The 115,343-nt window shown below is 56.4% G+C and carries 104 protein-coding genes and 2 pseudogenes (2 of these 106 only partly in view); 49 read left to right on the top strand and 57 right to left on the bottom strand.

Annotated features, from left to right (window positions below; all coding sequences use genetic code 11):
* The 3 genes from AB3226_RS03675 to AB3226_RS03665 form a co-directional block, all read right to left on the bottom strand.
* Window positions 1–1,009, bottom strand: the 5' portion of a protein-coding gene (locus AB3226_RS03675) for an NAD(P)/FAD-dependent oxidoreductase (protein WP_367372074.1). 107 nt of this gene lie to the left of the window's left edge; the window shows 1,009 of its 1,116 coding nt (coding positions 1–1,009); its start codon is at window positions 1,007–1,009; its stop codon lies beyond the left edge, outside the window.
* Window positions 1,006–1,938 carry a 4-hydroxyproline epimerase gene (locus AB3226_RS03670; protein ID WP_367372073.1) on the bottom strand — a complete coding sequence of 311 codons (933 nt, stop codon included), beginning with the start codon at window positions 1,936–1,938 and terminating at the stop codon, window positions 1,006–1,008. The genes AB3226_RS03675 and AB3226_RS03670 overlap by 4 nt, the downstream gene beginning before the upstream one ends.
* Before the next feature lie 114 nt (window positions 1,939–2,052).
* Window positions 2,053–2,724, bottom strand: a complete 672-nt coding sequence (locus AB3226_RS03665) for a GntR family transcriptional regulator (RefSeq protein ID WP_038980174.1) — start codon at window positions 2,722–2,724, stop codon at window positions 2,053–2,055.
* Window positions 2,725–3,087: 363 nt separating this feature from the next.
* Between AB3226_RS03665 and AB3226_RS03660 the strand changes: the two genes are divergently transcribed.
* Window positions 3,088–4,764, top strand: a complete 1,677-nt coding sequence (locus AB3226_RS03660) for an MFS transporter (RefSeq protein WP_367372072.1) — start codon at window positions 3,088–3,090, stop codon at window positions 4,762–4,764.
* 66 nt (window positions 4,765–4,830) lie between these two features.
* On the opposite strand, the gene AB3226_RS03655 is transcribed toward AB3226_RS03660, so the two are convergent.
* From AB3226_RS03655 to AB3226_RS03645, 3 genes and pseudogenes are all read right to left on the bottom strand, one after another.
* Complete coding sequence (locus AB3226_RS03655) at window positions 4,831–5,358, bottom strand: cytochrome b/b6 domain-containing protein (protein ID WP_367372071.1); 528 nt, start codon at window positions 5,356–5,358, stop codon at window positions 4,831–4,833.
* Between the two features lie 7 nt (window positions 5,359–5,365).
* Window positions 5,366–5,629, bottom strand: coding sequence for a PepSY domain-containing protein (locus AB3226_RS03650; RefSeq protein WP_367372070.1), 264 nt, complete (start codon window positions 5,627–5,629; stop codon window positions 5,366–5,368).
* Between the two features lie 266 nt (window positions 5,630–5,895).
* A pseudogene (locus AB3226_RS03645) lies at window positions 5,896–6,094 on the bottom strand (hypothetical protein); the annotation flags it as partial.
* A 108-nt stretch (window positions 6,095–6,202) separates the two neighbouring features.
* Here AB3226_RS03645 and AB3226_RS03640 point away from each other — a divergent pair.
* The 5 genes from AB3226_RS03640 (at window position 6,203) to AB3226_RS03620 (ending at window position 10,868) form a co-directional block, all read left to right on the top strand.
* On the top strand, window positions 6,203–6,568 hold the full coding sequence (locus AB3226_RS03640; protein ID WP_367372069.1) for a metalloregulator ArsR/SmtB family transcription factor: 366 nt from the start codon (window positions 6,203–6,205) through the stop codon (window positions 6,566–6,568).
* Window positions 6,569–6,592: 24 nt separating this feature from the next.
* Window positions 6,593–7,597 (top strand): ArsJ-associated glyceraldehyde-3-phosphate dehydrogenase, encoded by a 1,005-nt coding sequence (locus AB3226_RS03635; RefSeq protein WP_367372068.1) that lies wholly within the window; start codon window positions 6,593–6,595, stop codon window positions 7,595–7,597.
* Window positions 7,598–7,606: 9 nt separating this feature from the next.
* A complete protein-coding gene (arsJ, locus tag AB3226_RS03630; RefSeq protein ID WP_367372067.1) occupies window positions 7,607–8,827 on the top strand; it encodes an organoarsenical effux MFS transporter ArsJ in 1,221 nt (406 codons plus the stop codon).
* A gap of 337 nt (window positions 8,828–9,164) precedes the next feature.
* The gene (locus AB3226_RS03625; RefSeq protein WP_367375747.1) at window positions 9,165–9,764 is read left to right on the top strand and encodes a serine protease; all 600 of its coding nucleotides are present in this window, start codon (window positions 9,165–9,167) and stop codon (window positions 9,762–9,764) included.
* 201 nt (window positions 9,765–9,965) lie between these two features.
* Window positions 9,966–10,868 carry a universal stress protein gene (locus AB3226_RS03620; protein ID WP_367372066.1) on the top strand — a complete coding sequence of 301 codons (903 nt, stop codon included), beginning with the start codon at window positions 9,966–9,968 and terminating at the stop codon, window positions 10,866–10,868.
* Here AB3226_RS03620 and AB3226_RS03615 read toward each other — a convergent pair.
* On the bottom strand, window positions 10,862–11,278 hold the full coding sequence (locus AB3226_RS03615) for a hypothetical protein (protein ID WP_367372065.1): 417 nt from the start codon (window positions 11,276–11,278) through the stop codon (window positions 10,862–10,864). The genes AB3226_RS03620 and AB3226_RS03615 overlap by 7 nt on opposite strands.
* A gap of 324 nt (window positions 11,279–11,602) precedes the next feature.
* Here AB3226_RS03615 and AB3226_RS03610 point away from each other — a divergent pair, with 324 nt between their 5' ends.
* A complete protein-coding gene (locus tag AB3226_RS03610; RefSeq protein WP_367372064.1) occupies window positions 11,603–12,439 on the top strand; it encodes an undecaprenyl-diphosphate phosphatase in 837 nt (278 codons plus the stop codon).
* Window positions 12,440–12,505: 66 nt separating this feature from the next.
* Here AB3226_RS03610 and rfaH read toward each other — a convergent pair whose 3' ends face one another.
* The 3 genes from rfaH to galU form a co-directional block, all read right to left on the bottom strand.
* Complete coding sequence (gene rfaH, locus AB3226_RS03605) at window positions 12,506–13,012, bottom strand: transcription/translation regulatory transformer protein RfaH (RefSeq protein WP_052965259.1); 507 nt, start codon at window positions 13,010–13,012, stop codon at window positions 12,506–12,508.
* Window positions 13,009–13,440, bottom strand: a complete 432-nt coding sequence (locus AB3226_RS03600; protein ID WP_367372063.1) for a phosphomannomutase — start codon at window positions 13,438–13,440, stop codon at window positions 13,009–13,011. Before AB3226_RS03600 ends, rfaH begins: the two co-directional genes overlap by 4 nt.
* Before the next feature lie 76 nt (window positions 13,441–13,516).
* On the bottom strand, window positions 13,517–14,350 hold the full coding sequence (gene galU, locus AB3226_RS03595) for a UTP--glucose-1-phosphate uridylyltransferase GalU (RefSeq protein WP_367372062.1): 834 nt from the start codon (window positions 14,348–14,350) through the stop codon (window positions 13,517–13,519).
* Window positions 14,351–14,955: 605 nt separating this feature from the next.
* Here galU and AB3226_RS03590 point away from each other — a divergent pair.
* The 16 genes from AB3226_RS03590 (at window position 14,956) to AB3226_RS03515 (ending at window position 32,475) form a co-directional block, all read left to right on the top strand.
* Window positions 14,956–15,450, top strand: a complete 495-nt coding sequence (locus AB3226_RS03590; protein ID WP_367372061.1) for a low molecular weight protein-tyrosine-phosphatase — start codon at window positions 14,956–14,958, stop codon at window positions 15,448–15,450.
* A gap of 45 nt (window positions 15,451–15,495) precedes the next feature.
* Window positions 15,496–17,721, top strand: a complete 2,226-nt coding sequence (locus AB3226_RS03585) for a polysaccharide biosynthesis tyrosine autokinase (protein WP_367372060.1) — start codon at window positions 15,496–15,498, stop codon at window positions 17,719–17,721.
* 308 nt (window positions 17,722–18,029) lie between these two features.
* Complete coding sequence (locus AB3226_RS03580) at window positions 18,030–19,355, top strand: UDP-glucose/GDP-mannose dehydrogenase family protein (RefSeq protein WP_367372059.1); 1,326 nt, start codon at window positions 18,030–18,032, stop codon at window positions 19,353–19,355.
* A gap of 233 nt (window positions 19,356–19,588) precedes the next feature.
* Window positions 19,589–20,827 (top strand): lipopolysaccharide biosynthesis protein, encoded by a 1,239-nt coding sequence (locus tag AB3226_RS03575; RefSeq protein ID WP_367372058.1) that lies wholly within the window; start codon window positions 19,589–19,591, stop codon window positions 20,825–20,827.
* A 19-nt stretch (window positions 20,828–20,846) separates the two neighbouring features.
* Window positions 20,847–21,725, top strand: a complete 879-nt coding sequence (locus AB3226_RS03570) for a glycosyltransferase (protein ID WP_367372057.1) — start codon at window positions 20,847–20,849, stop codon at window positions 21,723–21,725.
* Window positions 21,715–22,818 (top strand): glycosyltransferase family 4 protein, encoded by a 1,104-nt coding sequence (locus AB3226_RS03565; RefSeq protein ID WP_367372056.1) that lies wholly within the window; start codon window positions 21,715–21,717, stop codon window positions 22,816–22,818. Before AB3226_RS03570 ends, AB3226_RS03565 begins: the two co-directional genes overlap by 11 nt.
* A 216-nt stretch (window positions 22,819–23,034) precedes the next feature.
* Entirely contained in the window at window positions 23,035–24,156 is a 1,122-nt protein-coding gene (locus AB3226_RS03560; protein ID WP_367372055.1) for a DUF1972 domain-containing protein, read from the top strand.
* On the top strand, window positions 24,153–25,220 hold the full coding sequence (gene rfbB / locus AB3226_RS03555; RefSeq protein WP_367372054.1) for a dTDP-glucose 4,6-dehydratase: 1,068 nt from the start codon (window positions 24,153–24,155) through the stop codon (window positions 25,218–25,220). Before AB3226_RS03560 ends, rfbB begins: the two co-directional genes overlap by 4 nt.
* Window positions 25,221–25,265: 45 nt before the next feature.
* Window positions 25,266–26,144, top strand: coding sequence for a glucose-1-phosphate thymidylyltransferase RfbA (gene rfbA / locus AB3226_RS03550; RefSeq protein ID WP_367372053.1), 879 nt, complete (start codon window positions 25,266–25,268; stop codon window positions 26,142–26,144).
* On the top strand, window positions 26,141–26,680 hold the full coding sequence (rfbC, locus tag AB3226_RS03545; RefSeq protein WP_367372052.1) for a dTDP-4-dehydrorhamnose 3,5-epimerase: 540 nt from the start codon (window positions 26,141–26,143) through the stop codon (window positions 26,678–26,680). Before rfbA ends, rfbC begins: the two co-directional genes overlap by 4 nt.
* A gap of 429 nt (window positions 26,681–27,109) precedes the next feature.
* Window positions 27,110–27,382, top strand: coding sequence for a hypothetical protein (locus tag AB3226_RS03540; RefSeq protein ID WP_367372051.1), 273 nt, complete (start codon window positions 27,110–27,112; stop codon window positions 27,380–27,382).
* Window positions 27,383–27,469: 87 nt separating this feature from the next.
* Window positions 27,470–28,582 carry a polysaccharide biosynthesis/export family protein gene (locus AB3226_RS03535; protein WP_367372050.1) on the top strand — a complete coding sequence of 371 codons (1,113 nt, stop codon included), beginning with the start codon at window positions 27,470–27,472 and terminating at the stop codon, window positions 28,580–28,582.
* Window positions 28,583–28,596: 14 nt separating this feature from the next.
* Window positions 28,597–29,256 (top strand): YjbF family lipoprotein, encoded by a 660-nt coding sequence (locus AB3226_RS03530; RefSeq protein WP_367372049.1) that lies wholly within the window; start codon window positions 28,597–28,599, stop codon window positions 29,254–29,256.
* Window positions 29,253–30,020, top strand: coding sequence for a capsule biosynthesis GfcC family protein (locus tag AB3226_RS03525; protein ID WP_367372048.1), 768 nt, complete (start codon window positions 29,253–29,255; stop codon window positions 30,018–30,020). Before AB3226_RS03530 ends, AB3226_RS03525 begins: the two co-directional genes overlap by 4 nt.
* 5 nt (window positions 30,021–30,025) lie before the next feature.
* On the top strand, window positions 30,026–32,119 hold the full coding sequence (locus AB3226_RS03520) for a YjbH domain-containing protein (protein WP_367375746.1): 2,094 nt from the start codon (window positions 30,026–30,028) through the stop codon (window positions 32,117–32,119).
* Window positions 32,116–32,475, top strand: coding sequence for a VanZ family protein (locus tag AB3226_RS03515; protein WP_367372047.1), 360 nt, complete (start codon window positions 32,116–32,118; stop codon window positions 32,473–32,475). Before AB3226_RS03520 ends, AB3226_RS03515 begins: the two co-directional genes overlap by 4 nt.
* Window positions 32,476–32,748: 273 nt before the next feature.
* Here AB3226_RS03515 and AB3226_RS03510 read toward each other — a convergent pair whose 3' ends face one another.
* Genes AB3226_RS03510 through AB3226_RS03500 form a run of 3 tightly spaced genes read right to left on the bottom strand, consistent with a single transcriptional unit; the run spans window position 32,749 to window position 36,391 of the window.
* A complete protein-coding gene (locus AB3226_RS03510) occupies window positions 32,749–33,795 on the bottom strand; it encodes a glycoside hydrolase family 99-like domain-containing protein (RefSeq protein WP_367372046.1) in 1,047 nt (348 codons plus the stop codon).
* A gap of 16 nt (window positions 33,796–33,811) precedes the next feature.
* Complete coding sequence (locus AB3226_RS03505) at window positions 33,812–34,984, bottom strand: acyltransferase family protein (protein WP_367372045.1); 1,173 nt, start codon at window positions 34,982–34,984, stop codon at window positions 33,812–33,814.
* A 12-nt stretch (window positions 34,985–34,996) separates the two neighbouring features.
* Entirely contained in the window at window positions 34,997–36,391 is a 1,395-nt protein-coding gene (locus AB3226_RS03500) for a hypothetical protein (RefSeq protein WP_367372044.1), read from the bottom strand.
* Between the two features lie 301 nt (window positions 36,392–36,692).
* Here AB3226_RS03500 and AB3226_RS03495 point away from each other — a divergent pair, with 301 nt between their 5' ends.
* The 3 genes and pseudogenes from AB3226_RS03495 to AB3226_RS03485 all read left to right on the top strand — a co-directional run.
* The gene (locus tag AB3226_RS03495) at window positions 36,693–37,790 is read left to right on the top strand and encodes an acyltransferase family protein (protein WP_367372043.1); all 1,098 of its coding nucleotides are present in this window, start codon (window positions 36,693–36,695) and stop codon (window positions 37,788–37,790) included.
* Between the two features lie 8 nt (window positions 37,791–37,798).
* Window positions 37,799–38,551: an SGNH/GDSL hydrolase family protein gene (locus AB3226_RS03490; RefSeq protein ID WP_367372042.1), complete on the top strand. Its 753-nt coding sequence runs from the start codon at window positions 37,799–37,801 to the stop codon at window positions 38,549–38,551.
* Between the two features lie 120 nt (window positions 38,552–38,671).
* Window positions 38,672–39,696 (top strand): annotated as a pseudogene (locus AB3226_RS03485) (transposase); the annotation flags it as partial.
* Between the two features lie 193 nt (window positions 39,697–39,889).
* Here the strand turns inward: AB3226_RS03485 and AB3226_RS03480 are convergent.
* From AB3226_RS03480 to AB3226_RS03460, 5 genes are all read right to left on the bottom strand, one after another.
* The gene (locus AB3226_RS03480; RefSeq protein ID WP_367372041.1) at window positions 39,890–41,284 is read right to left on the bottom strand and encodes an undecaprenyl-phosphate glucose phosphotransferase; all 1,395 of its coding nucleotides are present in this window, start codon (window positions 41,282–41,284) and stop codon (window positions 39,890–39,892) included.
* A gap of 492 nt (window positions 41,285–41,776) precedes the next feature.
* Complete coding sequence (locus tag AB3226_RS03475; RefSeq protein WP_367372040.1) at window positions 41,777–42,445, bottom strand: winged helix-turn-helix domain-containing protein; 669 nt, start codon at window positions 42,443–42,445, stop codon at window positions 41,777–41,779.
* Window positions 42,446–42,483: 38 nt separating this feature from the next.
* Window positions 42,484–43,233, bottom strand: coding sequence for an EAL domain-containing protein (locus AB3226_RS03470; protein ID WP_367372039.1), 750 nt, complete (start codon window positions 43,231–43,233; stop codon window positions 42,484–42,486).
* Window positions 43,234–43,244: 11 nt separating this feature from the next.
* Window positions 43,245–43,976, bottom strand: a complete 732-nt coding sequence (locus AB3226_RS03465; protein WP_367372038.1) for a winged helix-turn-helix domain-containing protein — start codon at window positions 43,974–43,976, stop codon at window positions 43,245–43,247.
* Window positions 43,977–44,576: 600 nt separating this feature from the next.
* Window positions 44,577–44,990 (bottom strand): VOC family protein, encoded by a 414-nt coding sequence (locus AB3226_RS03460; protein ID WP_367372037.1) that lies wholly within the window; start codon window positions 44,988–44,990, stop codon window positions 44,577–44,579.
* Between the two features lie 238 nt (window positions 44,991–45,228).
* Between AB3226_RS03460 and AB3226_RS03455 the strand changes: the two genes are divergently transcribed.
* Entirely contained in the window at window positions 45,229–47,040 is a 1,812-nt protein-coding gene (locus AB3226_RS03455; RefSeq protein ID WP_367372036.1) for an ABC transporter ATP-binding protein, read from the top strand.
* An 84-nt stretch (window positions 47,041–47,124) separates the two neighbouring features.
* Here AB3226_RS03455 and AB3226_RS03450 read toward each other — a convergent pair whose 3' ends face one another.
* Window positions 47,125–47,847 carry a pirin family protein gene (locus tag AB3226_RS03450; protein WP_367372035.1) on the bottom strand — a complete coding sequence of 241 codons (723 nt, stop codon included), beginning with the start codon at window positions 47,845–47,847 and terminating at the stop codon, window positions 47,125–47,127.
* Window positions 47,848–48,090: 243 nt separating this feature from the next.
* Here AB3226_RS03450 and AB3226_RS03445 point away from each other — a divergent pair, with 243 nt between their 5' ends.
* Together AB3226_RS03445 and AB3226_RS03440 are read left to right on the top strand one after the other, a co-directional pair.
* Window positions 48,091–49,041: a GlxA family transcriptional regulator gene (locus AB3226_RS03445; RefSeq protein ID WP_367372034.1), complete on the top strand. Its 951-nt coding sequence runs from the start codon at window positions 48,091–48,093 to the stop codon at window positions 49,039–49,041.
* Between the two features lie 183 nt (window positions 49,042–49,224).
* The gene (locus AB3226_RS03440; RefSeq protein ID WP_367372033.1) at window positions 49,225–50,700 is read left to right on the top strand and encodes a winged helix-turn-helix domain-containing protein; all 1,476 of its coding nucleotides are present in this window, start codon (window positions 49,225–49,227) and stop codon (window positions 50,698–50,700) included.
* Here the strand turns inward: AB3226_RS03440 and AB3226_RS03435 are convergent.
* Window positions 50,665–53,469, bottom strand: a complete 2,805-nt coding sequence (locus tag AB3226_RS03435) for a winged helix-turn-helix domain-containing protein (RefSeq protein ID WP_367372032.1) — start codon at window positions 53,467–53,469, stop codon at window positions 50,665–50,667. The two genes, AB3226_RS03440 and AB3226_RS03435, sit on opposite strands and share 36 nt — an antisense overlap.
* Window positions 53,470–53,803: 334 nt before the next feature.
* On the opposite strand from AB3226_RS03435, the gene AB3226_RS03430 reads away from it, so the two are divergent.
* Together AB3226_RS03430 and AB3226_RS03425 are read left to right on the top strand one after the other, a co-directional pair.
* On the top strand, window positions 53,804–54,379 hold the full coding sequence (locus AB3226_RS03430) for a flavodoxin family protein (protein ID WP_367372031.1): 576 nt from the start codon (window positions 53,804–53,806) through the stop codon (window positions 54,377–54,379).
* A 34-nt stretch (window positions 54,380–54,413) separates the two neighbouring features.
* A complete protein-coding gene (locus AB3226_RS03425; protein WP_367372030.1) occupies window positions 54,414–55,238 on the top strand; it encodes an alpha/beta fold hydrolase in 825 nt (274 codons plus the stop codon).
* A 33-nt stretch (window positions 55,239–55,271) separates the two neighbouring features.
* Here AB3226_RS03425 and AB3226_RS03420 read toward each other — a convergent pair whose 3' ends face one another.
* On the bottom strand, window positions 55,272–55,736 hold the full coding sequence (locus AB3226_RS03420) for a helix-turn-helix domain-containing protein (RefSeq protein WP_367372029.1): 465 nt from the start codon (window positions 55,734–55,736) through the stop codon (window positions 55,272–55,274).
* Between the two features lie 224 nt (window positions 55,737–55,960).
* On the opposite strand from AB3226_RS03420, the gene AB3226_RS03415 reads away from it, so the two are divergent.
* The 8 genes from AB3226_RS03415 to AB3226_RS03380 all read left to right on the top strand — a co-directional run bounded on the left by AB3226_RS03415 (window position 55,961) and on the right by AB3226_RS03380 (window position 65,309).
* Window positions 55,961–56,884: a LysR substrate-binding domain-containing protein gene (locus AB3226_RS03415; protein ID WP_367372028.1), complete on the top strand. Its 924-nt coding sequence runs from the start codon at window positions 55,961–55,963 to the stop codon at window positions 56,882–56,884.
* Window positions 56,885–57,041: 157 nt separating this feature from the next.
* Window positions 57,042–59,543, top strand: coding sequence for a hypothetical protein (locus tag AB3226_RS03410; protein WP_367372027.1), 2,502 nt, complete (start codon window positions 57,042–57,044; stop codon window positions 59,541–59,543).
* Window positions 59,544–59,723: 180 nt separating this feature from the next.
* Window positions 59,724–60,140 (top strand): DoxX family protein, encoded by a 417-nt coding sequence (locus AB3226_RS03405; RefSeq protein WP_367372026.1) that lies wholly within the window; start codon window positions 59,724–59,726, stop codon window positions 60,138–60,140.
* A complete protein-coding gene (locus AB3226_RS03400) occupies window positions 60,133–60,723 on the top strand; it encodes an antibiotic biosynthesis monooxygenase (protein ID WP_367372025.1) in 591 nt (196 codons plus the stop codon). Before AB3226_RS03405 ends, AB3226_RS03400 begins: the two co-directional genes overlap by 8 nt.
* A gap of 9 nt (window positions 60,724–60,732) precedes the next feature.
* Window positions 60,733–62,571, top strand: coding sequence for an amidohydrolase (locus tag AB3226_RS03395; protein WP_367372024.1), 1,839 nt, complete (start codon window positions 60,733–60,735; stop codon window positions 62,569–62,571).
* 68 nt (window positions 62,572–62,639) lie between these two features.
* Window positions 62,640–63,266 (top strand): isochorismate family cysteine hydrolase YcaC, encoded by a 627-nt coding sequence (ycaC, locus tag AB3226_RS03390; protein WP_367372023.1) that lies wholly within the window; start codon window positions 62,640–62,642, stop codon window positions 63,264–63,266.
* Between the two features lie 237 nt (window positions 63,267–63,503).
* Window positions 63,504–64,409: a LysR family transcriptional regulator gene (locus tag AB3226_RS03385; protein WP_367372022.1), complete on the top strand. Its 906-nt coding sequence runs from the start codon at window positions 63,504–63,506 to the stop codon at window positions 64,407–64,409.
* Window positions 64,410–64,502: 93 nt separating this feature from the next.
* Complete coding sequence (locus AB3226_RS03380) at window positions 64,503–65,309, top strand: class I SAM-dependent methyltransferase (protein ID WP_367372021.1); 807 nt, start codon at window positions 64,503–64,505, stop codon at window positions 65,307–65,309.
* Between the two features lie 180 nt (window positions 65,310–65,489).
* Here AB3226_RS03380 and AB3226_RS03375 read toward each other — a convergent pair whose 3' ends face one another.
* The 17 genes from AB3226_RS03375 to AB3226_RS03295 all read right to left on the bottom strand — a co-directional run bounded on the left by AB3226_RS03375 (window position 65,490) and on the right by AB3226_RS03295 (window position 83,614).
* Window positions 65,490–66,179: an N-acetyltransferase gene (locus AB3226_RS03375; protein WP_367372020.1), complete on the bottom strand. Its 690-nt coding sequence runs from the start codon at window positions 66,177–66,179 to the stop codon at window positions 65,490–65,492.
* Window positions 66,180–66,247: 68 nt separating this feature from the next.
* On the bottom strand, window positions 66,248–67,051 hold the full coding sequence (locus tag AB3226_RS03370) for a ChbG/HpnK family deacetylase (protein ID WP_367372019.1): 804 nt from the start codon (window positions 67,049–67,051) through the stop codon (window positions 66,248–66,250).
* Window positions 67,023–68,255 carry a GNAT family N-acetyltransferase gene (locus AB3226_RS03365; RefSeq protein WP_367372018.1) on the bottom strand — a complete coding sequence of 411 codons (1,233 nt, stop codon included), beginning with the start codon at window positions 68,253–68,255 and terminating at the stop codon, window positions 67,023–67,025. The genes AB3226_RS03370 and AB3226_RS03365 overlap by 29 nt, the downstream gene beginning before the upstream one ends.
* A 4-nt stretch (window positions 68,256–68,259) precedes the next feature.
* The gene (locus AB3226_RS03360) at window positions 68,260–68,385 is read right to left on the bottom strand and encodes a hypothetical protein (protein ID WP_367372017.1); all 126 of its coding nucleotides are present in this window, start codon (window positions 68,383–68,385) and stop codon (window positions 68,260–68,262) included.
* Complete coding sequence (locus AB3226_RS03355; RefSeq protein ID WP_367372016.1) at window positions 68,382–70,301, bottom strand: hypothetical protein; 1,920 nt, start codon at window positions 70,299–70,301, stop codon at window positions 68,382–68,384. Before AB3226_RS03355 ends, AB3226_RS03360 begins: the two co-directional genes overlap by 4 nt.
* Window positions 70,298–71,602: a lipopolysaccharide biosynthesis protein gene (locus AB3226_RS03350; RefSeq protein ID WP_367372015.1), complete on the bottom strand. Its 1,305-nt coding sequence runs from the start codon at window positions 71,600–71,602 to the stop codon at window positions 70,298–70,300. The genes AB3226_RS03355 and AB3226_RS03350 overlap by 4 nt, the downstream gene beginning before the upstream one ends.
* Complete coding sequence (locus tag AB3226_RS03345; RefSeq protein WP_367372014.1) at window positions 71,599–72,600, bottom strand: polysaccharide deacetylase family protein; 1,002 nt, start codon at window positions 72,598–72,600, stop codon at window positions 71,599–71,601. Before AB3226_RS03345 ends, AB3226_RS03350 begins: the two co-directional genes overlap by 4 nt.
* Window positions 72,601–72,612: 12 nt before the next feature.
* Window positions 72,613–73,749 carry a glycosyltransferase family 2 protein gene (locus AB3226_RS03340; protein ID WP_367372013.1) on the bottom strand — a complete coding sequence of 379 codons (1,137 nt, stop codon included), beginning with the start codon at window positions 73,747–73,749 and terminating at the stop codon, window positions 72,613–72,615.
* Entirely contained in the window at window positions 73,742–74,710 is a 969-nt protein-coding gene (locus AB3226_RS03335) for a glycosyltransferase family 2 protein (protein ID WP_367372012.1), read from the bottom strand. The genes AB3226_RS03340 and AB3226_RS03335 overlap by 8 nt, the downstream gene beginning before the upstream one ends.
* The gene (locus tag AB3226_RS03330) at window positions 74,707–76,074 is read right to left on the bottom strand and encodes an O-antigen ligase family protein (RefSeq protein ID WP_367372011.1); all 1,368 of its coding nucleotides are present in this window, start codon (window positions 76,072–76,074) and stop codon (window positions 74,707–74,709) included. Before AB3226_RS03330 ends, AB3226_RS03335 begins: the two co-directional genes overlap by 4 nt.
* A complete protein-coding gene (locus AB3226_RS03325; protein WP_367372010.1) occupies window positions 76,071–77,162 on the bottom strand; it encodes a glycosyltransferase family 4 protein in 1,092 nt (363 codons plus the stop codon). The genes AB3226_RS03330 and AB3226_RS03325 overlap by 4 nt, the downstream gene beginning before the upstream one ends.
* Complete coding sequence (locus tag AB3226_RS03320; protein WP_367372009.1) at window positions 77,159–78,754, bottom strand: GumC family protein; 1,596 nt, start codon at window positions 78,752–78,754, stop codon at window positions 77,159–77,161. The genes AB3226_RS03325 and AB3226_RS03320 overlap by 4 nt, the downstream gene beginning before the upstream one ends.
* A gap of 17 nt (window positions 78,755–78,771) precedes the next feature.
* On the bottom strand, window positions 78,772–79,794 hold the full coding sequence (locus AB3226_RS03315; RefSeq protein ID WP_367372008.1) for a polysaccharide biosynthesis/export family protein: 1,023 nt from the start codon (window positions 79,792–79,794) through the stop codon (window positions 78,772–78,774).
* Between the two features lie 24 nt (window positions 79,795–79,818).
* A complete protein-coding gene (locus AB3226_RS03310; protein WP_367372007.1) occupies window positions 79,819–80,463 on the bottom strand; it encodes a CpsD/CapB family tyrosine-protein kinase in 645 nt (214 codons plus the stop codon).
* Complete coding sequence (locus AB3226_RS03305) at window positions 80,464–81,210, bottom strand: sugar transferase (RefSeq protein ID WP_367372006.1); 747 nt, start codon at window positions 81,208–81,210, stop codon at window positions 80,464–80,466.
* A complete protein-coding gene (locus AB3226_RS03300) occupies window positions 81,207–82,265 on the bottom strand; it encodes an NAD-dependent epimerase (RefSeq protein ID WP_367372005.1) in 1,059 nt (352 codons plus the stop codon). The genes AB3226_RS03305 and AB3226_RS03300 overlap by 4 nt, the downstream gene beginning before the upstream one ends.
* Window positions 82,262–83,614, bottom strand: a complete 1,353-nt coding sequence (locus AB3226_RS03295) for a UDP-glucose/GDP-mannose dehydrogenase family protein (protein ID WP_367372004.1) — start codon at window positions 83,612–83,614, stop codon at window positions 82,262–82,264. Before AB3226_RS03295 ends, AB3226_RS03300 begins: the two co-directional genes overlap by 4 nt.
* A 380-nt stretch (window positions 83,615–83,994) precedes the next feature.
* Between AB3226_RS03295 and AB3226_RS03290 the strand changes: the two genes are divergently transcribed.
* The 7 genes from AB3226_RS03290 (at window position 83,995) to AB3226_RS03260 (ending at window position 91,807) form a co-directional block, all read left to right on the top strand.
* On the top strand, window positions 83,995–85,692 hold the full coding sequence (locus tag AB3226_RS03290; RefSeq protein WP_367372003.1) for a sulfatase-like hydrolase/transferase: 1,698 nt from the start codon (window positions 83,995–83,997) through the stop codon (window positions 85,690–85,692).
* A gap of 194 nt (window positions 85,693–85,886) precedes the next feature.
* Window positions 85,887–86,555, top strand: coding sequence for an ABC transporter ATP-binding protein (locus AB3226_RS03285; protein ID WP_367372002.1), 669 nt, complete (start codon window positions 85,887–85,889; stop codon window positions 86,553–86,555).
* A 1-nt stretch (window position 86,556) separates the two neighbouring features.
* A complete protein-coding gene (locus AB3226_RS03280) occupies window positions 86,557–89,028 on the top strand; it encodes an ABC transporter permease (RefSeq protein ID WP_367372001.1) in 2,472 nt (823 codons plus the stop codon).
* Complete coding sequence (locus AB3226_RS03275; protein ID WP_367372000.1) at window positions 89,018–90,091, top strand: lipocalin-like domain-containing protein; 1,074 nt, start codon at window positions 89,018–89,020, stop codon at window positions 90,089–90,091. The genes AB3226_RS03280 and AB3226_RS03275 overlap by 11 nt, the downstream gene beginning before the upstream one ends.
* Window positions 90,092–90,152: 61 nt before the next feature.
* Window positions 90,153–90,395 carry a hypothetical protein gene (locus AB3226_RS03270; RefSeq protein WP_367371999.1) on the top strand — a complete coding sequence of 81 codons (243 nt, stop codon included), beginning with the start codon at window positions 90,153–90,155 and terminating at the stop codon, window positions 90,393–90,395.
* A 10-nt stretch (window positions 90,396–90,405) separates the two neighbouring features.
* Window positions 90,406–90,570, top strand: coding sequence for a hypothetical protein (locus tag AB3226_RS03265; protein ID WP_367371998.1), 165 nt, complete (start codon window positions 90,406–90,408; stop codon window positions 90,568–90,570).
* A gap of 418 nt (window positions 90,571–90,988) precedes the next feature.
* Window positions 90,989–91,807 carry a cyclase family protein gene (locus AB3226_RS03260; protein ID WP_367371997.1) on the top strand — a complete coding sequence of 273 codons (819 nt, stop codon included), beginning with the start codon at window positions 90,989–90,991 and terminating at the stop codon, window positions 91,805–91,807.
* 7 nt (window positions 91,808–91,814) lie between these two features.
* Here AB3226_RS03260 and AB3226_RS03255 read toward each other — a convergent pair whose 3' ends face one another.
* The 14 genes from AB3226_RS03255 to AB3226_RS03190 all read right to left on the bottom strand — a co-directional run bounded on the left by AB3226_RS03255 (window position 91,815) and on the right by AB3226_RS03190 (window position 106,650).
* Entirely contained in the window at window positions 91,815–93,701 is a 1,887-nt protein-coding gene (locus tag AB3226_RS03255) for an ATP-binding protein (protein ID WP_367371996.1), read from the bottom strand.
* Between the two features lie 296 nt (window positions 93,702–93,997).
* Window positions 93,998–94,264, bottom strand: coding sequence for a hypothetical protein (locus AB3226_RS03250; protein ID WP_367371995.1), 267 nt, complete (start codon window positions 94,262–94,264; stop codon window positions 93,998–94,000).
* Window positions 94,261–94,608, bottom strand: a complete 348-nt coding sequence (locus AB3226_RS03245; protein WP_367371994.1) for a DUF6124 family protein — start codon at window positions 94,606–94,608, stop codon at window positions 94,261–94,263. The genes AB3226_RS03250 and AB3226_RS03245 overlap by 4 nt, the downstream gene beginning before the upstream one ends.
* A gap of 216 nt (window positions 94,609–94,824) precedes the next feature.
* The gene (locus AB3226_RS03240) at window positions 94,825–95,229 is read right to left on the bottom strand and encodes an Imm50 family immunity protein (RefSeq protein WP_367371993.1); all 405 of its coding nucleotides are present in this window, start codon (window positions 95,227–95,229) and stop codon (window positions 94,825–94,827) included.
* A gap of 129 nt (window positions 95,230–95,358) precedes the next feature.
* Window positions 95,359–95,685, bottom strand: a complete 327-nt coding sequence (locus tag AB3226_RS03235; RefSeq protein WP_367375745.1) for a hypothetical protein — start codon at window positions 95,683–95,685, stop codon at window positions 95,359–95,361.
* Window positions 95,686–95,940: 255 nt separating this feature from the next.
* A complete protein-coding gene (locus tag AB3226_RS03230) occupies window positions 95,941–96,411 on the bottom strand; it encodes a DUF2247 family protein (protein ID WP_367375744.1) in 471 nt (156 codons plus the stop codon).
* Window positions 96,412–96,449: 38 nt separating this feature from the next.
* Window positions 96,450–96,578: a hypothetical protein gene (locus tag AB3226_RS03225; protein WP_367371992.1), complete on the bottom strand. Its 129-nt coding sequence runs from the start codon at window positions 96,576–96,578 to the stop codon at window positions 96,450–96,452.
* Window positions 96,579–96,791: 213 nt separating this feature from the next.
* On the bottom strand, window positions 96,792–97,181 hold the full coding sequence (locus tag AB3226_RS03220) for a hypothetical protein (protein WP_367371991.1): 390 nt from the start codon (window positions 97,179–97,181) through the stop codon (window positions 96,792–96,794).
* Window positions 97,178–102,013 carry an RHS repeat-associated core domain-containing protein gene (locus AB3226_RS03215; RefSeq protein ID WP_367371990.1) on the bottom strand — a complete coding sequence of 1,612 codons (4,836 nt, stop codon included), beginning with the start codon at window positions 102,011–102,013 and terminating at the stop codon, window positions 97,178–97,180. The genes AB3226_RS03220 and AB3226_RS03215 overlap by 4 nt, the downstream gene beginning before the upstream one ends.
* A complete protein-coding gene (locus tag AB3226_RS03210; RefSeq protein ID WP_367371989.1) occupies window positions 102,010–102,753 on the bottom strand; it encodes a DUF4123 domain-containing protein in 744 nt (247 codons plus the stop codon). The genes AB3226_RS03215 and AB3226_RS03210 overlap by 4 nt, the downstream gene beginning before the upstream one ends.
* A 24-nt stretch (window positions 102,754–102,777) precedes the next feature.
* Window positions 102,778–103,116 carry a hypothetical protein gene (locus AB3226_RS03205; protein WP_367371988.1) on the bottom strand — a complete coding sequence of 113 codons (339 nt, stop codon included), beginning with the start codon at window positions 103,114–103,116 and terminating at the stop codon, window positions 102,778–102,780.
* Entirely contained in the window at window positions 103,106–103,516 is a 411-nt protein-coding gene (locus tag AB3226_RS03200) for a hypothetical protein (protein WP_367371987.1), read from the bottom strand. The genes AB3226_RS03205 and AB3226_RS03200 overlap by 11 nt, the downstream gene beginning before the upstream one ends.
* Before the next feature lie 181 nt (window positions 103,517–103,697).
* A complete protein-coding gene (gene tssI / locus AB3226_RS03195) occupies window positions 103,698–106,004 on the bottom strand; it encodes a type VI secretion system tip protein TssI/VgrG (RefSeq protein ID WP_367371986.1) in 2,307 nt (768 codons plus the stop codon).
* A gap of 127 nt (window positions 106,005–106,131) precedes the next feature.
* A complete protein-coding gene (locus tag AB3226_RS03190; protein ID WP_367371985.1) occupies window positions 106,132–106,650 on the bottom strand; it encodes an Hcp family type VI secretion system effector in 519 nt (172 codons plus the stop codon).
* 116 nt (window positions 106,651–106,766) lie between these two features.
* On the opposite strand from AB3226_RS03190, the gene AB3226_RS03185 reads away from it, so the two are divergent.
* Both AB3226_RS03185 and AB3226_RS03180 read left to right on the top strand, forming a co-directional pair.
* The gene (locus tag AB3226_RS03185; RefSeq protein ID WP_367371984.1) at window positions 106,767–107,033 is read left to right on the top strand and encodes a hypothetical protein; all 267 of its coding nucleotides are present in this window, start codon (window positions 106,767–106,769) and stop codon (window positions 107,031–107,033) included.
* Between the two features lie 18 nt (window positions 107,034–107,051).
* The gene (locus tag AB3226_RS03180) at window positions 107,052–107,729 is read left to right on the top strand and encodes a type 1 glutamine amidotransferase domain-containing protein (protein WP_367371983.1); all 678 of its coding nucleotides are present in this window, start codon (window positions 107,052–107,054) and stop codon (window positions 107,727–107,729) included.
* 160 nt (window positions 107,730–107,889) lie between these two features.
* Here AB3226_RS03180 and AB3226_RS03175 read toward each other — a convergent pair whose 3' ends face one another.
* The 5 genes from AB3226_RS03175 to AB3226_RS03155 all read right to left on the bottom strand — a co-directional run bounded on the left by AB3226_RS03175 (window position 107,890) and on the right by AB3226_RS03155 (window position 114,302).
* Window positions 107,890–109,281 carry a VOC family protein gene (locus AB3226_RS03175; RefSeq protein WP_367371982.1) on the bottom strand — a complete coding sequence of 464 codons (1,392 nt, stop codon included), beginning with the start codon at window positions 109,279–109,281 and terminating at the stop codon, window positions 107,890–107,892.
* Window positions 109,282–109,410: 129 nt separating this feature from the next.
* A complete protein-coding gene (glcF, locus tag AB3226_RS03170; protein WP_367371981.1) occupies window positions 109,411–110,628 on the bottom strand; it encodes a glycolate oxidase subunit GlcF in 1,218 nt (405 codons plus the stop codon).
* Between the two features lies 1 nt (window position 110,629).
* Window positions 110,630–111,679 carry a glycolate oxidase subunit GlcE gene (gene glcE / locus AB3226_RS03165; protein ID WP_367371980.1) on the bottom strand — a complete coding sequence of 350 codons (1,050 nt, stop codon included), beginning with the start codon at window positions 111,677–111,679 and terminating at the stop codon, window positions 110,630–110,632.
* Window positions 111,679–113,178 carry a glycolate oxidase subunit GlcD gene (glcD, locus tag AB3226_RS03160; RefSeq protein WP_367371979.1) on the bottom strand — a complete coding sequence of 500 codons (1,500 nt, stop codon included), beginning with the start codon at window positions 113,176–113,178 and terminating at the stop codon, window positions 111,679–111,681. The genes glcE and glcD overlap by 1 nt, the downstream gene beginning before the upstream one ends.
* A 197-nt stretch (window positions 113,179–113,375) precedes the next feature.
* Window positions 113,376–114,302, bottom strand: coding sequence for an alpha/beta fold hydrolase (locus tag AB3226_RS03155; protein WP_367371978.1), 927 nt, complete (start codon window positions 114,300–114,302; stop codon window positions 113,376–113,378).
* A 207-nt stretch (window positions 114,303–114,509) separates the two neighbouring features.
* Here AB3226_RS03155 and AB3226_RS03150 point away from each other — a divergent pair, with 207 nt between their 5' ends.
* Window positions 114,510–115,343: the 5' portion of a diguanylate cyclase gene (locus tag AB3226_RS03150; protein WP_367371977.1), read on the top strand. 240 nt of this gene lie beyond the right edge of the window; only the first 834 of its 1,074 coding nucleotides appear in the window; the start codon lies at window positions 114,510–114,512; the stop codon falls past the right edge of the window.

Below are 115,343 nucleotides of genomic sequence, written 5' to 3'. Positions count from 1 at the left end.
GGGCCGTGGTGACGCCCAACCCTTCGTGACCGACGGCCAGCCACAAACCCTGGCGCTGCGGGTGTTGGCCAACCAGCGGCAGGCCGTCGGGGCTGGCGGCGCGAAAGCCGGTCCAGGCGCGGATGCCGTTGAGCCGGGCCAGCCCCGGCATGTACTCGGCGGCGCGCTTGAGCATTTTCGCCAGCATCCAGCCTTCGACCTGCGGGTCGGTGGTGCCGAATTGGCGCGAGGCACCGATGAACAATTGCCCGGTGGGGCGCGGCTGAATATTGCAGGCGGTCGACGGTCCCGTGGCGTTGTGGGCGCTGGTCACGTAACCCAGCTCGACCAGGGTGTGGGTGACGGTGCGGGGGTAGCGGTCGGTAATCAGCAGGTGACCTTTTTTCGGCTCGATGGGCAACTCCGGGCACAGTTCGTTGGCCTGAATACCGTTGGCCAACACCACCGCTTCGGCACTCAACCAGTGACCGTCATCGAGGCATACACGATTGCCATCGACCGCGCTGACCCGCGCCCGGCGTTGACGAATGTTCGGCGTATCGAGCATCCAGCTGGCCGTCGCCGGCGCATAAAGAATGCCGTCGCCAGTGATCAACAAACCGCCTTCCAGGCCTTCGCGCAGTTCCGGTTCACGCTGGCGCAAAGCACTGGCACTAATCAATTCGCACGCCACGCCCTGGGCTTGCAGGTTCAAGTATTTGCCATGGGCGACTGCCATCTCCTCGGCATTGGCCGCCAGCCACAGCGTGCCGTTGTTGCGGTAAGCGCAGCCGTCGGGCAGGTCCGGCGCCAGCTCGCGCCAGCGTTGCAGGGAGTATTGACTCAGGGCCAGTTCGGCCGGGTTGTCGTCGAGCACCAGCAAGTGGCCCATGCCCGCTGCCGTCGCACCGTGCAGGCCGGCGTCCAGCACCAATACCTGCAAACCGCGACGGGCCAGCGCCTGGGCGCAAGCGGCGCCGATGATGCCGGCGCCGATCACGATCACATCGGCCACAAGGCCCTCGTTCATGGGCGAATGCCCCAGGCGAACGGGTCATCTTGTTCGATGATCAAACTGGCTTCGGCGCTGATAAAGGCCCGGCCGCGAATGGTCGGCACAACGCGCTCGCCCTGCCATTCGTAAGAGCCTTCGAACTCGCTGCCGATGACACTGGCCTGGCGCCAGATCTGTCCCGGTTGCAACTTGTCGTCCGCGGCCAGGCACGCCAGTTTGGCGCTGGTGCCAGTGCCGCACGGTGAGCGGTCATAAGCCTTGCCGGGGCAGAGGACAAAGTTGCGGCTGTCGGCGTGATCATCCTCGGCGAACAGCTCGACATGGTCGATCAACCCGCCGTCTTCGCCACGAATACCCTGGGCCTCCAGTGCCTGCTGCACGGCGTAGGTATAAGCGGTCAGCGCGTCGAGGTTGTCGCCGGCTACCCGCAGGCCATGCTCGGCGATCAGGAAAAACCAGTTGCCGCCCCAAGCGATATCGCCGACCACCTGACCGACATCTGGCACCTGCAACATCAACGCCTTGCGATAACGGTAGGCCGGCACATTGCGCACGCTTACCGAATGATCTTCGTGCAGGGTCGCCTGCACCGTACCCACCGGGGTCTCGATGCTGTGCACGCCGGGGCTGATCTTGCCCAGATGCGCCAACGACGCCACGAGGCCGATGGTGCCGTGGCCGCACATGCCCAGGTAACCGGTGTTGTTGAAGAAAATCACCCCGGCACAAGCGCTCGGGTCCACCGGTGTGCAGAGCAGGGCACCCACCAGCACGTCGCTGCCGCGGGGTTCCAGCACACAAGCGGCGCGCCATTGATCGTGATGTTCGGCGAGCAGCTTGCGGCGTTCAGCCATGCTGCCGGTGCCCAAGTCAGGAAAGCCGGCAGTCACCAGGCGGGTCGGTTCGCCGCCGGTATGGGAGTCGATCACGGTGATGCGTTTCATGGGAGGGCCACGTCCGTTCGGTTGAGTGAACGAAAGAGTGGCCTGTGCGGCGGGGTGTCGGCTTGATGGATTTATCCTGTGCCGATGACGAAATCGGCACAGCGTCCTGAAGGGTCAGTGAGCGTGAGGCAGGTGCTCGAACAGGGTCTTGCAGACCCCGGCAATGTGCTCGTCCAGCAGCTTCACCGCCAGATCCACATCCCCGGCACGACAGGCCGCGAGGATTTCACGGTGCTCGTGATCAGCCCGCTCCTTGCCGGCCGAAAGGCTCATCTGCATGCGCAGGTAGCGCTCCAGTTTGTCATTGACCGAACGAATCAGGCTGACCAGAAACGGCCGTTGCGCCGGCTCGTAAAGGCAAGCGTGCAGCTCCCAATTGAGCTCGGCCCAGCGGCCCACATCGTCCTCGCCAATGAATTCCTGACAGATACGCTCGGCACGGGCGAAGGTTTCTTCGGTCATGTTGGGAATGGCCAGGCGCAGTATTTTGTCCTCGAGCAACATCCGCACTTCGAACATCTGCGCCAGCTCGGCATCGGACACCCGCGTGACCATCGCCCCGCGATTGCGCTGGAACATCACCAGCCCTTCGGCCTCCAACCGCTTGAGGGCCTCGCGCACCGGAATCTTGCTGACGTTGAACTGGCGGGCAATGTCGTCCTGGCGAATCGGCTCATCTTCGGCGAAATGCCCGGCGACGATCGCATCCCGCAGATGACGGGTGATGATTTCCGAGGTCGAAGGTGTGTTGCCAAGGTCGGGAGCGTTGAGTTTGGGTAGGTTCACGGCAGCGGTCGTTTGGAGTGAGATGGCGATAGGGTATACGAAATTCTTTCGCTGCGAAGTTCCAGGCGATGGCCGCCCCGAAGAATAGGCATCGGCGGGGCGCTACCCAGACGCTTCACGTGAGATCTCACAGGCCTGAGTAGTCATTCGACAGCCCGTCAGCCCGGGATTGAGCGGGATGGCCGAGTGGATATCTGCGTGAAGCCGATTATGCTTCAAGAAACCTTGCAGCGATGCGAGGCCGTCAGCCTGTTTGCATGCTTTGCGCAATCCGTAATCCGATGACATAGCCCTAGGGCCTGGGTGCGGTAAAAAGAGAGTGGGGTACTCCGGCCTACAACAAGAGCAAGACGGAGAAGACTCATGGCCGCAATCGACAACACCTCCACTGGCAGCGCGCCCCACCACGGGATCACCAAGGAGGAGCGCAAGGTCATTTTCGCCTCGTCCCTGGGCACCGTGTTCGAGTGGTACGACTTCTACCTTTACGGCTCCCTCGCCGCGATCATCGCCAAGCACTTCTTCGCCGGCGTCAATGAGACAACGTCCTTCATCTTCGCACTGCTCGCGTTCGCCGCCGGCTTCGCTGTACGTCCCTTCGGCGCCATTGTGTTCGGCCGACTGGGCGACATGATCGGGCGCAAGCACACGTTCCTCATCACCATTGTCATCATGGGTATCTCCACCGCCGTCGTGGGCTTTTTGCCCGGCTATGCGACCATCGGCGTGGCGGCGCCGATCATTCTGATCAGCTTGCGCCTGTTGCAAGGCTTGGCTCTGGGCGGTGAGTACGGCGGTGCGGCGACCTACGTGGCCGAACATGCGCCCAAAGGCAAGCGTGGTTACTTCACCTCGTGGATCCAGACCACCGCGACCCTCGGCCTGTTCCTTTCGCTGCTGGTGATCCTCGCCTGCCGAACCATCCTCGGCACCGAAGCCTTCGAGGCCTGGGGCTGGCGGATTCCGTTCCTGCTGTCGATCCTGCTGCTGATCGTCTCGGTGTACATCCGCTTGCAACTCAGCGAGTCACCGGTGTTCTTGAAGATGAAGGAAGAAGGCAAGTCGTCCAAGGCGCCGCTGACCGAATCCTTCGCCCGCTGGGAAAACCTCAAGATAGTGATCATGGCATTGCTTGGCGGCACTGCCGGCCAGGCGGTGGTCTGGTACACCGGGCAGTTCTATGCGCTGTTCTTCCTGCTGCAGACGTTGAAGATCGACCCGCAGACTGCCAACCTGTTGATTGCCGGCTCGCTGCTGATAGGCACACCGTTCTTCGTCATATTCGGCAGCCTGTCCGACCGCATCGGCCGCAAAGGGATCATCATGGCCGGTTGCATTATCGCGGCGCTGACCTACTTCCCGATTTTCCATGCGTTGACCCAATACGGTAATCCCGACGTATTCGCTGCGCAGGAGAAGAACCCGGTCACGGTGATCGCCGATCAGAGTAAGTGCTCGTTCCAGTTCGACCCGGTGGGCAAGGCCAAATTCACCAGCTCCTGCGACCTTGCCAAGACCCTGCTGGCGAAGAAGGCTATTCCCTACAAAAACGAAAAGGCCGAACCGGGCGCTGTAGCGCAAGTGCGCATCGGCGATAAGGTGATCCCGAGCTTCGAGGGTACCGGTATGCCGGCCGCCGACTTCAAGGCCCGTAACGACGCCTTCGTTGCTACCCTCGGCACCGCCCTCAAGGAGGCCGGTTACCCCGAGAAGGCCGACCCGGCCAAGACCAATTACCCGATGGTGTTGTTGCTCCTGACCATCCTGGTGATCTACGTCACCATGGTCTACGGCCCGATCGCCGCCTGGCTGGTGGAACTCTTCCCGGCGCGCATTCGCTACACCTCGATGTCGCTGCCGTATCACATCGGCAATGGCTGGTTCGGCGGCTTTCTGCCCACGGTGGCATTCGCCATGGTCGCGGCCACGGGGGATATCTACTACGGGCTGTGGTACCCCATCGTCATCGCGGTGATGACGGCCATACTTGGCACGTTCTTCCTGCCGGAAACCAAGGATCGGGAAATTCATCACACATAAGGTTGGACATGCCCTTTCCCGTGGGGGAGAGGGCAAGAACCTTCGTGGCGGGGACATGCTTGAGCGTTAGCGCTTGCGACGATGGCCCGTGATCATCGACAGAGGCAGGTTTTCACGCAAGCGCAGGCTTTCCACCAGCGCCGCGACGATATGCACGCAAACCAGCGCGAGCAGCACGTTGGCCATAACCTCATGCACATCACGTAGCCAGTCTTCGCCCCAGAAATAGTCCACTTCTTCCATCAAAAAACCGCTGATACCGAGGCCGGTCATCAACAGCAGCATGAGGACCATCACCAGTGCTCCGATGGGCGAGTGCCCCATGCGGTGATAGCCCTTGCCGGAAAACAGCGCCCGGCCATGCTGAACGACCCGGGTCGGGGTCGGCCAGAAGTCTGACCAACGCGCCGATGGCGGGCCGATGAACCCCCACACCACACGCACCAGCACGACAGCCACGGCGTAATAGCCGAGCCAGCGATGCCAGCCGTCTCCTTCCTCGTTGAGGAAGTAGTCGCTGATGAAGACAACCGCCAGGGACCAATGACAAACGCGTACGAGAGGGTCCCAGAGGCGCAGGGTTTCAGCTTTCACAGGGGGCTTATTCGATTTCTTCTTTCACGACCTTGCCGGTGACCGGATCAAAGTAGATCTCGACTTTGCGCTTGTCTTTGTCCCAGCCGTAGATCTCGTAGCAATTGCCGCTCGTGACTTTGAACTTCTTGATGTTGTAGCCCTTGGCCTTCAGGTCTTCTTGAAACTTGGCCTGGTCTTGCCATTGAGCTTTGTCGGTTGTGGTGCATTGAGTCCCGGCGAAAGCCAGGGGGGAGGCGGCAAGAAGGGAGAGCAACAGAAGTTTACGCATGGGTTTTCCTCGAAATATTGTTGTTGTCCGACAACGCGAGAGATTCTCAATCAGTCTCGCGCGCTGAAGGGTAGTTGAGCTTTTGATCGCTGTCACGATGTTGCTATTCACTGAAGAGAGTCTTGAGTCACAGACACCTGTGGCGAGGGAGCTTGCTCCCGCTTGAGTGCGTAGCACTCACAAAAATCGACGATTGTTGTCAGATTTTTGGGGCCGCTACGCAGCCCAGCGCGAGCAAGCTCGCTCGCCACAAAGGTAGGCATGACTCAGAACCGATAGTTGGTGCTCAACTCCAGAGTTCGTGGTGCTCCGGGGGGATCAGGTCCACCGAGCCATGGGCCGAGGCGTAATAGTCCTTGTCGAAGATGTTACGCAAACGTAGCGCCATGTCCCATTTCGGCAAGTTGTAGAGCAACGCCGCGTCCACGGTGGTGTGGTGTAAGCGGGCATAACCACTTGGTTATCCGGGGCACATTCGCCGTTGACCCGTATATGCGAGAAAACGTATATTCGGAAAAGCGCATATACCTGTATTCACCTTAGATCCGTGAACACCCAACGCTGAGAAACCCAATGGCTGACCAACTGACGCCGACCACCGTTTTCAAATGCCTGGCTGACGACAACCGGGTCCGCATGATGCTGCTCATCGCCCGGGAGGGAGAGCTGTGCGTCTGCGAACTGACCTGTGCATTGAATGAGAGCCAGCCCAAAGTCTCCAGGCACCTGGCACAGTTGCGCACATGCGGATTGCTCTCGGACCGTCGGCAGGGCCAATGGGTTTACTACCGACTGCACCCCAATCTTCCGGGCTGGGTGCATCAGGTGCTGACCGTGGTGCTCGAATCCAACGGGCATTGGTTGGACCCGGATGCCAAGCGCCTTGAAGAAATGGGTGACCGTCCTGAACGGGCAGCGGCCTGCTGCCCGGTTCGATGAACAACAAAGACAGAGCACAACAAAATGACTATCAAAGTGGGCATCAATGGTTTTGGCCGCATCGGTCGTCTGGCTCTGCGCGCAGCCTGGAGCTGGCCAGAATTCGAGTTCGTGCAGATCAACGATCCAGCAGGCGACGCAGCCACGCATGCGCATCTGCTGAACTTCGACTCGGTGCATGGCCGTTGGAGTTACCAGGCCGACTCCGAGGGCGACAGCATCGTCATCGACGGCAAACGAATCAAAGTCACTGCCAACAAGGCGATTGCCGACACTGATTGGTCGGGCTGCGATCTGGTGATTGAAGCCAGCGGCAAGATGAAGACCGTCGCGGTGCTTCAGGCTTACCTCGATCAGGGCGTTAAACGTGTGGTGGTCAGTGCGCCGGTGAAGGAGCAGGGCGCGCTGAACATCGTCATGGGCGTCAACCATCAGCTGTTCAACCCGGCGGAACATCGCATCGTCACCGCTGCGTCGTGCACCACCAATTGCCTCGCTCCAGTGGTCAAAGTGATTCATGAAAAGCTGGGCATTCGCCACGGCTCGATTACCACCATCCACGACCTGACCAACACTCAAAGCATCCTCGACCAACCCCACAAGGATCTGCGTCGAGCGCGAGCTTCGGGCATGAGTTTGATCCCGACCAGCACCGGCTCGGCCACCGCCATTGCCGAAATCTTCCCGGAACTGCGCGGGCGTCTGAATGGCCATGCCGTGCGCGTACCGTTGGCCAACGCTTCGCTGACCGATTGTGTCTTTGAAGTCGAGCGCGTCACCACGGTTGAAGAAGTGAATCAGTTCCTCAAGGACGCCTCCGAGAATGAACTGAAAGACATCCTCGGTTTCGAGGAGCGTCCGTTGGTGTCCATCGACTACCGCACCGACCCGCGTTCATCGATCATCGATGCGCTGTCCACGATGGTCATCAACGGCACCCAGGTCAAACTCTATGCTTGGTACGACAATGAATGGGGTTACGCGAACCGCACCGTCGAACTGGCCAGAATGGTCGGCCTGGCGGTTTAAGGAGCGGTAATGAAAGCGTTGTCAGCCCTCGCTCCGTCAGTGCGGCAGTACCTGCTCGTGACGGGCAATTACTGGGCCTTCACCCTCACCGACGGTGCTTTGCGCATGTTGGTGGTGCTGCACTTTCACGCGCAGGGCTACAGCCCGCTGCAAATCGCGGCGTTGTTTCTGTTCTACGAACTGTTTGGTGTTATCACCAACCTGGTGGGCGGTTATCTTGGTGCTCGACTGGGCTTGAACCGGACCATGAACATCGGGCTGGGGATGCAGGTTGTGGCGCTGTTGATGCTGACGGTGCCAGTGGCCTGGCTGACGATTCCTTGGGTGATGGGCGCGCAGGCGTTGTCGGGGATTGCCAAAGACCTGAACAAAATGAGCGCCAAAAGCTCGATCAAGCTGTTAGTGCCCGATGGGCAGCAGGGCAAGCTTTACCAATGGATAGCCATCCTCACCGGCTCGAAGAACGCACTCAAGGGTGTCGGTTTCTTTCTCGGTGGGGCATTACTTGCCCTGATCGGGTTCAAGGGAGCACTGCTGGCCATGGCGGGTGTTCTGGCGCTGATCTGGGTCAGCAGCTTGATTCTGTTAAAAAAGGATCTGGGCAAGGCCAAAGCCAAGCCCAGGTTTCGCGACATCCTGTCCAAGAGCCGGGCCATCAACATTCTGTCAGCGGCGCGGATGTTTCTGTTCGGTGCTCGCGATGTCTGGTTTGTCGTGGCGTTGCCGGTGTACCTGAGCAGCGTCTTTGGCTGGGACTTCTGGAAGGTCGGCGGGTTTCTGGCGGCCTGGGTGATCGGCTACGGCATCGTGCAGTCGTTCGCGCCGCGCATTACTGGCAAGCAACGAGGGCATGTTCCTGATGGCCGGGCTGCGTTTCTATGGGCGCTTGCTCTGGCAGGCCTGCCCGCGGCAATCGCGCTGGGGCTGAACACCGGGTTATCGCAACAGGTGGTGTTATTGGGCGGCTTAATGGTCTTTGGCGCGCTGTTCGCGGTGAACTCCTCGCTGCACAGCTATCTGATCGTGTCCTATGCCAAGGAAGACGGCGTGTCGCTGGACGTGGGTTTCTACTACATGTCCAACGCCATGGGCCGGCTGATCGGCACCGTGCTCTCCGGCTGGGTTTATCAGGCTTTCGGGCTGGAGGCGTGTCTATGGATATCCAGCCTGTTTGTTATTTTCGCGGCATTGATCTCCGTGGCGTTACCAAGGCATGCCGAAGTGCGTTAAATGCCCTGAAAGCGGCTGTTTCACGCGCTTTACTTAAACTATGAAAGTTTGATTTCTAGTAGGTTATTCATGCGCGTGCCATTTTTCAGGCGTCAAATGGTTGAAGTTTGTTGTATGTATCGAAAAGCAATTGGTCTTAGCACAATTTATTTGTACGCATTTGTTACAGCTTCAGCCATAAATAAACGCACCCGGCCGCTGCAAGGAAAACTACAAGAACCTGACAACTAAAAGTTTCGCCACAATAAAAATCGAATCCTCTTATAAGTCGGTGATTATCATGATTAAAATCATGACCTACTTTTTAACAGGAGCTGTTCTTGCAGGATGCAACGGTATGGTAAAACCCGACTTGTCGGGGCCTGCCAATGATTCATACTTTTCCGTCTTCTCGGGCTTTCCCTTGCCCTATCTGTACATGGCCTCGGCCGTGCAATGGAACGAAGACTATGCCGTCACCACCCGCCACACCCCCCTCATCCGCCACGTGGAATACAGCTGCAGCACAGGCTGCGACCTTGTTTTCATCCAGCACAAGGCCGACGGCCGCTACCCGTCTTGGCGCGCACCGCGTGTGGGTGAACACATCACTGCCGTGGGGGCGAGCCCCTACATGACGACTGTCACCGGGCAAGGCAAAGTGTACCCGGCGCCTTTCATCAATAGCGAGGAAGGCAGCGGCGAACGCTATGCCATCCATGATGCCCCGATGATCAAGGGGATGTCGGGTGGTCCCGTCATCGGCAATGACGGCAGCATTGTCGGTATCAATGTCGGTTTTTTCTCCACCACACTCCACGATGTTAGTTTTCACCCCGGATTGAAGGGGGCTGAGAGAGTCAGCATCTTTATCCCTTACTCGATCATTCAGCGTGAATGGGCGTTGATGCAGGTGAAACTTAACGATCCGCATGGCGCGAAGTACGCGAAGAAGTAACTTCGCATCGTCAATCAATTAGCCGCCGGGGTGTGGATCATCGTATTGGGCACGATGAGCTACATCTTGGCTGGTTAGTTGAATCCAGGCGTATATTGATTGTGTCGATCCAGATCATTGAGGCGATAGCAGATCGCTGACGGTGTGACAGACGAGAGGCTGGGGGGCTAGCAGATATCCCAGAACGTTTGGAGGTGTGACATGAGCCAATATCAACGACTCTTTCTAATCGCCGGTCCCACCATGCGTCACACGCCGGCGCTGCAGCGGGCCGTCGCCATTGCCGAAGCGACTGGCGCGGCGCTGCATATCACGGTGCTTATCGAAGACTTCAACATCTTGGGTTTGATCCACGCCAGTGCACGGTTTCGTGAAGCATGTCAGCAAGAGAACGAAAAATGGCTCAAGGATGAGGCCGATATAATTCGCGGGCGCGGAATCAACTTGAGTACCGAGGTGCTTTTCACGCGCGACGCTCTGCAAGAGATCCTTCAGCACGTGGCAACAACGCAGGCGGATCTGGTTATCAAGGACGTGCAGCATGAGTCGGCGCTCAAACGCGTTTTCATCACGCCTCTGGATTGGCATCTACTGCGCGAGTGTCCGGTGCCTGTCCATCTGGTCAGCGAAGTCAGTTGCCCACTTCCGCGGGTGATCGTGGCGGCAGTCGATCCGTCGCACCCAGAGACTCAGATCATTGGAATCAACGATTTGATCATCCAGGCTGCAAACGACCTGGCAACGCAATGCCATGCAGAAATGCACCTGCTGTATGCCTACGATCTATCGCAGACGCATATCTCCGATGCGGGCGCGGGTGCAGTCACGATGCCTGGCTTCAACAGCGACGTGCGCAAATCTTTGCACAAGGCATTCATCGCATTGGCCGATCGCTACGGCGTGCCCACCGAACGGCAACACTTCGTTGCAGGGCCGCCAGGTAAAGCACTGGCCGACTTTGCAGCGCATCACAGGGCCGACGTGATAGTCATGGGCAATGCGCATCGCAAGGGGCTGGAGAAGTGGGTGGGCAGTACCACGGAGCATGTTTTGTATCGGGTACCCTGCAACATTCTCGCCGTCGCCGGGCAAGCGGATCAATGAATGGATCCGTTATTAAGTGAACTGGAAAGAGGGCTTCGGCGGCCGGCTCGGGATTTTTTCAGGGCGCGTGCCGAGATATCCCGGTAGGTGTCACTATCGGTCGCCGCGAGCAGCTTTCCACCGTCCTTCAGTGTGGCCATAAAGGTCACCTCGGTGTTTTTTCCGGCGAGTAGATAACCGGCAATGGCCCCAACGGGACCGAGCAACATGGCACCCGCGAGCCCCAAGCCTATGGCGGACTTTATATTCTTATTGGAATCGGTGTTCTGAATGGTTAGATCTTTAAATTCAGAGACCGGGAAGCTGGTTCCAACCCGGGGTTTGAGGGACGTTTTGAGGGTGATGGTTCCAAGGTGATATTCCCCGTCGCCCTGCGGGAAGTCACCGGCGAGTACTGTGATCTTTGCCATATGGAGTTTTCTCTTGGGCGATCATTTTTGGGTAGGACATTGCGCGCGCCCAACGTCAAAACGTCAACGATCCGACGATGAGTGGCATCGCTAGATTTGCCGCTCACAAGTATCAGTCCTGTAAAACAATTTCATTATCAGGCGTAGGCCATTTTCAGGAGACCTGACCCGGCACTCCGACATGGACGTTTTATAACGTTTGGCTAAAGCAGGCAGAGAGTGCGCTTTAATTCTCCGCTGGTCCGACAGGTTTAATCGTGATCAGGATCAAATGCTCGGCATCATCAACAGACCTTTCAGCCGAGAGGGTTTAACGGGGGATTAATGGACTTCTGGACCACCACGCAGGTATCGATTCTAGGGTTGGTTGAAGGGCTCACAGAGTTCTTGCCCATCTCCAGTACGGGACACCAGATTATTGCCGCGGACTTGCTCGACTTCGGCGGTGAGCGAGCCATGGCGTTCAATATCATCATTCAGTTGGGCGCTATTCTGGCGGTCGTCTGGGAGTTTCGTCACAAGATTCTGGAGATCACCAGCGGCTTGCCGACCCAGCGTAATGCGCAACGTTTCACACTGAATTTATTGATCGGATTCTTGCCGGCGGTTGTCCTGGGTGTGATGTTCGCCGACAAAATCCATGAGTATCTGTTCAACCCGATCACCGTGGCCGTGGCGCTGGTGATAGGTGGAATCATCATGTTGTGGGCGGAGCAACGTGAGCATGTGGTGGTTATCGATCACGTGGACGAAATGCGCTGGACCGATGCCTTGAAAGTCGGTTGCGCACAGTGCCTGGCGATGATCCCCGGCACTTCGCGCTCGGGTTCGACGATTATCGGTGGGTTGCTGTTCGGCCTGTCACGCAAGACGGCTACCGAGTTTTCATTCTTCCTGGCGATGCCGACGATGGTGGGGGCCGCGGTGTACTCGGGCTATAAATACCGCGACCTGTTCCAGTCCGCAGACTTGCCGGTGTTTGCCTTGGGGTTTGTTGCCGCATTTCTCTTTGCGATGATTGCTGTGCGCGGTTTACTCAAGTTCATCGCCAACCATAGTTATGCGGTGTTCGCCTGGTACCGGATCGCGTTCGGTTTGCTGATCCTGGCGACGTGGTTTTTGGGTTGGGTCGATTGGAATCATCTCTCGGAAGGGGCGTAGGTTTTCCTCTATTCATAAAAAAACGCCGCGTTTTGAGCGGCGTTTTTATATGGGTTTGAAGGCGTACTAAATCTTGTTAACCCCAGCCAGTGGCAGGCTGATGTGCTGTTCACGCTGCAGGAAATTCATCATCAGCAGCACCCGTTCCTCGCCGTCCATGGCCAGGAACACCGCCTCGAGATCGGAGAACGGGCCTTCAGTGATGCGCACCGTATCTCCATGTCTCAACAACGTTGTCACGATCGCCTGGCTGTCTCGTTCCTGGAGCTCGTCGATCAGCGCATCGCGGATCGGCAGTGGCTGGCCGCCGAACCCGACGACGCGCGAAACGCCGCGGGTCGAGCGTAGCGGGCCCCAACTGTCCTGAAGGCTCAGTTGAATAAACAGATAACCCGGAAACAGAGACTCACTGATCACTCGACGCTGCCCGCGCAAAACGCGCTCACGCCGGTAGGTCGAGCGAAAACAGGCATAGCCCTGGCGCTGTAAATGTTCTTCGGCGCGCTCATCCTGTTTGGGTTTGCACTGAAGCAGGTACCAGGCTTTGTCGGCGTGTTCTGCAATCGCGTTCATTCAAATTCCCTCCCTGCATCGATTTGCCCCAGTAGTTCGGCGGTTTTGTGCTGCATGAGCGAGCTGTCGCCACGACTTTCCACGGTCAGGCAAATCACGCAACCATCGTCCAGAAGACGCAAGCTGAGACGCCAGTCGGCAAAGACCAGGCTCAGCCCATCGCTCTCGTCGATGTCGAGGGCGTCGGCGGCGTAACGCTGCCTGATGCTCGCCAGCAACGTCGGGCCATCCTTGACGTGACGCTGGATTTCCCCGGAGGAGGGGAACGCACCGATGCGCTCCACTAACAGCACCGGTGGTTTCTGCACACGGGAAAAGATCAGTTCCGACGCATAGGCGCGCACGATGCGGTACGCGAGATTGTTCTTAAGGTCAGCGCCATACGGGCGGCGACTGTCACCTGCCTTGAAACCGCTCAATGTCTTCATAGAGGCTTCGTCCATAGGGAAATAAAGACCGAAAAATCGATTCGATAACGCACGCGCTTGTCTGGGGTCAACGCTGTCACAAGGTGTTCTGATGCAGGTGCTCGAAACAGAAGTTGGTGGCTTCGATGTAACCTTCGGCGCCACCGCAATCGAAACGTCGGCCCTTGAACTGATAAGCCAGTACGCAGCCGTTCTGGGCCTGCTTCATCAATGCGTCGGTGATCTGGATTTCACCGCCCTTGCCAGGCTCGGTGTCAGCGATCAGGTCAAAGATATCGGGGGTCAGAATGTAGCGACCGATAATGGCCAGGTTGGACGGGGCGTCTTCCGGGCGGGGCTTTTCGACCATGCTGTTGACCCGGTAAATACCCTCGCGAATCAGCTCGCCGGCAATCACGCCGTACTTCTGAGTTTGCTCACGGGGTACTTCCTGAATCGCCACAATCGAACAACGGAACTGCTCATAGAGCTTGAGCATTTGCGCCAGTACGCCATCGCCTTCCAGATTCAGACACAGGTCATCGGCCAGCACCACGGCGAATGGCTCATCACCGATCAACGAACGACCGCTGAGAATGGCGTGCCCCAGGCCCTTCATCTCCACCTGACGGGTGTAGGAGAAAGTGCAGTTATCGATCAGCTCACGAGTGCCTTCCAGGAATCGCTCCTTATCGGTGCCACGAATCTGGTGTTCCAGCTCGAAGCTGACATCGAAATGATCCTCCAGCGCTCGCTTGCCCCGGCCGGTGACGATGGCCATATGTTGCAGGCCGGCGTCGCGCGCTTCCTCGACGGCGTACTGGATCAGCGGCTTATTGACGATCGGCAGCATCTCCTTCGGCATGGCCTTGGTGGCGGGCAAAAAGCGGGTCCCATAGCCGGCAGCGGGGAATAGGCATTTACGAATCATGGAAACGTCCTTGAAAGTAGACAGATGGAATGGCTAATGGCAGTAGGAAAGGTTCGACTAGGCTGTCGGAACCGGCACGCTGGAGAGTGCGGGCTCTAAATGGCTCGATCACTCGTGAAAAATGTTGGCAACGCTGCGGGGGCAGCGAAAGGCCTGTACGCCATGTTTCGCGCAAGGCGAGGGCAGAGAGAAATATCGTGCGGTCGGTTGGCCGGCGAGCATCCCTGGTTATTCCACGGCATGCTCTTGACGTAACCCGCTGTAAACAAAGTTATTGCCCAAGGCATCTCTATACCCAACTTCTAACCGAATGTCTGACGCCCTGGCAATGCACTAACGGAACAGCTATATATTAGCTGCTCTCTATTTTGGTGTAATTTAGATTGAACGGTAGCGGGAAAACGGTAATTGTTATAAATCGTCTGGATAAATTTTTGAACTGTTATTTTCAGCGTTCAAAGAGTGAAATGTTATTTTTTGTCTGAAGAAAAAGTTGGGGGCTGTTCAAGTGTCATGGTAATAAATACGCACTGATTGTTTTTAAAATTGCAGCTGCATTTACCGGGTTGATCAATGCCCGGCCTCATTCGTAGTTTAAAGCTCTTATGTTCGGCAAGTGCTATGTCACCGCCAATGTTGACAAGACGGGGAATGTTATCTTGCTTAAAAGGGTTTTGATTGTCTGCGTCGGCAATATTTGCCGCAGCCCCACCGCGGAGCATCTGCTGCGCGGGGCACTCGTTCATTCCGATATCGAGGTCAGCTCGGCGGGCCTTGCCGCCCTCGCGGGCAAACCCATCGAGTCGACGGCACACGCCGTACTCACGGAGCACGGTCATCTGCCCCATGAGCACGAAGCCGTTCAACTCACATCTCAAGCCGTCAGCGAGGCGGACTTGATACTGGTGATGGAGCGACGGCATGTCAGCGGAGTACTCAACATTGCCCCCGAAGCGCGAGGCAAAGTGTTGCTACTGGGCAAATGGCAAGACGATCGCGAAATCAGCGACCCCTACCGTCAAGGCAAACCTGCTTTTGTGCACGCTTATGCGTTGATCGAAGAAGCCGTACTCGCATGGGCACAGCGCCTGGCGCGCTGATGGCCACTCCTTTTTGAATCGTAATACAGGCAAAGAATCCGACTTATGCAGCAAGCACCGGTAGTTAATGTGCGGGACGACGACAATGACGAGATTGATCTTCTCGGCTTGTTTGGAACACTTATCGACCATAAATGGCTGATTGCCGCGGTTACCGGCGCATTTATGGTGGCTGGTGTAGCGTTCGCGGTGCTGGCGACGCCGGTATACCAGGCGACTGCGTTGTTGCAGGTTGAGGCGAAGAAGAACGATTTGTTGGGCTTCTCCGATGTCAGCAGCATGTTGGGAAAAGAGTCGCCTTCTGCGACTGAGATCGAGCTGATCAAGTCTCGTGCGGTGATCGGCAAGACGGTCGATAACCTGAAGCTTGATATCGTCATACAACCGATGTACCTCCCGGTGGTCGGTGAGTTCCTGGCGCGTCGATTCCAAAATAAAAATCCCGGTGAAATAGCCGACCCTTTGTTGGGGTTGAACAGTTTCGCCTGGGGAGGGGAGTCGCTGAAGATATTCAAACTGGATCTTCCCGACTCGCAATTGGGCAAGAAGTTGACCCTGACCACGGGTGAAAATGGTCATTACACCCTGGTGGACGAAGACGACAACGTATTGGCAGCCAGCCAGGCTGGACAACTTTTCGAACAAAATGGCGTTGCGTTTCAGATAGAAGAAATGCACGCCAATCCTGGAACTCGTTTCAGAATCATCCGCAATTCTCGCCTGACCAGCATCCTCGACTACCAAGAGGATTTGGATATAGCCGAGCGCGGAAAAGAGTCTGGCATGATCGGGCTGGCGCTGGAAAGTACAGATCCGGACCAGGCCATAAAAACACTCAATGAGATTGCCGCTATTTATGTGCGGCAAAACGTAGAGCGCACTTCAGCTGAGGCAGCGCAGAGCCTGGCGTTTCTCAAAGAACAACTTCCGGTGGTCAAGAAGGACCTGGAAAAAGCCGGGAATGCCTTGAATGAATACCAGACGCGCAGCAAGTCCGTGGACATCACGCTCGAAACCAAAGCCATTCTCGATCAGATTGTCGGGCTTGATACCAGCATCTCAGAGTTGAAATTGCAGCAAGCCGAGATGGACCGAAAATTCACCCGCCAACATCCCGCCTATCGTGCATTGTTGACCCAGATTGGTGAGTTGAGCAGCAAGCAGAAAAGTTTGGCGTCCAAGGTGGAGAGCCTTCCCTCCACCCAACAAGAATTGCTGAACCTTACCCGGGATGTAGAAGTCGGTACGGCTATTTATACCCAGTTGCTGAACAAGTCTCAGGAACTGGATGTGATGCGCGCGGGCACCGTCGGTAACGTGCGTCTGATCGACACTGCGGACGTCAATTTTCTCAAGCCGGTCAAACCGAAAAAAGCCATGATCGTGCTGATCGCCACAATTCTTGGCGGCTTCCTGGCGGTGGCCCTGGTGCTGGTACGCAAGGCGTTGAACCGGGGGCTGGAAAGCCCGGAAGCCATCGAGCAACTTGGGTTGCCGGTCTACGCTTCGATTCCTTATAGCACTCTGCAGAAAACCGAAGAAGACAAAGTCTCCCGCGGACGAGGGCGTTCCGCAGGTTCTACTTTGCTGGCCATCAGTCATCCCACCGATCTGGCAATTGAGGCATTGCGCAGTTTGCGGACCAGTCTGCACTTCGCCATGCATGAGGCCGACAACAATCGCCTGATGATTTCCGGGCCGAGCCCTCAGGTAGGTAAAACGTTCGTGTCGGTCAACCTCGCGGTGGTGATAGCACAAACCGGGTTGCGGGTATTGTTGATCGACGTCGACATGCGCAAAGGCTATCTGCACAAAGTGTTAGGTACTTCTTCAGACAATGGGCTTTCCGATATCCTGGCCCGGCGCTGCGATGTGGCCACCGCTATCCATAAGACCGGAATCGACAACTTCGATTTTGTCAGTCGAGGCCAAATCCCGCCCAATCCTTCCGAATTGCTGATGCACGCCAATTTCAGCGCGTTATTGGAGCAGGTGAGTAAGCAATACGATCTGGTGATTCTCGATACGCCGCCACTATTGGCGGTGACAGACGCGGCGATCGTCGGACGCCAGTCTGGAACCAATCTGATTGTGACGCGCTATGGCCTGAACCCGGCGAAAGAAATCGAGTTGACGGTCCGCCGGTTTTCCCAGAATGGCGTTGCCATTAAAGGTGCGATTTTTAACGGTGTGGAGAAAAAGGCCTCCAATAAATATGGCTACAGTGATTATGGTTATTACCACTATGACTACGCCTCCGACAAAAATTGATGAGCATTGAACAAGGTCGCGTCATAAGTTTAGGTTTTTGACGGCGTTATTGTTGTTCTTGAGTTCTTATCGTTTATTGCTGCGCCGGATCATTAGCCAATAGGCATGATCCCGATATTTCATGGAAACACCACGTCCTGAGGAAGATGACGAAAAATCCTGGGGCGGTAGCGTGTCTTGTGCAGCCTCTTTCCTCATCGATCATTCTTGCCGTCGAACTTTAAGGTTATTAAGGAACCTAGGATTTCTTAGGTTTCCAAGTGGACGGAGTGAGCCAAAAACTAACGTTTGTATCACAGGTAATCATCATGAAAGTCACTGTATTCGGAATTGGCTACGTAGGTCTTGTTCAAGGGGCGGTTCTAGCCGAGATTGGCCACGATGTAATTTGTGTGGACATAGATGAGCAAAAAGTTAGAAACCTGGAGCAGGGGATTATTCCAATCTATGAGCCTGGGCTGGAAGTCTTAGTCAAAGAGAACTACAGCGCTGGAAGATTGAAATTCACTACAGATGCTATAGCTGCAGTGAAACATGGAGAGGTTCAATTCATTGCGGTAGGGACACCTCCTGATGAGGACGGATCTGCGGACCTGAAATATGTGCTGGCGGTTGCCGAAACGATAGCAAGTAACATTGAAAGCGATTGTATTATCATTAACAAATCTACCGTTCCTGTTGGGACGGCCGATAAAGTGAGGGACCGAGTTGCGAGCGTACTTTCTCAACGTGGCCGCACGGATCTCTCATTTGACGTCGCATCGAATCCGGAATTCTTAAAAGAAGGTTCTGCAGTATCTGACTGCATGCGTCCGGATCGGATAATTGTCGGAACAGAGCAGGCTAGCACAGAAGCAGTCATACGCGACCTCTATGCTCCGTTCAACCGAAATCACGAAAAAATAATTGTCATGGATATTCGCAGCGCTGAGCTGACGAAGTATGCAGCTAACTGCATGCTTGCAACAAAAATCAGCTTTATGAATGAGATTTCTAGTTTGTCAGAAATGCTCGGAGCTGATATCGAGATGGTACGAAAAGGCATAGGTTCAGATCCAAGAATTGGCTATCACTTCATCTATGCGGGATCCGGCTATGGTGGATCGTGTTTTCCCAAGGATGTAAAAGCCCTCATTAAAACTTCCGAGCAGCTAGACTTTGACGCAACACTGCTGAAGTCGGTAGAAGCAAGAAATAACGACCAGAAAAGTGTGATTTTTAGAAAAATAATTAACCACTACGGTGGAAATATTGCAGGAAAAACATTCGCTCTTTGGGGCTTAAGTTTTAAACCGAATACTGATGATATGCGTGAAGCACCCAGTCGCGTACTGATTGAGGCTCTATGGAAAAACGGCGCCAAGGTTAGAGCGTATGATCCGGAGGCAATGGAAGAAACTCAACGAATTTACAGTAATCGTGATGACTTGAGTCTGTGCGGAACCAAAGAAGAGACCTTAAAAGAAAGCGATGCCTTAATCATTATTACCGAATGGCAGGCTTTCAAGGCGCCCGATCTGGATCAAATTAAAAGCCAACTTCGTGAGCCTGTAATATTTGACGGAAGAAACCTTTTCAACCCTCAAAAGCTTAAAGACAAAGGTATTAAGTACTACTCCATAGGCCGCCAGTAGTTTTGCAAAGTGAAGCGGGGGCTTTAGCCCCCAACTTCAAACAGGTTCTCCTGATGATATTCCAGGCATAGACCAGCAGCCAATGATTCAAGTCGTCATGTTCATATTAAGCGCAATGGTTGCCGCTCTTGTAGTCGTCAACCACTTAAAAATTTGGCTACCAAGACACAATGAACATACTAAAATCGAAATCACTTCACTTGCTATGCATTCGAATTGTCGGTGCCATAGCAGTGCTGCTTGCAAATATTGTTATTCTAAAAATAGAAAGCAGTGATTTGGCAGGGCTATTTCTTGTTGCGTACACTATATTTCAGATCTCCGCAGTTATGGCGCGCTTCGGATCGGACATCCATTTGGTAAGAAATTATTATAAACAGTCAAGCGAGGAAGTGCAGGATTGCTTCAATCAATCTGTAGTAGTTAGCCTTCTGATGGGTTCAATACTGATCCCGATTACATACTTTATTGGAGGTTTCTACGTCCAACACTGGAGTAGCATCTCAAGCGCGAGCAGTGACCACTCGACTATACTTCTTATATTTTTATTGATCCCTCTGTTTTCTGCCGCCAATACGATTTTTTTTATATATCAAGCCAGGCATAAGACCATCATTCAAATCCTCGGCATCAATGTCATTCAGCCCTGGGTTTTTTTGGCTTTTTATCTATCGATTAAACTCGCCACTCACTTTGATTTTCTATCGTTAGCTTCCGACACAACCATTGTAGTCTCGTTCTATGCCTCCATTTTAATTTACATGATTGTCTCTGTTGTGCTTGCAAAAAAAGCAGGCATGACTTGGGCTCCGATATCTGCGCTATCTAAGAAGCCACTGAATAAAATTCTAGCCTCACAACTGAAGTTTGCATCCGCAACGATAGGAACCCAGTTAGTGGGCTGGTTACCTTTTCTATTAGCCTCCTTGTTTTTAGGTGCTTCATTTGCTTCGGTCTTTAACATACTTCAAAGACTGGCCATGCTTTCAACCTTTATTTCAGTATCAATAAATTCTATATCAGCGCCTCAGTTTTCAGAGTTTTCTAGTCGATCCAATTATCAAGCCATAAAAAAAATATTCTGGTCCAACACAAAGAAATTAACTTCCTTCTCCTGTATTTATCTGGTTTTTTTGCTGGCCTTAGTAAGGTTTAGTGGGCAAATACCGGAAAATTTCCACGTTGCATGCTACATCGTATTGTTGGGCTATTTTGTAAATTGCTCTACGTCGGTATGCGGATATTATTACCAGAATGCCTCAAATATCTACCATCTTAACGTAGCACTGTATCTGACTGTCGCACTGTCTCCCTTCGTGACTTATTGGCTTTTAGGGGGCTGGGGTGTATTGGGTGCTGCAGTTGCCATCGGGAGTACCATTGCGTGCATTAATGCAATTCTATTTCCTCTAGCCACAATAGACCTTAATCGGCGCACATCGACAATGGCCATTAGTTCAATTCAATCGTAGCTAAACTATCAGGTTCGTCATGACGCACACACAGAGCCAAGTACAGGTTAACTTCCTTGTTGTGGTTTATTCTACCAGTCCTGGTTTAACCACTACGCTCAAGTCCCTAGCCACCCTGGATTTTCAAACGGCAAGAATTCTTCCAAAGTTTTCAATTTGGGATAACTCTGAACAGGGGTTTGGGGAGGCATCAATCCCCACGCTGCCTGGTGAAGTAACGTATCACCACAGTGGAAATAACGAGCCCCTTTCAAAGATATACAACGCACTAATCTCCCGAAATGCAGATTCGGACTACTTTATAGTTTTGGACGACGACTCCAGCATAACTAATGATTATATATCCAGTTTGGATGTGTTTTTCAGAAGTAATGTGCCAGTAGCAGTGCCTCAAATTTTGTTCAATAACAGCCTTATATCACCTGGAACCATAAAGGGTGTTCGCGGAAGAGCGTTGAACTTGCAAAGCCTGGCGACAGGTCCCGTCCCGTCCAAAAAAATAGTGGCAATGATGAGTGGGACTGTCATATCTAAAGAAGCGTTGTCGCGGGGGCTGAAGTTTGACGAGCGCTTGAATTTCTATGGTGTTGATACACGATTTTTCATCGATTACGCAAATATATACAGAGAAATATTCATTCTCAAAACATCAATTCCTCATAGCTCGGCACTCCGAGAGAGCGGACAAGCTTATACCAAAAAGGTTCAGCGCTTCCGGAATCTACTACTGTCGCGGCCGCTGGTTTTCGATTATGTCAAGCATCACAAACTTAAAATATCATTATATGTGCTGTTGTTTAGCCTAAACACATGCCTTAAGGAAAAAAACATCAGGTACTTATCCCTGATGTTACTTTCATTGCACATACTGATCCCAAGGAAATCCTATGCGAGATGAAATACTTTGTCTTCATCAAAGCTCCGAACTGTACGGTTCAGATCGAAGTTTCCTTACGGCGATTGAATCGATTTCCGCTAAAAAGAAGATCTATTGCATCCTGCCTTTTCTTGGGGAACTCTCTGCTCTAGTTAAAAATATAGGTGCCGAAATAGAGTATTACCCCTACGGAATACTGAGAAAACAGAAGCTGAAAACCCCAGTCAGCTATGGCATAGAACTAATTAAGGCAACCTTGTATTACGCAAAAAAATATAAGGAGTTTAGTGCGGTATACATAAACACGACCGTTATGGTATCCGCACTGCTTGCTGCTGGATTTTATAGATTTTCGAAGAAAAGTTTCTTTTGCCACATTCGAGAAATTCCAGACAAAAAACTCATTGTGATCTTCCGTTTGCTTTTACGGTTCTCAGGTGCAAAATTAATATTCAATTCCGAGGCTACTAAAGCCGCTTTTAATCTTCCGGGAACAGTGATTTATAATGGTGTAGCCCCTCTTTACAGCGTCCCGTCGGTGCGTGTTGAAAGAGACTCCAAGAATCTACTTTTGATCGGTAGGATAAACACATGGAAAGGGCAAGACTTTTTCATTGATGTAATTGGAAAGATAGCCAATAACGCCGGAGATGACCTTCACATAAGGATAGTGGGTAGCCCTTTCGAGGGATACGAATACCTGGAAAAGGATTTAATCGAAAAAGTAAACTCATATGGGATCTCTGACAACGTCGAGTTTTTCCCTTTTTGCTCGGATCCAACCGAGCACTTTCAATGGGCAAGTTATGTTGTTGTCCCCTCCACGAAGCCGGAGCCGTTCGGTCGAGTGGCGATCGAAGCGTACTCCGTCGGAAAACCAGTGATAGCTGCAGGCCATGGTGGTCTGGTGGAGATCGTTAACCACGAACGAGATGGTTTTCTCTTCATCCCTGCCAACCACCGCAGCCTTGAGGATGTCCTGCTAAAACTTCCTCCGCCTAGCAGCCCACTGTACGAAAAGCTGAGCAAGTGTGCACTGGATACTTATTACAAGAAATTTTCATTAAAAAGCTATAAAGAACACATAAATTCAACGCTAGAAAATTCATATTAAAAACCAGGTCAAGTCACGCCATGGGAATACCATGAGACCTATCATGTTTCATGTGTTTCATGTGTTTCATGTGTTTCATGTGTTTCATGTGTTTCATGTGTTTCACATGTTTCATGTGTTTCTTTTTTTTCAATATTTAGAATAGATCAAAAGCACGTTAAAAATTTCAGGTAACTCTGAGAACCCATTACATTGAAAGAACCAAAAAGCGCCTCTATGAAAAACCTCTATATCCTCGGCATCCGCGGCGTCCCCGCCAAACATGGCGGTTTTGAAACCTTCGCCGAAAAGCTCTCTCTCTACTTGGTCAAGCAGGGCTGGAAAGTCACTGTCTACTGCCAGGAAGAGGGTTCCGGCGGTATATCGACCAGTGAATGGAAGGGTGTTCATCGAATTCATATCCCGATCGCCAATACCGGCGTGGCGGGCACGGTGTTTTTCGACTGGAAGGCCACCGTCCATGCGCTGGGCCAGAAGGGATTGTTTCTGACCCTCGGCTACAACACGGCGGCGTTCAATATTCTGCAGCGGATCAAGGGCCAGACCAATGTCATCAATATGGATGGCATCGAATGGCGGCGGGAGAAGTGGGGACTGGTGGCGAAAACCTGGTTCTGGCTGAACGAGCGGGCGGGTTGCTGGATCGGCAACCACTTGGTGGCCGACCACCCGAAAATCAGGGATCACCTGGCTACCCGGGTCAAGGATTCGAAGGTCACCATGATCCCCTATGGCGGGGACCGGGTACACGAGGCAGACCCGGTCGCCCTGGCCGGTTATGGCCTGGAGCCCCACGGCTTCTCGGTGGTTATTGCCCGGCCGGAGCCGGAGAACTCCTTTCTGCAGGTCGTCAAGGCCTTCAGCAGCAAGCGCCGTAACCATAAGTTGGTGGTGCTGGGCAACTTCACGCCAGAGAAGAACGAGTACCACAAGCGGGTGATGGACGCGGCCGGCGAGGAAGTGATCTTCCCCGGCGCTATCTATGAGGAGGCGGTGGTCCGGGCGCTGCGGTTTTTCAGCCGCTTTTACATCCATGGCCATCAAGTAGGGGGCACCAACCCTTCGCTGGTGGAGGCATTGGGCGCTGGCTGCTCGGTGATTGCCCATAACAACCATTTCAACCGTTGGGTTGCCGGTGATGCAGCGGTGTACTTCGACGACGAGCACGACTGTGCGAAGTTGTTCGAGAAGTACCTGCGCGATGACCACAACCATTTGATCGCGGCGATGAAGGCTGAAAGCACCCGCCGCTTCAACGAAAAGTTCACCTGGGAAAACATCCTTTCCCAATATGAAAAATTACTGATCCAGTGGTACCCGAAGGAGTACAGCAAGTGACCCAACGTATTATTGTCACCGGCGGTGCCGGTTTTATCGGCTCTGCCGTCATTCGCCATCTGATCGACAACACCGATGTGAGTGTGCTCAATATTGACAAACTCACCTACGCCGGCAATACCGAATCCCTGGCGTCGGTGGCGGGCAGTCCCCGGTATGAATTCCAGCAGGTGGATATCTGCGACACCGAAGCGCTGCACGAACTGTTCGCGCGTTTCCAGCCCGATGCGGTGATGCACCTTGCGGCCGAGTCCCATGTGGACCGTTCCATCGATAGCCCGTCGGATTTCATCCAGACCAACATCGTTGGTACCTACAGCATGTTGGAGGCCAGCCGCCGCTATTGGTCGGGACTGGCAGCGGAACGGAAACAGGGCTTTCGCTTCCACCATATCTCCACCGATGAAGTATATGGCGACCTGGAAGGCACCGACGATCTGTTCACCGAGACCACGCCTTACGAGCCAAGCTCACCGTACTCGGCGTCCAAGGCCGGCTCCGACCACTTGGTGCGCGCCTGGCACCGCACATATGGTCTGCCGGTGTTAGTTACCAACTGCTCGAACAACTATGGGCCCTTCCACTTCCCCGAGAAGCTGATCCCCCACGTGATTCTCAATGCCATCCACGGCAAGCCGCTGCCGGTGTATGGCGATGGCTCGCAGATCCGCGACTGGCTGTTTGTCGAGGACCATGCCCGAGCGCTGTTCGAAGTGGTGTCGCGCGGCACCGTGGGCGAAACCTACAACATCGGCGGGCACAACGAGAAGCGCAATCTGCAAGTAGTGGAAACCATCTGCGAGCTACTCGATGAGCTGCGCCCCCGCGATGAAGAGCTGGGCTCTTACAAGGAACTGATCACCTTTGTCACCGACCGCCCCGGGCACGATCTTCGTTACGCCATCGATGCGAGCAAGATCGAGCGTGAACTCGGTTGGCGTCCACAGGAAACCTTTGAAAGCGGCCTACGCAAAACGGTTCAGTGGTATCTGGATCATCAAGGGTGGTGGCAACGGATACTCAACGGACAGTACCGGTCTGAGCGTCTTGGCCATATCGGTTGAACCATTCAAACCCTGTCTCTATTCAACTCTGAAGGGAATCCTCATATGAAAGGCATCATTCTGGCGGGAGGCTCCGGCACTCGCTTGCATCCTATTACCCGTGGTGTATCCAAACAGCTGCTGCCGGTCTACGACAAGCCGATGATTTATTATCCGCTGTCGGTATTAATGCTGGCGGGCATTCGCGAGATATTGATTATTTCCACGCCGCAGGACTTGCCCAACTTCCAGAACTTGTTGGGTGATGGCTCTTCTTTCGGCATTGAACTCAGTTATGCCGAACAACCTTCTCCCGATGGTCTGGCCCAAGCCTTCCTGATCGGCGAGGATTTTATCGGCGACAGTAATGTGGCGCTGATTCTGGGCGACAACATCTTCTACGGTTACGGCTTCAGCGCCTTGCTGCGTGAAGCGTCGCAACGACAGACTGGTGCCACCGTTTTCGGTTATCGAGTCAGTGATCCGGAGCGTTTTGGCGTTGTCGAGTTCGACGATAACGGCAAGGCGATCTCGATTGAAGAGAAGCCAAAACATCCGAAGTCCGACCATGCTGTCACCGGCTTGTATTTCTACGATAAAGACGTGGTGCGCATTGCAAAGCAAGTCAAACCTTCGATCCGTGGCGAGCTCGAAATCACGGACGTGAACAACGCCTACCTGGAGCGCGGAGATCTGCACGTCAGCGTGCTGGGGCGTGGTTTTGCCTGGCTGGACACCGGGACCCATGATTCGTTGATGGAGGCCGGGCATTTCGTCCAGACCATCGAAGCGCGTCAGGGCTTGAAAGTGGCATGTCTGGAGGAGGTGGCGTACCACCAGGGTTGGTTGTCGGCCGCGGAACTCGATAAACAAGCCACCGCGTTACACAAAACCGGTTACGGCCAATATCTGGCGCGGGTGCTGAATACGGAGCCCGCGAAATGAATGTCATCAATACCCGGTTGCCCGGTGTACTGATCATCGAGCCTAAAATCTTCGGCGATGCCCGCGGGTTTTTTCTCGAGAGTTATCACCAGGAGCGTTATCGCGACGCCGGCATCGAATTGCCTTTCGTCCAGGACAATCACTCGCGCTCGCAGTATGGCGTGCTGCGTGGTTTGCACTTCCAAAAGACCCGGCCCCAGGGCAAGTTGGTGCGGGTCACTCAAGGTGCGGTGTACGACGTGGTGGTGGACATCAATCCAGAATCCCCCACTTGTGGTGAACATGTGGGCGTCAAGTTGACGGCTGACAACCATCTTCAGCTATGGGTGCCGCCGGGTTATGCCCACGGTTTCTGTGTGCTCAGTGATATCGCCGATTTTCAATACAAATGCACCGATCTGTATTATCCCGAAGACGAGGGAGGTCTGCTCTGGAATGACCCGGAGCTGGGCATTGCCTGGCCGTTGGAGTCGCCTCAACTCTCGGAAAAAGACCTGCGTAATCCACGCTTGCGAGCTGTGTTGAGTGGGGAATGATCGATTAATAATGGTCTATAGTTAATATTAACTATTTGTGACCCGATGTTATTTTTCCTTGAACCTTCAATCACAGTAGAACCTTGCGGGATAAGGATTCGGGAAAATCCTGACTAATAATAACAATCGGCACGAGGGGTGAGTTATTCACAGGCAGTAGTTCGTGCCGAAAATGTCTTGTTTCGCCGTGAACTTCTTGGAAAATCTCCTTTTTTGACGGTGCGTCCTGCCCCGCGCAAACGTTTTTTCGGATGAGGTGACAAGGCTCTGCATATGGCATGCACTGCCTATAAATGACATTCTCCAAAGGAGGCAATGTGCATGGACTGTCTCGTTCAATTTACGGGTGTCAGTTCTATCACCTGCTGTCCCATTCCCGGTCCCTAGTATCAAATCTAATGCAAAGTTGATGTCGAGAAGGAGTCTGATATGAAGAAACTACTTACGGCTGGCTTGCTGGCTGTCATGAGTACCGCGGCGTTGGCAGCGGATGAACCAGTGAGCAAGACGGTGAGCGAAAGCGAGCCACTGTCGTTGAACACCCCGCTGGTCGGGGGCGTGACGGTCGCCGAAACCATGGTGGTCGGCGCGGCCATTCTCGGTGCTGCGGCGGCTGCTTCAAACTCCGGTGGCAGTTCCAATGGCGGTACCTCCGGAACGGGCGGTACTACCGGCACTACCGGAACTACTGGTACCAACTAATACCCCGCGAAGTATGTTGTTCAAGATCACTCAGAACTTTCTGGGTGATCTTGTTTTAGATTTGCCCTCGACTAGCGTAGTGCCATTATGATCCGTAGATTATCTGTTGTTATGCTGGCAAGTATCAGCTTGCACGGCTGTATGTTTTCGCCTGGTCAACACATGGACACCAGTCAAATGGTCAGTGACGGCTCTGGGGAAAGTAGCCGGGTGGAGCTTATTCCCATCACGCCTAAATTGATTGCCATGGATGCCGCCACGCAAGTTCGCGAATCGGTTCCCTCGGCGTTGTTGTCCTATGTTCCGGGCGGTTATCGCGTGGGTGCCAATGACCTGTTGTTTATTACGGTCTGGGATCATCCCGAGTTGACGGCGCCTTCTGGCCCGCAGCAGCAAATCGATGCCAACGGTCGCCTGGTTCGTCCGGACGGCACGCTGTTTTATCCCTACATCGGCAATATTCAGGCCGCCGGGAAAACCATCGAAGAGTTGCGAGCATTTATCGCCGAGCGCTTGTCGCAATTTGTCGAAAGCCCTCAGGTCGACGTCAGCGTATTGCGCTTCGCCAGCCAGACCGTGGTGATTTCTGGTGCGGTGCTCAAAGCTGGCCAGCAGCCGATCACGACCACCCCGCTGAGCGTAGTGGAGGCCGTTGGTGCGGCCGGTGTGGATCCTTTGAACGCAGACCTGTCCGGCCTGACGCTGACCCGCGACGGGCGCGAATACAAGCTGGATCTGGACACGCTCAATCGCCAGGACTCACAGCTGCAGGGCGTCTACCTCAAGGGTGGCGACCGGTTGTACTTGCCTTATAACGACCAGAAGCGAATCTATGTCATGGGTGAGGTGAACCAGCCTCGCGCGCTGAGCTTCAAGAGCAAATCGATCAACCTGACCGATGCTCTGGGCACTGTAGGAGGCTTGAACCAGACCACCTCCAATGGCAACGCGGTGTACGTGATTCGCGGCGCGGACAACCTGGAAACCGAACCGGCCAAGGTGTTCCAGCTCGATGCCGAATCGCCTTCCGCTTTGGTGCTGGCCACCCGTTTCGACTTGCAGCCGCAAGACATCGTCTATGTCGGCCCGGCCGGCGTAACGCGCTGGAACCGTTTGATTACCCAGCTTCTGCCTACCGCCAGTGTCCTCGGGACCGGTGCCAGCTCAGTTAACGATCTCAGCGAAGCCAACAGCAGATAAGGCTCTATCCCTCCGTGAAAATTTTGCGTACCTGCGCCGGTCTGACGATGGCGCTCTTGTTGTGCGGGTGTAACCCGTTGATGAGGGCTTCCTGGGACACGCTTGAAGCGTCCGTCGCGGGGCCTGCCTCCATCAATTTGACCCGCGCTCAGGTCGATGCCGTGCCGTATCCGCAGATCCTGGTCACCACACCCTCCAGCGAGGGGGTGATGGCGATGGCTCGCCGACGGGGCGATCTGCAGTTCTGGGTCGCTTCCGGCAAGCAAGTGTTGATGATGCGCGATGGCCTGGTGGTGCGCACCGTCGGGCTGGGCGTTTCACTGGATGGCACTCACTTCAATGATGAGTCGCCCTTCAAGCGCGGCCTTCAGCAGTTGCCCGACGGTTACACCAGCACGCGCTGGATCGACATCTACGACGGCAACCGAATCGGTATCGCGGTCAACAGCCGTTTCAGCCCCCACGGCATCGAGACCATCAGCATTTTGGACAAGGATTACGCCTTGCTGCGTATCGACGAGCAGGTGGATGCACCCACCTTGAATTTCCGTGCCACCAACCGTTACTGGGTCGACCCTCAGGACGGTTTCATCCTGCGCAGCGAGCAGCATCTGACGCCGCAGCTGTTCTTGAAAATCGTGCAGGTGCGCCCTGACCGGGGGGCTGCCCGGTGAAGTGTTCGAACCTTATGTTGCTTGGCTTGCTCTTGATCGGCCCGGGCGTGAGCCAGGCGGCCGTCACGGTCAGCGGTGACGTGCGCAGCCCCGGCCACTTCGATGTCAAACCCGGTGCACGCTTGATGGACGTCATTCGCGACGCCCAACCCAACGCCGAAAGTTACTGGCTGGGTGCGGCGTGGCTACATCGCTCATTGGAGAATCAACAAGCGCGATTGAAGGCGGGCGTCCTGTTTGATCTGAAACTGCTGCAGCGGGGTGCCTTGCTGGATGGCAAGGGCACGCGAGCGGATTTGAGCTCGCGCCTGTATGAGCAAATCGAGGGGCTGCCGGTCACCGGACGCCAAGTCGCGGTGCTCGACCCGATTGCTGTGGAAGTGGGGTTCGCCAGCAACGCTCTGTTGGAGGATGGCGACCGTCTGATATATCCCGCGCGGCCGTCCACCGTGGAAATCCTCGGGGCGGTTGCTCAGCCTTGTCATGTGCCTTATAGCGCCATGCAGGAAGTCCGCGCCTATGCCCGGCAATGCGCCATCCTCGACGACGCCGAGCGCGATTATCTGTGGCTGATCCAGCCCGACGGCCAGGTGCGGCGCGTGGGCGTGGCGGCATGGAATCGTCAGGACGGCGTCGTGGTGGCTCCCGGCAGCAGGATCCTGGTGCCGATCAGGAACGACGATCTTGAGGTGCCGACCCCCGAGCTCAATCAACAACTGGCCGAGTTTCTCGCCACTCAACCGCTGGCTGAGGTGGCCCCTTGAAGTGCCTGTTAAAGTTTCGTTTTGCTGCTGTTTTGCTCTTGCCCTGCGGATGGGCTCACGGCGAACCACGTTACACCCAAAGTGATTTCGGTGGCGTCGGTCTGTTGCAGACCCCCACCGCACGCATGGCGCCCGCGGGCGAGTTGAGCGCCACGGCCAGTCGTACTGACCCTTATTCGCGCTACAGTTTTTCCTTGCAGCCGCTCGATTGGCTGGAGGGCTCGTTTCGGTACACGGCGATCACCAACCGCAATTACGGTCCCGAGGATTTTAGCGGCGACCAGAGCTTCAAAGACAAGGCCATTGACATCAAGGCGCGGCTTTGGGAAGAAACTCGCTGGGCGCCGCAAGTCGCCATCGGCGCTCGGGACATCGGCGGTACCGGGTTGTTTTCCAGCGAATATTTCGTCGCCAACAAGCGTTATGGCGAGCTGGATTTCAGCCTCGGCATTGCCTGGGGCTATCTGGGTAACCGGGGGGATTTCAGTAACCCGCTGGCGGTCTTCGGCAGCAAGTTCAACGACCGGCCAGAGAGCTCGGCGGCTGTCGCGAGGGCAGGGGACGTGAACACCAATGCTTACTTCAGGGGTCACCCTTCGTTGTTTGGCGGGGTTGCCTATCAAACGCCGTGGGCACCGCTGAGCCTGAAGCTCGAGTACGAGGGCAACGATTACAAGAATGAGCCGCTGGACAACTCGATCAAGCAAGACCTGCCGATCAACATCGGCGTGGTCTACAAGCTGGCCGACAGCGTCGATTTGAGTGCTGGCTGGGAGCGTGGCAATACGGCGATGTTCGGCATCACGTTGCACACCAACTTTGTCAGCCGCAAGACACCGGTCAAGACGTATGATCCGCCCGCCGAACCATTGCCGGCGCAGGAACCCTCGACCCCGGCTGACCAGGTCAACTGGGCTGATGTCTCCAACCGACTGCAACAAAATGCTGGCTACAAGGTGAAACGCATCACCCAGCGTGGTTCTGAGCTGATGGTGTATGGCGAGCAGTCTCGTTATTTCTATTCGGCCAAAGCCGTCGGGCGAGCCAGCCGGATTCTCGATAACAGCGTCAATCAGGACATCGACTGGTTCACCTTGGTGAACCAGCGTTACGACATGTCCATCGAAGAAACCAGCGTGCCGCGAGAAACGTTCCGTGCGGTCGTGAACAACGACCAGCCGCTGAAGGATCTGCACCGTACGACCGAGGTCAATCCGGCAACGGCGCACCGGGAAACCACGCTCTACACCCAGGCACTGGAACCGTTCAGTTACGGCCTCGGTCTGGGCTACAAACAGAACATCGGCGGTCCCGACGGACTGCTCTATCAGTTCACCGCCGATGTCGACGCGGAGTACCGCTTCACCCGCAATACCTGGTGGAGCGGCTTGCTCAGTGCAAACTTGCTCAACAACTATGACAAGTTCACCTACGACGCGCCGAGCGGGCTACCGCGCGTGCGCACCGATCTGCGCCAATACGTGACCACCTCCGATGTGACGATGCCAACGTTCCAGTTCAACCATGCGGCGCAGCTGGATCGGGATTTATACGGCATGGTCTACGGCGGCTACCTGGAATCCATGTTCGCCGGCGTCGGCAGCGAAGTGCTGTATCGACCCACGGGGAAACGCTGGTCGGTGGGCGCAGACCTGAACTTCGTGCGTCAGCGGGACTTTGATCAGGGCTTCGGCCTGCGTGATTACCAGACCGTGACGGGCCATGTCACCAGCTATACTGAGCTGCCCAATGACATGCTTGCAGCGGTCAGTGTCGGGCGTTATCTGGCGCGGGACTGGGGCACCACCATCGACTTGTCGCGGGAGTTCAAGAACGGCGTGAAGTTTGGCGGCTGGGTCACTCTGACCAGCGCGTCGAAGGAAGAGTATGGCGAGGGCAGTTTCGACAAAGGGATCTATATTTCCATCCCGTTCGACGAACTGATGAGTACCTCCACCATGCGTCGGGCCAATATCGTCTGGGCACCGCTGACTCGCGATGGTGGCGCACGCCTGAGTCGTGCCTACTCGCTGCAAACCATGACCGATGGACGTGACAGCGATCTGTTCTACAACAACTTCGAGAAAATTACCGAATGATTACGAGGCTCAAGGGCTTGATCGAATTACCGTTCTGGCTCCGGGGCCTGCTCTTTGTCACGGTGACCGTAATTCTGCTGTTCGCAGGTTTGCGCGCTCAGCCGATCCCGGAGCTGTTCGTCGAAGAGGACAAGCTCCATCACTGGATTGGTTTCCTGGTATTTGCGTGCAGCTGCCGCCTGGCGTTTCCCAATGTGAAGTTTTTCTGGATAGCCTTGGGGTGTCTTCTCACCGGCGTGCTCATCGAGGTCGCGCAAGGTTTGATGCCGATGCGCACAGCTTCACCTTATGACATGCTGGCCAATACGATCGGCGTGCTGATGGGGTTATTAATTTCTAGGTACTGGTTGCGCTGAACAGGCAGGACATACCAATCAGCTTGCCGGAATGTTGCAACCGTAGATCCCTCTCTATCCCCCTCCAGCAATACCTCTCTTGCCGATGGCACAAACACCCTCGACCCGCTTGATGTATTCGGCGTCGAGGACCATCCGGCCGTTCAATTTCATACCAGGAGTTTATCTTGCCGTTAGCGGACCCAGAGCTGGCGGCAGCGTATGACCGAGCCAGAATGGTTGGCCTGTGAAAGACTGTATAAATAACTGTGAAAAAACAGTTTGCTTTAAAGGCTATTGGGTTTTTAGGACTTTATGTATTTGCTCAAGATAGTCAAATCCAAATTTCTTAGTGGGTTCAATATAAGAGCCTTCCCCGAACTCATTCCAGCAACAAACAATTATTGTGTTTAGCGTTTTTTTGGGGTTGCCAAGAAGTTCTGATTTTGCCCTGGATAAATGCTCTGAAAACTCCTCGGGGGTGCTGTAGGAGTTGTCGTGCGCTGGATCGCTGCTACCACCCCAAGGACTTCTATCCCACCCCGAAGTCACGGGGATGACGTAAGGTAAGGGGCTTGTTTTCAACGTAAAGTTCCAAGATTGGGAGTAGCCATCCATCAGCTCCGAATAGCTTTTGGATAGAGTGCGAATCGCTGGAGTTTTTGACGGTCCGTACTGATAGTTATAGGCGCTAACTGCATCATACATTTGATTTGGTAGCTCAAGTGTTAGTGAGTCTTTTTTTGAACCTGACGCCCCAATGAAAAAGATTCCGTTAAGTCCAGATTTTTTTGCTAGCTTACGCGCTCTCGTTAGTAGTTTTTTTGAGGATGAACCAAATTTCTCTGAATCTTTGCTTAGCATGTCTGAAGAGAATATATAAACTACAGGCTTGTCGTCGATTTTTTTGTATTTCGGGTTTTTGAAGTAGTTGGATATCCAGTAATTAACTATTTCATCAAACTGTGACAGGCTTTCCGGAGTGTTCGTATGGTTTGCCCATAATAGAGCAAATTCTACGTTGTAGTCCTTAGCATTTCTTATGTATGAGTCTATAGCGTAAGTGCGGTTTTTTACGCCTGTTCCTTGATCCCAATACCAATCGTAGGCAATGAAGTTTATCCCGTATTTTTCCATCCATTGTAGGTGACTTCTCGTCACCTCATCCGACCCTTCCGTATACCATCCTAGAAGCGGTTCTCGTTCGGGGTGCGCTCTGATTTTCGCCCAGCCATCTACATCAGGCCTTTTCCAGCCGGGGTAATAGTAGACTCCGACGTCAATAGCATAGCTGGTGGAAGATATCAGGGATAGAAATGAAGCAACTAGTAGCTTTTTCAAAATGGCACCGTAAGTCCTAGGTGTTAGTGGGTTCAGCAGTGCTCAGTGACTGGGAGATGGGTTTTTTCTTGTTTTTATTTGGTGCTATAAATGGCTTTTCGATGAATAAGTAAGTGACGACAGATGTGCCTGACACTACGACTAGTGCGATAGGGAGAAGTGCGACAAATGTCAGAATCCCGGTTTTTGAAAAATCAAAAATGTTGAATGTCGAAAATGCCCAATAAAGTATTAATCCGTGAGTAAGATAAATGCTATAGCTTACTTCTCCGAGAGATTTAAGTCCGTGATGTTTCAGTAAGCCAAATAGGTCGTTTCCAAGGCTGATGATAGCGAATGGAACTGCGAGCAATAGCATTTGGAATGTTGAATATTCTTCATGTTGAAAGAGTGCGGCTGCAATTAATATTGTGGCAATAAATGCTGCACATTTTCCTTGCAACAAAGGGACTGCGTGAGGCAGATGATTTTTGATTAGAATCGGAATGAATCCGAAAAAAAATAGCTGGAAAAGACCAGGTTTAATGAGGTTGTTATGAAGCCCGAGCGCCACTAATGCTAGGGTGGATAATGACAGTATTAAGTAGGTTATTGGGCTTTTTTTTCGGAATAAGATAGCTATTAGTGGAAGTGTTAGATAGAAAATCCACTCGTAACCTAAGGTCCAGTGAGCTCCAGCAGTCATTCGGATGCTATCCTGGAATCCATTAAATGATGCCCCAAAGAAAATTAGCCATTTCAGTGTCTCTTTTGCTAATACGCTGAAGTGAACCATTTGGAATTCTGTTTTGATAAGGCTGGTAAGGATAAGTGCCGCGAGCACAAATAAATAAAGCGGCATGATACGGCGCACGCGGGAACTGAATAATTTGGTCCAGTTTGGCGATGACTCATAAGTTTTCCCTAGAAAAAGAAATCCGGTGATCATGAAGAATAATGAAACGGGGACAGCGCCTAGGTTGTTTAATAGATCGCTATCAGGGCGTGTCCAAATTCCAGTTGTTTTCCAATAGTAGGTGGTGATGAAGTGGTGGCACACTACTGATGTTGCAAGGATTCCTCGAAGCGCATCTAATGGTGAGGAGCGCTCTAGCGTTTGTTGAGTAAGTAATGTGGAGTAGCTGAATAGCTTGTTTAATAATGCTATTGATAGTGTGTATAGCAGTAGTAGCGCTGCGATAACTGTCATTTTGGAAGCCTATTAGGAAGCCATTACGTGGTTTTTTGGCGAAATTATTCCAAGATGGTCACCCTGGAGCAGGGTAGGTCTCGGTTTGATAGAGTGATTTTTATTGGGTTCAAACTTAAATATATAATAGAGTGCGCAAATCATGAATAGCGCATTCTGTAATGTGTCAATGAGGCCGGTGGATATTGTAAATGTAATATAGCCAATCACCATTCCTAGATACATGCGCCGAGCAGACTCTCGTTGGATGTTTCGAGCGACCTTGATATAAAGTAAAAAGAAGAATGCAGCATAACTAATGAGGCCAAGAGTGCCCTGGTCAATCATCAAGCGGAATACGATGCTTTCAGTATTGAAAAGATCTGGATCGAGGCCTGAGGATACAATGTTGCGAGTTGCATCAAGGCCGCCTCCGACAAGTGGAGAATTAAAAAAATGACGGGCGGAAGCTGCAAACTGTGCGCCGCGCATGGTTAAGTCGGAGCCATTCATGTCTTCGCCGAGATTGGAATCAAAGATGTTTGCAACGGATAGTACTTTATCTCTAAATAGCTCGGAGGTGGAAAAAAGAGTAACGAAAATCAAGGAAAAGGTTAGTGTGTATTTTAAGGATTTTGCTGCACTTTGGCTGAGTGCAAGTATTATAAGCGGAACCGCGAATAAAATAAGTGGGGTTCTAGAGTTTGTGAATAGCGCTCCTCCAATAATTATAGTCGTGGCCAAGCCGATTTTTAGATAATCTTTGAGGCTGAGCTTCGCTTTTTTGAGCTTCACTGTGTAGTAAGTGAGCAGCATCATTACAATAAGTGCGCCATAGGTGATGGGGTGCGAAATTGTGCCTTGTGCCCGGATACCGCGTAAGGTTTCTGCATAGGTTTGAGCAATGATGCGGCCTGTATGAGTGGTAGAGTTAATGAATTCAATATAAGGGTTGTAGTTTATTAAGTAGCAGAGGGTTCCGTATACTGCTAGGGCGCAGTAGCAAATTATATATTTGCTCATAAGTGAATTGAGCTTTTGAGGGGTTTGCCTGCCAAGGTATTCGCAGTAGATAGTCACTGGCATGATTACTTCAATGACCATGCTTGTTAGCGTCAGCAAGCCAGAATTGCTAGAGCTTATGTTTAATATGGCTGAAGCTGCCGAGGAGATGAGGATTAGATAGAACGCACGACTGAAAGGCTTTTGAGGGGTATGTTGTCTTTTTTTGAATAAATTCTTTGTCAGGTACATACCTATCATTACAAGGCAAAGGTATTTGTAAAGACTGAAGGCTGGCAGTGAAGGTGTATCAAGCAGAAGCAAGGCTTTGGGCGTCAGTACCGTCCAGACTGGGATGAGCAGTACGCTCCTGCGAAATGACAAAGTCATTGCCAGTGTGCCGAGGGCGGCCAGAATAAAAATCATATGTTGGGGCCTTAGGTCGAGTGCTTACGGTGCATTGATCTCCCGAGTGGGAGTAGTGCTTAGGCTCTAGTGGGGGGGGGGTGTAAAAAATATTTGATTTTTTAACATGTTTTTGCCCTTTTCTATATTGTTTTATTTGGACGAAAAATAACGAAACCATTTGTGCGCTCCTTGTGTTAGAAATTGTCGGATATCAGGTGGCGACAAGAAGAGAACCTGAGTTCATGCTGCTTTTTTGGTCAACGCTTTTCTTGGGGCTGCAGCATTTTGGCCATTAATAAATACTTGGAGGTTATAGACTATGTTGGCAGCAAAAAAGCACGCCGGAGGTGCGACGGCGGGTAAGTTCGAATTGATCCAGGTATTGCGATTCATTGCTGCGTTGGCTGTAGTTGTCTGCCACTCTGCGTTTTACTCAAAGGAAAGGCTGGATTCAGAGACTATTAGTTATAACCTTGGTGCTAATGGGGTGCCTCTCTTTTTTGTTATTAGCGGCTTTGTGATGATGATAGCTGCTGAGAAAATGCACAATGCGGATGGTGCCTGGAAGCTTTTTGCTATACGCAGAATTGTTAGGATTGTTCCGCTTTACTGGTTCGCTACTTCGGTGAAGCTATTCACCCTTCTGGCGGCTACCGGTCTGGTATTGCATGCACAGGTTGATTGGTTGTACACAGTGAAGTCCTATTTTTTTGTGCCAGCTATCAATGTGGATAACGAAACCAAACCACTGCTGGCGGTCGGTTGGACGTTGCTATTTGAAATGTTCTTCTATGCTGTTTTTACACTGGCATTGTTGGTTCGGGTGAGTGCGGTGAAATTTACAGCGCCGCTATTGGTTGCTCTCGCAATTGCGTCAGTTTTTAAAACGGATGCATGGAATGTGGCTTTGGCTTTTTATGCTGATCCAATAGTTCTTAATTTTTTGTGGGGGATGTTAACGGCTAGGCTAATGCAGCGAAGTGTGCTCGTTGAGCGAAATACTGCTGTTGTCATTCTTCTGCTTTCCCTTGGCTACTTGTTTTTTCCGCGCTTCCCTGAGTATGGAAATACCATAACTTATGGTCTGGCTTCTTTTTTGGTGGTTTATTGCTGTGCTAGCCTTGAAAAGACGGTAAATTTTACAATGCCACGGGGTTTGGTGTTTTTGGGGGCGGCGTCTTACTCTATTTATTTGTTTCATCCTCTAACTGCCCCAGTGGTACCTGAGGTGTTCAAGAGACTTGGCATTATCTATTCTGTTCCGTCGGTGATTGGCAGTATCCTTGTCGCCCTTTGCGTTGGGGCTTTCATGTATCGTTTTGTAGAGTGTCCACTGACGGATAAACTCAATCGCTATGTTAAACAATATTTTAGTAGTTTGACTGATTTTAGAGCGAGGGCGAAAAGTTTTGAATGAAAGGTCTAATGAAGGTGTTGGTAGGGAGTGTCCTAGCTCTTGGTTACTCCTTTTTGGCTGCTGCACCGTTGTCACAGCTAGATGCCGTGATGCCGTGTAATACTGAAAATATCAAGGCTTACCGGATATTGTTTGTCGGTGACAGCATTACTTTGCATGGCTTCGACGAGACTACAAGGAAGAATCTAGGATGGAGTCATATAAGTGGTATGGCTGCATCCTCCAGGCAGTCTGATTATGTAAGTATTTTAAGTCGAGAAATTAGTGATGCCCGCGAGCAGTCGACGGTGGTTTGTTATCACACAGCGGGAGGAAGTGGCACAGTTGACCAGCGGCTTCGAGCATTGGGCTCTGTAATTAATATGCGCCCAAATCTTGTGGTTATTCAGCTAGGTGAGCACGAGGATATTAGAAGCGGAATCGGTATTTTAGAAAAAAATTACAGAAGGCTAATTTCTGCTCTCCGTCGACTCGACAGTCGTCCGAGTATCATTGCTGTAGGCCCATGGTCCTTGTCTAGTCAAGATGGCTTGGGGCATTACAATGGTTGGTCCGGGGATATCGATAAAGTTATGGCGTCGGTCTCCTCTGAAGAGCATGTGCCTTACTCTTCAGTAGCCGATATCGCGGCTCTTCCACTAGCCCATGGTGCTGGTTCATCTGATGGGGTGCGCTGGCATCCGAATGATTACGGGCATAGCTTATATGCTAAACGTTTATTTTTTTTGTATCAGCAGGCAGCTTCCTCAGTGCGTGATTAATTTGGCGTTTGGGTATGTTGGTAGTCGCTTCATTGTCAATCTGGTTTGTGTGACGAGGTGGGGTGATGTCTCAAAGACCTTCCTGATGATCCTGTTTTGCTCAGGCAATTGCTTGAGCAAATGCTCAGTGAGCACGCGTCTGACAAAGGTAAGATTGTTCATCTGAAAAAGAGAACGCGCTGTTGCGCCAGAGATTATTCGGGCATAAGTCCGGACAAACGACTGATCCGGCAACGCCACCGCAGCGGGCTCTCTTCAATGAAGCAGAAAGCGTTGCAGATCCTGTCGATGAAGCCTGCGAAGAAGAGGTCATCGTGCCGACCAGCGTCGCGGCAAACGTAAGCCGCTCCCCGCGGGCCTGCCCCGAATCGAAGTCATCCGCGAACTCCCGAGCATGAGCTGACGTGTGCCTGCGGCTTGCCATAAACACGCCATCGGCGAGGAGGTCAGCGAACAGCTTGAAATCGTCCCGATGCAGATCCGCGTCATCAAGCATTTTCGCAAGATCTATGGCTGCCGCGATTGTGAGTCAGCACTGGTGAGGGCGGATAAACCTGCCCAACTGATTGAAAAAAGCATAGCCGGTCCGAGCGTGCTGGCCATGTTGCTGACGACCAAATACGTCGATGGTCTACCGCTTCACCGTTTCGAAAAGGTGCTGGGCCCGGCATCGATATCCCACGCCAGAGTTCGGCCCGCCTGACAGACCGGGATTCTTTTTGACTACACCACCAGACGGGTGCAGGAGGTGGCGACGCGTTTGCTCGATGGCTATCGCGGCTACGTGATGAAAGACGATTACGTCGGCTGCACCGCGCTGGGCACACAGGCAAGCGTTGAGCATCTGCGCTGTTTAGCGCATGCGCGGCGAAAGTTCGTCGATGCGCAAAAAGTGCAACCCAAGGGCAAGACGGGGCGTACGGATATCGCGCTGAACCTGATCAACAAGCTTTTCGGAATCGAGCATGACCTGAAGGACGGCTGCGATGAAGATCGCAAGGCCGATCACCGTGAGTTCAGAATGCCGGTGCTGGCTCAGATAAAAAGCTGGGTGGAAAAGACGCAGTCGCACAGCTCGGAAGGCCTTGGGCAAAGCCGTCGGTTACCTGGCGAGCAACTGGAACAAACTAGAGCGGTATGTCGAGTAAGGCTACTTGCCGATCGACAGCAATGCCGCCGAACACCACTCTCCCAGGCAACCTCACAAAAAATTTGAATTTGGTTATGTTTTCCCGCGGGGGAATGAGATGAGGCGGTGGGGCGGGGGGCTCCGGGGCAGTCAGAGACCTGACTGCCCCGGTAGCTAAGCTGAAGAATAGAAGGTGAACGTCTCAGCAGTTAATAAATGTCCTTCGAAAAGAGTGTAAACGGTGTCTTGATCAGGATCTTGATATCGAGCCACAACGACCAGTTGTTGATGTAGTTGAGGTCGATCTCCACACGCTTTTGCATCTTGTCGAGGGTCTCGGTTTCGCCGCGGCAGCCGCTGATCTGGGCCAGGCCGGTGATGCCCGGTTTGATTCGATGGCGGGCCATGTAAGCCTGGATCTTGCCGGTGTAGTAGTCGTTATGGGCAATCGCATGGGGCCGCGGTCCGACCAGCGCCATATGGCCTTGCAGCACGTTGAAGAACTGCGGCAGTTCATCGATGGAGGTGCGGCGTATGAAGCGGCCGACTGCAGTAATGCGCGGGTCTTCACGGCCGGCCTGGCGCACCTGATGGTCGTCGTGCAGGCGCATGGAGCGGAACTTCCAGACCTTGATGATCTTGCCATTCCAGCCGTGCCGTTCCTGTTTGAAGATGATTGGGCCCGGGGAAGAAATCTTCACGGCGGCGGCGATCACCAGAAGCAGCGGGCTGAAGCCGATCAGCGCGAGGGCGGCGAGGCTTCTGTCCAGCAAGGTCTTGCTCAGCGCCGCTGTCGGGTAACTGGTCAGCGGGCTTTCATTGAGGTGGATGGCAGGCAGGCCGTCCAGTTCGCTGATGGAGTGATTGAGCAGCGTCATGCTGCCCAGGTCGGGAACCCAGACCACATCGACATTGGCGTCGAGCAGGTCGATGTACAGCGCCTCGACCTGTTTGGCTTCGCTCAAGGGCAGCGCGATGTACAACCGCCGGACGTCGTGCACCTGGATTAGCTCACGCAGTTCCTGCAATGGGCCCAGAACCCGGTGGGCATTGACTTGGGTAGACAGCTCGTTGGGATTTGAGCTGATCAGGCCCACCAGCGGCGGGTACTCGGTTTTGGTCAGTTTGTCTGCCAGATTCACCGCCAGTTGATCGGTGCCGATAATCAGGGTGTTGTACTGGCTGTGCAATTGCCGCTGGTAGTGCTTGGAAAAACTGTGCAATGGCAGGTACAGCAAGGCCTGAATGCAATAACCGGCCGCGGCCCAGACCACGATGATTTCCCGGGAAAACAATTCGCTGGTCTTGCTGAAAAAACCAATACTGGTCAGTCCGGCCAGCGTCAGCAGCCATCCCAGTAGCAGGCGCGCCAAGCCGCTGAGGTAACTATGCTGCTTGTGATAGACCAGCAGCAGGGAGTAGGAAGGGACCGAGCCGAGGAAAGTAAGTACCGCCAACACGCGATAATGGGCTTCGATTTCTCCTGTCTGGTACAGCGCCAGACCAAATAACAATGTATTGACCGAAGTGATGGCAATTATCCATTGCCCCCAGAAGGTCAGTCCTTTGGTTATGTTATTTCGATTAATACGATTATGTACCATCGCGGTGTCCCTCGGGCCTGCGCCACGTTGTGTATCAGTCGACGGTTAATAAATGGCAGCCACGCACAAAGGCTGAGCGAACGCGGTTCAGTCAGAAGTTGTTTTTATTATTAGAAGGGAATAACGCGAACTAATGGCCGGCCATCCTGGCTTTGTTTTGAAGTCAGCTGATACGGTTGTCTCAGTGTCAGGGTTTTATACTAGTACCTAAATCTATGTGTGTGTCTGACGAATTATAACGGTCGTACTTTCAGAGGCCTTGTTATAAAAGGTCGTGCTCTTTTGTTAGGAGGGTATCGCTCAATCGTCTATATAATTGCAGTATTCGATAAACGTTTGCCGGGTAGGCGAGGGATGAAACGGGGCCGGAGCCATAGGAGGGTGTTTGGCGTAAGTCAGGAAATGCAGTGCAAGGCAGCAGAACATGGGTGTGGGGTGTAAGGTGGGGCGGGGGAGTCGCATTTATTGTTATTGTTTTATGCGATCACTCGCTCAGTAAGCGACTCTTATCCTTTGTGCCAGGCAGTAACCACGGTTTCTAACCGAACGGATCAGCCGTTCTCCATTGGCCGCCGTCTTGAACTTTTTCTGTAATCGGCTCAGGCACATTTCAAGGCCGCTGTATTGTTCCGGGTCTTTATCGATGCGCAGGATAAGATCGTTTTTGCTGAGCACACGTCGATCGCTGAGTACCAGTTGGGTGAGCATTAACGATTCGGTACCGGTCAATGGAATAGTAATGTCTTCTTTGACCAGTGTTCGATCGTCAGCGTTAAACCACCAGATGTCAGGATTGCCCTGGGACTCTTTAACCCGACTGACTGCCGAGATGAACTCTTCGTCGGCCACCGGTTTCTTGAGAAAGCCATCAATACCGAAGTGCGAAAAGTGATGAAGTTCCGAAGGTTCAGAGTTCGGCGTTATGAGGATGATTTCCGCATCTTTTTGATTTTTGCGGATGAAACTGACATCGCTCAGCGATATATCCGCCTGGTCGAGCAGGATGTGCGTGAATCGATTCTTTCGGATGCGTTCGCTGCTGAGTTTACCTGACTCTATTTCAAACGATAGATACAGGCGTTGCGCGAGAAGCGATTCGATTGCTTGTCGTGCCAGTTGATCCCGGGTGAAAATCAGAAAGCTGTTATTCGGCGTGTTCACAATAAGGTTCCTTCCTAGTCTGGTGAAGTTTTCAAAACTTAAATAAGCTCAGTGGGTGAGTAGTACCTCCCCTGAAAAAAGTCGAAGGGCATGCTGCGAGCCAGTGTGTGTAGTGCTTTGTGCTCTACTCGGTCCGCCACGAATTTGATCTTGCTGTCATGGATCATGCCGCTCAGGCAGTCATAAGACCTGTCGAAAAAATCCTGGCTGTTTTCGACCATGATGTCGAAGTTGGATTTGGTCAGATCCACTTTTATATAATCGAACAGCGTCAGGCTGATCAGTTTTTCAGTGCTATCGTCGCTTAAATCATAGCCATCGAAAGCGATCTCGATCCCATTGTCTTTCAATAGGTGGATGTGATTGATAATGGTTCTTTTTTCTTTCAGGTTGAACGACAGGAGCGAACTGTTGTTAATACTGGGGATCAGTTGTTGCTCATGCTTCTTGAGTAAAGCTTGAGCATCGTTCATCTCCTTAATGAGCGCTTTATCCAATAGAGCAGACTGATTCATGTTCACGAACAGTTTATTGGGCGTCTGTGCGGACGGGATGGCCTCACTCTTTGAGAGGGCATTCAATTGGATCCGTGTCAGGACTTCATGATAAATCGCCAACGGATGATCGGAATGCAGCTGTTGATACCCCTTGTTCAGAGGGGTCTCCTGTTTGGTTGCCTTGGCATAAATTTCGCTGCCGAACAGTTCATCGTTTCTTTTCAGAATCGATTGCCTGAAGAAAACCAATGCGAAGTTTTCGTGCACTATAGGTTGCCTGCCGGGCTCCATCATCTAGTCCTTTAAGAGTGAAAGTTTGCTTGATTGACTGATACGACTCCTCGAAGCAGTCGATAGCCATAACCACGAACACTGTGGATGATGTTAATACCAAAGTGTTTTTTGATTTTATTTCGAAGCCGGCTTATGGATTTCTCCAAGACCCGTGAGTCGTAGAGTTTTATATTCAAGCCCATGGATTCGGCCATGCAATCATGGTGCAGAATATTGCCTTCTGCGTTAATAAGTGCCTCCAGGGCTTTCATTTCCTGATAGGCCAGATCCAGTTTGCAATCATTGCTGTATAAGTGCAGGCATGTTTGGTCCAGTATCAACTTTATGCTGGGTTGCCATTCCGGAGTTTCGAACAACTCTGAAATCAGCCTGGCCTTTTCATCCTGATCATTAGGTACATTGATGCAGTGATCAGCGCCGGCGAGGTAGCATTCAATTTTAGTTTGCGGAGAGCGATAATTAATGGTTACGATAATGGCCAGTTCGGTCGGGGACGAACGTAACTTCTTGATCAGTGCCAGGCAGTCATCAAGAATGGAAGGGCTTTCAATATCGATTAAAACGGTATCGAGCGTTTGAGTTTCGATATCAAGGCTTACTGGGTTCGGGTAGTCTAATGTATAAACATGCGTGAGATTCGGTACAAATAGCTGGCGAAGTTTCTCTGTCGAGCGCCAAGTGCGCCCAATAGCAAGAATACCTCTCTGGCTATTTTCGATTTTGCTCTCAGAACTCATCATGCAAATTACTCTTATGTGCTGGCGTTGCAGTCTTAATACACAAAATACTGAAATTATCTGACTTTTTATAACATTTCCAGCCGTCAACACGTGTCATTCCATCCTCAAAGGTTTTAGCTGATTCAACGGCAAAGGCAACTGCGAAGGCTTAAACCAGTTGTTTTGATGATGATCGATTTAGTTGCTGCAGCCTTATCAGTCAGCTCAGGCTCTTTAGGTTGACTTTTCTATGAACAACACAGATGCACCACTGATCCCCTAATCTGGGCGACAGAACGAGGCACAACTGAAACGTTTCGGCATATGAACTGGGCGGATGTCTGCATTTTTGAAAACTGGAGTTGATTTATAAGGATATTCCACTGTGTTCTAGGGCGATGGGAGTGCGCATTCAGGAGGCGAAGCGTGTAACGACCGCCTCTTTTTAGGGCGAACGAAGCGGGGGCTATAATAATTGAGTCTTTCTGCATTATATCTGTAAGATTTTATGTCGGAAACTGAATTTGTGATCGTGTAGTTATTCTGTTTGGTTATTGAATAAAAAACACTAAAGTTGATATTGAAGCGCCATTAGTTCGATGTACTAACCGGGGGGATTGGTTACTGATCCTTCTCGCAATTCACCATCCACGCCACGCCAAATCGATCGAGCAGCATCCCGAAACGTGCCGCCCAGAACGTCGCCTCCAGCGGCATTTGGATACTGCCGCCTTCCGCTAACGCAGCAAATACCCGCTCAGCCTCCGCCACACTGTCGACATTCAACGAAACCGAACAACCGCTCATTTTGGTGGTGGGGCGATCAGGTGTGGTGTCCGACCCCATGATTGCCTGGTCTGCGACCAGCAGGCGCGTATGAATGATCAGGTTGTGGCAGTCCGCTGGAACATGATCGCGAGCCGGGGTTTCGCCGAAGGTCATCATGACTTCAATCTGCCCTGGCAGGCTTTTGGCGTAGAACGTGAAAGCAGCCTTGCAGTCGCCATTGAAGATCAGGTAGGGATTGATTTTCATGTTTTTGCTCCCGGTTATGGAGAGGGCACATCGGCTGGACGTTCAGGTTCGTCCTCGAATCCCGATGGGCATTGACTCTCCATAGCAAAGCGCTAAAACGTGGCGAGTGAGGTGTTTTTTTAGATGTTTTCACGATGGGTGAGGCCAGCCTTATCGCGTCATAACCCCGTGGAGTCGATGACTTATCCCACGTACTGTAGAACCTGCCGCGACATCCGCCAACCGAGACCATCGTCCTATGCCCGTCCTTACCCGTTTCGCCTCTTTGCTCGATCAGGCGAGACGTGCCTTGTTGCTGGTCTGGGGAACGTCCCGCGGGCTGTTTCTGGGGCTGGTACTGGCGACGCTGATTGCCGGTGTATTGCCGGCACTGGCTGCCTGGTTGGGGCAGAGGATTGTCGATGCAGTAGTCACCGCCATGCAGTTGCACGCCCAGCAGGGCAGTGCGCCTTTATGGCCGGTTGTGCGGTATGTGCTGTTTGAAGCGGGCGTGCTCGCGTTGTTGTCCGGGACGCAGCGTGCACTGTCGGTTCAGCAATCGCTGTTGCGGGTGCAGTTGGGGCAGAAGGTCAACACGATGATTCTGGAGAAGGCTCAGACGTTATCGTTGGTGCAGTTCGAGAATTCCGAGTTCTACGACAAGCTGGTACGGGTGCGGCGCGAGGCATCGACCCGTCCGCTGGCGTTGGTGATGAAGTCGCTGGGGCTGATCCAGAACCTGATCGTGTTGATCAGCTTCGGTGTCTTGCTGGTGCATTTTTCGCCGTGGGCACTGGTGCTGCTGGTGGTCGGGGCGTTGCCAGTGTTCTTTGCCGAAGCGCACTTTTCCGGGGATGCCTTTCGCCTGTTTACGCGCCGGGCGCCGGAGAGTCGGCAGCAGAATTACATCGAGACGTTGCTCTCCCACGAAGGCTACATCAAAGAGGTTAAGTTGTTCGGCTTCGCGCCGCTGTTGTTGCAACGTTATAGGGACACATTTGCGCGTCTTTACGCCGAAGACCGGCGCCTGACGCTGCGTCGCGATGGCTGGGGTTTTGTACTGGGGCTGCTGGGCACCGCTGCGTTTTATCTGGCCTATGCCTGGGTCGTGGTCGATACCGTTCACGGCAACATCAGCCTTGGGCAAATGACCATGTATCTGGTGCTGTTCAAGCAGGGGCAGGCTGCGGTGAGCAGTAGCTTGAGCGCGATCAGTGGTCTCTACGAGGATGGCCTTTACCTGTCGAGTCTCTATGAGTATTTGGCCGAGCCGGTTATTGCCGATAGCGGAAGTTTGACCGTGGGCGCCGTGCCCGGCGATGGCTTGCGTTTCGAGAGCGTCGGCTTCCGTTATCCGGGGGCGAGCCGCGACGCTTTGCAGGGTATCGATCTGCACCTGCTGCCCGGGCACAGCATTGCGCTGGTGGGGGAAAACGGTTCAGGCAAAACTACGCTGATCAAGTTGCTGACTCGGCTGTATCGCCCCGATCAGGGCCGTATTTTGCTGGATGGCAGCGATTTGCAGTCCTGGGACGAAGAGGCGCTGAGACGGCGCATCGGCGTGATTTTTCAGGACTACATTCGCTACCAGTTCTCCGTGGGCGAGAACATCGGTGTGGGCGATACCCTTGCGTTCGACGATGAAACGCGTTGGCAGCAAGCGGCCGCGGAGGGCATGGCCGCGCCCTTTATCGAACGTCTGGATCGCGGTTACGCCACCCAATTGGGCCGGTGGTTTGCCGGTGGGCAGGAGCTGTCCGGTGGGCAATGGCAAAAGATCGCCTTGTCTCGCGCTTACATGCGCCGCGATGCCGATATCCTGATTCTGGATGAGCCGACCTCGGCCCTGGACCCTGCGGCGGAAGCGGCGGTGTTCGAGCATTTCAGTCAACATACCGAAGGCCGCATGACGTTGCTGATTTCTCACCGCTTCTCCAGCGTGCGTAATGCCGACCACATCATCGTGCTCGACCAGGGGTCGATCCTTGAGCGAGGCGATCACGACAGCCTGGTCGCGGCGGGCGGGCGCTATGCGCAGTTGTTCAACGTGCAGGCTCGTGGTTATCGGTAGTTTGAAAGTCTCATGAGTCACGAGATTGTCGTAAATCCCAAAGGCACCTCAATCCCCCTGCGGGAGTTTTAGGCTACCCGGGCTTCACGGCATTTCCGGCAATTCCTGCGGCCGCAAATCAAACACCAGTACCTCGGCATCCACGCCGTTGCTCAAGGTCAGCACTTGCTCCTCACGCACCCGCACACCATCACCTTCCTGCAACTGCACGCCGTTCAGCTCGACACTGCCCCGCGCCACATGCACATAGGCGTAGCGATTGGCAGCCAGTTCCAGCGTGGCGCTTTCCTTGCCGTCGATCAGGCCTGCATACACTCGCGCATCCTGCCGGACTTTCAGCGAACCGTTGGCCCCGTCAGGGGAGATGATCAGTTGCAAGCGCCCGCGTTTTTTCTGCGTGCTGAAGTGCTCTTGCTGGTAACGCGGTTTGGCGCCGCTAACCTCTGGCACGATCCAGATTTGCAGGAAGTGCACCGGTTTGTTCGCCGAGTGGTTGAACTCGCTGTGAGCCACGCCGCTGCCGGCGCTCATCAACTGCACGTCACCGGGACGGATCACCGAACCGGTGCCCAAGGTGTCCTTGTGTTCCAGGGCACCTTCGAGCACATAGGAAAAAATCTCCATGTCGCGGTGAGGGTGCTGGCCAAAACCTTTGCCGGCCGCCACGCGGTCGTCGTTGATCACCAACAGGTCGGAAAAACCCTGCTCCCGCGGGTTGCGGTAGTTGGCGAAGGAGAAGGTATGGAATGACTTCAGCCAACCGTGATTGGCCGCGCCGCGATCCGAAGCTTTACGAAGGGTCAGCATGATGAAATCTCCTGTCAGGACGTGAATTCGTCCGAGTGAGGAGAAGGTTAATGTTTACCATTGAGCGCAATAAGTAGATGAAATTTGAAATACTGTCTCACTCAGGTTGACAGTCATGCACACGAATTCACGTATCCTTGTTGTTACACTTGGCCATAATGCCGGGCGCTCCCACACGGAGGGTGGTATTTGGTGCAATGGTATTAAACAGTTCCTTTTAGTGACCTCAGTGATTTTGAATCCATGAAAACCGTGGCAATGGTGCTGTTCCCCGACTTTCTTCTGCTCGACATGGCCGGTCCCATGGAGGTGTTTTCCATCGCCAATCGTTATCTGGCACCAGGCGATCGTTACGAGCTGTCAACCATCGGCACCGAGCATGGCGCATTGCGAGCCTCAAACGGTGTCAACGTTCAGGCCGATTTGCACATCGATCAAGCGAACGAACGCTATGACTTGTTGCTGGTGCCGGGCGGGCCGGGGGCCTATAACGAAAAACATCCACCGTTGCTAGCGTGGCTTCAGGGCGCTGTCTGCCGTGCGAGCCGATACGGTTCGATCTGCACCGGCGCGTTCGTGCTCGGGCATGCCGGGCTGCTGGACGGCTATCGCGTGACCACTCACTGGCATTACACCGAGCGCCTGATCAAGGGCTTCCCCAAGGCCACCGTCGAGACTGATCAGATTTTCGTACAGGACCGCAATCTCATAACCTCTGGCGGTGTCACCGCAGGCATCGACATGGCGCTAGCAGTCGTTGCCCAGGACCATGGCAAGAAAGTCGCCCAGGACGTTGCCAAAGTATTGCTGGTGGTGATGAAGCGCCAGGGCGGGCAGGCGCAGTTCAGTCCGTTGATGGCGGCGGTGGCCCCCCATGAAACGCCGATCACCCGGGTACAGAACCATGTACTCGAACGCCTGGATGAAGCGTTCAGCATCGAACGCATGGCCAGTCTGGTGAACATGAGTGCGCGGCACTTCGCCCGGGTTTTCGCCCGGGAAGTGAACATGACGCCGATGGAGTTTGTGCAAAGCGCGCGCATCGACTGCGCCAGGAATCTGCTGGAAACCAGCGACCTGCCGCTCAAGACCGTGGCCTATAAAAGTGGCTTTGGCAGCGTGCGGCATATGCGTTTTCTGTTCAGTGAAAAGCTCGGCCTGACCCCTACTCAATACCGCGAACAGTTCAGTTAGGGTGCGTTGTCCGTCACGCGCACCTTGATGGCCGTGACGCTCCTCCCGCGGCCGTTGTACCGACACCCATGCCTGCCAAGATACCCGTGAACTCTTTGCCATGGAGGTGCGGGAGCCTGGATGGACTCGTGCGATGGATTTTGCGGTACCTTGCCGGGCCAGGTTTTCAGCGCATGAACGTGCATGAACAGCCTCAGAAATATAAACAGCGATGCGGTGCTGCGGTTCGGGCCCTATGCGTTTCACCTGCATCAGCGATTGATCCTGGAGGGTGATCGGCCGTTGCGCGTGGGCGGGCGAGCCCTGGATATCTTGCAGGTGCTGGTCGAACGCGCCGGTTCAGTGGTGAGCAAGGATGCCCTGATTGCCCGTGTCTGGCCGACCTCGGTGGTTGAGGAAATCAACCTGCGCGTGCACATCGCCGCCCTGCGTCGGGCACTCGGCGATGGCCAGAACGGGCAGCGTTACATCGTCAATATTCCCCAGCGCGGCTACAGTTTCATCGCCCCGGTACACCGCGACGGGACAGGCACGCCGGTGCCGGTCGAGACAGTGCACAAGCCTCAGCACAACCTGCCTGCGCGGCTCACTCCGGTGACCGGTCGCGACTCGATCGTCGGCAGCGTGGTCCGGCAATTGCCGGTTCGACGTCTCATGACCCTGGTGGGTCCCGCTGGTATCGGCAAAACCACCGTGGCGCTGCGAGTGGCCGAGTTGCTGTTGCAGCACTATCAGGACGGTGTCTGGAGGGTTGATCTGGCAGCCATCGATGACCCGGCGCAACTCGTCGAGCATCTGTCGCGCACGCTGGAAATGGACGTCGGGACAGCGCTGGCGCAACGGCATGCCTTGGTGGTGCTCGACAATTGCGATCACCTGCTCGAATGCTGTCGAGCACTGGTGGACAATCTGCTGGCCTCGGCGCCACGGCTGTCGATCCTGGCCACCAGTCGCGAACCACTGCAAGCGGCGGGGGAAACGCTGCTGCGTTTACCGGCCCTGGCGGTGCCGCCGGCCTCAGCGATATACAGCGTGGCCGAGGTCATGGATTATTCGGCGGTGCAGCTGTTGGTCAGCCGCGCTCGAGCCCGTCAGCAAGGGTTTGCCCTGCGCCAGCAGGATCTTAAGGCTGTGCGCGAAATCTGTCGGCGCCTGGATGGCCTGCCCCTGGCCATTGAACTGGCGGCGACGCAAATCGATGCATTGGCGCTGGTGGGGGTGCAAGCGCAACTCGGCAACTGTTTGCAGTTGTTGACTCAAGGCCGGCGCACCGCTCTGCCACGGCATCAGAGTCTGAAAGCTGCCTTGGACTGGAGCTATGAACAGCTGAGCCCGATGGAGCAAACCGTATTGCAGCAGCTGGCAGTGTTCAAAATGGCATTTACGCTGGAATCGGCGATTGGCGTGATCAGTTGCGCGGTGCTGCGGCCCACCTGCCTGGTCGAAATCATAGAGCGACTGGCGAGCAAATCACTGCTGTCGGTGGAACAGGGCTGCGGCGAGACCCGTTACCGTTTCCTCAACACCACGCGCACCTACGCCTTGGAGAAACTCGATCACAGTGGCTACTTGCGAGCCTATGAACTGCGTTATGAGCGCTACATCAGCCGGGCACGCTGGGCATCAGCCGGGCAGGTGTCTCTGCAGCTCGTCGAGTAGCCGACGGACTTTCATCAAGTCCGGTGTGGCAAAGCCTTCGGTGAAACGCTGGTAAATCGGCGCCAGCAACTCATGGGCTTGCCGCAAGTGACCCTGACGCTGCCACAGCTGGACCAGTGACGTGGCGCTGCGCAGTTCCCAGGCCAGCGCTCCCTGGGTCTTTGCTATGGCTAACGCCTTGAGCAGCATTGCCTCGGCCGCATTGACCCGGCTCGGGCAATCCTCGGTCAGCAACGCGTCGGCCCGGGCTCGCAGAATTTCCGCGGTGCTCCAGCCAGCCGCGCCGTTTTCAGCCCGTTCCAGCAACGCGTCATCGATGAAACGGCTATCCAGTGTGACCATGATTTCCTTGATCAACCCGGTATCCGCTCGCGGTGACGAGGGCGCATCGCCCCCCTCGATCACCTGCGCGTAATGTCTGGCCCACGTGTGAAACAGCAGCACCGAGTGTTTCTTCGCCTGTTCAAGCAGCAGGTTCAGAAGCTCGCGGGCGACCGGGGTGTCGCCGTTGTAGTGAGCGATCAGGCAACCGGCCAGCGCCAGGGTGTAGCAGATGGACGTGCCATGATTGATCTGCATCGCGATGTCGAGCGCTTGCCGCGCGGTGCGCCAGGCTTTTTCCGGGTGCCCTTGTAACCAGAGAATGCGCGCCAGAATCGTCAGGGCTGCGACGCTCTGATCGTAATGCACGCCAAAGCAATAGCTGAAGCGGTTGAGGTGACCGTTCTGGGCCAGGCATTGAATGACCTGTTCGACATTTTCCCGCGCCAAGGCCTGATCCCCGGCAAAGTGCAGGGCCAGCACCCGCAAGCGTTGGGTGCTCAGGGACAACACCGCATCGCCCTGCAGCCCCAACCGCTCGAATTGTCGACTCTGCTCCAGGGCCAGTTGGTAGTGGCCGCCACTAAGATCAACCGCCAAGTGCCCGGAAATCGCTTTGAGCTGACCGGCCACATCGTTGCAATGTTCGGCCAGGTATTTGGCACTGACGAATGCTTCGACGGCTTCCGCGCTACTGCCCAACGTGTGGTAGCACGAACTGCCAAGGGCAAGCTTGAGGGTCATGGTCAAACGCGGGCAGGGCTGTTGCGTTGCTTCGAGCAACGCCAGGGCTTTGCGCACGTACACGCCGTGTTCCTTAAGCAACGACAGCTCCTGCCAGAGCGGTGCCGAAGTCGCGGCGAGGCGGATAGCCAAGGCCTGCGGGCCTTGAGCGTTCAAGCCCCAATCGAGCGCCGCGCGAATATCTTCCAGGTTGCGAGCGTAACGCTCGGTCCAGCGATCGCTCGAGATCTGCTCCCAGTCGTTCTGGGCTTGCTGCATCAAGGCCAGGCAGCGCTCAGCGTGGCGCTCGCGGGTGTCCGGCAGTTCCTTGGCCTGGGCGAGTTTTTCCAATGCATAGTCACGCGTGGTGTCGAGCAAACGGTAGAACACCTCTTCGTCGCCGACTTCCACATTCAGCAATGACTTGGCGACCAATTGGGTGATCGAGGCGAACACCACGCCGGGGTCGATATGGTCACCGACGATCACGGCGGCCGCCGACTCCAGGGTGAAGGCGCCCCGGAACATACCCAGTCGACGCAGGCAGATTTGCTCACAGGCATTGAGTAGTTCGAAGCTCCAGTCCAGCGTCGCGCGCAGTGTCTGATGGCGGCCCAAGGTTGTTTGGCAGCCTTGGGTGAGCAGGCGAAAGCTGCCTTGCAGTTGCGACAGCAACCCACTCAATCCCAGGCTGCCCACTTGCGCCGCCGCCAGTTCGATGGCCAACGGGATGCCGTCCAGACGCCGGCAGATTTCAATCGCCAACGGCAATTCGTCTTCGCTCAGTTCGAAGCTGTCGTGGCTGGCCATTGCCCGTTCGACAAATAACTGCAGCGCCGAAAACGTCAGGGCCTGAGCGCGATCGAGGACGGCAATGGGCGGCGGACAGTTCAACGACTCCAGGCGCTGCACGAACTCGCCTTCGGCCCGCAGGCTTTCGCGGCTGGTGGCCAGAATGTGCACCTGGGGCGCCACGCGCAGGATGCTTTCACTGAGCAACGCAATGGCATCGATCAAGTGTTCGCAGTTGTCGATGACCAGCAGCATCTGCCGTTCGCGCAGGAACGTGGCGAGACCGTTCATGGGTTCGGCATCGTGCAAGGACAAATCCAGCAGCGTTGCCAAGTGTGTAGTGATCATCATAGGGTCGTTGATCGGTGCCAGGTCCAGCAGACGAATCCCGTCTCGGTAGCGGCCGATCAATTGTTCGGCAACGCGCAGTGCCACCGTGGTCTTGCCGATTCCTCCGGGGCCCACGAGGGTGATGAAACGCTGCCGCGCCAGTTGCGTCACCAGGCTGTCGACCAGCGCCTGACGACCGATCATGCGGGTACGACGGATTGGCAGGTTATGCCGGCTCGGTCCATTTTCTTCGCTTTTCGGGCTTTGCTCGACGTGCTCCACAGAGAACGGCGCGACAAAACTGTACCCGCGCTGGGCAACGGTGACGATGTAGCGCTGGCCGGCCTGCCCGTCACCGAGGGCTTTGCGCAGCGCCGCCATGTGCACCCGCAGGTTGATGTCTTCCACCACGCTTTTGGGCCAGACCCGAGCGATCAGTTGCTGCTTGCTCACCACATGCCCGGCGTGTTCCAGCAGGATCAACAGAATGTCCATGGCGCGCCGACCCAGGCGTAAGGGCTGGTCGGCCTCCATCACCAGGCGTTGTCCGGGGTAAATCCGGTAAGGGCCGAAACGGATGGCCTGTTCGGGGGAAAGGGTCAACGGGTCACTCCTGCTTGCATCCGTCTATCACGCGGTATCCGGGCATATTCCTCAGGTTTTTTCGGCAGCGCAACGCAGCGTCGAGCACTTGGTCGCAGTGCGTATCGGTCACTGTACTCAAGCCAGTGCTGGCCGGTCCCGTATTTATTGGGCGCGATGCCGCTGAAGGCGCTGCGGGATCCATTGGCGCACCCTTAAAAATTAACAACGTTTAACTCGTCCTGTGTCCGGTCTACGCTCAAAAATCCATCCCTTCAAGTTCAACCGAAGGCACTGACCTTCTAGCAACAAAAAGCGTGCCGAAAAAAGGATGAACACTTCTGGAGGAACCGGAATGAGCAACGTGGTGGTGGTCTATCACAGTGGCTACGGGCACACCCGGGTCATGGCCGAAGCCGTGGGACAGGGTGTGGAACGGCACCTGGGCAGCACCTGTCGGCTGATTCCGGTCGAGGAAGTGGATGAGCACTGGGAACGTTTGCACCATGCCGATGCAATTATCTTTGGCGCCCCGACTTACATGGGCAGTGCCTCGGCGGCCTTCAAGGGGTTCATGGAAGCTACCGCGTCGTTTTACCTGGCCCAACCCTGGCGCGACAAACTCGCAGCCGGGTTCACCAATTCTGGCTGCCTGTGCGGCGACAAGCTCAACACCTTATTGCAAATGACAGTGTTCGCCGCCCAGCACTCGATGATCTGGGTCGGCCTCGACCTGCTGCCGGCGCGCAGCAGCATTGGCCTGTTCGATGGGCAGTTGAATCGGCTCGGCAGTTCGCTGGGAGCCATGGCCCAATCGAACGTCGAACAATCCCCCGACCTTGCACCGCCGCCCGAAGACCGCCGCACTGCCGCGCATCTGGGCGAGCGGGTGGCTCGCCTGGCCGAACGAATGGCCCGAACTTCTTATTAACCGACGCAAAATCCATGCATGAGGAGACATCACCATGAGTACCTTTACCACCCGAGACGGCACCGAGATTTACTACAAGGATTGGGGCACCGGTCAGCCGATCGTCTTCAGCCACGGTTGGCCGTTGAATGCCGACAGCTGGGAATCGCAGATGATTTTCCTGGCCTCCAAAGGCTACCGGGTCATCGCCCATGATCGCCGTGGTCACGGTCGTTCGAGCCAGCCATGGTTCGGCAATGAGATGGACACTTACGCCGATGACCTGGCGCAGCTGATCGAGCATCTGGATCTGCAAAACGCCGTGCTGTTCGGCTTCTCCACCGGCGGTGGCGAAGTGGCGCGCTACATCGGTCGCCACGGCACCGGTCGCGTGGCCAAGGCCGGGCTGATTTCCTCGGTGCCACCGTTGATGCTCAAGACCGAGGCCAACCCCGGTGGTTTGCCCCTGGAAGTGTTCGACGGTATTCGTCAGGCGTCCCTGGTCGACCGTTCGCAGTTGTACAAGGATCTGGCCAGCGGTCCGTTCTTTGGCTTCAATCGCCCGGGGGCCAAGCCGTCCCAAGGCATGATCGACTGGTTCTGGTTGCAGGGCATGATGTCCGGCCACAAGAACGCGTATGACTGCATCAAGGCGTTCTCCGAAACCGACTTCACCGAAGACCTGAAGAAGTTCGATGTACCGACCCTGGTGGTGCATGGCGACGACGACCAGGTCGTGCCGATCGAAGCCGCCGGCATCGCCGCGGCGAACCTGGTCAAGGGCTCCACATTGAAAATCTACCCGGGAGCACCCCACGGCCTGACCGACACCCACAAGGATCAACTCAACGAAGATCTGCTGGCGTTCATCAAGGGCTGATCAGGATCAAAAGATCGCAGCCTCCGGCAGCGCCTACACGGTTAAGTGAGCCTCTGTAGGAGCTGCCGAAGGCTGCGATCTTTTGATTGTGAGAGAGGGAAGAGAACGCACAGCTCGACAGCGCCAGGCAAACGGTGAAACGCCTTCGCTGCGGGTGAAGATATGGGAAAAATGCGCCTGATCGCAGAAGCCGCATTCCAGGCTGATTTGCGTCAGGGTCAGGTCGGTGTTCTGGATCAACTGCTTGGCCCGGGCGATGCGTTGCCGGCGAATCCAGTCTTGCGGCGAGAGGCCGGTGCTGCACTTGAATGCACGGGAAAAATGACTGCGTGACAGGGCGCAGGCCCGTGCCAGTTCGGTCACTTCCAGAGTTTCACCGAGGTGATCGAGGATCAACTGCCTGGCCAGATTTTCACGCCAGGGGCTGAGCCCGCCAGTGGGTTTCTTTCGCGTTTCAGTGGGGGACGCGCTGATCGCGTTTTGCTGAAAGTGAGCCATGGCCAGTGTCCGTGTCGGAGGGCGCGCGCGGGTGCGCTGCACGGTAAGTCAGCACGTTCCCTCTGAAAAAAAGGTCTGCGCAGAGGGCTTCATTCTTGGTCGCGGGAGCTTTGGCTTGCGAGTTAAACGTTGTTAATTCCTCGAAAGGGGCGGGCTGTCTCGAGTACAGTCAGTCACACTCGTCAACCCTCGTGCCTGGCCGAAAACACAATGGGATTGTGCTTATGAACCGTAACGATCTGCGCCGCGTCGACATGAACTTGCTGGTGATTTTCGAAGCCCTGATGTTCGAAAAGAACCTGACCCGTGTCGCCGAAAAACTCTTCATGGGCCAACCGGCAGTGAGCGCTGCGCTGGGGCGGTTGCGTGATTTGTTCGACGATCCGTTGTTGCTGCGCAACGGTCGCGGGATGGAGCCGACGGCACGGGCGCTGGCGATTCTCAAGGAACTGCAACCGGCAATGGACACCATCTCGGGGGCAGTCAGCCGCGCCAAGGAGTTCGACCCGACGACCAGCTGCGATGTGTTTCGCATCGGACTGTCGGACGATGCCGAGTTCGGTCTGTTCCCACCGTTGCTCCGGCAACTGCAAGAAGAGGCGCCGGGGGTCGTGGTCGTGGTGCGCCGCGCCAATTACCTGCTGATGCCGGCATTGCTGGCCTCCGGCGAAATCTCGGTGGGCGTCAGCTACACCACCGACCTGCCGGCCAACGCCAGACGCAAGAAGCTGCGCGACATCCCCTGCAAAGTACTGCGCGGCGACAACCGGCCAGAACCGCTGACCCTGGATGATTACTGTGCGCGGCCCCATGCCATGGTGTCATTTTCCGGTGACCTGAGCGGCAACATCGATGTGGATTTGGCCAAGGTCGGGCGCACCCGCCGGGTGGTGCTGGGTGTACCGCAATTCAGTGGGTTACGCGCGTTGCTCGCTGGCACTGAGATGATCGCGACAGTGCCGGATTACGCGGCCTGCGCGTTGGTTGAGGGATGTGCATTGCGCGCCGAGGATCCACCGTTTCCCATCGATGCGGCGCAGTTGTCGATGGCGTGGAGCGGGGTGCACGACAATGATCCGGCGGAGCGCTGGTTGCGATCGCGAATCAGTCAGTTCATGTCGGTGACGCTGGATATTCCGGCGGTGTAACCAGGTAAAACACCGCTGCGAACAAGGTGCTTCTGCTCATACCGTTCATCCATTTTTTCCCTGACCTGTTATTTCTGACAGTAGCGCGATGTTGCCAACCGGTGTGTGATGAGTCAGTGCCCATGGGGCGAACTCAATCATGCACAGGGAATGAGTGATGAATAGCCCCTCTGCCGCAGCGGTTATCAACATCCCGCCGGCCCCGCAACTCGAGCAGAATCCAGGTAACCCGCCACTTGACCCGTCGTTGGTCGGCAGTAACCTGACGGTTCTCATCGACCACCCCATGCAGCCCGGGGAGAGCTTGCAAGTGAGATGGACGGCGGTGGCGGGAGCGCCGAGCGAGGCCTCATTCACGACCGTCTTCTTTCCGGTTGGCGGCACGGCGCCATGGAAAGTCCCGCTGCCCAACTGGATAGTGGCTTATAGCTTGGACAACGTGGTGACGGTGACTTATGTCGTCATGAACGGCGCCACACCGATCGCGACTTCCTTACCGTTGACGGTCACCATTCTCCCACTTGCCCAAAGCGCTCTGCCCATTCCGCTGATCACCCAAGCGCTCGACAATGGCATAGGCAGCGTGCTGGACGTTGTGTTCCTGACGAACTTCACCCTGCGCATAAATGGCTGGCCGCTGATAACGGATGGGCAGTATTACTGGATAAGCTTGAGTGGCATCAACGCCGACGACAGCGCTTTCAACGTTGAATACTGGATAGCGCCCAACAGCGTGGTCACCCAGGCATTTTTGCAGTCCGGTTTTTATGCCGAATCGTTTTCGGCGTTACCGCTCAAGCGGCTTAAGCATGGCAGCACATTGACGCTGAATTTCAGGGCAGCGCTGGATAAAAAACTCGACAAGAATGCAGCGCTGAAGTTTGCGCCGCGCCACTACACCATCAATAACGATGCCCAGGCGCGATTGTTGGCTCCCTCTATCGTGGAAGCCAAAGGTAACCCCCATCTGGACCCGCTAGCGGCCCGATACACTCTCACCGCTCGTCTTTCCTTTCCCGTAATACCGGGCGCCAAGGTCCGTGTGCGCTGGATAGGCGCGCAGGGCACTTCGGCAAGCGGTTCATTCGTCACCGATTATGTCGATGCCGGCGCTACCGGTACTAAAGACGTGCCGCTGCCCAATTCGGTAATCGCCTTTAACCTGGGCCAAACGGTGACAGTAATCTTTGACCTGATTGTCGGCACCGCTCCGGCCGTGAGTTCACTGCCGCTGATATTGCCCGTGCTGTCTCTGGCCTCGAGCGCATTGACCAGCCCGATCATCAAGCAAGCTTCGGGCAATGGCTATGGCGACGAGCTGGACTTGACCTCCAGCACGGAGTTCACCCTGTTCATAGAGGGCTGGCCACTGATCGCTATCGGCCAGTACTTCTGGTTAAGCCTGATTGGAACATTGGCCAATGGCGATGTTTACAATGTCGAGTACGTGATTGCCCCCCATCCCCCCGTCGACCATTCGTTTGTCACCCATGACTTCTTTTCGCAAATCTTTTCAACCACGCCGCTGAACCTGCTCGAGGATGGCAGCACGCTGACACTGGAACTCAAGGTGGCGCTGGATAAAAGTTTGAACAAGGCTTTAGCACTGAAGTTTCCAGCACGAAAATACATTGTCAAAACGGGTGGACCGATAGCACTGGATCCGAAGATCTTGTCGGTGAAAGACGCCGCCAATAAGGACATTGCCGATGGTGGGACCACTAACGACACCCGGGTGACGATCAGCGGCACCGCAATTGCCGGCCAACGATTGGAGATACTGGACGGGCTAACCGTCATAGGCACGATCACGGCAGCTTCCGGTACCTGGGAGCTTGGGGCGGTCCTATTGACTGGCGGCCTGCACGTATTCACCGCCCGGCCCCTGGATGGCAGCGGTGGGGTCTCCAGTCCGTGGACGATCAATGTTGTGCTGCTAAACCTGGAATTGACGATTGCAGAAGCGCCTGATAATGGCAATCTGGACCCGCTCGCCGCTACGATGAACCTGACTGCTGTCGTGAATTACGACATGCTGCCCGACGACAGGATCAGGCTGACATGGACCGGTGCGCAAGGCACTCCGGCGGCGGGTTCGCACACCACCAATACTGTCGTGGCCGGCAGCACAAGGCCCAGGAAAATCCCGCTGCCCGTTTCAGTGGTGGCATTCAATCTGGATAAAACGGTATCAGTCACCTTCACCTACGAGCGTGGGCTATTGCCTCCAGTGACGTCACTACCGTTGTTTCTGAAGGTGGGGACTATTCCAGACGCCGAGTTTGTCGCCCCGGTGATTACCCAGGCGAACGGTACCGCTGTGCTGGATCTTAAAACTGTCACGGCTGGCGCGACGTTGCTGTTTGGCGGGTGGCCGCATATTGCTTCGGGACAACGAATATCGCTGGCTCTGATAGGCACCGATGCAAAGGGCGATCCTCATAATCTTACGATCTGGACGGCAGCTGGCAATGCGGTCCCTCGCTCGTGGGCTTTAGGCGGCACCTACAGCCAAAATGTTATTTACGATTACCTGAAAGGTCTTGGGCATGACACCAAACTGTCCATCCACTTCAGCGTGAACCTGGACCGGGTCGCCAATAGCGAAACAGCGGTGGTCTTCCGGCCGCGCGAATATACGATCCTGGCTGGCGCCTGAAAGAAAGCGTGTCGGTAATGCATAAGGCCATCGTCAGTAATGACGTTGGCTGACCCGGCGTTATTGCGAGTCAGCTCGTTCAGATGATCCGGGAGCTCTCGCAAAGAGAGCACGTACATTCAATTTTTTCCTACCCCGCAGCGGCACTATTAAGGCCAATGATCGATCACGGGTAGGGCCATGAACGCTTCGCAATGGAATGAACAGGCTCAAGATTTCGGGCTGCTGTTTCTGCGGGTCAGCGGCGGGCTGTTTTTGTTGTGGGTCCACGGCTTGCCGAAACTGCTCGATTACAGCGCCGAACTGCAACGCATCGAGGACCCGTTCCACCTAGGCACCAGCCTTACGTTGAGTCTGGCAATTTTCGCCGAAGTGCTGTGCCCGCTGCTGATCATCGCCGGTGTGCTGGCGCGGCTGGCGTGCTTGCCTATTCTGTTTGTGCTGCTGGTGGCGCTGCTGGTCGTGCATCCGCAATGGAGTGTGGCCGAAGGGCAGTTCGGCTGGTTGCTGTTGATCCTCTTCACCAGCCTCTTCATCGCCGGGCCTGGCCGACTGGCGCTCAATGTCCGATTCACCGGAGCCTTCCGTTATGCCTGATTCCAATCGATTCGAAGAAGTCGTGACCCTGATCGTCAAGCACCGGGTCAAGGCCGGTTTTGAAGTCCCTTACGAGGCTTGGCTGCGTAACATCGTCAATGTGGCCGGGCAGAGCGAAGGACACTTGGGCGTGGATGTGATTCGCGGCAAGAACGGTGGCCTGGATATGTTCACCTGCGTGCTGCGTTTTTGCTCGACCGAGGCCATGCAGCGCTGGCTCGATTCGCCGCAACGTCAGGCGTTGGTCGATGAAGCTGCGCCGATGCTGGCCGACGGTGACCAGACCGAGGTCAACCCGGTCAATGAGTTCTGGTTCTCACCGCTGGCTGAGGCCGGTTCGCCACCGCCGCGCTGGAAGCAGGCTGTGGTGACGTTGCTGGTGATTCTTCCGCACACCTTGCTGGTGCCGCTGCTCTGGGGGCCGCTGCTGCAGCTCAATGCCTTCCTGTCCAACTACGTGGTCGCCACGTTTCTGATCACCCTGACCATTGTGCTGTCGGTGGTGTACATCTTTATGCCGCTGGCCACGCGCCTGTTCGCGCCGTGGCTGGAAGCCGGCCGGTCCCATTCCACACAGCCTTAAGGAAACGCGATGAACGCCGATCTGATTCTGTTCAATGGCCAGTTCCATACCGTTGACCGTGAAAAGCCCCTCGCCAGCGCCGTGGCGATCAGCGACGGCCGCTTCGTCGCGGTTGGCACCGATGCCGAAGCCATGGCCTTGCGCGGTTCGGGCACCCAGGTCATCGACCTCAAGGGTCGTTGCGTCATTCCCGGCCTTAATGACTCGCACTTGCACCTGATCCGTGGCGGCCTGAACTACAACCTCGAACTGCGCTGGGAAGGCGTGCCGTCCCTGGCCGATGCCTTGCGCATGCTCAAGGATCAGGCCGACCGCACGCCGACGCCGCAGTGGGTGCGGGTGGTCGGTGGCTGGAACGAATTTCAGTTTGCCGAAAAACGCCTGCCGACCCTGGCAGAACTCAACCAGGCCGCACCCGATACGCCGGTGTTCGTGCTGCATTTGTACGACCGTGCGTTGCTCAACCGCGCCGCGTTGCGCGTCGCCGGTTACACCCGCAACACGCCGAACCCGCCGGGCGGCGAGATTGTGCGCGATGCCAACGGTGAGCCGACCGGCATGCTGGTGGCGCGGCCGAACGCGATGATTTTGTACTCGACCCTGGCCAAAGGGCCGAAGTTGCCGCTGGAGTATCAGGTCAACTCGACCCGCCAGTTCATGCGCGAACTCAACCGCCTCGGCCTGACCAGCGCCATCGACGCCGGCGGTGGTTTCCAGAATTATCCGGACGACTACGCGGTGATCGAGCAGTTGGCCAAGGACCAGCAACTGACCATCCGCATCGCCTACAACCTGTTCACCCAGAAGCCCAAGGAAGAGCTGACCGATTTCAAGAACTGGACTGGCAGCGTCAAGCTGCACCAGGGCGACGATTTCCTGCGGCACAACGGTGCCGGGGAAATGCTGGTGTTCTCGGCGGCGGATTTCGAAGACTTCCTCGAGCCGCGCCCGGATCTGCCGCAAACCATGGAAGACGAGCTGGAACCGGTGGTTCGCCACCTCGTCGAGCAGCGCTGGCCGTTCCGTTTGCATGCGACCTACAACGAATCCATCAGCCGCATGCTCGATGTGTTCGAGAAGGTCAACCGCGACATTCCCTTCAATGGTTTGCCATGGTTCTTCGACCACGCCGAAACCATCACCCCGCAGAACATCGAACGGGTGAGGGCGCTGGGCGGTGGTATCGCCATCCAGGATCGCATGGCGTTCCAGGGGGAATATTTCGCCGAGCGTTATGGCACCAAAGCCGCCGAAAACACGCCACCGATCAAGCGCATGCTGGCCGAGGGTGTACCGGTCGGCGCCGGCACCGATGCAACGCGAGTGTCCAGCTACAATCCATGGACCTCGTTGTACTGGATGGTCAGCGGTCGCACCGTCGGTGGCCTGGCGCTGCACAGCGAAGGCCTGCCCCGGCAGACCGCGCTGGAACTGTTCACCCATGGCAGTGCCTGGTTTTCGTCGGAACAGGGCAAGAAAGGCCAGATCAAGGTCGGTCAACTGGCTGACGTGGCGGCATTGAGCGCGGACTTTTTCAGTGTCGAGGAAGAAGCCATCAAATGGATCGAATCGGTGCTGACCGTGGTCGGCGGCAAAGTGGTGTACGCCGCCGGCGAATTCGAAAAACTGGGGCCCCCCAGTGTGCCGGTGCTGCCGGACTGGTCACCGGTGGTCAAGGTGCCGGGTCACTGGCGTCCGACTTCGCCGATGCAGGCGCAGGTTCACCTGTGCAGCGGGCCGTGCGCGGTGCATTCCCACAGCCATGAACGGGCGCGTTTGTCGAACGCACCGGTCAGCGATTTCCAGGGGTTCTGGGGCGCGTTTGGCTGCTCGTGTTTTGCCTTCTAGTCATTTAAAAAAGCGCCGACCTGGTGTGTCGGCGCCCTGAGCAACGTCAATCCTGCGAGGAGTTTCACATGAGCAACGTTCCTTACAAACGTCTGAACAAAGATGATGCAGTTGTATTGCTGGTCGACCATCAGACTGGCCTGATCTCGTTGGTGCAGGATTTCTCGCCCAACGAATTCAAGAACAACGTGTTGGCCTTGGGCGACGTGGCCAAGTTCTTCAACTTGCCGACCATCCTGACCACCAGCTTCGACAGCGGCCCGAACGGCCCAATCGTGCCGGAGCTCAAAGAGCAGTTCCCGGACGCGCCGTTCATTGCGCGTCCAGGTCAGATCAACGCTTGGGACAACGAAGATTTCGTCAAAGCCGTCAAGGCTACTGGCCGTAAGCAGCTAATCATCGCCGGCGTGGTGACTGATGTGTGTGTGACGTTCCCGACCCTGTCGGCGCTGGCTGAAGGCTTTGAAGTGTTCGTGGTGACCGACGCTTCCGGCACCTTCAACACCACCGTGCAACAAGCCTCCTGGGCGCGCATGTCGGCCGCCGGTGCGCAGCTGTTGAACTGGTTCTCTGTCGCCTGCGAGTTGCAAGGCGACTGGCGCAACGACATGGAAGGCCTGGCCAACCTGCTGTCGCAGCGCATCCCGAACTACCGCAACCTGATCAACAGCTACACGAAGTTCACTGCGAAGTAAGAGGAACGGCTGCCGGTTTCGGTCGGCAGCTTTAAAAGATCGCAGCCTGCGGCAACTCCGACGGGGATTTGAGTGCACCTGATCATTTCGGGTACACGCAACCCTATAGGCTGCCGCAGGCTGCGATCTTTTGATCTTTTGATCTTTTGATCTTTTGATCTTTTGATCTTTAGATTTGGGGAGCCGGGAACGGCAAAAACGGCTATAAAGCGCTTGACCGTCAACCAGGGCGCGACAATGAACCCGTTCGAGGATATGCGTATTTTTTGCCAGGTCATGGACTCTGGCAGCTTCACTGCGGCAGCCGATCAATTAGGGTTGTCCAAGCAGTTCGTCAGCCGCCGCCTGATGCAACTGGAAGAGCGCCTCGGCGTGCGCCTGCTCAACCGTTCGACCCGGCGGTTGGACGTCACGCCGCTGGGGCAGAGTTATTACGAATCGGCCCTGCGCCTGCTCAGCGAAGTCGAGCAAGTGGAGCAGGGCATCGCCGGCCAGACCACTGAACCTCGTGGCACCATTCGCTTGAGCGCGCCGCTGTCATTTGCGGTCGCCCATTTGGGCAGTCTGCTGCCGGTATTTTTACAGCGTTATCGCGAGGTCACCGTGGAGGTCGACCTGAGCGATCGGCCAGTGGACTTGCTCGGCGAGGGCTACGATCTGGCATTGCGCATCGGGGTGCTGGAAGACTCGACACTGATCGCCCGACGCCTCGCCTCCATCGAGCGGGTGTACTGCGCCAGTCCGGCCTATCTGGCCGAGCGCGGCACGCCGCTCAAACCCGAGGATTTGCACACCCACGATTGCCTGCCTTACGGCCACGGTCGGCAGGTGCAATGGCGTTTCGAGGGGCGGGGCAAGCCGCTGAACGTCAATGTCACTGGGCGGATGCGGGTCAACAATGGTGAGTTGCTCAAGGACGCGGCCATCGCCGGCATGGGAATCACCTACCTGCCGACCTTCATCGTCGGTTCGGCCCTGGAGGACGGCCAACTTGTGCCGGTGCTGGATGATTTGCGCCCCGGGCCGCTGACCTTGTCGGCCGTCTACCCGCAACATCGCCAGAGTTCGCGACCGGTGCAGGCGTTGATCGAGTTCTTGCGTGAGCGGTTGAATCAGCGCGAAGAGGGTTCGCCCCACAGGTGATTACAAGATCGCAACAAAGCTCGAATGGCGATTTTCCTGATGCTGATCCAGACTCTTGCCGGCCAATCAAAGGCCCGAATTCTGGAGCGTGCAATGGAAATGCCGACAAAAGAAAAAGTCATCGCCAGCAATCGCGATGCGTGGAATGACTCCGCCCAACACCACAAAGATACCCCTGAGTGGCAGGCCTGTTTGAGTGCCGTGAGCGATGGCGATTTTTCCTGCCTGGATGACACCCTCACCGGGTTGCTCCAACAGGTCGGCGTCGATGGCAAGGATGTGGTGCAACTGGGCTGCAACAACGGACGCGAAAGTCTTTCGCTGTTTGCGCTGGGTGCCCGTTGTGTCGTGGGCATTGACCAGTCGGAGGCCTTTCTCGATCAGGCCCGGGAGCTGGCATCCCGTTCGCCCCGTGAGCCCGAATTCATCGAGGCTGATATCCATCACCTGCCGACTGATCTTCATCAGCGCTTTGACGTGGCACTGATTACCATCGGTGTATTGAACTGGATGCCGGACATCGCCGAGTTCTTGCGCCATGCCGCGCAAACCCTCAAGCCCGGCGGCAGCCTGGTGGTATACGAAACCCACCCGTTCCTGGAGATGTTCGACCCCGAGTCAGCCGATCCCTATCGCCCGGACAGCTCGTATTTTTGCAGCGAACCTTTCGTCCAGAATCAGCCGATCGTCTACGAAGGCAAAGTCGAACAGCAGGCCTCAGCGTCCTACTGGTTCGTCCACACCCTGGGCGCCATCCTCACCGGTGCCGTTGAGGCGGGGTTGCAGATCAGCCACTTCAAGGAATACCCGCATTCCAACCGCGAAGAACTCTACGATCGGTATCAGCAGCAAAAGGCGCAGTTGCCATTGTGTTACACGTTGGTGGCGGTGAAGCGCTGAGTGTCAGACCTGAGGAATGAGTTGCACTGACTGCCGCCATCGCGGGCAAGCCCGCTCCCACAGTGATCGCTGTCGTTCACAAATCCTTTGGTCAAAGCAGATACCTGTGGGAGCGGGCTTGCCCGCGATGGCGGCGACACGGTCTGCAGTCAAGCAACAACCATCGCTCCCACTGGCCAATCACGCCTGCGCCGCAGTCGTCGTCGGCTGCGCGGGTTTGCGCAGTTCAGCCAGCCGCGAGCCGCTGTAACAGGTTTCGCGGAAGAAGCGAAAGCGGCCGAACAGGTCGTAGATGTGGGTGATGCGCCCTTGCTCCTGGTAGTCCATGCGCAGGTGCATTTTCATGGCCTGGATGTTGCGGACATCGCAGACGTCCATGACCTTGTTGCAGCCTTGGTCCCGCATCGCACCCCAGATATTGTACTGGGCATCCACCGACAGGCTGGAGCCGAAGTAGAGAGGGATCATTTCACCGCCGAACTGGAAAAACTCACCGGGTTTGACCCGGAACCAGCAGCCGTAATAGTGCTGGTCAAAGTAGTCACTGAGGCTGCCCCAGATGAATCCGATCGCATCACCTGCCTCGTCCACATACATGTGCCCGGTGTGACCTTCGGAGGCGATTTGGGCCATGGCCTTGACGCGGTTACCGTAATACTTGGTGAAAGCGATGGCGTTCTCCTGAGTAATCGTCACCCGCTTTAAACCCGTATAGGGCCGCAGTTTGTGCGGCGCCACCGGGGTGACCAGATCGCGCCCCAGCCACAACAGTTCTCGGTGGAAGTACACATAGCGCTTCCAGAGCGACTGGAGCGTGTGGAGCAGGCCTTTTTGTTTGATACGTTCGCGAAGCTTGTCGATGGCGCTCATGAAGTCCTCCGAGGCTGAAGCCAGGGTTGGTTGAGTAACGTTTTTTCAATGGCGATAAATCAAGGTTGCTACGTTTGTAGATCAGTCGAGTACTGGGGGGCCTCTTCGCACGTTTTTGGCACAACGGCATAGGACACTCTCGGAATGCCCGGAAGACGCATCTCCAATATGTGAGCCAAAGACTCTCCGGGGTTTAAATAGATGTCGCCAAAATCGGCGCCGATGTGGGTCGGGTGGACGACGATTTCCAGCAGGCCGTTGATCGGCATCGCCACGTTGCGCAGGTCCACCGGGGTGCAGACGTACTCGGCGGTCGCTCCGGCCAAACGGTTCAATCGATAATTGAGCAAGGTCTTGAACACGCGCTTGGGCACACTCAAGTTATTCCCCAGATGGCGCGCCAGTCGCACGGGCACCCCTTGGTAGGCGGCAAAGCGCGCGACGATTTCGCCGATAGGCCAGATGTTATGCACGTGTTGATGGGAATCGATGTGACTGGGGCGCATGCCGTTATCCAGGCAGCGTTGCCATTGCGCTTCGAGTTCCTCCAGCACTGCATTACGATCGTGGCGGTTCAGCCAGAGGCTGTGGCGAGGCAGGCTGAGGTCGAACAGGCCCTGGCTGTCACAGAACGTCGAACGCGCGAGAATTGACGGGCTTAACGGTCGGCCGTAAGTGAGGTTGAAGTGCAAGCCGATTCGCCCCTTGAGCAACGGCTCCTGGGCCAGGACGCAGGCTTGCTCAAAAGCCGGCATATTGGCCATGGCGGTGGCGGAGCTGATGACGCCGGCCTTGAACGCGCCCAGGATCACCGTGTTTTCGCTCAGGCTTAGGCCGAAATCGTCAGCGTTGACTATGACTTGGCGAGGCATGTTTACCTTCTATTGTTTTTTCAATGGACGCAGGGCCTTTGTCGGCGGGCGCAGGGGCGGGTGCGGTTATAGGCGTGGAAGCAGGGACTACCGGCGCGGCTGCACGCCAGGCCTGCCACTTTTTCAACCAGGGTTTTAGTCGGTGCCAGAGTCGCATGGCCAGCCCCAGAGCGAGGCCGCTGGGACGCCAGGAGTAGAAGCTCCAGCGCCAGTGCTCCAGTTGCCCGGTCATGCGTTCCTGGAGTTGATGGCTGGAGTTCATCAGGCTGACCCGCGATGCGTCGATCCAGTGCCAATTGTCGTCCAGACCCCAGCGAATCCACTCTTCGAGCAACACCCGACCGCTGCCCAGATCGGCGTATTTTGGCAGGAACGCCAGGTTGTAGTCGTACAGCCGGCCCTGTTCCAGCAAACCGAGCCGGTAGCTGATGCAGCGTCCGTCCACTTCCAGCATCACCACCCGCAGCAGTCCCTGTTCGGCGAGGGCGGTGAAGGCCAGGTTGATCCATTGTCGGCTGCGGTTGCTGGTGAAAATCCCGACGCCTTCGACGCCTTTCCAGCTGTGGGCTTCGACTTCGCTGAGGGCCTGCAATAAAGGACCGATGGTGGCCGCGTCAGGGTTGACGCGTCGGACCTGGGCGCCATAAGCCAACATGCGCTTACGCGCCCGGCGCAGTTTGTAGCGTGGGTCGCCGGAGACCTCCTGGTGGTCGGCCTCGTTGATCAAATGCACCGGCACCCGGCAACTGAGGCGACGCTCGCCGGTCGAGCTGTGGGCCATCCATGTAGTCAGCGCGCTTTCTTCGCCGATGGGCTCGGACAATTCATTGAGTTGCAGCATCGCATGGGGCACGCGACGGCGGATGATCACCAGTGCCTTGCGCATGCTGTCGGCATCGAGGCAGGTGAGCAGGGCCAGGCGATCGGTGAGGGGATAACCGAGGTGACGCAGGACCCGAAATGGCAGCTTTCCAAAGCGCTCCACAGACACCACCAGCGGCAGGCAAAGGGCCAATTCATCACCTTGCCAGCCCAGCAGAACGTGCAAACATTCCCCGGCGGTCAGTGCCTGTTCCGACGCGCACAGCCAGGCCAGGGTGTTGAACGGCGTGTGATCGGGCACGCGCAGGCGCAACCCCTCATAGGCTGCTGCCGGAAAGTCCGGGGCGCACAACGACGTGCGCCATTCGAATCGTGCCACCATAACTTCAGGCCACCGCCTCAGGAACAGGTGAATGGGACGGTTTACGTAGCGCATCCAGGCGAGAACCGTTGTGACGAATCTTTCGGATGGCGGCCAGTTCCGCCATGGTGTTGACGAGGTCGGCGTTCATGAGGCGCTCCAGCTCAAGGCGAACAAGGTTTCGCCCGGCAGGTCGAAGCTGACGCGACCGTCGTGACAGTTGAATTGAGCGCTACGACTGCGGCTGTCGGCACCGAAGTACTCCAACGTGCCCTTGGCCAGCGGGCACGTCGCCCCGGTCAGATCGACACGCTGCGAGCGCACCCCCTTGTTGACCCCCAGTAAACTTCTCTGGCGTTCGGTGGCCATGGCCAGCACATCGACTTCGAAGGCGTCGTTGTCCAGGCGCATGACGTTTTTCAGCCAGTGCTGCTGGATGAATTGCTGGGCCAGGCCTACTGGCTTGAGTTCGAAACGATCGCCGCCCAGCACCCGCACCATGCCTTTGGGGTAAGTCGGCTCGTCGGCGGCCTGGAACCAGTTGAGCATGTCCAGCAACCCGTCCTGGGCCGAGTTGATGACCACCGAAGTCCACCACAGGGAAGCAAAATGGGTTTCCTGATCGTAGGGGCTCAGGCTTGAGCCGCTGGACAGATTGGTCTGATCCAGCAGCAAGGCTTTGCGTGGCCGGCCCTTGGCATCGAGGCCTACCAGCTCGGCGGCACGGCGCACGCTGTCGCGGTAGACCCGAGTCGCCAGCAGGTCGCGAATCATCCATTCGTGCCAGGCGAGGGCGTCGATCTGCTCGCCGGATTCGGCCAGCAGACGCCGCGCCCAATCGATGCCGCGCTTGTCGGCGGCATTGTCGGCGAATGGGCCGTTGACGAAGCGCGAAGTGGCGGGCATGGCGATGCGCACACCGGCCTTGGCGTTGGCCGGATCGCTGCGCACTTGCCGGGCCATGCTGTTGAAGATCGCCTGGTAGTCGGCGTAGCTCGGGTAATTGAGGTTCGGCTCGTCGGCAAACGCGATGTAGTGCGTACCGGTGCCGCCGAGGGCGCGAGTGGCGGCGAGCCAGGCGTCAAGGCCGGCGTTGCTTTGGGTGTCGGCCCGCAGATCGGCCTGACGCTGGCTGCCGGCCAACAGCGTGAGGTCTTGCGTGATGCCGAAACGGTTCCGATAGAGCTGGCGGAACGCATCTTCGTGGTGCGGATTTTGCGCGGTGACGTCAACGAAACTGTAATAGGTACCCGCTTGAGGCTTGAGGGCGTCGAGCGCTGCGAAACTGGATTGAGGGGGCAACACGTAGGGCAAGTAAATGCCCAGGTTCGGGGTGGGGCCGAGCAGCTCTTTGTGCAGGGTCAAGCGGGTCTGACCATCGTCCTCGCGCAGCGGTCTGAGTTGCTGCGGGTTCTGGGCAAACAGGTTCGCTGTGCCATCGAGCCAGAATGCGACCTTGCCGCTGCCTTGCAGGCGCAGGCGCCAAACCTGTTCGTCCTGAGTAACAGGCAGTTCAAGTTGATCGAACTGCCAATAGGCGCGATAGGGTTTCAGCGCCAGGGACAGCTGTTTGTTGTCGCTCACACGTTGGGCCTGCAGGGCGTTGATCCCACCGTGAAACTTGCCGGCCAGTACAGCGTGTTCCCCCGGCGCGACCTTGAAATACAGCTCATCGCCGCCACGGGTTTCGGCGCTGAAATGCACCTTGGCCGGGGCGAACAACGCCACGGTGTGTTCGTCGTGTTCGATCGTGTAGCGGCGGAAACTGTAGCCCGGAATTTCCAGTCGATAACTGGCGGCACTCGGTGCCAGCGGCCAGCTCTGTTTGCCTCGGGTTTCACTGGCGGCGATCAGTCGCTCGCCCTTGAGGTTGCCGTTGCCATCGAGCAGGTACAGGTGTTCTTCGTTGGCATCGGCTTGCCAGGCAGGGACCCAGCGAACAGTCAACGTGTCGGGACGATCCGTTTGCAGGTACAGGCTGCCGTCGCGAATATCAGCCCAGCGCATGGGCGCCGCCTGGGCGCTCAAACCGAGGCCCAGGCTCAACAGCAGCATCAGGCGTTTCATGCCGATTTCCGTTGCAGCATCTGCAGCATCGGGGCCACATCGCTGGGCAAAATGATCAGGGTTTGCCAGACCGGTACGCCGCTCAACCGGCAATACATCACCAGCAGCGCGAGGGTTACCGCCAGGTAGGCGATGGACGATGCCGTCGCGGCGCCGACGATGCCGTAAATCGGGATCAGCAACAGGTTCAGGGCCAGGTTCAGCAACGCGCCGAGGCCCATCAACAGCGAAATCGTGCCGGGGCGATTTTTGCCCAGCAAGTCCAGGCGCAGGATGCTCGCATAGCAAAGGCCGAGCAGCCCCGGCAGCAGTGCCAGCAACGCTGGGTAGGCCGGCTGATAGGCAATGCCGAACAGTGTGACGATCAGCCATTCACCGATCACCGCCATGGTCAGGCAGGCGCCGAGCATCACTGTGGCGGTCAGGCGCAGGGCCAACGGGGTCAGGCGATCCATGCCTTCGTCCTGTTGCAGCAGGCGTTTCATCAGCGGCGTGGTCACCGCTTCCGGGACGATCAGCAGCAACTCGGCGGCGGCGCTGGCCATGGCGTAATGCCCCAACGCCGTGCTGCCGAGCAGAGCGCCGATGAACAGGAAATCGGAGCGCAGAATCACTTGCTGGAACAGCAGGTCCGGATGGCTGCGAGCGCTGTAGCGCAGCAGTTCATTCTGGCTGGCGCGGTCCCATTGCAACGCCAGGGGTTGAGCGCGCTTGAGCCAGAACCACCCGGCCAGCACCACCAGGCTGAGACCGGCCAGCCAACTGATCAGAGCCGCTTCCAGCGCCGCGTCTTTCCACATCCAGAACAAGGCCAGGAACAGCAGCAGTGGCGCCAGGGATTCCACCAGCCGCAGGGCATTGAACGCGACCACACCGCCCGACGCATTGTGCAAGGTCAGCAGACCGCTCTTGAGCACGGTCAGCGGCACCGCCAGCAGCAACAGCCAGGCGAGTAATCCCAGTTGCGTGGTGATGTCGAGTTCGCCGCCGAATTCGCGCACCAGCGCCACCACCAGCAACGTCAGCAAACCCGCCAGCAGGCAACCAAACACCAGCACCTGGCTCAGCAACAATCCCATGGGTCGTTGATTGGCCGCCTGATACCCCACCGCCGAATTCAGCCCGCCGCTGGTGGCGGCGCTGATCAAATCGGGCAGGGTACTGAGCAACGCAAACAGACCTCGCTCGCTGGGCCCCAGAATCCGCGCCAGCAATACGTTGCGCAGCAGCCGCAGGCCGATCATCGCCAGTTTGGTGCCCATGCTCAGGGCCAGGTGTTTGAGGTAATGACTGCGACTCATGGCCTGGCTCCGCGGTAGATGCGCCAGGACAGCAACTCCGGGTTGCGCGCCGTGCGTTGGCTGATGCCGATTCGCGGCAAGGCCAATGGATCGCTGATACCACGATAAATTCCGGGGATGGTGCCCAGGGCAAACGGGAAATCGTGGTCGGCCACGTGTTCGCGCACCCGCGCATCGTGGTTGCCATTGGGGTAGCAGTAGACCGGCAGCGGTCGGTTGCAACCGTTGTGCAGGGCGTTGCGGCTGCGACTGATTTCCTCGTCCAGACGTTGATCGTCAAGGCCGGTGAAGATCGCGTGGCTGGCGCCGTGGGGGCCGAAGCGGATCAACCCGCTGGCTTCCAGCGCGCGTACTTGATGCCAGTCCAGCGCCTGGGGCAACGACTCCTCCGGGCATTGATCGGTGAGCCGGTCCAGTTCACCCGGGGGCAGGTCTTTCAAGCTTTGCAGAAAATGCAAAAGCGCCAGGCTACGGCGCTGCACATCCAGATCATCGAGCAGCACCGGTAGCGGTCGTCCAAGCTGTTGCAGGCATTCAATCAAATGCGTCCGGGCTTTTTCACCGTGGCTGTGCCACAGGGTTTCCCCCAGGCTTTCCCACCAGAAGCGTTGCCGGCTGCCAATGAAATCGGTGGAAAGAAAAATGCTCGCCGGCACCTGAAACTTTTTCAGCAACGGGAAGGCATTCAGCGCGTTGTCGCGCCAGCCGTCGTCGAAGGTCAGCGCTACTTTTGGCCGCTCGGTTCTGATGGCGCCGGGTTGCAAGATCTCCATCAGCGGCACGCATTCGAAGTTTTTTTTCAACCAGGCGAGCAGATGTTCGAATGCCTTCGGCCCGACGCACAGCTCATTGCGATGGGGCAGGTCGGCGGCGCGGTCATTGGCAAGCACCCGGTGCAGCATCAGGATCACCCCGGCACCGTGCAATTGGTGACGGCCTACGGGCGAGTTGAGATAAAGCCAGCCACTGGTGCGTTTTAATAATTGTTTGATCGCCATGGCGCGGTCCTTTCAACGATTTTGCTCGGGGTTCCATTGCGCGTACCGCTGGCCGCGCAAGAACTGCCACAGACCGATACTCATCCCGGCGAGGGTCACCAGAACGAACGCGGCGAGGCGAAAGGGTTTGGGCAAACGATGTTGCACATCCAGCAGGCCGACGATGGCCATCGCGTAACCGAGCAGTTGCGCGATCAGGCTCAGGCGATAGAAGCCATGTACATTCCACAGCCAGAAATTGCTCAGCAGCAACGGCACCAACAGGATCGGTGCCAGGCGTCGAATCAGCTTGTGGCTGATCAGTGCAATCGCGTACAGGCCATACCGCCAAGGGTTCAGCATCTCCCGGCGCTGGGCCAGGCTTTGCAGGCCGCCGACGGTGACGCGCTGGCGCCGACGCCATTGCTTGGCGATTTCGTCGACGCCCTGGTCGCTCACTTGTGCTTGGGGCACATAGACGATGCGTTTGAACGCCACCGGCGCGCAGGTGCTGATAAAGAAGTCGTCGTTGACCTCCGCCGGCACGTGCTGGAACAACTCACGGCGCAGGGCGAGCAGGGCGCCGTCGGCGGAGACCATGCAGCCGGTGCGATTTTCCATCTTGCGCAACCAGCCTTCGTAATGCCGATAAAGGCTGTCGCCCAGGCTCAGGCCCTTGCCCGGCACCGGAATCAGCATGTGCCCGGCACAGGCTCCGACCTCTGGGTCGGCCAGGGGCGCGAGCAACTGGCCAAGGGTGTCGGTCGACCATTGGTTGTCGGCATCGGTGAACACCAGAATCTCGCCGGTGCTCTGGGCTACGCCAGCATTCAAGGTGGCGGCCTTGCCCTGACGGGGCAGGTCGAGCACGCTGATGCGCGGGTCGACGACCTTGTGGGCGCAGGCCACGGTGTCGTCCGTGGAGCCATCGCTGGCCAGAATGATCTGTAGCGAGCGCGCCTGATAATCCTGGGTGAGCAGGGTGCGCAACTTCTCTTCGATATGCCGGGCCTCGTTGTGCGCGGCGATGATGATGCTGACGTTCATCGGTTGTGCTGGGGCATGACGCCGCACGCGGAACAACGGCGCGATCAGCGTCAGCAGCAGCGGGTAGCCGAGCCAGGCATACACCGGCAATAACAGGCACAACCAGAAAATGAATTCAGCCACGGGCCGGCCTCCTGGCATTCCAATGACACAGGCTCAAAATGAGCGCGGCACCGGCCAGGTGCAGACGCACCCAGTGCAGGCCCCACAGTTGCAGCATCAGGCCAATGTCACGGTGTTTCAGGCTGTGGCGCAGGCTCAGCACCAGCGCTGGCAGGCTGGTGATGAACACGATGAATAACGCCACTTGAGGGAAACCATTGAGCAGGGTGGATAAAGCAATAAAATCCAGCCCCCAGACGCCCATCGAAAAGGCCGGGAACCGCAACAAGCGCAGGCTCATCCCTTGGGTGCGCAGCAGTTGCAGGTGACTGCCCTGGCGCCACAACTCCTTGCCCATCCATTCATGCCAACTGCCTTCATAACCCCAATGCAAGGCGACGCTTTGGTTGACCGCGAGCAATCGTGCGCCGGCTTCACTCAGGCGCATAGTGAACGCCTTGTCTTCACCGGTGCGCAGGGTTTCGTCGAAGCCGCCGACCTTGTCGAACCAGGTACGGCGCATCAGCAGGTTGGCGCTGGGCAACCATTGCACCGGGTGCAAGGTGTGAGTGGTCGGGCGGGCCATGCGGCGTTGCCAGGCCGTGGCAAACCACGGCGCCTGGATAGGGGTGTGCAAGTCCAGGGCAAGGACATCGGCCTGACCGCCGGACTCCAGTTCGAACAAGAGCGTCAGCCAGTCCCCGGGCATTTCGATATCCGCATCGATGAAGCCCAGCCATTCGCCTGTCGCCATCGCCGCTCCGCGATTGCGCAGGGCGCCGATCAGCAGGCCGGGCAACACCAGCACCTGCGCACCGAACTGGCGAGCGATGTGCGGGCCCTGATCGTCGGAGCCGTTATCGACCACGATCAACTCGTATTCCAGCCCGGTGGCCTCGGCGGCTTTTTTCGCGGCGAGTAACGTCCGACCGATGTGTCGGGCTTCGTTGTACATCGGGATGACGAGGCTGATGCGGCTCATGCCCTGGCTTCCGTCGGCGGACGTTCTTCAGCCTTGAGACGCAGCACGAATGTCAGGGCGAGCATGATCCACAGGTATTTGTGATTCGGTGCGCTGAGGAACATCAAAAACAGCATCAGCGACAGATAGCTGATGCCCAGGTGCGTGAGCATGTCGGCCTGTTCCCAATCCCGTCGCAGTAACCAGGCATGACGGGCGCGGATCAGGTTGTACATCCCAAGGCCCAGCATGCCGACGAACAACAGCCCGGCGGGAATTCCCAGCTCACTGAAGATTTCCATGTACGTGTTGTGAGCGCGGCGGTACAGGTCGCCGGGCTTGCGGTTGGCGGAAAACACCTTGGCGTAACCGGAGGAGGCGTAGTGCAGCGGGAAGGTGCCGGGGCCGGAACCGAGCAACGGGTGCTCACGAACGATCTGGCTACCGACCACCAGATATGACGCGCGGCGGCCGAGGGATTCGTCCTGGCTTTTGGCGCCAGATTTCAACACGCTCAAGGACTGGATGCGCTTGACGTAACCGGCCGGCATCGAATAGATGGCCAGCGGGATCACGATCGCAAGGCCAAGCATGGCAAAACCCAGATGGCGTGGACGGATGCGTGGCAATTGTGCGCGGTAGTGCCAGGCGCCGATCATCAAGCTCACGAACAACACCACCAGCCCGGAACGGGAATCGGTTTTGGTCATGCCGCCCAGTAGCAAAATGCAGCAGCCGCCCCAGAACAATCGGTGCAGCAGGTTCGGGCCGCGGATCATCAGCAGCAGGCCCAACGGCACGGCGAAGGCAATCAGCAGGGCAAACGAGTTAGCGTCTTCCAGCAGCCCGGCGGCGCGGCCCTGATCCTGATACTTGGTGGAGAACATGGCCAGCGCGCAGGTCGCGCTGACGCTGAGGGTCACCAGCCGGGCGAACATCTCGAGGTTCAATTCACGGCCGATCAGCAAGGTGATCACAAACAGAACCAGGCCGACGCTCAGATCCCGCAGATGACTCTGGGACATGTCCAGGTTGTCGGTATTGATCATGCTCAACAGGTACAACACCATGAACCAGATCAGGTAACGCCAGATATTGCTGCGCAGGCGCTCGGACGGAATCTGGTGGATAGCCAGTTGTAACATCACGATCAGCGCCAGCGACGCACCGATGAATTTGGTGCCCGACAGTGCATCGCCCTTGAAGAAACCTTCGAAGGGCACCAGCGCCGCGATGCCCAACAAACCCCAGGCAGGTTTTCGGTACAGCACCGCGACAGCCACCAGGCCGAGCACCGCGCCTGGCGCCAGATACGGATAAGGACTGGCCAGCAAACCGAGGCAGACCAGGGCGAGCAGACTGACGATCGAGAGCGGAAAAATCACGCGCGTGCCTCCCGTGCAGTACGGATATAAAGCTGCGACCAGCGTTCGGCCAAGGCCTTCAGGTCGTAACGGTCCAATTGCGTACGTCTTGCGTTGTCGATCAGTTCGCGAGCCAGGGCCGGCTCACTCAGCAGCGTGTCGATCTGCCGGGCGAGGGCGACGCTGTCGGTGGGTGTCGCCAGCAGGCCGTTGTGCCGGTCCTCCAGCACATCGGGAATCCCGCCGACGCTGAACGCCACCACCGGCACTCCGGCCTGCATCGCCTCCAGCAAAATCATCGGCGTGCCCTCGGTGCGCGAGCTGATCACCAGCGCATCGAGTTGCTGCCACCACCGGTTCATGTCGGTCTGATAACCCGGCAAGGTGATGCGTTTGTGCAAGCCGGCAGCGGCAATCCGTGTCAGCAGGGTTTGCTGTTCCGGGCCGTCGCCGAGCATCACGGCGTCCAGTTGCGGGTGTTGCTGACAGAGCGGGATCAGGGCATCGAGAAACAGGTCCGGGCCTTTTTCATTGCTCAGCCGACCGACGTAACCCGCCAGCCAGCGCGAGTGCGTGGCGTTGTGGGGTAGCAGGCCGCTGGCCTTTGGCAAACCATTGGGAATCACTTGCAGTTTCTCCGTCCGGACACTGGCCTTGCGGTGCAGCACGGCGATGCTTTCGGCCACGCAAACCACGCGATGCACCGATGCCGTACGGCACAGTTGCAGGCTCAGCCAGCCGTAGACACGTTGCTTGCGACTGCGCGGGGTGAAACCGTGTTGGGTAATCACCAACGGCAAGCGCAATAACGTCGCGCTCACCCAGCCAAACAACAAACCTTTGAAATTGTGCGTGTTGATCAGCGGCTGTTCAGCTCGCCGCTGACGTAAATGACGCAGCAAAGCACTCAAACCCGTGAAGCTGCGACAGTCGATTCCGGCCCCGCGAAATCGCGCGATCAGCACTGGCGGCGCATCGAGAAACAGCACTTGGTGCTGCCCCGGCGTCGCCAGGCAATGGTCCAGCAGCATCCGCTCAGCCCCATAGAAGCCGCCACTGCTGATCAAATGCATGATCGGCAGAGCGCTGGCGCTGAGCGGCCCGTTCAATGGCGCACCCAATACACGAAGCTATCCACAGTCCAGTTTTTGTGCGGATTGTTCGGCATAACGTCTTGCTCGTTGATCACCAACAGCACCGGCAAGCCCAGTTCATGGGTGATTTGCGCTGGGTGTTTGAAGCGATGATCGAAGAACTCACGCATGTAGACGAAGGCAATCGCCAGCAGCAGACCGGTCAGCATCCCGAACGGAATGATCAGCAGCGGTTTTGGAAACGCCGCCTCGGTCGGTTCGTACGGCGGGCTGAGTACCCGGGCGTTGGACATATCGTTGTCCAGCAAACCGGCGGAGCTGCTTTCAGCAAAGCGTTGGGCGTAGGTGGAGAACGCCGCGTGCAAGGCATTGATCTCGGTGTCCATTTGCTGCAACTTGCTTTGAGCCACTTGCAACTGATGGATGCGGTCCTTGAAGTCGGCGATGCGCGCGGTTTTCTGCTTGATCACCGAGGTGACAATCGCCAGGTCGTTGGTACGCTCCTGAATCCGGTTGCTGACGATTTTCAGGAACTGCTGACGGGTGCGGGAAATCTGCTCGCGGGTCAACAGCATCGGTTCACTGCCCGGCTGGAACACCGCCAGGTCATTCATGTAGCGGCTGACCTGAGTGGTCAGTTGCTCACCGAGCTGCCTGATCTCGCGGTCCTCGAACGCAATGTTGTCCACCGTGGTGGTGAAGGTGAAGGGGAAGGTGTAATCGCTGAGCCGGGACGTGTTGGTGGCTGACGCCAGGGCGATTTTCAGGTAGTCGAGCCAGCGCTGGCTTTGCAGCAGGCGATCCTGATACAGGTTCAGGGCCTGTTCCTCGGTGTTGATCGCATTGAGGCGGAAGGTGATTTCTTCCTTCGGATCGGATGAAGCCACGCCTTCGAGCAACGCCAGTCGTGAGCCTTCAAGGCCATCGAGGCGCACCTGATATTGCTTCTTCTTGGTTTCGTAGAAGCTCTGCGGCAGGTCGATCGATTGCAGTTCCTGACGACTGGCCAGGTAGTTTTGCAGCAGCGCCGCTACAAACCGGGTGCCTTGGGCTGGATCGCCAAAGCTGTAGACAATGGAGATTACGTTGGAGCCCGGCAGGGTTTCGATTTTCAGGTTTTCGATGGCCTGCTGGGTGAAGACATCCAGGTCGGTATCCCGCACGGGGTCGGTCTCTAGCCCGAATGCATCGCGCACTGGATTGACCACGTATTCACGCAAGGGGGTGGCCACAAAACGTTTGATCGGTTCGGTCACCAGTGTGCTGAAGATCCCGGGGTTGGGTGCGTACTCGCCTTTGTCCCGCAGGTCGCTGATGGTCTGACGGATCAGGGCCGGCGAACGCAGGATATTGCTCTCGGTTTCCATGTCTGCCAGTGACGGCGGAATGAACGAGGCATCACCTTGGGTCAGGGATGTGGTGGCGTCTCCCTGGGAGAGTTTTTTGGACTGCACGATCACCTGCGCGGTGATGTCGAAGCTCTGTTTGAGCATCAGCGGCAAGAGCAGGGCGATTACTGCAAAGAGCAGGAAGACTCGTTTCACCAACTGCTTGTTGGCGAAGAAGATCCTGAAGAACTCATGCAGGTAGTTTTCCTTTGGGTTCATGGTCGGTCACCTGAGCGTTAGTTGTCGCTGCCTTTGTTATCGACGCGGTAGCCGAAGCCGAAGCCTACCCCCTGGAACAACACCACGTCCGCCAGTTGCCGCGCGAGCTCACCGGCGCTGGCCAGTTTGGTCTTGGGCACATAGAGCATGTCGTTCGGCTGCAGGTAAGCAATCTGCGACGCGTCACCGGACAAGGCTTTTTCCACGTCGTAGTGCACGGCCTGCACATGGTTGCCGGTGCGACGCATGATCACCACCGAATCGAGCCGCGCCTTGACGTTGGTGCCACGGGCCAGGGTCAGCGCTTCAAGCACCGAGACTGGCCGGTTGATCGGGTAGGAGCCCGGTTGCGCGACTTCACCCAGCACATAGATTTCGTTGCCCGATGTGGATTTGAGCATGACGTCGACCGTCATCCGCCCCGGCAATTGCGCGTAGCGTTGATTGAGAAAAGTTTCCAGTTGGTTGACGGTCATGCCTTGCAGCGGCACGGAGCCGATTTCCGGGAAACTCGCATAGCCGTCGTTGCCCACGGTGATCTCCCGGCTCATGCCGGTAGCGGGGTGGTTCAGGGTGCTCTTGAGGTTCTGCTCGTTGCTCAGCGGGCTGGTGACCAGCACGGTCACCTGATTGCGATTGGGCTGGAACAGGGATTTGCGTTCATAAGCACGCTGGATCTCCTGCCGCGCTTCGACCGACGTCAGCCCGGCGATTTTCACCGCGGTGTTGGCTCCCGGCAGTTCGATGGTGCCGTCGGGCAGCACCAGTTGCGTGCCGTTGAGCTGGCTGGCCGCGGTGAAGTTCAGGGCGACCTGATCGCCGGGCTGAATGCGATAAGCGCCCGCGCCACTGGTGCTGACGTGGAAGATCACGTCCAGCACGTCCTTGGGCCGCAGGGTCTGTTCGACCTTGGGCATGTCGGTGGCCTGGGCATTGGCCGGCTCGGCCGTGAGGATCTGCACCGGCATTTGTTGTGTCTCACTGGTGCTGGAGCAACCTGCAAGCGGCAGCAACAGCAGGAGAAGCATTTTGGCGTTCATGGCGTCATCCTTTTCTGCGGTTGCTTACAGGTTGTTGTAGAGCCATTTGGGCATGTAGTACTTGCGTCGGTTGAAGACGCTGCCCACCAGTTTTGCGCCAGCCTGGGTCAGGCGCTGGGCCGCGGCCTGGGCCACTTCCCAACGCGTGTCTTCGGCGCGCACCACCATGATCACGCCGTCCACCAGGGTGCTGATGACCAGGGTGTCGGCGGCTGAATACACCGCGTCGCCGTCGATCACCACGAAGCGATACCGATCCCCCAGTTGGTTGAGCAACGGGGCCAATTGTTCGGTCGTCAGGTGCTCGGCGCCGCGGATATGCCGCCCGTTCGGCAGGATGTGGAAGGGCAGGCTGGAGACGTTCACCAGGCAGTCCTGCAGCAGCGGCGGCGAGGCGTTGAACAGCAGGTCGCGAAAGCCGCGCTCTTTGGTCAGTCCCAGTTGTTGCGTGAGGTTGCTCTCCGACTGGCTGGCGTCCACCAGCAGCACTTGGCCGCTGCTCATGGACGCCAGTTGGCCGGCCAGCGCCAGGGCGCTGGTGGTGGTGCCGGTGCCTGCATTGGCAGCGGTCAGAAAGAGGATCCGCAGATCCAGGTCGAGCACGGTCGAGGTCAGGTTGGACTCGCTCGGGCTGGCGATGGTCAGGCTTTTATTCGATGAACCGTCCATTTAACTCGCTCCGTGGCCGCTGAATACTTTGAAGGGGGTTTTCAACAGGATCTTCAGATCAAGCAAGAGGCTCTGCTCGGCGATGTAGCTGAGGTCCAACTCAACGCGCTGGTCGAAGTCGATATTGCTGCGCCCGGATATCTGCCACAGGCCGGTCATGCCGGGGTAGATGCTCAGGCGTGCAAGGTGGTTGTCTTTGTAGCGGTAGGCGTTGAACGAGGTCGGTCGTGGACCGACTAAACGCATGTCGCCGCTGACTACATTGATCAGGTTGGGCAACTCATCGAGGCTGCTGCGCCGCAGGAAGCCGCCGATGGGGGTAATCCGCGGATCGTCGTCGATCTTGAAATCGATGGCGTCGGCGCCGTGCTTGTTCAGGTGCCGCAAGGATTCCTTGAGCTCCTCGGCATTGCTCACCATGGTGCGGAACTTGTACATGCCGAACAGGCGGCCGCGGTAACCGGTGCGCTTTTGCACGAACATCACCGGCCCCGGGCTGCTGAACTTGATCACCAGCGCCAGGCCCAGCAGCACAGGGGACAGCAGTAGCAGAATCACCAGCGCACCGAGGCATGCAACCACCCGGTTGGTTCGCGACAGGGTCCAGGGGCGACCACCGTCACGGCCGGTCAGCCAGCCGCGACCCTGCATGTGGATCGCCGTGTCCAGGCGCATTCGGTGTTCGGGGTCCAGGCGTTTGTCACGCAGCATGTGATTGAGCAACACGCCTTTTTCTTGTCCAGTCATAGAGGCCTCCGCTGAAGCCCTTCCGCGAGTGGCGAGTGGGCGTTGCGCAGTGGGTAGTAGTCACGGAACCAGGCGATGAATCGTCCGAGTCCTTCATCCAGCTCGATCCGTGGCTGGAAACCGGTGGCCTGGGCCAGATCACTGGCATCGGCGCAGGTGTTGAGCACGTCGCCCGGTTGCAGGGGCAGCAACTCGACGAGGGCTTTTTGTCCGAGGTGTTTTTCCAGCAGCGCCAGGTAGTCCTTGAGCTCCACCGGCTGTTGTCCGCCAATGTTGTAAATGCGCCATGGGGCCATGCTGCTGGCCGGGTCCGGTTGTTCACGGTTCCAGTCCGGTGCTGCTTGGGGGGCGCGCTCGATCAGACGGGCGATGCTCTCGATGATGTCGTCGATGTAGGTGAAATCACGCTGGTGCTGGCCGTAGTTGAACAGCTTCACCGGCTGACCTTCGGCGATCGCCCGGGCGAACTGGATCGGCGACATGTCTGGCCGGCCCCAAGGCCCGTACACAGTAAAAAAACGCAAACCGGTGCAGGGAATGCCGAACAGATGGCTGTAGCTGTGGGCCATCAGCTCATTGGCTTTTTTGGTCGCGGCGTACAGCGATAACGGGTGGTCGACGCCGTCCTTGACCGAATAAGGCGTGTGCTGGTTGGCGCCGTACACCGAACTGGACGAGGCATAGATCAAGTGCTTGACCGGGTGGTGGCGGCAGCTTTCGAGGATGTTCAGGAACCCGCTCAGATTGCTGTCGACGTAGGCCCGAGGATTTTCCAGGGAATAACGCACCCCGGCCTGAGCCGCGAGGTGAATCACCACCTCCGGTTGTTCACGAACAAACAATTCGTCGAGGGCGGTGGCGTCGGCGACATCGACTTTCGCCAGCGGAAAATCGCCGACGAGCCCACGTACCCAATCCACGCGATCGTGTTTGAGTTGCGGGTCGTAGAAGTCGTTGAAATTGTCCAGGCCACACACCTGATGCCCGTCGCACAACAGCCGCAACACGCAATGGGCGCCAATGAAACCGGCCGCTCCGGTGACGAGTATCTTCATGACCGTGGCGCCTCGGGAGCGATGTGCCGAAGCCCGATGCCGCTGTAGTGCAAACCGGCCGCCGCCACGTGTTCCGGGTTGTAAAGGTTGCGCCCGTCGACGATCACCCGCGCGCGCAGTTTGCTCGCCAGCAGGTCGAAATCGACCACACGGAAATTCTTCCACTCGGTGCAGATCACCAGCGCGTCGGCGTCTTCCAGAGTGTCGTCGCGGGTGGCGCACAGGTGCAGGTCATCGCGGTAGCCGTAAATGCGTCGGCACTCGGACATGGCTTCCGGATCGTAAGCCTGCACGCTCGCACCTTCAGCCCACAGCGCTTCCATCAGATAACGGCTGGGGGCTTCGCGCATGTCATCGGTATTGGGCTTGAAGGCCAGGCCCCAAATCGCGATGGATTTGCCGATCAGGCCATCGGGAAATAGCGCCTGCAGTTTGCTGAACAGAATGTGCCGCTGGCTGTCGTTCACGTCGGTGACGCTGCGCAGCAAACGCAATGGCATGCCGTTGTGTTCGGCGGTGTGCAGCAGGGCACGCAGGTCTTTGGGAAAGCACGAGCCGCCGAAGCCGCAGCCGGGGTAGATGAAGTGATAGCCGATGCGCGGGTCCGAGCCGATGCCTTTGCGCACCGCCTCAATGTCGGCCCCCAGCAATTCAGTGAGATTGGCCAGTTCGTTCATGAAACTGATGCGGGTGGCGAGCATCGCGTTGGCCGCGTATTTGGTCAGCTCGGCGCTGCGGTTATCCATGAACATGAGCTTTTCGCGGTTGCGGCAGAACGGCGCATAGAGTTCGCTCAACTGGTTGCGCGCTTCATCGTCATTGGTGCCGACGATGATCCGGTCCGGGCGCATGCAATCGGCCAGGGCGCTGCCTTCCTTGAGAAACTCCGGGTTGGACACCACCCGCACGTTCAACGCCTCTTTGCCACGGCGTTGCAGTTCTTCGTTGGCGGCGCTTGCCACCTGGTCCGCGGTGCCCACCGGCACGGTGGACTTGATGATCAGGGTGCGATCGGCCTCCATGACACTGGCGATCTGCCGAGCAACATTCAGCACATGGCTGAGGTCGGCGGAACCGTCTTCATCGGCGGGTGTACCCACCGCGATGAAAATCAGTTCGGCGTGTTCGACCGCGTCACTGGCCTGAGTGGAGAAGAGCAGGCGACCGGCCTTGATGTTGTCTTCCAGTGTGCTGGACAGTCCCGGTTCGCTGATCGGGGGCACGGCTTGCTGCAGTTGCCTGATCTTGTTGGGGTCGATATCGACGCACAAGACGCGATGTCCGACATCGGCCAATGCTGCAGCTTGAATGAGGCCTACATAGCCCGTACCAAATACGCTCACGTCCACATTGGCGTGCCTCGTAAAACGGTGGATGTAACTGAAATGAGACTGTCAAAAGGGGTATAGCCCAGCCATGGGAAAGCGAGTCAGCAAAATGACGGGTAACGCGACCGGGGAAACCCCTATTTCACGGGCTATTTGCCATCAAGTGCTTGCCGTAGCTGGATTTGCCGCGGTTTTGAGGGGTTTCTGAGGGTTTGAAGAAAACGATAAACGGTCGTAAGGCTTGAAACACAAGGGTTACAGACGTTTCAGTGTGTCAGATTTGAGGCAACGTTTTTTTGACGCTTTGCGAAAAAAACCGGCATTTCTTGCGCTTCCAGGGCTCGGTGCTAGTGTCAGAAAATGGCCGGCAATCTATTGGCCACGGAGGTGCTGTAATCACCATGATCCGTTACCTCAAGGAACTGCTGCTGGTTCTGTATCTGCTCAAGCATTACGACGACTACCTCGATCGTCTTGACGCGCTGGGCATCGGTTTTCCTGTGCTGTTGTATGGCGCAATGTTCGTCGTGCTGACAGTGGCGTTGTTCATGACCGCCTACATCCGTCAGACGCTGATCCGTCATCTGTTCGCGTTGGCGATGTTTGGCTCGGCGGTGTTCTTTGACGTCTATACGCAAGTGACTGCCGGCTACATGACTTACAGCAGTTTCGTGTCGTTGGTGTATTCCGGCGGGTTCATTCAGGAAGCGGCTTATCAGTACCGCGATGCAATCATCAGCGGGACGGTCAGTGGTTTGTTGCTGCTGTTCGGTATCGGGCTCAAACCGCGTCGACGGGCGCCATTACCGGGTGCACTGCTGGTGGCAGCGCCAGTGCTCGGGGTGCTACTGCTCAGCGTCGTACTGTTCGTGCGGGCCGGCGAGGGTGCCCGTGGCTTGCCGATCATGTACACGCCGTTGGCCTATTTGAATCTGTTCACCTATGAAGCGCTGCACAACACCGTCGGCCCGCGTGAACCGGTGAGCCTGACGCGTATCGATCAGCCGGTGGGGCACGACATTGTGCTGATCATCGACGAGAGCATTTCCGGCAACTACCTGGACATCAACACGCCGTTCGGTGTGCACAGTAACCTCAAGGAACCGCGCCCGGGCGTGGACATTTTCAATTACGGCTACGCGGCGTCCATCGCCAATTGCAGTGCCGACACCAATGTCACCCTGCGCTACGGTGGCACCCGCGCCGACTACAGACGGATCAACAGCACGCTGCCGTCGATCTGGCAGTACGCAAAGAACGCCGGGCTGCGCACCGTTTACATCGACTCCCAACGCACCGCTGGCAACTTGCAGAACCTGATGAACGCTGCCGAGAAAAACGACATCGATGAGTTCGTGCAATTCGACCAGACCAGCGTGCGTGACCGCGACATGGCGGCGGCGGCCAAGCTGATCGATCTGCTCAACGACGGTAAGCCGGAGCTGGTGGTGATCAACAAGGTCGGTGCGCATTTTCCCGTGCACGACAAGTACCCGGATGCGTTTATGGCTTACCGCCCGACATTGCCCCGTGGGCAGTTTGTCGAAGTGGCGGACACGGGCACACGCGATGGTTTCAATGGTCAACCGGATGATTGGTTGCTGTACCGCAACGCCTATAAAAATACCGTGTTGTGGAATGTCGGCGAGTTCTTCGCACGGGTTTTCGCTCAGGCGGATTTGAGTCATGCGCTGCTGATTTACACCTCGGATCACGGGCAGGATCTGCACGAACGCGGTAACCCTGGGCTCAATACTCACTGCGGTGGTGATCCGGTGGAGGAGGAGGGGGTGGTGCCGCTGGTGGTGATTTCTGGCAGCGATTTGAAGACCCTGGACTGGCAGGCGCAGTTGCCGGCCAATAAGGATCGCTCCAGTCACTACAACATTTTCCCGACGTTGCTGCAGTTGATGGGCTATGACTTGGCGGGGATCGAGGCGGTGTACGGCAAACCGTTGAGTGTGCCGACGGCGGACGATTTCACCTTTAACTATCGGTTTAATGCGCGGCTGGGGGCCAAGCCTGAGTGGAAGCATATTGATCTGAACAGCATTGTGACGCCGGGGCAGGTGGTGCCGAGTGTGGCGGTGGGGCAGTGAGATTTTCGATGGAATGACCGGGCCTCATCGCGGGCAAGCCCGCTCCCACAGGGGCGATGGCGTACGCAAGGTTTGGGTTCGCCTCGATCACTGTGGGAGCGGGCTTGCCCGCGAAGACGTCAGACCATTCAACCCAAGATTATCGGGTGTACTCTCTACCCTTGCCCCCCACTCATCAAAAGAGTTTCCCCTTCATGCTTCACGTCCAGGGCGTCTTCAAAAGCTACGCCACCCCCCAAGGCCCATTGCCCGTGCTGCAAGGCGTCGACCTCACGTTGAAGCCCGGCAGCAGCCTGGCGCTGATGGGCGAATCGGGCAGTGGCAAAAGCACCTTGCTGCACCTGATCGCCGGGCTGGACAAGGTCGATCGCGGCAGCATCCGCAGCGGCGAGCATCGGCTGGAGCAAATGAACGAAAGCCAATTGGCAAACTGGCGGCGGACCGAAATCGGTCTGGTGTTCCAGCAGTTCAACCTGATCGGCAGTTTGCGCGTCGAAGACAATCTGGCGTTTCAGGCGCGTCTGGCCGGGCGCCACGATCCACGTTGGCAGGCGCATCTGGTGCAACGTCTTGGGTTGGGGGATTTGCTGCGGCGCTATCCGGAACAACTGTCCGGCGGGCAGCAGCAGCGGGTTGCGCTGGGTCGCGCCCTGGCATCGCAACCGAAACTGCTGCTGGCCGACGAACCCACCGGCAGCCTCGATGAAGCGACCAGCGATGAGGTGTTGAAGTTGTTGCTGGAACTGCTCGACGACAGCCCGACGACGTTGTTGGTGGTCACTCACAGCCCAAGAGTCGCCGCTCGGTTGGCAGACAAAGTGGTACTGCACGGTGGTCGTCTGGCTGGCGCGGACGAGCACTAAGGTGCGGGTTTTTCGCGAGACGCTGCGGGCGCTGCTCAGCCATTGGCGACAGCATCCGGTGCAATTTTTCAGTGTGCTGACCGGGCTCTGGCTCGCCACCAGTCTGCTGACCGGCGTGCAAGCGCTGAACAGCCAGGCGCGAGAAAGCTACGCCCGGGCCAGTCAGCTGATCGGCGGTGAACCGCAAGCCAGCCTCAGTGCGCCCGGCGGTGGGGTGTTTTCCCAGCAAGTGTTTGTCGATCTGCGCCGTGCAGGCTGGCCGGTATCGCCGGTGTTGCAAGGCCGGGTGACGCTCAAGGGCCATGAAGACCAGCGCTTGCAGTTGATGGGCATTGAACCGGTGTCGTTGCCGGCCGGTTCCGCGGTGGCCGGGCGGTCGTTGCCGATCGAGCAGATTGTCGAGTTTTTCACCCCGCCGGGCAGCACCTGGATTTCACCGCAAACTTTGCAGGCGTTGGGCTTGCACGAAGGTGAAACCCCGGTGGCCCAGAGCGGAGTCACCTTGCCGCCGCTGCGTGCCCAGACCGACATGGCGCCCGGTGTGTTGCTGGTGGACATCGGCTTCGCCCAACAGATTCTGCAATTGCCCGATCAACTGTCGCGCCTGCTGCTGCCCAAGGATTTCACCGCGACCTTGCCTGATGAGCTCAAGGGCCAACTTCAGTTCAAAAGCAGCGGCGAAGAAAACAATCTCGCGCGCCTGACCGAGAGCTTCCACCTGAACCTTGATGCCTTGGGCTTTTTGTCGTTCGTGGTCGGTCTGTTCATCGTTCACGCGGCGATCGGCCTGGCGCTGGAGCAACGCCGAAGCTTGCTCAGAACCCTGCGCGCCTGCGGGGTCAGCGCACGCCTGTTGATTGCCTGCCTTGCCGTCGAACTGGGTGGCCTGGCGCTGATCGGTGGTATCGCCGGCGTCGTTAGCGGCTACCTGCTGGCCGGTGTGCTGTTGCCGGACGTCGCCGCCAGCCTGCGCGGTTTGTACGGTGCCGAAGTGCCGGGGCAGTTGAACCTCAGTCCGCTGTGGTGGTTCAGTGGTATCGGCCTGAGCCTGTTCGGCGCCTTGCTGGCCGGCGCCAACAGTTTGCTGCGTGCGGCGCGTTTGCCGTTGCTGGCGCTGGCCAATCCGCAAGCCTGGCATCAGGCCCACGCGCGCTGGTTGCGGCGCCAGGGTTGGGTCGCGGTGATAGCTGCGGTGATCGCGTTATTGGCATTGAGCTTCGGCGACAGCTTGAGCAGCGGCTTCGTGTTGATGGCCGCCTTGTTGATCGGTGCCGCACTGGCCTTGCCGGTGGTGTTGAACAGTGTGCTCAACTGGGTGATTGGGCGCAGTCGTTCGGTGCTCGGCCAATGGTTTCTCGCCGACTGCCGCCAGCAACTGCCGGCCCTGAGCCTGGCCTTGATGGCGCTGTTGCTGGCGCTGGCGGCAAACATCGGCGCCGGCAGCATGACCGCCGGTTTCCGCCAGACGTTCAGCAACTGGCTCGAACAACGCCTGACCGCCGAGCTGTACCTCAATCCGCAAAATCCGGCCCAGGCTCGAGAACTGCACGCCTGGCTCAAGCAACAACCTCAAGTCACCGCGGTGCTGCCGAACTGGCAGGTGTCGATTCAGCTGCAGGGCTGGCCGACGGACATTTTTGGCGTAATCGATCACCCGACTTATCGTCAGCATTGGCCGCTGCTGGAAGCCTTGGGTGACAATCCTTGGGAGCGACTGGCCAAGGACGACGCGCTGATGCTCAGTGAGCAACTGGCGCGGCGGTTGAAGGTACGGCTCGGTGATCAACTGACGATCCCCACACCAAATGGCCCATGGTCGCCACGGATCGTCGGGATCTACGCCGACTATGGCAATCCCAAGGGGCATCTGCTGGTCAACATCAATCACCTGTTGCGCGGTTGGCCGCAATTGACGCCCAGCCGTTTCAACCTGCGCATCGAACCGGCATCGATCCCTGGGTTCCTGACCACGCTGCAAGCCCGCTTCACCCTGGATGACAGCCGCATCGTCGATCAGGCCCGGCTCAAGGGCTGGTCCACGCAAGTGTTCGAACGTACCTTCGCCGCCACCGCTGCACTCAACAGCCTGACGCTTTGCGTCGCGGGCGTGGCACTGTTCATCAGCCTGCTGACCCAAAGCCAGAGCCGCCTCGGGCAACTCGCGCCACTGTGGGCGCTGGGCGTGACGCGGCGGCAGTTGATGCTGCTGAATCTGGGGCAAACCTGGTTGCTGGCGGTGTTGACGCTGGTGCTGGCATTGCCGTTGGGCATCGCATTGGCGTGGTGCCTGGACACGGTGATCAACGTTCAGGCGTTCGGCTGGCGCTTGCCGTTGCGGGTGTTTCCGTTGCAACTGTTGCAATTGATGGGCCTGGCGTTGATTGCGACATTGCTCGCGTCAGCGTGGCCGTTGTACTCGTTGTATCGCACGCAACCGGCGGACCTGCTGAGGACGTTTGCTCATGAAGATTAAGCTCGGCGTGTTGTTATTGGCCGCGCTGCTGAACGGATGCGACAACACGCCTGCGCCGGAAAAAGGCTTCGCCGGCCTCGGCCATCAGGCCGCCGCATTTACCCCGGTGGTGCCCGGGCGAGTCTTCAATTTTCCGGCGGACCACGGCCCTCACGATGGTTTTCGCATCGAATGGTGGTACGTCACCGCCAACCTCAAGGACGATCAGGGCCAGGAATTCGGCGCCCAATGGACGCTGTTTCGCAGCGCCTTGAAAGCGACTCCCGAACAATCTGGCTGGAGCAATCAGACCATCTGGCTGGGCCATGCGGCAGTGACTTCTGCCACGGCCCATCATGCCGCCGAACGCTACGCCCGGGGCGGCGTCGGCCAGGCCGGAGTGAGCCTGGCGCCGTTCAACGCATGGATCGACGACTGGCGTTTCAGCAGTCAGGCCACCCACGAAGACCCTCTGGCGGACCTGCAACTCAGCGCCCGCGACAAGGCTTTCAGCTACCAGCTTCGACTGACTTCCACACGTCCGCTGGTACTTCAGGGAGACAAAGGCTTCAGCCAGAAATCCGAACAGGGCCAGGCGTCGTACTACTACAGCCAGCCGTTTTTCCAGGCCAATGGCACGCTGGAAATCGATGGCAAAACCTACTCGGTCAGCGGCCCGGCCTGGCTCGACCGCGAGTGGAGCAGCCAACCCCTGACCGCCAACCAGACCGGCTGGGACTGGTTCTCCCTGCACCTGGACAGCGGCGAACACGTCATGCTCTACCGCATGCGGCAAAAGGACGGCGCGCCATACCTCACCGGCACCTGGATCGATGCGCAAGGGCAGACGCAGTTATTGCATGCCGACGACATCAGCCTCACACCCCAAGACACCGCCAACGTGGCCGGGCGTTCAATGCCCGTGCATTGGTCGATCAAAATCCCCGCCAAGCACCTCGATATCACTATCGCCGCCGTTAACCCCAAAGCCTGGATGGACTTGCGCATTCCCTATTGGGAAGGGCCGGTGCGGCTCAGCGGCAGTCATGGCGGGCAGGGGTATCTGGAGATGACCGGGTATTGACCGGAACTCTCGACGCCACGCCGTTTTCCTACGTAATGAAGCCCATTCACGGGAGCCCGCCATGAGCGACGACCTCAAACCGCCGACCCTTGCCACCTGGCAGCGGCTGTTCGACGACAAGGCCTACTGGCAGCAATCTCCCGACGCGCATTACAGCGAATTACCGCGCATCGCCGACGATCTGCTGGGGCAGGGCGCCATCGACCTCGAGCAATGGCAGATCCTCAAAACCAAGGCCGATCAATCCCACAAAGACTCACCCGCCGTGAACGTCGCCCACGAAGTCGACGATCCCGAAGCTTGAGGAAAACCCCATGAATCCCAAACCGACCACTCCCTTGGAAAACCCCGACGACGTATTGATTGTTCTCGTGCAAATAGCGCTAGAAGAACAATCATTTTTAATGGTCGAATCGGTGAGTTTTAAGAAGTTTGTATCCGATTTTTTAGCAAAAGCTCACGAAATATTACGTGCATAAATTTCATGTTTATACCGAGGACATATCGGCCAAATTCTATTAAAATCCTTCCCGTTCGCCCGGTGTCAGGGCTCTTTACCGGTGCATGGATTGCCAGGCCATTACACTGGGCGAACACCTCCTCTGGAACGCAATGTTTAAAAGTTTCGGACATTAAAAATGGGCGACCTTGAAGTCGCCCATTTTTATTGGGTGGGTTAAAGCGTTGCCCGAGGACCTTACCGGTTGAGCGAGGTTGCCTTGGATCGAGGTCTGAGACGCAAGGTGGTTACCTCCGTGATGCAGTGAAACGATCAATATTGATACTCTCCGATACAGAAACCTCTTCAGACTCAACCAGCAGAGAATAGAGAACAGCTGGGCACGGGTGGACGAGAGGGCAGAAACCCTTTAATGATCGAAGGAGTAGTCAATCGTTATGGAGACATCAAAGCAAGACAGCAGCTGTTTTAAACGAATTTCAATAGGTGTATTGGCCACTTTACTGTCGGTCGGCGCCGCTAAAAGTTTCGCAGAGGAAAAGGACGTCAAAGGAATGCAGAGTATTCAGTTTCGAAAGGTTATCGACCTCAGCCATATCATCAGCACGTCCATCCCGCTTTGGCCAAACGACCCGCCGGTGACATTCGATGTGGTGGCCTCACAGGAAAAAGACGGTTATTACCTGCGGCGTTTCAGCATTGGCGAGCACAGTGCAACCCATATGAACGCGCCGAATAGTTTTCACCCCAATGCCATTGGGATTGATGCCTATAAGCCAGAGTCCCTGGTGCGGCCGGCCGTTGTGATTGATATGCGAACCCAATCCAGCAACAACCCGGACTATGTGATTGGCATCCAGGACATCGAGCAATGGGAACAGGCTCATGGGCGCATCGACCAAGGTTCTGTTGTGCTGTTTTATACAGGGTGGCAAGCCCTGTGGGACGATCCCAAGCGTTTTATCAATGAAGATGCAAGCGGCCCGCACTTTCCCGGTGTGGGTGCTGCAACGACAAAGTTTCTGCTTGAAGAACGCCAGATAGCCGGTGTCGGTATCGATACGCACGGAGCTGATCCAGGGCAGGACACGGTTTACGCCACCAACAGCCAGATTCTGGCGAAAGAAGGCATCGTCCTGGAGTGCCTGACTAACCTCGATCAGCTACCCGCCAAAGGCACGACATTGGTCATTGGCGTGCTTCGACTGAAAGAGGGGTCAGGTTCTCCTGTTTCCGTGATGGCGTTTGTGCCCTGAGTCCATGTCAACTTGAAACAGTATCAACTACCGGCGTGCTGGGCTGGAACCGCTGCCGGTAGTTGGCTGCACGCTGAAGTACTCGGGTCAAGGCCTGAAAGTTTGCCGGTTTGGTTAAAATGTCATTGGCACCGGCGGCCCTGAAACGTTCTATCTCGCTCGAAAAAGCGCTCGCGGTGAAAGCGACGATATAGCAAGTATCGCCCAGTGCCAGGTGGCGGATTTTACGGATGGCCTCTAGCCCGTCCATGACAGGCATGTTGATATCCATAAAAATGATATCTGGCGTCGACATCATGTATTCATTGACTGCCTGTAGGCCATTTGACGCAAGGTCGGGTGTATAACCCAGCGTCTGCAACATCGCCATGGCAACTTTCTGACTCACGGGATGGTTCTCTACCAGCAGGATATCGAGTGGATAATCCCCGGCAAACGATGAATCAAAACCAACGGGTGCATGATCGTCCCCGACGGGTATTTCCGAGACTGAAAAAAGCGCCATGGGGAGCGAAAAGGAGAACGTCGATCCGACGCCAGACTGACTGGTAAAGGATAAAGTCCCCTGCTGCGCCTCGACCAGATTCTTGCAGATTGAAAGACCGAGCCCACTCCCGGTAAAGCGTTGACTGGCCAGCTCTTTAAACTGGGCAAAGGGCTTGAACAGACTGTCTTGCCGTTCCATGGGGATACCTATGCCGGTATCGCGTATGGAGAATTCGAGTCGAGTGCGAGGGCCGTAACCGCTAGTCGTGACCACGAGCGATACTTTTCCGGTTTCGGTGAATTTGACCGCATTGCCCAGCAAGTTAATCAATATCTGGCGAAGGCAATCGGGATCGGTTTTGACCAATAGCGGTACGTCCGGTGAAATTTGGACCTCAAGTACTAGCGGCTTGTCCTGAATGTTTTGCCGGATCATCGCAGTACTGGATGAAACCAGTGTTCTCACGTCGAACACACAAGGCTTCAACTCAAGTTTGCCCGCTTCGATTTTTGCAAGGTCGAGAATGTTGTCGATAAGCGACAGTAGGGTTCGTCCGCTCGTATGAATCGTATTAAGCAGACTGCTTTGCTCGGGATTCAGGGCGGACCCCGCCAGTAACTCGGTCGCACCGATGACACCGTACATCGGCGTGCGGATTTCATGGCTCATGGTCGCCAAAAATCTGGTTTTTGAACGATCAGCGTCCTCCGCGGCATTTTTCGCTTGATTCAACACTTGTTCGTTTATTTGCAGTTGCTGCAGATGAGCACGCATGCGCAACAAGTCAATCACGAACAAAAGGCTGAAGGCCAGAAATACCAGAATGGCCAGGATGATATGGTGCAGAGAGTCCTGATTAAGTTGCTGGTAGTAATCCGCCAACGTCATCTCTGCGCCAGCAACATAAATCGTACCGTCCTGCGATTTCATGGGAACGAAGACAGCTCGAAAGTCTCCCCAATGATCCGAGTAGTCGATCCAGGTGGGTTCGGTGCGCTCAAAACTGTCGAGCAACGCCTGACTGGCATCCGGGTAGGGATCGAAAAAGCGTACGAAATTCTGTTCTTGAATTTCTTTTTTCGATGCGCTGGAGCTGACCAGGTAAGCCTCACCCGAGCGTTTGACCACGCTGTAGACAAAGGCGGTGCCCATGGACTCGTTGAACCGTGAGAGCCGCTGAATGGTATTCCAGTCTTCTGCTTCGGATTTGGACTGCTTGTCGATCAGATTGTCATGGTAGCGGTCGCCAAGAATGGCCGAAGCCCCCAACGCGGCATGCAGCAGCTTGTTATTAACATTGTCAGTGAGAATGCCTTGAGTCTCGACGTAGAGGTAGTAGATATAGCCACTGACACCTACGATGTAGACCAAAAGTAACGCCCATGTTTTCCGTCTGAGTTTGAACATAAATCACAGCCTCCATACTGTATGCCCAAGCATAGGTTGAAGACTGGCTGAAAACCATTGTTGTTTTCGCTGTTTTTAGATGATGCGGTGAGGGAGTTATTTGACCGAATAGCCAGTTTTTTGGGTTTTTTGTGTTCACAATGTTGAGTCGATTTCTTGGATTGATCAGAAGTTTAAAGACGGTTTTTAACAAACGCTGCGAAGTGCTGAGTGCATAAGTCTGGGAGGCGATGTTTAAAAGCTTCGGACATAAAAATGGGCGACCCTACCCTGGGTCGCCCATTTTTATTGATGATTTAAAGTGGCGCTCGCAACCGCCGTCCGACCACATCCAGCAAATCGCAGCCATCGCGCAACGGGATGGCCAACACCCGCGCAAACTCTTGCAACAGCGCAGCATCACCACCAAGCGCTTCGCCCAGGGAAAGTGTTTCCAACAGTTGAGTGACGCTGCGAATGCGATACGCCGCCGTGTCGTGCAACACGTCGACAGGCGCTTCAGTGTCGATCAGCAGGGAAGGGATCGCGCAGTCGATGCCGGTAATCGGTATGTATCGAGTCATGGCTGCACCTCCTGAACATCGGACGCCCCACCGTGTGGATCGAGATTGTCCAGCGCCCGGTTTACCAACAACTCCCCCAGCACGGCCAATTGCTGAATCGATAGCGCCAGGCTGCGGTGCGAGCCTTCTAGCTCGCAGGCAAAGTCGGTCGTCAGCACGTTGAGCGAGGCGAGGGTTTCGCAGGCGTGGCTTAGCAGGGTTTCGGTGTCGATGTTGGGGAGGAGGGTGAAAACGTGGCTGATGGGGTCGGGATTTTTGGGATCGCGGAGGCGGGAGCTGATAGTGCGTTGGGTTGCTTGGCTGAGTTGGTGGGGGTCGAGGGAGTCGGGTGGAAATTTTTTCATCGTAAAGCTCCTGAAACAATGGAGCCGCAAAGCGGCATTTGCATGCCTTGATCGTGTTCGGTCTGTCAAAACCGGTCGCTGAGGTTGCAGCGGCTGGGGGAGGTTATCTGGGGAGGAAGGGGTGTACAAGTTCATGGGGGCGATGGGTTTTGTGGGAAATGTCTGATGCTTTTGTCAGGCGTCCCGAAGGGCTAAAAAATTGAGTCAGATTTCGTTTTAAGTGAGCTCGGGTTTTTTATCGTTCATATAAACTGAGGGTCCACAAAGTAGCGGAGATTTTGTTGTGAATTCAATTATCGAGTTGTTGTTAGAGGCGTGAATCGTGAAGAGATTTTCGCGCTGAGTGATTCTTATACTAAGTTTTTCTTTTGTAGGTATATTTTTGATCGTTAGGCCTCTGATTTCGCTGCAGTTTAAACCGATGCGGCATGTGTTGAATTCAGCCTTTTTCCATTTTGCGGGAGGGGGGGCAGGGAGTTCTTCGATGTCAAATTCAAGTATTATCGTTGGTCTGTTGTTGTCGATGTTTACTGTGAAAAGTTCAATGAGGCCAGTTGCTACGGGGGTTTTGAAAATCTGGTTGAAAAAAATGCTGCCATCGATATCGTTCCAGAACTTCATTTTTGCACCTTGTGACCGAACTGAGAAAAGGGGTATAAAGAAATGAGGCAGATATTTTCTATGTGCATGAAAATAAAAACATCCCCCTTAACTGCTTTTACCCATTTTCCTGGAGATATATATTTGGTTCTAAAAATAAAAGAACAATCCAGTATCATTTTGTAGGGTTGGTTTGTTTAGATGGATAATTTTTTCCATTATGTCAAGCTCTATATGTTCAGGCGCTTCATTTAGTATTTTCAGCAGGGCGCTAAGCTCTACTTGGCCCTGAATGCTTTCGTCCTCGAACTCGTCTATCACCTTTCCTAAAGATGAATTTATTTTTTCAATTGTCCCGGATTTCGATAGTTGTATGTAGTGCTCTTCTGATAGTTGAAGTTCCTCAAGGTCTCCTGATAAACACTCATCTAGATCTAAACGTTTCATTGCTTCGGAGCTCAATGGTACGGAGATCATTTTCACTTTTCTGGCTCCTTGTTGAAGTGGGTTGCTTCATTATATTCGCTCTGTGTTCTGCCCGTTTGTTTTCCGTTTGGTAGTGTTTTGTTGCTGAATCGAAAAAGGTGACAGATATATTTTCATGAGCGAAGAAAGGCGACAAGAAAATAAATCTGTCATCTTTTCATTTGCTGTTAAATTTCAAGCATGTAAGATTTAATTTTGTTGCTTTCAGGCCATAGAAAATAAAGCTGTTCTTTTTTTTGCTTCTTATTAAATTGGTCTATTCTGTTGTTCGAAGAAATCTTTATAAGCTGATAAGGCAATTGTCCAATTTTCAAATAGCCTCTCTTCGGATCCTTCGACTCCTTCTGGGGCAGGCATGTATCTAACTAAAGAGGCAATTTCTTCTGGGTAGTCGAAGTCTGCGTACAGCTCTTCAACTATTTCAAGTGGATCTTCATAGTCTTCTTGATGTTCAAGTAAAAAAGAAAGTAATAAAAAAATCCAAGGTTTGGTGGCGTCTGTTGCTGGGGAGAGGTCCTTATCTACCAGTGATTGGAGTAAGGCACTTGCCAAATAATTTTCTTGAGGTAGCAATGAGGCGAGCTCAATGGCTTCTTGTGAGGACTTTTCTGTTAGGGTTTCACAAACGTATTCCGATACTCCTTTTTTATCTACAAAGCCGTGCTCAAATCCATATAGAAGCTCCTTCCAATTTATCCATGGGGTATTTTTGTATATGTAATGGCCGTCGATCGAAAGATTTTTAATTTTTGTATCTACTTGGGCAGTCTTGATGGAATTTGGTTTGGTGTGCCAGTCATTTTTCCATCAGGGATGAATCTTTGATGAGTTAGCTCTAGTTTTGAATTTACAATCCATTCGAAAATGCCACGTTTGTTATTCATTGTCCCCTCCATTTGTGTGAGCGTGTTATTTGTTCCATCTCCGCCCTTGAGCGGAAATACTCTTCCCTTTGCAGGTATCTGATCAACGACATAGCTAGGTGCTCTGTGCGTTGGATCCTCTTTCAGAGCAAAAAGGGGGCGGATTTATTTTCATGTGTGCGTAGAAAATAGGTTTCCAACTCTTATGTATGAGTTTTATAATTACTTGTAAATTTACAGGGGGTAGTCACATCGCCATGGCGGTGTGAAAAGTTCCGGTGCAATATTGATTTTTTCTAGAAGGAGATTTATTTCTTCTTCCGAGTCCATTGTTTCAAGTTTTATTATTGTGATGTCTCGGTCATCAATGCCGTCGCTTGTTTTTATTGTTTCAATTGGTATTGAGAATTCTATTACTGCATAGCGTGAATTCTTTGATGAGCTTATGAAGTCATAATATTGAAAAGGGTCATCTGGCGAAAATTCAAATTTGTAAATTGCATATATGGCAATCCATTTGCGCAGTAATGCATCTTCAGACTTAAGTTCTTGTGCGATTTTGTCGTAGCCTGTACCTTCGAGTCCGTACCAAACACTTCGTGGGATCATTTTTTGGTCGTTCATTTTTGCCCCTCAAATTGATTTGGCCAATAGATACGAATTACTTTGCCGTCTTTTGGGTGTAGTTGCAAATGCGGTAGTGCTGAGTGAGGGTCGTTAGGGCTATGGTTTGCCATGTGAACTTTTCTAGTGTCTATGTCGGAAGCAGGAGTGTCATCCCAATGGTAGTATGATTCTTTTCCTTTGGGAGTTTCAAAGTAGTCCTTTGCCGTCACTGAGTTAAACTCTTCAGCGTTTCTATAACCTTTGCCGACATATTTACCCCTGAAAAGTTCTTCGGCCTCTGCTCGGCTATTGACCGTTACATCTCGTGCTCCTTGATCGAGTTGATCTGAAGCTCTTTTTACAGAAGGACTTGTCCAAGGAACATCGGGAACCGGCGGTTCTTTGGTGTCGACTTTGGCTTTACCTGCTGGGTTTACCGAGGGATCTGCCTTATCTCCTGCCCCTGGGCACCCACTCAACCCCAACGGATCCACCCACCCCGTAGGGTTAGGCACGTACTGGTAGTTATTCAACCCACCCGCAAGCTTGATCGGATCCGGCGTCAGAAACCGACCAGTCCCCGGATTGTAGTAGCGATGCCGGTTGTAATGTAAGCCCGTTTCCGCATCGAAATACTGGCCCTGAAAGCGTAGCGGGTTGTCGATTTCAGCGATGTCGAGGGTGGCGAGATTACCGTAGGCGCGGTATTTCGCCGACCACATAATCTCGCCGCTGTAGTCGGTGAGTTCCTGAGGCGTGCCGAGGTGGTCGAGTTGGTAGTAGAACGGTGTGGCTTTCAGCGGGCCTTCGCCATCAAGCATGGCCAGCGGGCGGAAGCTGCCGGGTTCGTAGATGTAGCTGCGATAGCGGTTGTCCGCGCTTTCAGCGATGAGGCGTTCACCTTGCCACAGGAATTCGGTGGTGCGGCCATCGACGGTTTTGGCTATGCGACGGCCGAAGGCGTCGTATTTGTAGCTCGCGATGCTGCCACCCGGCAGGCTGACGCCGATCAAACGATGCTGGCAGTCGTAACGATACTCGGTGACGAGTTTCTGGCCGGTACCGCGACGTTCGCGGGTCAGATTGCCAAAGGCGTCGTAGTCGTAATGGCGATCGCCTTGCATCAGTAGGCGGTTGCCTTTGACGTTAGCCAGGTTCGCGCTTGGTTGGTCGCCTTGGCCCAGCAAGTTACCTGCCGGGTCGTGGGCGAAGCTTTCAGGCGTGCTGCCACGGACGTTGATCAGGCGATCAAGCGGGTCGTAGTGGTAGCTGCGGTTACCTTTGCGGCTATCGTCGATGCCGGCAAGGTTGCCGTTGGCGTCGTAGGTGTAGCGGCGCTGGAACAGATTCTTTTCGCGCTGGCTGACGCTGTGTGCTTGCAACCGACCCTGTTCGTCATACTGATATTGGCTGAGCAACAGCCCTTGTTGGCGCTGCTGTTCGCGGCCGGCGTTGAACTGGTGGCTGGTCAGGTGCGAGCCGTTAAGGTCGATTCTGCTCAACTGGCCGCCAGGCTGGTGGTGGTAGTCGAGCTTGCTGCCGTCCGGCAGGCGGCAGTGTTTCAGTTGGCCGACGCTGTCGTACTCGTAACGCAGGGTGCCCCAGCCCTGGTGTTCGGTGATCAGGCGATCTTGCAGGTCATATTCATACGCCAGCGGCCAGTTGCCGTCGTCAACGTTAACGAGGCGACCGAGGGCGTCGTAGCTGTAGTGAATTTCTTCGCCGTCAGCCAAGGTTTTCACCAGCAGGCGGCCCGCAGCGTCGCGCAGGTACTCGGTCACCAGCTCGCTGCCATCGTCGCCGAATTCGGTTTTCTTCAGCAACTGACCGTTGAGGTCGTATTCGTAGGCGGTGCGGCGACCGTCGAACCCGGTTTCCTGCTGGATCAGGCCGTTCGGGTAGTACTCGAGGTGGTAGTGCTCGCCGCGTTCGTTTTCAATCTCGGTGAGCAGCAGGCGCGAGTTGTCGTACCGGTAGCGCAGTTGGCTGCCGTCGGGGTTGATGCGGCGGCTCACCAGGTGCAGGTTGTCGGCGTATTCGTAGCGGGTGATGCGCCCGAGTTCATCCCGTTCGGCGGTGACGCGACCATACGGGTTGTAGGTGAAGGCGCGGGTGGCGCCACCGGGAAGGGTGATTTGTGTCAGGCGATCAACGGCGTCCCATTGGTAATGGGTGATGGCCCCGGTTTCATCCTGACGTGTGATTTGCCGACCTAGCGCGTTGTAACGGTACTTGCGTTGGCCGCCGTCAGGCAGGCGTTCTTCCAGCAGTTGGCCGAGATTGTTCCAGCCCAGTTGATGACGGCTGCCGTCGGGATGACGTATTTCCAGCAGGCGGCCTTGACGGTCGTAGCTGTAGTGGGTTTCGGCGCCCTGAGGATCGGTTTGTTGGGTGATATCGCCTTGACGGTTGCGCTCGTACTTCCAGCGCGCTTTACCTCGCTGGACATCAATGAGTTGACCATTGAAGTAGTTGTAACGGGTCGGTTCGTCTTCCGGCGGGATCACGGCCATCAAGCGCCCGGCATCGCTGTACTGATACTCGGTGATGGCCCCCATCGGGTCTTTTACTGCGACCAGGCGACCCTGATCGTCATAGGCATTCTGCGTTTTCCCGCCATCGGGAGCGGTCTCGCTGATCAAACGCGCATTCTTGTCATGCACGTAGACATGCTCGCTGCCGTCGGAGTTGTAAGCAGTCACTGAACCTTTGTCATCCCACTCGTAACGCGCTTCCAGCTGCGAGTAGTTAGCCCAGTGACGGACGCAACGGGAAAGCTTGCCTTCACGTTCCCATTCCCAGAAGAAGCTGGCGCCCCCGGCCAGTTGCCGTTCCAGAATGACGTGCTGATCGTTGTAGCGGTAATGCTCGGTTTCACCTGCCGCATTGGTCGAGGAAACGAGCTGATTACGCGTGTTGTAGCGGTAGGAGACCAAGGTCTGAATGGTTAGCCATGGATCCTGGCGTTCACCGCGCTCGTTGTACTCGGAGCGTTGTTGCTGATGATCCACCGCGGCGATATGACGGTCGTCGTAACGCAGCAGCAAAGCGCGGCCTGCGCCGTTGTCGATGCGTTGAATGCGGTCGACAAAGTCATAACTGATATGCACCCGATTGTCATAGGCATCGCTGATGGTGATCAATCGCCCGGCACGGAAGTGATAGAAGCGTGCTTTTGGCCTCGCCTGGGTAAGGATCAGTTCACCGGGAGCATCGCCCAAGTAAATCGCCGCCTGCGCCAGACTGTTGGTGATAGCCGGGCGTTGTTCGGTTGGCATCGGGAAGCGGATCTGGCGGTTTTCGTTGTCCGTCCACAGCACACCTTCATCGTCCAGTTGCAAACGATGAGACAGGGAATGGCTCCAACCATGGCCAAGACGGCTGTCGATTTCGACCGCACTGCTTCGGTAAAGGCGCGTCCATTCCAGAGGCAACAAACCACCCAGTTCGCCATCGGAGAGGGTCAGCAATTCCTCGCCGGTCACCATCGAAATCGGGTCGTCTTTCAGGCAGGTTTTGTTGGCACACTCGGTGGGTTGGTCAGCCGGGTTTTTCGATTGATTTGGCGCGTTGTCGACCGCCTCTTTTTGCTCGACGCGTGTGGCGCTTTCAGTTTTGCCGCGCGCTTGGATCTGCGCATCCGTTTCCACTTTTCCACCGGCGACAGGTGATTTTTTCTTCGGCGCCGTTGCTGTTTCGGCGGGTTTGGGCGGGGCGATCTCAACGTTGGCTTTACGCGCCGGGTTGAATGCCGAATTGCCATTAAGCAGTAAAGGCCGAGCAGCCTCGGTATGCGGTGTGGCGCTTGTTTTGCTGACTTTCATCAGCATGCCGGTAAAGTCTTCAATCAGTTTCACAACTTTGCCGCTGTTTTGCGTGGCTTTAACTACCTTCGTGCCAATGCGCACGGCCAGGCCGAGACCGCCGGTCAGGACGACACCGACCAGGATGTTCAGCAGGAATTCTGTGGTCAGCTGAGCCAGCACTTCCGTGCAGGTCTGCGGTGGCAGCATCTTCACCCAGGCCATGATGGCGGCAACGTAGATCCACATTAGTGGTTCATCGCTGGCGATCAACAGGGCGGTGTGAATGGCCTCAGCGGAGGCGTCATAAATTTTCTTGATTTGTTCTTCGGTGAAGAAGTTTTTCAGCTTCTCGTAGTTCTCACGAGGATGCGCAACCAGGTTGTAGAGGCTTTTGATATCGCCCCACAAACCCATGATGGCTTTCAGAAAGCCTTCCCATGCGGCCTCCAGTTCCTGCAGGACACGGCCACCCATCGATGCATTGGTATGTGCCTGCCAAAGCGGTAGGAAACTTGTGCTCCATTCAGTCTGCAACCAGCCGTTCAAATCGCCGATCACGCCCTGATAGGAGTTGAACAGGCTGTCGATCTGCGCGCGAGTAGGGTTCGGGAAGAATGTGATTTTGTATTGCTGATTGGGCGTGAGGCCGGTGACTTCCAGAATCCCGGTCGAGTCGATTGTCTTGTTGATTTCCGGTCCGGCTTCGTTCTTGCCAATGAACCGACCATCCATCACAGGCACTAGACGGACCGGCGTATTGCCGATCGGAACAAATCGCGCAGACTCGAAGCTATGTACAAGCGTGAGCTTGCCGTTTGCCGGGCAGTTGGCGTAAAGGGTGTTTTCCTTTTTGCTGTCCTTGTCCTGAGTGCCGACCTCATCACCGACCTTGAATTGCTGTTCCGCGTCCAGGACTCCGCCGTACCAGGCCTCGGCATGCTCACGGTAATCCTTCAGGCACTTCTTGAAGTCACTGATGATGGCCTGAGCATCAGGTTGTTTTGCCGTGAGGTTGCCTATGATCTCACCCATCAAAATGCTCATACAGCCACCTCATTTTCCAAGTGGGCTTTCAGCAGCCCTGTGTAGTTTTCTTCCATGAGCGGCGTGCGCTTTACGAAGCGCGCCACTTTTTCTCGCAGGTTGGATTCAGGGAACGAGAAATACAGTTCGGCGTGGTCGTCCTGCAGCCACTGCATCATGTTGCCTATTACGGTCGACGGGTTTTGCTTGGTCAGGTCATCCAGCAACGCCTTCGGCACCACCCACCAAGGCCAGTCCTTCGCCGGTGGCACCGCGTGCGGCCCCACCTCCAGACTCTTCCCATTGATCAGGTACCGATCAAACACCGGCAGCACTTCACCGGCGGCATCGCCGAGCCCATCCAGAATCGGGTAGATATGCCGACCATCCCAGAACCGAAAAAACACTTCAGTCCCATCCGGCATCTTCACTTGAGTCAGGCTGCGAAGGTGTTCGAAAACCTCGTTCGGCTCGGAGCGGGATACGGCTAGCCATCCCCAATCGAGGGCGTCGGTTTCGGCAATCCATGGCAGGAAGCTTGAGTTGGGTTTCAACTCGGTGAGGTAGGGCATCACTGGCTGCCAAGTCGCGTAGGGTGTGCCGCCCCAAATCGGGATCGCCTGGGTTGTCGGTTCGTTTTGGTAAAGCGTCTTGAGCGCTTCGACATCGCTGGCCGCGCTGATGATCAGGTAGAGGCGTTCACCCGGCAGTAGCGGGGTTTCGGATAACCAGACCTGTGGATTGGTGTTTTCAGATTTCACAACAGCCGTCCTTGATGAGTGAATCTAAAAACTCATATCCGCTTCAATATTTTCTTCGTAAGTCGAGAGCAACTTCACAATGCTTTCGTTTCCAGAGTATTTCTCTTTCAACTGCTTCAGTTTTTGATCTGTGCCCTTGCAGTATTTATTGATATCGCTGATGACACGGCTGAGGTTGTCCGGGGCGGCGGGGTCCGGCTCGGGGATGTCTCCGCGCAGAGAGTCACAGTTGTCTCTGCTTGTTATGTAATCGGAGACGTCGACAGGCATTGAGTCATCGCTTTCGGCTGCACAAGAAAGCAGTGAGAGGGCGAATGCGATGAGCAAGAAATAGCGCGCGATTGTCTGCATTTTAATGCCCATCGTTTGACCAGTGAGGTTTGTCACTATGTCCACCAACAAATTTGATTACGCCATAAGTGGCCCCTACGCTATGAAGCTCACTGTTCATCCCGGTTTTGGGATCTGAACTTATAGTGACCGTCGTTCCTGAGGAATTATTTATTGTTAATGTCCCGGACCAGCTGATATTCATGTCGATCGCCTGTTTCTGGGTGTGCCGTGAGTTAAGCGCCGGGGCGACGTTCAAGCCGCTGATTCCATAACCATTCACCATGGCCCTGGCTGCTTGTACAGAGGCCTGTTGATCAAATGCGCCAGACTCGGAAGTATGTGCCCATTGGATTTTTATAACGTCACCTGGATAGCCAGGAACCTGTCGTGGGTCGTAGCCCGCTTTAATGATTTTCCACGACCAGTGCATTAAATAAGCTCTTTCCGGAGGCCGATATGTCGCAGAAATGTGTACAGCCCCGCCGGCAGCTCTTACTGCATCAAGAAACTTTGTCACGGCTTCACGAAATGGAGATGCAAGTGACGTGACATTAGCGCTGCCCAGGAACCTTGCCACCCACTGAGCACCACTCGGTTCATCCGCTGAAACACTAACAGCTACAGGCGTCGGATCCGCAGTCGGAGTGAGTGTCGCTTGTAGTGTCGCCATAGTAGGGGGCCTCGATAGTGGCTTTTTCTGGTTTGTTGGATGAAACTTTTTGGATCAATCCCTTACTGTCAGTAACACCCTTAACAATAAGTCCAGATTCAAGCTTGATTTGGTAAGGGGTATTCGGCTTTGGTATGCCCGTTTTTTCGTCATTCACGACGAACACTAAGTCGTGGGTGGTTTTTTCAGTATCGTGGTTGGGTTTTTCTATATCGCATACACCTGCCTTGCACTTCTCGCACTCTTCACATAATGGTGCGTTGCGTTTAAGCGTATTGATCTGCGCCGGGCTCAGAACCGCCCCCGCCTTGTCTGCATCCGCCTGTTTCAGCTCCCCCGGCATCAGCGGCGCCGCCCCAGTCCCGCTGCCCGGGCTACCCCCGGAATTCATGTTGATCACCGGCCCGCTCAGCGTTACGCCGCTGGCGTCGATCTTGATGAAGCTGCCGCCGCCCTTGAGGGTGAGTTCGCTGCCGGCTTCGAGCACGACTTTCATGCCGCTGTTCAGGTGGATTTCCTGGCCGGCTTCGATGAACTGGCCGGTGCCGATCTTGATGTGCTGGTTCACGCCCACGGTCAGGTGGTCGTTGGCGCGGGTTTCGACTTTGCGGTCTTTGTGGACGGTGTGGTGTTCTTCGGCCTTGAATTCGCTGTAGCTGTTTTGTTCGACGGTGTCGTGGCGTTCGTTGCCGACGCGGATTTTCTGGTCGTGTTCGACGTTTTCGTCCCAGTCGCGCTGGGCGTGCAGGAAGATCTGTTCCTGGCCCTTTTTGTCTTCGATGCGCAGTTCGTTGTAACCGCCGCCGCCGGGAGAGCTCAGGGTTTTGAAGGTGCTGCGGGTTTTGTTCGCCGGCAGGGCGTAGGGGACGACGTTTTCCTTGTGGTACAGGCAGCCGCTGATCAGCGGTTGGTCGGGGTCGCCTTCGAGGAAGCTGACCAGCACTTCCATGCCGATCCGCGGAATGGCGATGCCGCCGTAGTGGGCGCCGGCCCAAGCGGATGAGACGCGCAGCCAGCAGCTGGATTTGTCGTCGGCCTGGCCTTCACGGTCCCAGTGGAATTGCACTTTGACGCGGCCGTATTGGTCGCAGTGGATCTCTTCACCTTTGGGCCCGGTAACGACGGCGCTCTGGCTGCCGAGGATTCGTGGTTTGGGGTGGTTCAGCGGCGGGCGGTTCGGTACGTCCCACGGGGTGGCCTGGAAGCGGTTGCGGTAGCCCTGATGGAAATCGTCCTTGAGCTGGGTCGTGTCGCTGGTGACCGATTCTTCCAGTACTTGCGGCTGTTTGCCTTCGTGAAGGATTTCGGTCAGCAGCCACAGGTCGTTCCATTTGGCTTTCGGGTGTTGGGTCAGGGCCAGGAAGTGGCCGCTGACCAGTAACGGCTGATCGCTATTGCCTTCGGCCAACTGGAAGTCGCTGCGGTGACGTTCGAGGGCGCGTTTGGCCAGGTGCTTACCGCGTTCGCGGTCGATGAAGCGGCCGGGGTAGTCGTAGTCTTCGAGGTCGGGCAGGGCGTCGCCACGGTTTTCTCTTTCCAGGGTCAAGCGCGGTTTTTCGAAGTCGTAGTCGCGGCGGGTGGTGCGGCTGGTGCGGGTTTCCAGGCGCAGGTCGAAGCGTTTGATCACCGGGTCGTTGGCGACCATGCCGGAGTCTTGCTGATAGGCCACGGGCGCGAGTTTCGGGAACACCGTCTGGTCATCGCCGAATACCAGCTTGTGGGCCGTGGTGCTGTGCTGGAAGTGGTAGTGGATACCTTCTTCCTCGCACAGGCGCTGGATGAACTGCAGGTCGGATTCATCGTATTGAACGCAGTAAATGCGCTCGGGATAAATCACCCCGACTTTGAATTCGTAGGCGTTGCTTTGGATGCCATGCTCTTCGAGAACCATGCCAACGATTTTCGGTACGGTGAGGTTCTGGAAGATGCGTTGGTTGATGCGGTGCGCCAGGTAGGACAGCTGCGGACGCAGCGTCACGGCGTAGCGGGTCAGGCGTTTGCCTGAATCGCCTTGGGCGGCGCGATAGATTTGGCCATGGATGCCGCTGCCGTCAGGCGAGAGCTGCAAAAAGGCTGGTTTGTGCAGCAGGGTCTCGAGGTCCAGGGACGGCTGCTCACTGACCAGCTCCACCTCAAACACAAAGGGCTGGCTGATGGCTTCCCGACCTTGCAGGGAAAGGACCTGGAGATCGTTATCCAGACCTTCGATAGTCAGGGCAAAGTGAGTCTGATTGGCCGGCGCGAACATCCCTTGTTCCTCGTGCAGTGCAGCGGCGTTCGCGGCACCCGGGGGGCTTGCGGACGCTAGAATTCTTGGAGGGCGCAAACAACATCGACCAGCAGAGCCGGCCGATGCTTGAAACGGTCGGCCAGACTTAGCCAGCGACCGGGGATCGCCAGTCATCGGAACCCGAAGTACCGGATACTTCGTGGGTCCAGGTGATTTTGCGGTAGGTGAATTGCACTTCTTCCAGGTGAGTGAAGTGCGAGTTCGACGGATCCTGGCAGTTGTGCATTTTGTTGTTGATGGCGACGAGGATCGCGTCTTCCAGTTTGGTGGTGTAGTAGTGCTCTTGGGTGCCTTGAGCCGAGGTGCGGTACCACTGGATAACGATTTCGCTCATGCGCTCGCCGGAGGTCAATGCCGCTTGCAGCAGTGGCGAAGACTTGTCGTAGACCTTGGTGATCACGACTGGCTTGTGTACACGCTGACCGGTCGGTTGGCCGGACTGTGGGTCGCGCGGGATGATCACGTCGTGGCTGAAAGCCTGAACCATGACCTGGTCTTCGTGACCTTCCTGGTAGGTGTTGCCCACGGAGTCGGCGGTGAACGCGCCGGCAGTGATCAGGCCTTGTTTCTCGCCAGTAACGGACATGTACGCTGGTGTAGCCATGGAGGTGCTCCTTGCTAAAAGTTAGGGTGCCCGGGAGGCGGTATCGCCCGGTGGGTGCCTGACTGTTATCAAGGTCCGTGCCAGAAATGAATAACGCTATATAAATCAGGTGGTTGATGCGATTTATCCAGCGCCGAAAGGGTTTTCGGCAAGGATCAGCTGAAAAGGTGCGCAAGAAGTTGCGCAGCACTGCGCAACTTCTTGCGCACTCGGCTGGAGGGCCTGATAAACCTGGCGTCCAGCGTCGCTGGGGGGACTATTCCCCGAGACAGTTGCGCAACTTTTTGCGCATCAAGGCCATGAGCCTTCACCCCGAAAATGGGCGCAACGAACAGCGCTGTCCGATGGTCAAACCCAGCGCCGAGATCACTGAACAATCCTGACATCGACCGGAGAACGACATGAAAATCCTGATGGTTTTAACGTCCCACGATCAATTGGGTAACACCGGTAAGAAAACCGGCTTCTGGCTCGAAGAATTCGCCGCTCCGTATTACACCTTCAAGGATGCTGGCGCGCAGCTGACTCTGGTCTCACCCAAGGGCGGCCAGCCACCGCTGGACCCTAAAAGCGATGAGCCAGACGCGCAAACCGCCGCCACCGATCGCTTCCACAAGGATTCCGCTGCCCAGTCCGCATTGGCCTCTACCGGAGTGCTGAGCACCGTGAGGGCCGAGGACTATGACGCTGTTTTCTATCCAGGCGGGCATGGCCCGTTGTGGGATCTGGCTGAAGACACCTTTTCAATTGCGCTGATCGAGGCGTTCTACAACGCGGGTAAACCGGTTGCGGCGGTCTGTCATGCGCCGGGGGTGTTGCGCCACGTCAAGGATGCGGACGGTCAGGCGTTAGTCAAAGGCAAGCGGGTGACAGGCTTCACCAACTCCGAAGAAGCCGCTGTGCAGTTGACGGATGTGGTGCCGTTTCTGGTGGAGGACATGCTCAAGGCCAACGGTGGTCTTTTCTCCAAGGCCGATGACTGGGCGAGTTACGTGATTGCGGATGGTCTGTTGCTGACCGGTCAGAACCCGGCCTCGTCGGAAGCGACCGCCAAGGCTTTGTTGGCGAAGCTGGGTTAATCCCGGATAGCCTGCGGGTCAAAAATTTTTATGTGGCGAGCGAGCTTGCTCGCGCCGGGCTGCGCAGCGGCCCCAAAACTCTGCGTACAAGCGGAGATTTTGTGAGTGCTACGCACTCAAGCGGGAGCAAGCTCCCTCGCCACAAAGTGCATTTGACTGGTCAAGTCAGACTCGGCAATCCCAATGCCTTGCAGCACTCCTCGATCGACCGCCGCTGCGTCTGCGCATACAACCCCAACTCATCAATCGTCGACCTTCCCAAGGCTTTTTCGAACGCTTGCTGGTTCGAATGCACGCCATAGTGGGTTTGCGCCGCATCCCCCAGGTTCGACTGAAAAATCCCCGCCGCACTGACCGGCAGAAAGTCTTCGTACACCAGCGGTTCAACCCGCACATAGCCGCCTGTGAGCAAATCTTCCAGCGACGCGCCTTTCAGTTCTTCCGCCGCCAGGCCTTTTTCCGTCACGAAGTAGCGAAAGTACGCCAATTCCTGTTGGCGCATGGCTTCGACGGTGTCAGGGAATTCGCCGAAGTGCTGCGTCATTAGCGCGTTGTAGCGTGCGGCATTGGCTTCGTTGGGGAAGTCCTTGAGTTCATCCCGGGCCGCGTTAAGCAAGCGGTCGTAAAGCGCCCGGCCCTTGGGGGTGAGCGCCGCGCCGCGTTGCTCGATTTCACCGAAGCGGGCGCTATGGCTGCCACGCGTCTGGGCTTGATCGGTGAAGGTGATGGGCTCGTCCAGCGCCTTGAAACTGGTTTGACGCAGCAGGATCGGGCATTGGCGGCGGGGCGGGCCTTCGATCACCGCTTTCGGGGTGATGCCATGGGCGGGCATTTGCGCCTGCACGATATCGATGTCCAGAGTGCGTGGCGTCAGGTGATTGATGTGCGGGCCTTTGAACGCGACCACGTCGGCGATCAGTCGATGCTGGGCGCTGAGTTGCTGATATTGCGCGGCGGTGACAGTGGCGCTGTGGTGCCAACGGAAGGTTTCCAGGGCTTGTGCGACGAAATCTTGCGCTTCATATTCGGTCAGGCCACCCTGAGTTTCAGCGCGTTCGATGAGGGCCAATGCCGCCGGGGTGAAGATCGAGCGCGTGTCCAGCACCGACTGGGCAAAGACTCGCAGTTCGGCGTCTTCGATCAGCTCCAGGCGCAGCAACGAGGTGAACACCCGGAACGGGCTGACCTGCAACGCCGCCTCATGCACGGCACGGAACGCGGTGGAATGCACCGGCACGCCGGCCGGGGTCAGGTCGTAATAGCCCACCGGCTGCATGCCCATCACCGCGAACAGGCGGGCGAGGGTCGCCAGTTCAGCGGCGGTACCGACGCGGATCGCACCATGACGTTCCAGGTCCAGCCGCTGGATTTCGCCGGTACTGATCAGCTGTCGGGCGATTTGCGAATCGCTGTCCAGCACGTGGCGGTTGGTCTGCTCCACCAGTTCCATCAGCGCGCCGTACAGCGGCACTTCTTCGCGGTACATGTCGGACATCGCTTTGGAGAAGCGTTGGCGGATCAGGTCAGGGCTGACGAAGTTCGGATGGCTCATGAAAAGTTTCCTGGCGCAGTGACGTAACGGATGCCGGAAAAGATCGCAGTCTTCGGCGGCGCCGACAAACGAAGTTTCTGACGAACTTCATTCTGCCAAGGACTGTTCTTCTAATGCAGAAGTGTTCGGTTATTGCAGCACTTGGTCCACCAGTTCGATCCAGTGCCTGACAGGCGTTCGTCCGGCGCTGTTGAGATGGCTCTGGCAGCCGATGTTGGCGGTGGCGATGACCTCGGGGTGGCCGCTCTCCAGTGCGTTGAGTTTGTTGTCACGCAGTTGCCGGGCCAGTTCCGGTTGGGTGATCGAATAGGTGCCCGCCGAGCCGCAACACAAATGACTGTCGGGCACCGCCGTGAGATTGAAGCCCAATCGCATCAACACGGCTTCTACCGCGCCACCGAGTTTCTGCGCATGCTGCAACGTGCAGGGGCAATGGAAGGCGATTCGCTGGTCGGTGGCGGCGCAAACCCGTTCCAAAGGTTCATCGGCCAACACTTGCACCAGGTCCAGGGCCAGTTCGCTGACCCGCTGGGCTTTGGTCGCATAGACCGGATCGCGCTCCAGCAGATGCCCGTAATCCTTGATGAACGCGCCGCAGCCGCTGGCGGTTTGCACGATGGCTTCGGCGCCGTTTTCCAGGTGCGGCCACCAGGCGTCGATGTTGCGTCGGGCGCGGTTCAGGCCCATGGCTTGGGCGTCGAGGTGATAGTCCAGCGCGCCACAGCAACCGGCGTCTGGCGCCGGGATTACGCTGATCCCCAGCCGATCCAGCACCCGCGCGGTCGCGGCATTGGTGTTCGGCGACAGACCGGGTTGCACACAGCCTTCGAGCAGCAGCACCCGACGAGCATGCCGAGGAGCAGGGCGCTCGCCCGCGGCGGGTAGGTCGTGAGGCAACTTCGCCTCAATGCCCCGTGGCAACAACGGCCGGAATGTGGCGCCGATTTGCAACAAAGTCCTGAACAGGTTCGGATTTGGCGCCAGTGCCCGCAACCCTTGGCGCAACAACCGCTGACTGGTCGGGCGCGGCACCGCTTGATCGATCACGGCGCGGCCAATGTCCAGCAAGTTGTGATAATCCACCCCGGACGGGCAAGTGGTTTCGCAGTTGCGGCACGTCAGGCAGCGATCCAGGTGCAACTGGGCTTTGGCCGTGGCGGGGGCGCCTTCGAGCACTTGCTTGATCAGGTAGATGCGCCCGCGCGGCCCGTCCAGTTCGTCGCCCAGCAGTTGATAGGTCGGGCACGTGGCGTTGCAGAACCCGCAATGCACGCAGGTGCGCAGAATCTTGTCCGCTTCTTCGGCGCGGGGCAGTCGTTTGGACTGTTCGCTGAGATTGGTTTGCATGCTAAAACTCCGCGTACATCCGCCCAGGATTGAACAGCCCTTGCGGGTCCAGTTGCGCCTTGAGTTGCCGGTGATAGCGCAGCAGCGCCGGGGCCAGCGGCTGGAAGGGCGTTTCGCTGACGCCATGGCTGAAACAGGTGGCGTGGCCGCCGAGTTCAAGGGCCCGCGACTGAATGTTGTCAGCCGCGGATTTCAACCAGCGTTGCGCGCCGCCCCAGTCGATCAGTTGCTCACCGTGCAAGTCCAGAGGCCCGAGGTTGTTAGGCAATGACAAGCGCCACAGCGCCAAGCCCTCATTGAAAAAGTCTAGTCGTTGTTCGTTCAGGTCGGCCCAATAACCGGAGTCCAACGGCTCGCCGCCGAGCCGTTTATGGGCGGCAGTGACCGAACCCTCGCCGCCTTCCAGCCGCAGATACAGACGTTGGCCATCGTGGCTGGCGGCGCTGATGGGCAACGGTTGCTGGCCCCATTGCGCCAGATTTTCCAAGGCGCGGGCGCAGTCGATGTCCAGGCTGATGCTCAGGCATTGCCGGGGTTTGGGCAGCACTTTGAGCGAGACTTCGGTCAGCACCCCGAGGCAGCCATAACTACCGACCATCAGGCGCGAGAGGTCGTAGCCGGCGACGTTTTTCATCACTTCGCCGCCGAAGCGCAGGTGGGTGCCGAGGCCGCTGATCACCCGCGTACCGAGGACAAAATCGCGCACTGAACCGGACCACGGGCGCCGTGGCCCGGACAGCCCCGCCGCGATCATCCCGCCAACAGTGGCGCCTTCGCCGAACGATGGAGGCTCGCAGGGCAGCATTTGCCCCGCTGCGTCCAGTGCGGCAAACAGTTCGCTCAGCGGCGTGCCGGCGCGAACGCTGATCACCAGTTCCGTCGGGTCGTAGCTGACGATGCCGCGATGGGCGCGGGTGTCGAGTATTTCGCCTGCAACCTCGCGGCCAAGAAACGCCTTGGTGTTGCCGCCCTGAATGCGCAGTGGCGTGGCATTCTCCCGCGCCTGCCTGACCTGCTCCAGCAGGGCTTCACTGGCATCGAAGTCCGGCATCAGAAACGCTCCAGGTCAGGAAACGGCAGTTGCCCGGCGTGGATGTGCATCGCGCCGAATTCCGCGCAGCGGTGCAGAGTCGGGATGTTCTTGCCGGGGTTGAGCAGGCCTTTTGGGTCGAACGCGGCTTTGACGGCGTGAAACAGCGTCAGTTCGTCACTGTTGAACTGCGCACACATCTGATTGATTTTCTCCCGGCCGACGCCATGTTCGCCGGTGATGCTGCCGCCGACTTTCACGCACAGTTCGAGGATCTTGCCGCCGAGGGCTTCGGCCCGTTCCAGTTCGCCGGGCTGGTTGGCGTCGAACAGGATCAACGGGTGCATATTGCCGTCACCGGCATGGAAAACGTTGGCCACGCGCAAGCCATATTCTTGCGCCAGACTGGCGATGCCCTTGAGCACACCGGGCAATTCGCGGCGGGGGATGGTGCCGTCCATGCAGTAGTAATCCGGCGAGAGGCGGCCGATCGCCGGAAAGGCGTTTTTGCGCCCGGCCCAGAACCGCACGCGTTCGGCTTCGTCCCGGGCCTGGCGTACCTCACTGGCGCCGGCCTGTTGCAGCACCTCGCGGACTCGTTCGCAATCGTCGTGGACATCAGCTTCGACACCGTCCAGTTCGCACAGCAGGATAGCCTCGGCGTCCACCGGGTAACCGGCGTGGATGAAGTCTTCGGCGGCACGGATCGCCAGATTGTCCATCATCTCCAGGCCTCCGGGAATGATCCCGGCGGCGATGATCTCGGCTACTGCGCGGCCGGCCTTTTCGACGGAATCGAAACTCGCCAGCAGGACTTTGGCGACTTGGGGTTTGGGTAGCAGTTTGACCGTGACTTCGGTGATGATCCCCAGCAAGCCTTCGGAGCCGGTGAACAGCGCCAGCAAGTCGAAGCCCGGCGCGTCCAGCGAATCGGCGCCGAGGGTCAGGTGTTCGCCTTCAAGGGTCAATACGTCGAGTTTCAGCAGGTTGTGCACGGTCAGGCCATATTTGAGGCAATGCACGCCACCAGCGTTTTCCGCGACGTTGCCACCGATGGAGCAGGCGATTTGCGAGGACGGGTCCGGCGCGTAATACAGGCCGAAGGGCGCCGCTGCCTGGGAAATCGCCAGGTTACGTACCCCCGGCTGAACCCGTGCGGTGCGGGCGGCGGGGTCGATGTGCAGGATGTTGTTGAACCGCACCATCACCAGCAACACGCCTTTGTCCAACGGCAGTGCACCGCCGGACAACCCGGTGCCGGCTCCGCGCGCCACCACCGGTACATTCCGGGCATGACAGAGCCTGAGCAGCGCCTGCACCTGTTCCAGCTGCCGGGGCAGGGCGACCAGCATCGGCGTGGTGCGATAGGCCGAGAGACCGTCGCATTCGTAGGGTTTGAGTTCTTCTTCGCGCCAGAGGATGTCCAGGTCCGGCACCTCCTGCTGCAAGGCTTTTAGTAATGCAGCCTTGTCGACATTGGGCAGAACACCGTCGATGCGTTCGTCGTAAAGAATGTTCATCGAGCGAACCTCAATGACAAGGGAACTTGCCCCAATGCCAGTCAGTTAAGGTGCGAACTGTGGGAGCGGGCTTGCTCGCGAAGACGGCGGCACATCCAGCATTGATGTCGACTGACACACTGCCTTCGCGAGCAAGTCGGATCGCCGCACCGCCGCTCCCACAGGGATTGTGATCAGGGCTTGTTACAGGGATCTCATCAGTTTTTCTTTCCCAAAAACTCTCGATATAACCGCGCCGTATTGGCCGGTTGTTCAACCATCGGCATATGACCGACACCGTCCCAGATTTCCACCCGCAGATCAGCAATGCCCTTGCTCCAGACCGGCACACTGCTGACGTCGATCAAACGGTCCTTGCGCCCCCACAGGAGCAGCGCCGGGCATTTGATGTCGGGCAGTTTCGGCTCCATCGGCGGGCTGGCGTGAAAGTCCCTGAAAATTTCTTCCAGCTCGTCGCGCTGCTGTTCATAGCGTTGAGCGACGGCGTCCAGCACGATCCCCGGCACCCATGGCGGTGAGACCATGGTCATGGCGTAGAAATACTGGAACTCTTCCCGGGAATGAATCAAAAACGGGTTGTGCCCGCGGGCCAGGTGTCGCTCCATGTCGCTGGGCTCCGGGGCGGTGACGCCGGCCGGGTCGAGCAGCGCCAGGGAGATGATGCGCTCGGGGTAGTTGGCCGCCAGCCACGCCGCGATGTAACCGCCCATGGAGTTGCCGATCACATGTACCTTTTCGACCCCACAGATATCGAGCAACTGGATCAACCGTTTAGCCTGGACCGGAATGTCATAGCCACCGCCGGCCTTGAAGCCGGTTTCGCCATGCCCGGCGAGGTCAGGAATAATCACCCGGTAGTCGTCGACAAAATGCCGGGCGAAACGCAGCCAGATGTTCTTGTCGGCGCTGTAGCCGTGCAGCATCAGCACACTGCTGGAGGCTTCGTAAGGCCCGCCTTGCCAGGTCGAGACGGTCATTTCAGTGATCGGCACGACGATCTTGTGTAACCGGTACAGCCGGGCCTCCAGCGCCATGTTCAAGTCATAGAGCCAGTAACCGATGGTCGGGTAGCTCAACCAGCTCCAGGCCACGAAGACGGCGATAGTGACAACCAACAAAAGCATCAGGCTATTCCTTTGCAGTGATTAGGGCAGGTTGTTTATCGATCCCTCCCTTCATGTATAGACCAAACATTGGGCACTCAGCTCATGGCGAGGCCGGGCAATTCAGACCGCCAACCGGTGATGGCTATTTGCCGTCGCCCTGATAGACTTCAAACACACTTTCACCCCGTGTGTTGTCAGGCTCCGTTCAGTGGTACAGAGGCCGCTATGGAAAAAAAGGGAGGAAAGGGACTTTCACTGGCCAGGAGGCTTTATGGGTCGCGAATCCTGGGGCTGGCCCTTGGATTATTGTGCGTCGGCGCAGGAATGTATCCACTCAACCCGGCGCCTTGGGTCTGGGGGGTGATGCTGATCAATGGGCTGCTCTGGCCGCATGTGGCCTATCAATGGGCGCGCCGGGCGAAAATTCCTTACCACGCCGAACACCGCAACATTTTGGTGGACGCGTTTCTCGGCGGTTTCTGGGTGGCCGCCATGCAGTTCAATCCGCTGCCCAGCGCGGCAACGCTGTCGATGATGGCGATGCACAACGTGGCTATCGGTGGTTTGCGTTTTCTGTTGGTGGGCGCTGTTGCGCAGATGCTCGGGATCGGCATCGGGCTGCTGGTGTTCATGCCGACTTTTGTCCCGCAAACCAGCCCGTTTCAGCTGTACGCCTGCTTGCCTTTGCTGTCGATTTATCCGATGTCCCTGGGCTGGATCTGCTTCCGTCAGGCCCACACCCTCGGCCGACACAAGCGCGAACTATTGGCCCTGAGTCGCACCGACAGCCTGACCGGATTGCTGAATCACGGTGCCTGGAAAGATCAGCTGGAAATCGAGTTTCAGCGTTGCCAACGCCAGCAGCAGGGCGGGGCGATTGCGCTGATCGACATCGACCACTTCAAAATTATCAATGACACCTACGGCCATGTCGCCGGAGATATCGTCCTGCGTCGCTTGAGCAAAATGCTCAAGCAGAACCTGCGGGCGGCGGATGTCGCCGGGCGTTATGGCGGCGATGAATTCTGCGTGCTGCTGCCGGACCTGCCGCTGGACCGC

The organism is Pseudomonas lini (genome assembly GCF_964063345.1).
Classification (GTDB): domain Bacteria; phylum Pseudomonadota; class Gammaproteobacteria; order Pseudomonadales; family Pseudomonadaceae; genus Aquipseudomonas; species Aquipseudomonas lini_B.
Note: the sequence above shows the minus strand (reverse complement) of the source record. Positions and strands in the feature narration are given on the sequence as shown.

Excerpts from the sequence above, each read along its gene's own strand:
- AB3226_RS03670 (WP_367372073.1), bottom strand. The coding sequence starts at position 1,938 with ATGAAACGCATCACCGTGATCGACTCCCATACCGGCGGCGAACCGACC.
- AB3226_RS03660 (WP_367372072.1), top strand. The coding sequence starts at position 3,088 with ATGGCCGCAATCGACAACACCTCCACTGGCAGCGCGCCCCACCACGGG.
- AB3226_RS03650 (WP_367372070.1), bottom strand. The coding sequence starts at position 5,629 with ATGCGTAAACTTCTGTTGCTCTCCCTTCTTGCCGCCTCCCCCCTGGCT.
- AB3226_RS03640 (WP_367372069.1), top strand. The coding sequence starts at position 6,203 with ATGGCTGACCAACTGACGCCGACCACCGTTTTCAAATGCCTGGCTGAC.
- AB3226_RS03635 (WP_367372068.1), top strand. The coding sequence starts at position 6,593 with ATGACTATCAAAGTGGGCATCAATGGTTTTGGCCGCATCGGTCGTCTG.
- arsJ (WP_367372067.1), top strand. The coding sequence starts at position 7,607 with ATGAAAGCGTTGTCAGCCCTCGCTCCGTCAGTGCGGCAGTACCTGCTC.
- AB3226_RS03625 (WP_367375747.1), top strand. The coding sequence starts at position 9,165 with ATGGTAAAACCCGACTTGTCGGGGCCTGCCAATGATTCATACTTTTCC.
- AB3226_RS03620 (WP_367372066.1), top strand. The coding sequence starts at position 9,966 with ATGAGCCAATATCAACGACTCTTTCTAATCGCCGGTCCCACCATGCGT.
- AB3226_RS03615 (WP_367372065.1), bottom strand. The coding sequence starts at position 11,278 with ATGGCAAAGATCACAGTACTCGCCGGTGACTTCCCGCAGGGCGACGGG.
- AB3226_RS03610 (WP_367372064.1), top strand. The coding sequence starts at position 11,603 with ATGGACTTCTGGACCACCACGCAGGTATCGATTCTAGGGTTGGTTGAA.
- rfaH (WP_052965259.1), bottom strand. The coding sequence starts at position 13,012 with ATGAACGCGATTGCAGAACACGCCGACAAAGCCTGGTACCTGCTTCAG.
- AB3226_RS03600 (WP_367372063.1), bottom strand. The coding sequence starts at position 13,440 with ATGAAGACATTGAGCGGTTTCAAGGCAGGTGACAGTCGCCGCCCGTAT.
- galU (WP_367372062.1), bottom strand. The coding sequence starts at position 14,350 with ATGATTCGTAAATGCCTATTCCCCGCTGCCGGCTATGGGACCCGCTTT.
- AB3226_RS03590 (WP_367372061.1), top strand. The coding sequence starts at position 14,956 with ATGTTCGGCAAGTGCTATGTCACCGCCAATGTTGACAAGACGGGGAAT.
- AB3226_RS03585 (WP_367372060.1), top strand. The coding sequence starts at position 15,496 with ATGCAGCAAGCACCGGTAGTTAATGTGCGGGACGACGACAATGACGAG.
- AB3226_RS03580 (WP_367372059.1), top strand. The coding sequence starts at position 18,030 with ATGAAAGTCACTGTATTCGGAATTGGCTACGTAGGTCTTGTTCAAGGG.
- AB3226_RS03570 (WP_367372057.1), top strand. The coding sequence starts at position 20,847 with ATGACGCACACACAGAGCCAAGTACAGGTTAACTTCCTTGTTGTGGTT.
- AB3226_RS03565 (WP_367372056.1), top strand. The coding sequence starts at position 21,715 with ATGCGAGATGAAATACTTTGTCTTCATCAAAGCTCCGAACTGTACGGT.
- AB3226_RS03560 (WP_367372055.1), top strand. The coding sequence starts at position 23,035 with ATGAAAAACCTCTATATCCTCGGCATCCGCGGCGTCCCCGCCAAACAT.
- rfbA (WP_367372053.1), top strand. The coding sequence starts at position 25,266 with ATGAAAGGCATCATTCTGGCGGGAGGCTCCGGCACTCGCTTGCATCCT.
- rfbC (WP_367372052.1), top strand. The coding sequence starts at position 26,141 with ATGAATGTCATCAATACCCGGTTGCCCGGTGTACTGATCATCGAGCCT.
- AB3226_RS03540 (WP_367372051.1), top strand. The coding sequence starts at position 27,110 with ATGAAGAAACTACTTACGGCTGGCTTGCTGGCTGTCATGAGTACCGCG.
- AB3226_RS03535 (WP_367372050.1), top strand. The coding sequence starts at position 27,470 with ATGATCCGTAGATTATCTGTTGTTATGCTGGCAAGTATCAGCTTGCAC.
- AB3226_RS03515 (WP_367372047.1), top strand. The coding sequence starts at position 32,116 with ATGATTACGAGGCTCAAGGGCTTGATCGAATTACCGTTCTGGCTCCGG.
- AB3226_RS03505 (WP_367372045.1), bottom strand. The coding sequence starts at position 34,984 with ATGACAGTTATCGCAGCGCTACTACTGCTATACACACTATCAATAGCA.
- AB3226_RS03500 (WP_367372044.1), bottom strand. The coding sequence starts at position 36,391 with ATGATTTTTATTCTGGCCGCCCTCGGCACACTGGCAATGACTTTGTCA.
- AB3226_RS03495 (WP_367372043.1), top strand. The coding sequence starts at position 36,693 with ATGTTGGCAGCAAAAAAGCACGCCGGAGGTGCGACGGCGGGTAAGTTC.
- AB3226_RS03490 (WP_367372042.1), top strand. The coding sequence starts at position 37,799 with ATGAAGGTGTTGGTAGGGAGTGTCCTAGCTCTTGGTTACTCCTTTTTG.
- AB3226_RS03480 (WP_367372041.1), bottom strand. The coding sequence starts at position 41,284 with ATGGTACATAATCGTATTAATCGAAATAACATAACCAAAGGACTGACC.
- AB3226_RS03470 (WP_367372039.1), bottom strand. The coding sequence starts at position 43,233 with ATGGAGCCCGGCAGGCAACCTATAGTGCACGAAAACTTCGCATTGGTT.
- AB3226_RS03465 (WP_367372038.1), bottom strand. The coding sequence starts at position 43,976 with ATGATGAGTTCTGAGAGCAAAATCGAAAATAGCCAGAGAGGTATTCTT.
- AB3226_RS03460 (WP_367372037.1), bottom strand. The coding sequence starts at position 44,990 with ATGAAAATCAATCCCTACCTGATCTTCAATGGCGACTGCAAGGCTGCT.
- AB3226_RS03455 (WP_367372036.1), top strand. The coding sequence starts at position 45,229 with ATGCCCGTCCTTACCCGTTTCGCCTCTTTGCTCGATCAGGCGAGACGT.
- AB3226_RS03450 (WP_367372035.1), bottom strand. The coding sequence starts at position 47,847 with ATGCTGACCCTTCGTAAAGCTTCGGATCGCGGCGCGGCCAATCACGGT.
- AB3226_RS03445 (WP_367372034.1), top strand. The coding sequence starts at position 48,091 with ATGAAAACCGTGGCAATGGTGCTGTTCCCCGACTTTCTTCTGCTCGAC.
- AB3226_RS03440 (WP_367372033.1), top strand. The coding sequence starts at position 49,225 with ATGAACAGCCTCAGAAATATAAACAGCGATGCGGTGCTGCGGTTCGGG.
- AB3226_RS03430 (WP_367372031.1), top strand. The coding sequence starts at position 53,804 with ATGAGCAACGTGGTGGTGGTCTATCACAGTGGCTACGGGCACACCCGG.
- AB3226_RS03425 (WP_367372030.1), top strand. The coding sequence starts at position 54,414 with ATGAGTACCTTTACCACCCGAGACGGCACCGAGATTTACTACAAGGAT.
- AB3226_RS03420 (WP_367372029.1), bottom strand. The coding sequence starts at position 55,736 with ATGGCTCACTTTCAGCAAAACGCGATCAGCGCGTCCCCCACTGAAACG.
- AB3226_RS03415 (WP_367372028.1), top strand. The coding sequence starts at position 55,961 with ATGAACCGTAACGATCTGCGCCGCGTCGACATGAACTTGCTGGTGATT.
- AB3226_RS03410 (WP_367372027.1), top strand. The coding sequence starts at position 57,042 with ATGAATAGCCCCTCTGCCGCAGCGGTTATCAACATCCCGCCGGCCCCG.
- AB3226_RS03405 (WP_367372026.1), top strand. The coding sequence starts at position 59,724 with ATGAACGCTTCGCAATGGAATGAACAGGCTCAAGATTTCGGGCTGCTG.
- AB3226_RS03400 (WP_367372025.1), top strand. The coding sequence starts at position 60,133 with ATGCCTGATTCCAATCGATTCGAAGAAGTCGTGACCCTGATCGTCAAG.
- AB3226_RS03395 (WP_367372024.1), top strand. The coding sequence starts at position 60,733 with ATGAACGCCGATCTGATTCTGTTCAATGGCCAGTTCCATACCGTTGAC.
- ycaC (WP_367372023.1), top strand. The coding sequence starts at position 62,640 with ATGAGCAACGTTCCTTACAAACGTCTGAACAAAGATGATGCAGTTGTA.
- AB3226_RS03385 (WP_367372022.1), top strand. The coding sequence starts at position 63,504 with ATGAACCCGTTCGAGGATATGCGTATTTTTTGCCAGGTCATGGACTCT.
- AB3226_RS03380 (WP_367372021.1), top strand. The coding sequence starts at position 64,503 with ATGGAAATGCCGACAAAAGAAAAAGTCATCGCCAGCAATCGCGATGCG.
- AB3226_RS03375 (WP_367372020.1), bottom strand. The coding sequence starts at position 66,179 with ATGAGCGCCATCGACAAGCTTCGCGAACGTATCAAACAAAAAGGCCTG.
- AB3226_RS03370 (WP_367372019.1), bottom strand. The coding sequence starts at position 67,051 with ATGCCTCGCCAAGTCATAGTCAACGCTGACGATTTCGGCCTAAGCCTG.
- AB3226_RS03365 (WP_367372018.1), bottom strand. The coding sequence starts at position 68,255 with ATGGTGGCACGATTCGAATGGCGCACGTCGTTGTGCGCCCCGGACTTT.
- AB3226_RS03360 (WP_367372017.1), bottom strand. The coding sequence starts at position 68,385 with ATGAACGCCGACCTCGTCAACACCATGGCGGAACTGGCCGCCATCCGA.
- AB3226_RS03355 (WP_367372016.1), bottom strand. The coding sequence starts at position 70,301 with ATGAAACGCCTGATGCTGCTGTTGAGCCTGGGCCTCGGTTTGAGCGCC.
- AB3226_RS03350 (WP_367372015.1), bottom strand. The coding sequence starts at position 71,602 with ATGAGTCGCAGTCATTACCTCAAACACCTGGCCCTGAGCATGGGCACC.
- AB3226_RS03345 (WP_367372014.1), bottom strand. The coding sequence starts at position 72,600 with ATGGCGATCAAACAATTATTAAAACGCACCAGTGGCTGGCTTTATCTC.
- AB3226_RS03335 (WP_367372012.1), bottom strand. The coding sequence starts at position 74,710 with ATGAGCCGCATCAGCCTCGTCATCCCGATGTACAACGAAGCCCGACAC.
- AB3226_RS03320 (WP_367372009.1), bottom strand. The coding sequence starts at position 78,754 with ATGAACCCAAAGGAAAACTACCTGCATGAGTTCTTCAGGATCTTCTTC.
- AB3226_RS03315 (WP_367372008.1), bottom strand. The coding sequence starts at position 79,794 with ATGAACGCCAAAATGCTTCTCCTGCTGTTGCTGCCGCTTGCAGGTTGC.
- AB3226_RS03310 (WP_367372007.1), bottom strand. The coding sequence starts at position 80,463 with ATGGACGGTTCATCGAATAAAAGCCTGACCATCGCCAGCCCGAGCGAG.
- AB3226_RS03305 (WP_367372006.1), bottom strand. The coding sequence starts at position 81,210 with ATGACTGGACAAGAAAAAGGCGTGTTGCTCAATCACATGCTGCGTGAC.
- AB3226_RS03300 (WP_367372005.1), bottom strand. The coding sequence starts at position 82,265 with ATGAAGATACTCGTCACCGGAGCGGCCGGTTTCATTGGCGCCCATTGC.
- AB3226_RS03290 (WP_367372003.1), top strand. The coding sequence starts at position 83,995 with ATGATCCGTTACCTCAAGGAACTGCTGCTGGTTCTGTATCTGCTCAAG.
- AB3226_RS03285 (WP_367372002.1), top strand. The coding sequence starts at position 85,887 with ATGCTTCACGTCCAGGGCGTCTTCAAAAGCTACGCCACCCCCCAAGGC.
- AB3226_RS03275 (WP_367372000.1), top strand. The coding sequence starts at position 89,018 with ATGAAGATTAAGCTCGGCGTGTTGTTATTGGCCGCGCTGCTGAACGGA.
- AB3226_RS03270 (WP_367371999.1), top strand. The coding sequence starts at position 90,153 with ATGAGCGACGACCTCAAACCGCCGACCCTTGCCACCTGGCAGCGGCTG.
- AB3226_RS03265 (WP_367371998.1), top strand. The coding sequence starts at position 90,406 with ATGAATCCCAAACCGACCACTCCCTTGGAAAACCCCGACGACGTATTG.
- AB3226_RS03260 (WP_367371997.1), top strand. The coding sequence starts at position 90,989 with ATGGAGACATCAAAGCAAGACAGCAGCTGTTTTAAACGAATTTCAATA.
- AB3226_RS03255 (WP_367371996.1), bottom strand. The coding sequence starts at position 93,701 with ATGTTCAAACTCAGACGGAAAACATGGGCGTTACTTTTGGTCTACATC.
- AB3226_RS03250 (WP_367371995.1), bottom strand. The coding sequence starts at position 94,264 with ATGACTCGATACATACCGATTACCGGCATCGACTGCGCGATCCCTTCC.
- AB3226_RS03245 (WP_367371994.1), bottom strand. The coding sequence starts at position 94,608 with ATGAAAAAATTTCCACCCGACTCCCTCGACCCCCACCAACTCAGCCAA.
- AB3226_RS03240 (WP_367371993.1), bottom strand. The coding sequence starts at position 95,229 with ATGAAGTTCTGGAACGATATCGATGGCAGCATTTTTTTCAACCAGATT.
- AB3226_RS03235 (WP_367375745.1), bottom strand. The coding sequence starts at position 95,685 with ATGATCTCCGTACCATTGAGCTCCGAAGCAATGAAACGTTTAGATCTA.
- AB3226_RS03225 (WP_367371992.1), bottom strand. The coding sequence starts at position 96,578 with ATGAATAACAAACGTGGCATTTTCGAATGGATTGTAAATTCAAAACTA.
- AB3226_RS03220 (WP_367371991.1), bottom strand. The coding sequence starts at position 97,181 with ATGAACGACCAAAAAATGATCCCACGAAGTGTTTGGTACGGACTCGAA.
- AB3226_RS03215 (WP_367371990.1), bottom strand. The coding sequence starts at position 102,013 with ATGAGCATTTTGATGGGTGAGATCATAGGCAACCTCACGGCAAAACAA.
- AB3226_RS03205 (WP_367371988.1), bottom strand. The coding sequence starts at position 103,116 with ATGGGCATTAAAATGCAGACAATCGCGCGCTATTTCTTGCTCATCGCA.
- AB3226_RS03200 (WP_367371987.1), bottom strand. The coding sequence starts at position 103,516 with ATGCACTGGTCGTGGAAAATCATTAAAGCGGGCTACGACCCACGACAG.
- tssI (WP_367371986.1), bottom strand. The coding sequence starts at position 106,004 with ATGTTCGCGCCGGCCAATCAGACTCACTTTGCCCTGACTATCGAAGGT.
- AB3226_RS03190 (WP_367371985.1), bottom strand. The coding sequence starts at position 106,650 with ATGGCTACACCAGCGTACATGTCCGTTACTGGCGAGAAACAAGGCCTG.
- AB3226_RS03185 (WP_367371984.1), top strand. The coding sequence starts at position 106,767 with ATGCGATTTATCCAGCGCCGAAAGGGTTTTCGGCAAGGATCAGCTGAA.
- AB3226_RS03180 (WP_367371983.1), top strand. The coding sequence starts at position 107,052 with ATGAAAATCCTGATGGTTTTAACGTCCCACGATCAATTGGGTAACACC.
- AB3226_RS03175 (WP_367371982.1), bottom strand. The coding sequence starts at position 109,281 with ATGAGCCATCCGAACTTCGTCAGCCCTGACCTGATCCGCCAACGCTTC.
- glcF (WP_367371981.1), bottom strand. The coding sequence starts at position 110,628 with ATGCAAACCAATCTCAGCGAACAGTCCAAACGACTGCCCCGCGCCGAA.
- glcE (WP_367371980.1), bottom strand. The coding sequence starts at position 111,679 with ATGCCGGACTTCGATGCCAGTGAAGCCCTGCTGGAGCAGGTCAGGCAG.
- glcD (WP_367371979.1), bottom strand. The coding sequence starts at position 113,178 with ATGAACATTCTTTACGACGAACGCATCGACGGTGTTCTGCCCAATGTC.
- AB3226_RS03155 (WP_367371978.1), bottom strand. The coding sequence starts at position 114,302 with ATGCTTTTGTTGGTTGTCACTATCGCCGTCTTCGTGGCCTGGAGCTGG.